General features: G+C 38.1%; 105 protein-coding genes and 1 pseudogene (1 of these 106 running past the window's edge). 71 read left to right on the top strand and 35 right to left on the bottom strand.

Annotated elements, in window-relative coordinates; translation table 11 throughout:
- Both Q0X77_RS08045 and Q0X77_RS08050 read left to right on the top strand, forming a co-directional pair.
- On the top strand, window positions 1-420 hold a 420-nt coding region (locus tag Q0X77_RS08045), incomplete at its 5' end, for a hypothetical protein (protein WP_297795674.1).
- Window positions 389-748 carry a cyclic nucleotide-binding domain-containing protein gene (locus tag Q0X77_RS08050; protein WP_297795677.1) on the top strand — a complete coding sequence of 120 codons (360 nt, stop codon included), beginning with the start codon at window positions 389-391 and terminating at the stop codon, window positions 746-748. The genes Q0X77_RS08045 and Q0X77_RS08050, both read left to right, overlap by 32 nt.
- 311 nt (window positions 749-1,059) lie before the next feature.
- Here the strand turns inward: Q0X77_RS08050 and Q0X77_RS08055 are convergent, their stop codons facing one another.
- From Q0X77_RS08055 to Q0X77_RS08075, 5 genes are all read right to left on the bottom strand, one after another.
- Complete coding sequence (locus Q0X77_RS08055; protein WP_297795679.1) at window positions 1,060-1,920, bottom strand: DUF1080 domain-containing protein; 861 nt, start codon at window positions 1,918-1,920, stop codon at window positions 1,060-1,062.
- Window positions 1,921-1,952: 32 nt separating this feature from the next.
- Window positions 1,953-2,219: a DUF6090 family protein gene (locus Q0X77_RS08060; RefSeq protein ID WP_366939200.1), complete on the bottom strand. Its 267-nt coding sequence runs from the start codon at window positions 2,217-2,219 to the stop codon at window positions 1,953-1,955.
- Between the two features lie 127 nt (window positions 2,220-2,346).
- Window positions 2,347-3,111 carry a DUF6090 family protein gene (locus tag Q0X77_RS08065; protein ID WP_297795682.1) on the bottom strand — a complete coding sequence of 255 codons (765 nt, stop codon included), beginning with the start codon at window positions 3,109-3,111 and terminating at the stop codon, window positions 2,347-2,349.
- A 12-nt stretch (window positions 3,112-3,123) separates the two neighbouring features.
- Window positions 3,124-3,855 carry a DUF6090 family protein gene (locus Q0X77_RS08070; protein WP_297795685.1) on the bottom strand — a complete coding sequence of 244 codons (732 nt, stop codon included), beginning with the start codon at window positions 3,853-3,855 and terminating at the stop codon, window positions 3,124-3,126.
- Window positions 3,856-4,259: 404 nt separating this feature from the next.
- Window positions 4,260-4,550, bottom strand: coding sequence for a lipopolysaccharide assembly LapA domain-containing protein (locus Q0X77_RS08075; RefSeq protein WP_297795688.1), 291 nt, complete (start codon window positions 4,548-4,550; stop codon window positions 4,260-4,262).
- Window positions 4,551-4,914: 364 nt separating this feature from the next.
- On the opposite strand from Q0X77_RS08075, the gene Q0X77_RS08080 reads away from it, so the two are divergent.
- Complete coding sequence (locus tag Q0X77_RS08080) at window positions 4,915-6,627, top strand: hypothetical protein (RefSeq protein WP_297795690.1); 1,713 nt, start codon at window positions 4,915-4,917, stop codon at window positions 6,625-6,627.
- 170 nt (window positions 6,628-6,797) lie between these two features.
- Here Q0X77_RS08080 and Q0X77_RS08085 read toward each other — a convergent pair whose 3' ends face one another.
- The 6 genes from Q0X77_RS08085 to Q0X77_RS08110 form a co-directional block, all read right to left on the bottom strand.
- Window positions 6,798-7,592 (bottom strand): SGNH/GDSL hydrolase family protein, encoded by a 795-nt coding sequence (locus Q0X77_RS08085; RefSeq protein WP_297795692.1) that lies wholly within the window; start codon window positions 7,590-7,592, stop codon window positions 6,798-6,800.
- A gap of 35 nt (window positions 7,593-7,627) precedes the next feature.
- On the bottom strand, window positions 7,628-8,020 hold the full coding sequence (locus Q0X77_RS08090) for a hypothetical protein (protein WP_297795695.1): 393 nt from the start codon (window positions 8,018-8,020) through the stop codon (window positions 7,628-7,630).
- Window positions 8,021-8,116: 96 nt separating this feature from the next.
- Window positions 8,117-9,883 (bottom strand): carboxypeptidase-like regulatory domain-containing protein, encoded by a 1,767-nt coding sequence (locus Q0X77_RS08095; RefSeq protein WP_297795698.1) that lies wholly within the window; start codon window positions 9,881-9,883, stop codon window positions 8,117-8,119.
- A gap of 183 nt (window positions 9,884-10,066) precedes the next feature.
- A complete protein-coding gene (locus Q0X77_RS08100) occupies window positions 10,067-11,809 on the bottom strand; it encodes a tetratricopeptide repeat protein (RefSeq protein ID WP_297795701.1) in 1,743 nt (580 codons plus the stop codon).
- Window positions 11,810-12,158: 349 nt separating this feature from the next.
- Window positions 12,159-12,611, bottom strand: coding sequence for a hypothetical protein (locus Q0X77_RS08105; RefSeq protein ID WP_297795989.1), 453 nt, complete (start codon window positions 12,609-12,611; stop codon window positions 12,159-12,161).
- A gap of 253 nt (window positions 12,612-12,864) precedes the next feature.
- The gene (locus Q0X77_RS08110) at window positions 12,865-14,130 is read right to left on the bottom strand and encodes a nitrate/nitrite transporter (protein ID WP_297795704.1); all 1,266 of its coding nucleotides are present in this window, start codon (window positions 14,128-14,130) and stop codon (window positions 12,865-12,867) included.
- Window positions 14,131-14,422: 292 nt separating this feature from the next.
- Here Q0X77_RS08110 and Q0X77_RS08115 point away from each other — a divergent pair, with 292 nt between their 5' ends.
- Window positions 14,423-15,727 carry a serine hydrolase gene (locus tag Q0X77_RS08115; RefSeq protein ID WP_297795707.1) on the top strand — a complete coding sequence of 435 codons (1,305 nt, stop codon included), beginning with the start codon at window positions 14,423-14,425 and terminating at the stop codon, window positions 15,725-15,727.
- Between the two features lie 171 nt (window positions 15,728-15,898).
- On the opposite strand, the gene Q0X77_RS08120 is transcribed toward Q0X77_RS08115, so the two are convergent.
- The 3 genes from Q0X77_RS08120 to Q0X77_RS08130 form a co-directional block, all read right to left on the bottom strand.
- Window positions 15,899-16,165, bottom strand: coding sequence for a hypothetical protein (locus Q0X77_RS08120; protein WP_297795710.1), 267 nt, complete (start codon window positions 16,163-16,165; stop codon window positions 15,899-15,901).
- A gap of 857 nt (window positions 16,166-17,022) precedes the next feature.
- Window positions 17,023-18,654, bottom strand: coding sequence for an aryl-sulfate sulfotransferase (locus tag Q0X77_RS08125; RefSeq protein ID WP_297795713.1), 1,632 nt, complete (start codon window positions 18,652-18,654; stop codon window positions 17,023-17,025).
- An 82-nt stretch (window positions 18,655-18,736) separates the two neighbouring features.
- Complete coding sequence (locus Q0X77_RS08130) at window positions 18,737-19,963, bottom strand: aminotransferase class V-fold PLP-dependent enzyme (protein WP_297795716.1); 1,227 nt, start codon at window positions 19,961-19,963, stop codon at window positions 18,737-18,739.
- Window positions 19,964-20,298: 335 nt separating this feature from the next.
- Here Q0X77_RS08130 and Q0X77_RS08135 point away from each other — a divergent pair, with 335 nt between their 5' ends.
- Both Q0X77_RS08135 and Q0X77_RS08140 read left to right on the top strand, forming a co-directional pair.
- The gene (locus Q0X77_RS08135; protein ID WP_297795719.1) at window positions 20,299-20,799 is read left to right on the top strand and encodes a (2Fe-2S)-binding protein; all 501 of its coding nucleotides are present in this window, start codon (window positions 20,299-20,301) and stop codon (window positions 20,797-20,799) included.
- Window positions 20,783-23,005: a molybdopterin cofactor-binding domain-containing protein gene (locus tag Q0X77_RS08140; RefSeq protein WP_297795722.1), complete on the top strand. Its 2,223-nt coding sequence runs from the start codon at window positions 20,783-20,785 to the stop codon at window positions 23,003-23,005. Before Q0X77_RS08135 ends, Q0X77_RS08140 begins: the two co-directional genes overlap by 17 nt.
- Window positions 23,006-23,192: 187 nt before the next feature.
- Here the strand turns inward: Q0X77_RS08140 and Q0X77_RS08145 are convergent, their stop codons facing one another.
- The 4 genes from Q0X77_RS08145 to Q0X77_RS08160 form a co-directional block, all read right to left on the bottom strand.
- On the bottom strand, window positions 23,193-23,726 hold the full coding sequence (locus Q0X77_RS08145) for a hypothetical protein (RefSeq protein WP_297795725.1): 534 nt from the start codon (window positions 23,724-23,726) through the stop codon (window positions 23,193-23,195).
- A 222-nt stretch (window positions 23,727-23,948) separates the two neighbouring features.
- Entirely contained in the window at window positions 23,949-25,082 is a 1,134-nt protein-coding gene (locus Q0X77_RS08150; protein ID WP_297795728.1) for a DUF819 family protein, read from the bottom strand.
- Between the two features lie 100 nt (window positions 25,083-25,182).
- Window positions 25,183-25,752, bottom strand: a complete 570-nt coding sequence (locus tag Q0X77_RS08155; RefSeq protein ID WP_297795731.1) for a hypothetical protein — start codon at window positions 25,750-25,752, stop codon at window positions 25,183-25,185.
- Window positions 25,753-25,820: 68 nt separating this feature from the next.
- The gene (locus tag Q0X77_RS08160; protein WP_297795734.1) at window positions 25,821-27,551 is read right to left on the bottom strand and encodes an arylsulfatase; all 1,731 of its coding nucleotides are present in this window, start codon (window positions 27,549-27,551) and stop codon (window positions 25,821-25,823) included.
- Window positions 27,552-27,744: 193 nt separating this feature from the next.
- On the opposite strand from Q0X77_RS08160, the gene Q0X77_RS08165 reads away from it, so the two are divergent.
- The gene (locus Q0X77_RS08165; protein WP_297795737.1) at window positions 27,745-28,728 is read left to right on the top strand and encodes an NAD-dependent epimerase/dehydratase family protein; all 984 of its coding nucleotides are present in this window, start codon (window positions 27,745-27,747) and stop codon (window positions 28,726-28,728) included.
- Window positions 28,729-28,788: 60 nt separating this feature from the next.
- The gene (locus tag Q0X77_RS08170; RefSeq protein ID WP_297795740.1) at window positions 28,789-29,532 is read left to right on the top strand and encodes an NIPSNAP family protein; all 744 of its coding nucleotides are present in this window, start codon (window positions 28,789-28,791) and stop codon (window positions 29,530-29,532) included.
- Window positions 29,533-29,633: 101 nt separating this feature from the next.
- Here Q0X77_RS08170 and Q0X77_RS08175 read toward each other — a convergent pair whose 3' ends face one another.
- Complete coding sequence (locus Q0X77_RS08175) at window positions 29,634-30,221, bottom strand: HD domain-containing protein (protein ID WP_297795742.1); 588 nt, start codon at window positions 30,219-30,221, stop codon at window positions 29,634-29,636.
- Between the two features lie 378 nt (window positions 30,222-30,599).
- The gene (locus tag Q0X77_RS08180; protein ID WP_297795744.1) at window positions 30,600-31,292 is read right to left on the bottom strand and encodes a hypothetical protein; all 693 of its coding nucleotides are present in this window, start codon (window positions 31,290-31,292) and stop codon (window positions 30,600-30,602) included.
- Between the two features lie 91 nt (window positions 31,293-31,383).
- Between Q0X77_RS08180 and Q0X77_RS08185 the strand changes: the two genes are divergently transcribed.
- The gene (locus Q0X77_RS08185) at window positions 31,384-32,445 is read left to right on the top strand and encodes a hypothetical protein (protein WP_297795748.1); all 1,062 of its coding nucleotides are present in this window, start codon (window positions 31,384-31,386) and stop codon (window positions 32,443-32,445) included.
- 83 nt (window positions 32,446-32,528) lie between these two features.
- On the opposite strand, the gene pafA is transcribed toward Q0X77_RS08185, so the two are convergent.
- The 4 genes from pafA to Q0X77_RS08205 all read right to left on the bottom strand — a co-directional run bounded on the left by pafA (window position 32,529) and on the right by Q0X77_RS08205 (window position 37,543).
- On the bottom strand, window positions 32,529-34,202 hold the full coding sequence (pafA, locus tag Q0X77_RS08190) for an alkaline phosphatase PafA (RefSeq protein WP_297795751.1): 1,674 nt from the start codon (window positions 34,200-34,202) through the stop codon (window positions 32,529-32,531).
- 234 nt (window positions 34,203-34,436) lie between these two features.
- Window positions 34,437-34,784 carry a hypothetical protein gene (locus tag Q0X77_RS08195; RefSeq protein WP_297795754.1) on the bottom strand — a complete coding sequence of 116 codons (348 nt, stop codon included), beginning with the start codon at window positions 34,782-34,784 and terminating at the stop codon, window positions 34,437-34,439.
- Window positions 34,785-34,851: 67 nt separating this feature from the next.
- The gene (locus Q0X77_RS08200; RefSeq protein WP_297795758.1) at window positions 34,852-35,751 is read right to left on the bottom strand and encodes a sulfotransferase domain-containing protein; all 900 of its coding nucleotides are present in this window, start codon (window positions 35,749-35,751) and stop codon (window positions 34,852-34,854) included.
- 247 nt (window positions 35,752-35,998) lie between these two features.
- Window positions 35,999-37,543 carry a PglZ domain-containing protein gene (locus tag Q0X77_RS08205; protein ID WP_297795761.1) on the bottom strand — a complete coding sequence of 515 codons (1,545 nt, stop codon included), beginning with the start codon at window positions 37,541-37,543 and terminating at the stop codon, window positions 35,999-36,001.
- 37 nt (window positions 37,544-37,580) lie between these two features.
- Here Q0X77_RS08205 and Q0X77_RS08210 point away from each other — a divergent pair, with 37 nt between their 5' ends.
- From Q0X77_RS08210 to Q0X77_RS08310, 21 genes and pseudogenes are all read left to right on the top strand, one after another.
- Complete coding sequence (locus Q0X77_RS08210; protein WP_297795765.1) at window positions 37,581-38,810, top strand: HD domain-containing protein; 1,230 nt, start codon at window positions 37,581-37,583, stop codon at window positions 38,808-38,810.
- Window positions 38,811-38,977: 167 nt separating this feature from the next.
- Window positions 38,978-40,003, top strand: coding sequence for a UDP-3-O-(3-hydroxymyristoyl)glucosamine N-acyltransferase (gene lpxD / locus Q0X77_RS08215; protein ID WP_297795768.1), 1,026 nt, complete (start codon window positions 38,978-38,980; stop codon window positions 40,001-40,003).
- A 3-nt stretch (window positions 40,004-40,006) separates the two neighbouring features.
- Complete coding sequence (locus Q0X77_RS08220; RefSeq protein WP_297795771.1) at window positions 40,007-41,404, top strand: bifunctional UDP-3-O-[3-hydroxymyristoyl] N-acetylglucosamine deacetylase/3-hydroxyacyl-ACP dehydratase; 1,398 nt, start codon at window positions 40,007-40,009, stop codon at window positions 41,402-41,404.
- Window position 41,405: 1 nt separating this feature from the next.
- Entirely contained in the window at window positions 41,406-42,191 is a 786-nt protein-coding gene (lpxA, locus tag Q0X77_RS08225) for an acyl-ACP--UDP-N-acetylglucosamine O-acyltransferase (RefSeq protein WP_297795774.1), read from the top strand.
- Window positions 42,192-42,197: 6 nt separating this feature from the next.
- Complete coding sequence (gene efp, locus Q0X77_RS08230) at window positions 42,198-42,761, top strand: elongation factor P (protein ID WP_297795777.1); 564 nt, start codon at window positions 42,198-42,200, stop codon at window positions 42,759-42,761.
- Window positions 42,762-42,855: 94 nt separating this feature from the next.
- Window positions 42,856-43,753, top strand: a pseudogene (locus Q0X77_RS08235) (LpxD N-terminal domain-containing protein).
- 65 nt (window positions 43,754-43,818) lie between these two features.
- Window positions 43,819-44,691, top strand: a complete 873-nt coding sequence (sucD, locus tag Q0X77_RS08240; RefSeq protein ID WP_297795780.1) for a succinate--CoA ligase subunit alpha — start codon at window positions 43,819-43,821, stop codon at window positions 44,689-44,691.
- 118 nt (window positions 44,692-44,809) lie between these two features.
- Entirely contained in the window at window positions 44,810-45,556 is a 747-nt protein-coding gene (fabG, locus tag Q0X77_RS08245) for a 3-oxoacyl-[acyl-carrier-protein] reductase (protein WP_297795783.1), read from the top strand.
- An 87-nt stretch (window positions 45,557-45,643) separates the two neighbouring features.
- Window positions 45,644-47,677, top strand: a complete 2,034-nt coding sequence (locus Q0X77_RS08250; protein ID WP_297795786.1) for a VWA domain-containing protein — start codon at window positions 45,644-45,646, stop codon at window positions 47,675-47,677.
- A gap of 12 nt (window positions 47,678-47,689) precedes the next feature.
- A complete protein-coding gene (locus Q0X77_RS08255; protein WP_297795788.1) occupies window positions 47,690-48,505 on the top strand; it encodes a prohibitin family protein in 816 nt (271 codons plus the stop codon).
- Window positions 48,506-48,707: 202 nt separating this feature from the next.
- On the top strand, window positions 48,708-49,565 hold the full coding sequence (gene hisG, locus Q0X77_RS08260; protein WP_297795791.1) for an ATP phosphoribosyltransferase: 858 nt from the start codon (window positions 48,708-48,710) through the stop codon (window positions 49,563-49,565).
- The gene (hisD, locus tag Q0X77_RS08265; protein WP_297795794.1) at window positions 49,562-50,857 is read left to right on the top strand and encodes a histidinol dehydrogenase; all 1,296 of its coding nucleotides are present in this window, start codon (window positions 49,562-49,564) and stop codon (window positions 50,855-50,857) included. The genes hisG and hisD overlap by 4 nt, the downstream gene beginning before the upstream one ends.
- Before the next feature lie 23 nt (window positions 50,858-50,880).
- On the top strand, window positions 50,881-51,921 hold the full coding sequence (gene hisC / locus Q0X77_RS08270; RefSeq protein WP_297795797.1) for a histidinol-phosphate transaminase: 1,041 nt from the start codon (window positions 50,881-50,883) through the stop codon (window positions 51,919-51,921).
- Window positions 51,921-53,072: a bifunctional histidinol-phosphatase/imidazoleglycerol-phosphate dehydratase HisB gene (hisB, locus tag Q0X77_RS08275; protein ID WP_297795802.1), complete on the top strand. Its 1,152-nt coding sequence runs from the start codon at window positions 51,921-51,923 to the stop codon at window positions 53,070-53,072. Before hisC ends, hisB begins: the two co-directional genes overlap by 1 nt.
- A 40-nt stretch (window positions 53,073-53,112) precedes the next feature.
- Window positions 53,113-53,694 (top strand): imidazole glycerol phosphate synthase subunit HisH, encoded by a 582-nt coding sequence (gene hisH / locus Q0X77_RS08280; protein ID WP_297795805.1) that lies wholly within the window; start codon window positions 53,113-53,115, stop codon window positions 53,692-53,694.
- 129 nt (window positions 53,695-53,823) lie between these two features.
- A complete protein-coding gene (locus tag Q0X77_RS08285; RefSeq protein WP_297795808.1) occupies window positions 53,824-54,600 on the top strand; it encodes a 1-(5-phosphoribosyl)-5-[(5-phosphoribosylamino)methylideneamino] imidazole-4-carboxamide isomerase in 777 nt (258 codons plus the stop codon).
- Window positions 54,597-55,118: a DinB family protein gene (locus Q0X77_RS08290; RefSeq protein ID WP_297795811.1), complete on the top strand. Its 522-nt coding sequence runs from the start codon at window positions 54,597-54,599 to the stop codon at window positions 55,116-55,118. The genes Q0X77_RS08285 and Q0X77_RS08290 overlap by 4 nt, the downstream gene beginning before the upstream one ends.
- A gap of 3 nt (window positions 55,119-55,121) precedes the next feature.
- Window positions 55,122-55,877, top strand: coding sequence for an imidazole glycerol phosphate synthase subunit HisF (hisF, locus tag Q0X77_RS08295; protein WP_297795814.1), 756 nt, complete (start codon window positions 55,122-55,124; stop codon window positions 55,875-55,877).
- Window positions 55,878-55,909: 32 nt separating this feature from the next.
- Window positions 55,910-56,506, top strand: coding sequence for a bifunctional phosphoribosyl-AMP cyclohydrolase/phosphoribosyl-ATP diphosphatase HisIE (hisIE, locus tag Q0X77_RS08300; protein WP_297795816.1), 597 nt, complete (start codon window positions 55,910-55,912; stop codon window positions 56,504-56,506).
- Window positions 56,507-56,579: 73 nt separating this feature from the next.
- A complete protein-coding gene (locus tag Q0X77_RS08305; protein ID WP_297795818.1) occupies window positions 56,580-57,722 on the top strand; it encodes a VWA domain-containing protein in 1,143 nt (380 codons plus the stop codon).
- Window positions 57,723-57,772: 50 nt separating this feature from the next.
- On the top strand, window positions 57,773-59,242 hold the full coding sequence (locus Q0X77_RS08310) for a magnesium chelatase (RefSeq protein WP_297795821.1): 1,470 nt from the start codon (window positions 57,773-57,775) through the stop codon (window positions 59,240-59,242).
- A 357-nt stretch (window positions 59,243-59,599) separates the two neighbouring features.
- On the opposite strand, the gene Q0X77_RS08315 is transcribed toward Q0X77_RS08310, so the two are convergent.
- Together Q0X77_RS08315 and Q0X77_RS08320 are read right to left on the bottom strand one after the other, a co-directional pair.
- Window positions 59,600-60,082, bottom strand: a complete 483-nt coding sequence (locus tag Q0X77_RS08315) for a hypothetical protein (protein ID WP_297795823.1) — start codon at window positions 60,080-60,082, stop codon at window positions 59,600-59,602.
- Between the two features lie 285 nt (window positions 60,083-60,367).
- On the bottom strand, window positions 60,368-60,808 hold the full coding sequence (locus tag Q0X77_RS08320; RefSeq protein WP_297795826.1) for a hypothetical protein: 441 nt from the start codon (window positions 60,806-60,808) through the stop codon (window positions 60,368-60,370).
- A gap of 183 nt (window positions 60,809-60,991) precedes the next feature.
- Here Q0X77_RS08320 and Q0X77_RS08325 point away from each other — a divergent pair, with 183 nt between their 5' ends.
- From Q0X77_RS08325 to Q0X77_RS08335, 3 genes are read left to right on the top strand one after another with little or no spacing between them, the layout of a single operon-like run.
- Entirely contained in the window at window positions 60,992-61,774 is a 783-nt protein-coding gene (locus Q0X77_RS08325) for a tRNA pseudouridine(38-40) synthase TruA (RefSeq protein ID WP_297795828.1), read from the top strand.
- A gap of 44 nt (window positions 61,775-61,818) precedes the next feature.
- The gene (locus tag Q0X77_RS08330; protein ID WP_297795831.1) at window positions 61,819-62,679 is read left to right on the top strand and encodes an alpha/beta fold hydrolase; all 861 of its coding nucleotides are present in this window, start codon (window positions 61,819-61,821) and stop codon (window positions 62,677-62,679) included.
- A gap of 60 nt (window positions 62,680-62,739) precedes the next feature.
- Entirely contained in the window at window positions 62,740-63,507 is a 768-nt protein-coding gene (locus Q0X77_RS08335; protein WP_297795833.1) for an alpha/beta fold hydrolase, read from the top strand.
- On the opposite strand, the gene cysM is transcribed toward Q0X77_RS08335, so the two are convergent.
- Complete coding sequence (gene cysM / locus Q0X77_RS08340; RefSeq protein ID WP_297795835.1) at window positions 63,480-64,364, bottom strand: cysteine synthase CysM; 885 nt, start codon at window positions 64,362-64,364, stop codon at window positions 63,480-63,482. The two genes, Q0X77_RS08335 and cysM, sit on opposite strands and share 28 nt — an antisense overlap.
- Window positions 64,354-65,148 carry a serine O-acetyltransferase EpsC gene (gene epsC / locus Q0X77_RS08345; protein ID WP_297795838.1) on the bottom strand — a complete coding sequence of 265 codons (795 nt, stop codon included), beginning with the start codon at window positions 65,146-65,148 and terminating at the stop codon, window positions 64,354-64,356. The genes cysM and epsC overlap by 11 nt, the downstream gene beginning before the upstream one ends.
- 93 nt (window positions 65,149-65,241) lie before the next feature.
- On the opposite strand from epsC, the gene Q0X77_RS08350 reads away from it, so the two are divergent.
- The gene (locus Q0X77_RS08350; RefSeq protein WP_297795841.1) at window positions 65,242-65,922 is read left to right on the top strand and encodes a DUF2461 domain-containing protein; all 681 of its coding nucleotides are present in this window, start codon (window positions 65,242-65,244) and stop codon (window positions 65,920-65,922) included.
- Here Q0X77_RS08350 and Q0X77_RS08355 read toward each other — a convergent pair.
- The gene (locus tag Q0X77_RS08355; protein WP_297795844.1) at window positions 65,914-66,321 is read right to left on the bottom strand and encodes a glyoxalase; all 408 of its coding nucleotides are present in this window, start codon (window positions 66,319-66,321) and stop codon (window positions 65,914-65,916) included. The two genes, Q0X77_RS08350 and Q0X77_RS08355, sit on opposite strands and share 9 nt — an antisense overlap.
- 300 nt (window positions 66,322-66,621) lie before the next feature.
- Between Q0X77_RS08355 and Q0X77_RS08360 the strand changes: the two genes are divergently transcribed.
- Complete coding sequence (locus Q0X77_RS08360) at window positions 66,622-67,494, top strand: DUF72 domain-containing protein (RefSeq protein WP_297795847.1); 873 nt, start codon at window positions 66,622-66,624, stop codon at window positions 67,492-67,494.
- 14 nt (window positions 67,495-67,508) lie between these two features.
- Here the strand turns inward: Q0X77_RS08360 and Q0X77_RS08365 are convergent, their stop codons facing one another.
- From Q0X77_RS08365 to Q0X77_RS08375, 3 genes are all read right to left on the bottom strand, one after another.
- The gene (locus Q0X77_RS08365; protein ID WP_297795850.1) at window positions 67,509-68,276 is read right to left on the bottom strand and encodes a phosphatidylserine decarboxylase; all 768 of its coding nucleotides are present in this window, start codon (window positions 68,274-68,276) and stop codon (window positions 67,509-67,511) included.
- 96 nt (window positions 68,277-68,372) lie between these two features.
- Window positions 68,373-68,555, bottom strand: coding sequence for a hypothetical protein (locus Q0X77_RS08370; protein ID WP_297795853.1), 183 nt, complete (start codon window positions 68,553-68,555; stop codon window positions 68,373-68,375).
- 153 nt (window positions 68,556-68,708) lie between these two features.
- On the bottom strand, window positions 68,709-69,995 hold the full coding sequence (locus Q0X77_RS08375) for a dipeptidase (protein ID WP_297795855.1): 1,287 nt from the start codon (window positions 69,993-69,995) through the stop codon (window positions 68,709-68,711).
- Window positions 69,996-70,189: 194 nt separating this feature from the next.
- Between Q0X77_RS08375 and Q0X77_RS08380 the strand changes: the two genes are divergently transcribed.
- From Q0X77_RS08380 to Q0X77_RS08405, 6 genes are all read left to right on the top strand, one after another.
- Window positions 70,190-71,941 carry an ATP-binding protein gene (locus Q0X77_RS08380; protein WP_297795858.1) on the top strand — a complete coding sequence of 584 codons (1,752 nt, stop codon included), beginning with the start codon at window positions 70,190-70,192 and terminating at the stop codon, window positions 71,939-71,941.
- 1 nt (window position 71,942) lies between these two features.
- Window positions 71,943-72,314 (top strand): response regulator, encoded by a 372-nt coding sequence (locus Q0X77_RS08385; protein ID WP_297795860.1) that lies wholly within the window; start codon window positions 71,943-71,945, stop codon window positions 72,312-72,314.
- 3 nt (window positions 72,315-72,317) lie between these two features.
- Complete coding sequence (locus Q0X77_RS08390; protein WP_297795863.1) at window positions 72,318-74,735, top strand: HEAT repeat domain-containing protein; 2,418 nt, start codon at window positions 72,318-72,320, stop codon at window positions 74,733-74,735.
- Window positions 74,736-74,938: 203 nt separating this feature from the next.
- On the top strand, window positions 74,939-76,087 hold the full coding sequence (locus Q0X77_RS08395; protein ID WP_297795865.1) for a glycosyltransferase family 2 protein: 1,149 nt from the start codon (window positions 74,939-74,941) through the stop codon (window positions 76,085-76,087).
- Window positions 76,088-76,091: 4 nt separating this feature from the next.
- Window positions 76,092-78,488 (top strand): LTA synthase family protein, encoded by a 2,397-nt coding sequence (locus Q0X77_RS08400; protein ID WP_297795868.1) that lies wholly within the window; start codon window positions 76,092-76,094, stop codon window positions 78,486-78,488.
- A 23-nt stretch (window positions 78,489-78,511) separates the two neighbouring features.
- Entirely contained in the window at window positions 78,512-79,723 is a 1,212-nt protein-coding gene (locus Q0X77_RS08405; protein ID WP_297795871.1) for a YaiO family outer membrane beta-barrel protein, read from the top strand.
- Between the two features lie 353 nt (window positions 79,724-80,076).
- On the opposite strand, the gene Q0X77_RS08410 is transcribed toward Q0X77_RS08405, so the two are convergent.
- Window positions 80,077-80,940 carry an RNA polymerase sigma factor RpoD/SigA gene (locus Q0X77_RS08410; protein ID WP_297795873.1) on the bottom strand — a complete coding sequence of 288 codons (864 nt, stop codon included), beginning with the start codon at window positions 80,938-80,940 and terminating at the stop codon, window positions 80,077-80,079.
- A 202-nt stretch (window positions 80,941-81,142) separates the two neighbouring features.
- Here Q0X77_RS08410 and Q0X77_RS08415 point away from each other — a divergent pair, with 202 nt between their 5' ends.
- The 10 genes from Q0X77_RS08415 (at window position 81,143) to Q0X77_RS08460 (ending at window position 91,886) form a co-directional block, all read left to right on the top strand.
- Window positions 81,143-81,652, top strand: a complete 510-nt coding sequence (locus Q0X77_RS08415) for a DUF6155 family protein (RefSeq protein ID WP_297795876.1) — start codon at window positions 81,143-81,145, stop codon at window positions 81,650-81,652.
- A gap of 20 nt (window positions 81,653-81,672) precedes the next feature.
- Window positions 81,673-82,602, top strand: coding sequence for a glyoxylate/hydroxypyruvate reductase A (locus Q0X77_RS08420; RefSeq protein ID WP_297795879.1), 930 nt, complete (start codon window positions 81,673-81,675; stop codon window positions 82,600-82,602).
- Window positions 82,603-82,721: 119 nt separating this feature from the next.
- Window positions 82,722-84,233 (top strand): DEAD/DEAH box helicase family protein, encoded by a 1,512-nt coding sequence (locus Q0X77_RS08425; RefSeq protein WP_297795882.1) that lies wholly within the window; start codon window positions 82,722-82,724, stop codon window positions 84,231-84,233.
- A gap of 108 nt (window positions 84,234-84,341) precedes the next feature.
- On the top strand, window positions 84,342-85,583 hold the full coding sequence (locus Q0X77_RS08430; protein WP_297795885.1) for a glycosyltransferase family 4 protein: 1,242 nt from the start codon (window positions 84,342-84,344) through the stop codon (window positions 85,581-85,583).
- Window positions 85,584-85,684: 101 nt separating this feature from the next.
- Window positions 85,685-86,524, top strand: coding sequence for a 1,4-dihydroxy-2-naphthoyl-CoA synthase (locus tag Q0X77_RS08435; protein WP_297795888.1), 840 nt, complete (start codon window positions 85,685-85,687; stop codon window positions 86,522-86,524).
- Window positions 86,525-86,817: 293 nt separating this feature from the next.
- Entirely contained in the window at window positions 86,818-87,690 is an 873-nt protein-coding gene (locus Q0X77_RS08440) for a pirin family protein (protein ID WP_297795891.1), read from the top strand.
- Window positions 87,691-87,819: 129 nt separating this feature from the next.
- A complete protein-coding gene (locus Q0X77_RS08445) occupies window positions 87,820-89,277 on the top strand; it encodes a VCBS repeat-containing protein (RefSeq protein ID WP_297795893.1) in 1,458 nt (485 codons plus the stop codon).
- Window positions 89,277-89,717, top strand: a complete 441-nt coding sequence (locus Q0X77_RS08450) for a hypothetical protein (RefSeq protein WP_297795897.1) — start codon at window positions 89,277-89,279, stop codon at window positions 89,715-89,717. Before Q0X77_RS08445 ends, Q0X77_RS08450 begins: the two co-directional genes overlap by 1 nt.
- Window positions 89,718-89,753: 36 nt before the next feature.
- Entirely contained in the window at window positions 89,754-90,413 is a 660-nt protein-coding gene (locus Q0X77_RS08455; RefSeq protein WP_297795900.1) for a peptidoglycan recognition family protein, read from the top strand.
- A gap of 3 nt (window positions 90,414-90,416) precedes the next feature.
- Complete coding sequence (locus Q0X77_RS08460) at window positions 90,417-91,886, top strand: M14 metallopeptidase family protein (protein ID WP_297795903.1); 1,470 nt, start codon at window positions 90,417-90,419, stop codon at window positions 91,884-91,886.
- Between the two features lie 60 nt (window positions 91,887-91,946).
- Here the strand turns inward: Q0X77_RS08460 and Q0X77_RS08465 are convergent, their stop codons facing one another.
- On the bottom strand, window positions 91,947-92,132 hold the full coding sequence (locus tag Q0X77_RS08465) for a hypothetical protein (RefSeq protein ID WP_297795906.1): 186 nt from the start codon (window positions 92,130-92,132) through the stop codon (window positions 91,947-91,949).
- A 182-nt stretch (window positions 92,133-92,314) separates the two neighbouring features.
- A complete protein-coding gene (locus tag Q0X77_RS08470) occupies window positions 92,315-93,406 on the bottom strand; it encodes a VWA domain-containing protein (RefSeq protein ID WP_297795907.1) in 1,092 nt (363 codons plus the stop codon).
- Window positions 93,407-93,731: 325 nt separating this feature from the next.
- Here Q0X77_RS08470 and Q0X77_RS08475 point away from each other — a divergent pair, with 325 nt between their 5' ends.
- The 20 genes from Q0X77_RS08475 to Q0X77_RS08570 all read left to right on the top strand — a co-directional run.
- Window positions 93,732-94,196 carry a (2Fe-2S)-binding protein gene (locus Q0X77_RS08475; RefSeq protein ID WP_297795909.1) on the top strand — a complete coding sequence of 155 codons (465 nt, stop codon included), beginning with the start codon at window positions 93,732-93,734 and terminating at the stop codon, window positions 94,194-94,196.
- 19 nt (window positions 94,197-94,215) lie between these two features.
- Window positions 94,216-96,387 carry a molybdopterin cofactor-binding domain-containing protein gene (locus Q0X77_RS08480; protein ID WP_297795912.1) on the top strand — a complete coding sequence of 724 codons (2,172 nt, stop codon included), beginning with the start codon at window positions 94,216-94,218 and terminating at the stop codon, window positions 96,385-96,387.
- Window position 96,388: 1 nt separating this feature from the next.
- On the top strand, window positions 96,389-96,634 hold the full coding sequence (locus Q0X77_RS08485) for a MoaD/ThiS family protein (RefSeq protein WP_297795915.1): 246 nt from the start codon (window positions 96,389-96,391) through the stop codon (window positions 96,632-96,634).
- Window positions 96,635-96,672: 38 nt separating this feature from the next.
- On the top strand, window positions 96,673-97,656 hold the full coding sequence (moaA, locus tag Q0X77_RS08490) for a GTP 3',8-cyclase MoaA (RefSeq protein WP_297795918.1): 984 nt from the start codon (window positions 96,673-96,675) through the stop codon (window positions 97,654-97,656).
- A gap of 41 nt (window positions 97,657-97,697) precedes the next feature.
- Complete coding sequence (locus tag Q0X77_RS08495) at window positions 97,698-98,309, top strand: NTP transferase domain-containing protein (RefSeq protein ID WP_297795921.1); 612 nt, start codon at window positions 97,698-97,700, stop codon at window positions 98,307-98,309.
- Entirely contained in the window at window positions 98,306-99,376 is a 1,071-nt protein-coding gene (locus Q0X77_RS08500) for a HesA/MoeB/ThiF family protein (protein WP_297795923.1), read from the top strand. The genes Q0X77_RS08495 and Q0X77_RS08500 overlap by 4 nt, the downstream gene beginning before the upstream one ends.
- 73 nt (window positions 99,377-99,449) lie before the next feature.
- Window positions 99,450-100,649, top strand: a complete 1,200-nt coding sequence (locus tag Q0X77_RS08505; protein ID WP_297795926.1) for a molybdopterin molybdotransferase MoeA — start codon at window positions 99,450-99,452, stop codon at window positions 100,647-100,649.
- Entirely contained in the window at window positions 100,650-101,660 is a 1,011-nt protein-coding gene (locus Q0X77_RS08510; RefSeq protein ID WP_297795928.1) for an XdhC family protein, read from the top strand. It abuts the gene before it with no gap.
- Window positions 101,660-102,280: a nucleotidyltransferase family protein gene (locus Q0X77_RS08515; RefSeq protein WP_297795931.1), complete on the top strand. Its 621-nt coding sequence runs from the start codon at window positions 101,660-101,662 to the stop codon at window positions 102,278-102,280. Before Q0X77_RS08510 ends, Q0X77_RS08515 begins: the two co-directional genes overlap by 1 nt.
- Window positions 102,281-102,354: 74 nt before the next feature.
- Window positions 102,355-103,446: an amidohydrolase family protein gene (locus Q0X77_RS08520; protein WP_297795934.1), complete on the top strand. Its 1,092-nt coding sequence runs from the start codon at window positions 102,355-102,357 to the stop codon at window positions 103,444-103,446.
- 180 nt (window positions 103,447-103,626) lie between these two features.
- On the top strand, window positions 103,627-104,115 hold the full coding sequence (locus Q0X77_RS08525) for a sigma-70 family RNA polymerase sigma factor (RefSeq protein ID WP_297795938.1): 489 nt from the start codon (window positions 103,627-103,629) through the stop codon (window positions 104,113-104,115).
- A 3-nt stretch (window positions 104,116-104,118) separates the two neighbouring features.
- Window positions 104,119-104,715, top strand: a complete 597-nt coding sequence (locus Q0X77_RS08530) for a hypothetical protein (protein WP_297795940.1) — start codon at window positions 104,119-104,121, stop codon at window positions 104,713-104,715.
- 218 nt (window positions 104,716-104,933) lie between these two features.
- A complete protein-coding gene (locus Q0X77_RS08535) occupies window positions 104,934-107,102 on the top strand; it encodes a DUF5916 domain-containing protein (RefSeq protein WP_297795943.1) in 2,169 nt (722 codons plus the stop codon).
- Window positions 107,103-107,198: 96 nt separating this feature from the next.
- The gene (locus Q0X77_RS08540; RefSeq protein ID WP_297795946.1) at window positions 107,199-108,530 is read left to right on the top strand and encodes a Gfo/Idh/MocA family oxidoreductase; all 1,332 of its coding nucleotides are present in this window, start codon (window positions 107,199-107,201) and stop codon (window positions 108,528-108,530) included.
- 140 nt (window positions 108,531-108,670) lie between these two features.
- Complete coding sequence (locus Q0X77_RS08545; protein WP_297795949.1) at window positions 108,671-110,227, top strand: T9SS type B sorting domain-containing protein; 1,557 nt, start codon at window positions 108,671-108,673, stop codon at window positions 110,225-110,227.
- Between the two features lie 116 nt (window positions 110,228-110,343).
- Window positions 110,344-112,233 (top strand): CocE/NonD family hydrolase, encoded by a 1,890-nt coding sequence (locus Q0X77_RS08550; RefSeq protein WP_297795952.1) that lies wholly within the window; start codon window positions 110,344-110,346, stop codon window positions 112,231-112,233.
- A gap of 62 nt (window positions 112,234-112,295) precedes the next feature.
- A complete protein-coding gene (locus Q0X77_RS08555; protein ID WP_297795955.1) occupies window positions 112,296-112,955 on the top strand; it encodes a class I SAM-dependent methyltransferase in 660 nt (219 codons plus the stop codon).
- A 56-nt stretch (window positions 112,956-113,011) separates the two neighbouring features.
- Window positions 113,012-113,539: a DUF4251 domain-containing protein gene (locus Q0X77_RS08560; RefSeq protein WP_297795957.1), complete on the top strand. Its 528-nt coding sequence runs from the start codon at window positions 113,012-113,014 to the stop codon at window positions 113,537-113,539.
- A 55-nt stretch (window positions 113,540-113,594) separates the two neighbouring features.
- Window positions 113,595-114,317 carry a protein-L-isoaspartate(D-aspartate) O-methyltransferase gene (locus Q0X77_RS08565; protein WP_297795960.1) on the top strand — a complete coding sequence of 241 codons (723 nt, stop codon included), beginning with the start codon at window positions 113,595-113,597 and terminating at the stop codon, window positions 114,315-114,317.
- A gap of 918 nt (window positions 114,318-115,235) precedes the next feature.
- Window positions 115,236-115,343, top strand: the start of a protein-coding gene (locus tag Q0X77_RS08570) for a translation factor GTPase family protein (RefSeq protein WP_297795963.1). The gene runs 1,995 nt beyond the window's last position; only the first 108 of its 2,103 coding nucleotides appear in the window; the start codon lies at window positions 115,236-115,238; its stop codon lies beyond the right edge, outside the window.

Below are 115,343 nucleotides of genomic sequence, written 5' to 3' on the forward strand. Positions count from 1 at the left end.
AAGAATGGGATCGGTGCCGCCTACATTACGGCAAAAGCCGCCGCGAGTACTGTTATTTTTGAAGGCATCAGCGAAAGGCACTTTGAAAAATATTATAAACCTATATGCAGAGACCTTGACAAGGATAACTGGGTTGGAAAATGGATCTTCTTGATCACCAGAATCATTCAAAAATCTGCTGTTTTAAAAAGAGGATTGCTGGACCGGGTTGGAAAAGAACAAACACAAGAGCATTCGTCTCTCAGATTGAGCTCTGCTCTTTGGGATACTTTCACAGGCAGCGCAGGTTATAGAAATATCCTCAGGCGCTTCCTTCATCCCAGTCTTCTTTTTGGACTAGTCAAGAGTACGGTAGCATCGAACATATCAATAATTAATCGCAATAGTCATGAAAAACAAGAAGCTCGGCAAACTTTATAAGGACAAAGAAATCATTGTTAAACAAGGAGACAAGGGTAAATGCCTTTATGTGATCCAGGAAGGCAGGGTAGATGTGATCCATGAAACGCCTGAAGGAGACCAAAAGATAGCGGAACTGGGCGAGTCGGACTTCTTCGGAGAAATGGGCCTTTTTGAGAACGATGTGCGCTCGTGTACCGTTCGGGCTGCCGGGGAGGTCAGAATACTCACAATTGATAAGCGAAATTTCTTCAAGTCCATAAACAGGGACTCTTCCTTAGCTTATAGGTTGCTGGAAAAAATGTCGAACAGATTACGGGAAGCAAACGAAAAGATCAATAATCCCTGATCTTTGGCTACAGGGGTTTTTACGGAAGCCATACTCAAAATAGATAAAAAAGGGATGCACTTGGACATTATGGATCTTTGAAACATCAAACCCAGTAAACAGCATTTTGGTTACGAGCGTGACGCTCACGCCAGCAGGCGATAATAGTGGCGTCGATCAAAATTGCCCGGAAAAACAATAACAAATAAAACCAATGAACATATTATCTGACTTCGTGCCTCGTACTTCTAACTTCGTACCTGATAATTCTGACGCTCGCGCCAGCGAGGGGGAATTAATGAGCATAAATAGATACTAACTAGCAATGAGCTTTACTCTTTAATCGTATTTGGCAGGGATTTGATTGGCCTAATTTTAATGTCCTTATAAAATACTTCCGCGGATTCTGATTGCAGTTCAATTTTCCCTTTTGTTAGGGGAATCTCCTTTCCATCCCCGGCATTGTGGCGTGAATTATTCAAGATCATGGTTACGGTACCATTGACCATGTGCACACTTGTCCCTTCGAAACAGAAAAGGTCTATGGTGTTCCATTCGCCACTTGGTTTTTCGGCATCGGGGTATTTTTTACAATTCCTACCGTTTTCACTATGCTCGCTAAAAGTTAAAAGTTCGGCATTAGGGTCATAATAATAGGTGCTATCTTTACCCATATGTGCCCTTACATCAATTATCGTTCCTGCAACACCCCAGAAATCCCCGCAATCGCCTTCCTGAATTTGAAATTCCTGCGATTTTAGCCAGAAGAGGTCATTTTCCCCATGAGTTCCAATTCCATGGTATAGGAGTCCGCTATCCCTTTTATCAGACGGCTCTTCTCTTGGATACCATTTCTTACTACCCCATTTGAATTGAAGCTGAAGATGATAATTTTCAAATTCGCCTTTGGTGAAAATTCCTCCCCAAACCTGCCCGGAAATACGCATTACAGAAGTTCCGTCCAGATCTACCATCGAAAAAACTCCCAAGGAATCATTGTTGTGGCCGATAGCAGGTTGCGATTCAATATTTTCCCAACTTACATCAGGCCCAAAACTTGGGCCTAGGTAGGTATCCCATTGTTCAAGGTTATCCCCGTTGAAAAGATAGTTCCAATCAGGGTCTTTCTTTTCCGCCTGTTTACAGGCAAAGGTCATTAACATGCAGCTTAGGACAAGATATTTTGTTTTCATAGTTCTAAAAATCTTTAGTTCAAGGTATTGATTTATCCCGGATTTCGTAAGTATGCGATCAAATCTGCCATGGCCTTTTCGTCTATAATTCGTTCATACCCTTCTAGCATTATAGATTGTTCTATGGTAGTCCTTTCTTCATTCCAAGTATTAATTTGCAATGCAATCAAGATGCCAATAACCACCAGCGCAATTTCCCCAATAGCATATAGCAAGTATTTACTGAATTTGCCCGCCCGCCCGTTTGGCGGGTTTTCAGTCAGCAATTGTTTTCTAATGTGTCTGAAGAATTTAATCATACTTGTTTAGTTATAATTCCAACGCGGCAGGCTGGTATCTTCGCCTTATCTGGCCTATAGCTACGCTTTGTCCTACTAAAAATGTCTACCAGACATTTTCTATACGCTCGGTCCTAGACAAATTTTATCATTGTTTGAGTTTATCATTTATCAATTCAATGACTTTTGCAGTTTCCTTTAAGTTGTGATGCAGCATTACAGAAATTATACTTCTTTGTACAGTGACTGATATAATCATTGGTAAGTAAATAGGATCATTGGTTAATGATTCATAATCGTTTGGAATGAGAGGAACATTAAAAGGATTATTTGGATCAAATGTTTTGTGCTCATAGCTAAACAGTCTGTCAATATGTGATTGGCGATCGGGTTGGAAAGATTCAAAATATTCCATTTCTTCAAGAAGGTCTTTATACGTTAATTCAAAGAGCTCAATAATATTTTTTCTTAGTGTATCTGATATAATAATATTATAACCAACATTTTTTAATCCTTCGTACCCTGCATATGATAGTGAAAGATTTGTTCCTGGCTTTCGGGCATCCTGAAAATGTTTGTTCAGAGTATCTGAATATTTCCCTTTTTTTTCAAGGTGATTAATTATAACTTCGCTTGATTTCTTCCAGTTTGATCTGTTTATTGAATCAAAAATCATTCGGTTGTAATTGTGCTCTAAAGAAGTCAAAAGCTCTGTCAGTACTTTTCGTTCCTGTTTTCGGTCTTTATTAAACTCATTCCAGTTATTTATTTGAAGAGCAATCAATATCCCAAGGACCACCAATACAATTTCCCCAACGGCATATAAGATATATTTACTGAATTTGCCCGCCCGCCCGTTTGGCGGGTTTTCGGATAGTAGTTTTTGTCGGATTTTACGGAAGAAGTTGATCATTGCTTTGTTATCTTATACATTCTTACTTGCATTTAATTCTATTTCTATGGCTTTAATGACGTTTTGTATTTCTATCACTGCTTCCTTGTAAACATTCAAATTGTTTAAAGAAGCATTCTTTATCCATTGTAAATGATTCATAAATTCATGATCATCTATAAGAGTTTCATAATTGTTGGGGATAGCATTATTCTTCCATTCAACGGGTTCAATTCGCTTTAGGAACATGGGATAAGTAAAAGCAATGTGATCTTCCCTAAAAAAGCCTCCTATGTCTTTGCTGTAGGTATAAGTCTGGTTATAAAGATTTAATATGCTATTTCTCAAATCCGGATTAGAAATAATATCCACGCCTCTTGAGTTTAGATTTGATATGGCTCCACTATTTAAATTAAAATGCTCATAGCTATTCCATTGGGCAAAATGATAGCTAAGTGAATCGTGATAGTCTCCCCGATTTTTAATATGCTTGATAAGTACCTCGCACGAATAATTAACCTCTTTGTAGATTATTATGGTATTTTCAATCGCATTGATATCGGAATTTAATTCTGTATGGAATTGTTGTAAAAGTTCTTTTTCAATAGTTTTTGCTTTTCGGTCTTCATTCCAATTATTGATCTGCAATGCAATCAAAATACCGATAACAACAAGAACAATCTCCCCAATAGCATAGCGGGCATATTTTAAAGGCTTGTTATCGTCTGCGAGTTTTTTGCGTATTTTTCTAAAGAAGCCTATCATAAGAAAGAAGAGGTTGGTTGTTCTTTCTAAGATACTGAATTATCCAACACCTCTGGTAATATGATAAATCATGAGGAATAAACAGACCATCCAACTGATATAACGATTGCAGGAGGCCTGGAAACTGTACTCAAAATTGATAATAAAGGCTTACACTTAGGTATGACGGATCTTTGAAAGATAAATTGCTGATAGCTTTGATGTCACGAGCGTGACGCTCGCGCCAGCGAGGGTATGATGGACCTTTGAAAGATAAATTACTGAGAGCTTTAATGTCACGAGTGTGACGCTCGCGCCAGCGAGGGGCTATTCTCTTTCAAATTACGATAATCTTTATATGAACTATAACTCCCGATTCCACTTCTATTCAGACAATTAAATATACCATGCGTTTTAGCCGGATATTAATTATTTTCGACTTGCTTTTCAGAATACGCGTCACTGGTTTCTTGTAATTCAGAAATGATTTTTTTGTCTTTTTTTAATGTAGATTTAAGTGCTATAATTATTGGCGTTAGAACAAAAATTGCAATTATAATACCAAAAGAGAATAAAGAAAATATTAATAAAGCTAATGATGTTTTAATGTTCCAAAATAATAGCGTAATACTTACTTCAGTGGTGTTTTGAAGTGTGAATATAACAACAAATATCAGTGCTATTATTGTTAATCCTAAATTAGTTGTCTGTTTCATTTTTTATAGTTTACTTAATTGGTTTCATTTTAGTTTTTTTAATTAAACGTACCCTACTAAAATTCATTTAAAAATACACCTTGTTTTAAAGTGAATAAATGATCTTCATCATATGTATTGTTTAATGAATCTTATTAACGAAACTTTATATTAGTTAAAACCCTTGGATATATTTATCAGCAACATGTGCACACTAGATAGCGCAACAAAAGTTGCTTTTATTGGCGGGGTTACCTATCGCCAACCGGGGGCAATATAACTTGCTCAAAACAGGGTCTCGATTCAAGATGATATGGAAATTATTCAAAAAAGACAGATACTAAAGCCTGTGCTTTCACACAAAAAATAAGCCAAAACAATTTAAATGGGAAAGGGTAATATTAGAGAAGAAGGAATTTATATATTTAGAAATAATAAACACATGGCCAATATGAAATATGTTGCTTTAGCGATTAGTATCTCATTCTTGTTTATGAGCTGTTTACAAGAAAAGGAAGAGATATCCCCACAAACAGAATACACCAGTACTAAATATGAGAGCCTGGTTAGTCTGTTTACTAAATGGAGGACATTTGAAAACCCTCCACAAGTTAATGGAGTACCAGATTATTCGCGCACTGGTTTTGAGAAAAGACACCCCCAATTTAATACCTTAAAAACTGAACTATTAGCTATAGATACTACTTCCTGGCCAGTCCCTGAACAGGTAGACTGGATGATAGTTTGGGCTGAAATGAATGGTTATGATTTTAATTATAGGGTTCTTAGGCCCTGGGAACGAGATCCGGCCTTTTATAAGTCGGTCTGGACCTATAAAAGTGATGTTCCGGCACACGAAGGCCCCACCCATCATCGAACAACGGAATTATGGACCTACAGCTATCCTTTATCCGAAAGTGAACGTACACGCCTTATCAAAGATCTTAAGGTAATCCCCGGTTTAAATGAACAGGCAAAAAACAACCTGACAGGTAATGCGAAAGATTTGTGGATCACGGGGATTAGAGATATCGAGGAACAAAGCAGGGTCCTTAATAAGTTTAAAGAAAAAGAGGAAATAAAAGCAGATAAGGAAATAGTAGCAGTCATAAACCAGGCCATTACTTCTACAGATAATTTCGTTACGTGGTTAAAGGAACAATCAAATTCTAAAACCGGGCCTTCAGGAATTGGTAAGGAAAATTACACCTGGTACCTTCAAAATGTGCACCTTGTTCCTTTGACCTGGGAAGATGAGGTCATGATTTTAAAGAGGGAACTGGCAAGGGCCTGGGCCTCCCTAAAACTGGAAGAACATAAGAATAGAGATTTACCGGAATTGGAAGATGCTAACTCACCGGAAGCTTACCAAAAGCTGGCAGATGCTGCTGCAAATAGTCTGATCAGTTTTTTACGGGAACAGGAGATAGTAACCGTAAAGCCCTATTTTGAACCTGCTTTGCGAGAACATCTTGGTGAATATGTTCCCAGGGAGAAACGAAACTTTTTCCTGATAGGGGAGCATTATGACCCCCGACCTTTATACTCGCATTTTTATCATTGGTTTGAATTAGCAAGGATGAAGGTCGAACCTCATAAAAGTGAGATACGCCGCGGTCCGTTATTATATAATATTTTTGATTCCAGAAATGAAGGCACTGCTACCGCCGTTGAGGAAATGTTTATGCAAGCCGGACTATATAGCGATAGTCCAAGGACCAGGGAAATTGTATATATTATGATCGCTCAAAGGGCCGCAAGAGGTTTGGGTTCTTTGTATGCACACGCTAATGAAATGACGATGGAGGAAGCCGGAGGAATACACTCAGAGTATACCCCCAGGAGGTGGATGAAAACGGAAAAGGAGTTACTTATTTTTGAACAGCATCTGTACCTCAGACAACCCGGGTATGGCACCAGTTATATCACAGGAAAATACCTATTGGAAAACGCCATGGCGGCCTATGCCAAAAGCATGGAGCAGGAGGAAAAACCATTTATACTCAAAGATTTTTTTGATATGCTAAATAGCATTGGGAACATTCCTATCTCTTTAGGACATTGGGAAATGACAGGCTCTAATAAAATTTGGAATTAATTATTAAACCAAAATTAGTATTAGATAATCATAGGTAGAAAAGGATGGTTTTACTCCCCGGTTTACTATAGTTGACGCAGGTACTTAACGCTCACGCATAAGAGGATTCCATGTCCCGGCAAGCTCCATGGTTAGGATAAATTAAGACGGGCTTATGTATATATTCAGTATTATTTTTTAAGTTCTTTTAAAACCAATTCAGCTATTTGTTTGTGGCAACTGGTCATTGGGTGCCATTCATCATACCATAAGTATGTTTCCGGTTCGGGAAATTTATAGGTTCCTTTCCATGGTTTTTCATTGAACTGATTGTTGGAAACCAAATGGTTCATAAATGCATATATGTCAACAAAGTATATTTCTATTCCCGGGAATGATTTCGCCAACCCTGTTTTTTTATCAAAGAGCATATTGACAAGTTCAGAGTTGAATTCTTTTGTTAATTCCTGCACAGCGGGAATAAGACTGTGATACGCCGTCTCTGGACCGTAACCAGGTGCCAGGGTGAGGTCAAAATTATTAAATACGATGAAATGTTTCCCTCCTTTTTCTATGAGCTTTTGTAGTCCGGTTTTAATATTCCTGACGGAGTTTGAAGGGTCATCTTTATTATCCCAGTAGTCGTTTATACCTATCCAAACTGAAAAAAGTGTTTCCTCAGCATTAGTTGTCAATTCGTATTGGTCTATTTGCCAATTAAAACCCGACCAATCAAATCCCATATAATGTCCATTGTCTGTCCTGGCTCCACCCCAGGCACGGTTGTCCACGTACCGGCATTCAATCAATAAAGCTAAATATTCTACCCATACAAGCCCATTGGTATCTCGGTTGAAGCCATGGCCATTTACATAACCGTTATCTGTAAAGCTATCACCAAAGGCAACGATATTGTTGAAATTTTGGGCGGATACATGAATTGAGAATAAGAAAATAGAAATAAAAAAGAATACTACATTTTTCATTTTAATTGATTCGAGATGTTATACTGTGTGTATTTTTATTTCTTTGTGCCTGTCCAGGGTGCTGTTAAGTTTCTATTCGGACAATAGGTAATTCCAAATAGCTCACCATTGTGCAAATAACCAGAATGATAATATTCGTTGCTATTATCTCTTGTAGTAAATGCGAAATATACTTTGTCCCAATTATCATTTAATAGAGCATTTTCAAGGGCACTTCCATAAAAAGTACCTTTTAAATTATTTCCTTCGATTGATTCTACTATAAAGGGCTGAAAGTATCCTTCAGATTGTGGTGTTGGTCTTAAATCGATTACCCATTCACCAATTAACGCATCAACATCATTATTTTCAGTTTGGTTTTCCATCTGGGCATTCATTTGGAAAGTAATAAACAGTACCAAAAATGTAAGGGAAAAGAGATATTTCATAGGATTCAGTTTTAACAATTTGATGCGCAAGGGTAAGTAAAAGCAACTAATATCCATGATCCTCCGGTAATCGATTTTCCTCTTTAAAATACGCCCTTATGGAAGGCTCATAATTTCTGAGAAGTCCAGCAATTGCTGATTCACGTCTTTAAGCCGTAACCTGTATAATTTGGAAAATGCTTTTTGCGAACGCGTATTATAATTCTTATAAACTGTTAGCTTTAAATAGGTGGCCGTTAATTTTTTATTGCCTTTGTAGGATACATTTACCTGCCAATCTGCGGGTAAAGGTTCATATATAAAGAACTCTTCTGAAGAGTACCCCCTGATTTTTTCATCTCTGATCCTGTCGGGATTACTTTTAGTAGTATGTTCCCAGGTAAAATAGTGTTTTTCAGGGTTTACGAATTGTAAATCAAATTCTGCTTCACTATCATTCCATTCAACAAGGATTCTTGTTCCCTCTTGTTTCAATCTATTCATCGCTGGAAAATCTAAATCAGAGTTTTCTGAAATATCATTTTTGTGCCGTATAAGCAGATTCATAAAATCCTCTTTTACTATGCCACTTATGCCACTGTTATCCTTTGGAAAAAACCCTTCATTAATAAGGTGCAAATAACGCACAAGTAAATTGGCAGCCCTTTTATAGTTACCGGAAGCAACATAGCTATTGGCAAGGTCCCGGTAAGATTGTGCGTAACTTGGTCGCAACAAAAATATTTTTTTATAATATTCATTGGCCAAATCGGGTTTATCCGTTACTTCCAGTGCATAAGCCAAAGCCTTGCATTGTACAGCATTTCTAAAAAGTCCGATATTTTCCTCTAATAGCTCTGTGGCATAGGTGGTGGCTCCCCTTTCTGAGAAAAATAAATAGCTATCCAGAACAAAGTAAGGATCGTTTTTTAAGGTTTTTGCATATTGCTCATAGAATTGTTTTGACTCTGTAAGATTAGAACTTCCGTATAAAGCTTTAATATAATTGGACGAATTTTTTAAAATTCCTTCCTGATCAAGTGCATCACCCTGGTAGATATTATCCCTCAATTTAGCATAATCATATAATGAATTGGTACCTGGCTCTTTTACGATATTAGAGCCTCTGGTATTGATTATAATAACTCCGCCCCGTGCTATAGGACCATAACGGGTTACCCCTAATAAACCGGGAATAACAGCAACTCTTTCAATATTTTGTATTATTAAGAACAGCGGTGGTTGTGTCATGACTATTCCATCTACATCAAATATGGCCGGTGCCGGATTGTTAATGGAAGATCTTCCTCTCAGAAAAATAGCCCTTTCGCCTAGGTTACCTGTAGTTCCCCTGGCTGTTCCGATACGTAAATTAGGTATCTTTCCGCGCAGGGCAGTTAGAATATCTACGGCACCGGGGTTTAATCTGCCGCCTTCAACAACATACATCGAATTACCCACGAGGTCCTTGTTAATATAACCGAAGGCTGTATTAATCACACCCTTATCGAATGTGTATTGATATCGCAGGTAGTCCTGGTTTCTTTTATTTAATTTTTTGGTGACATTAACTTCATCAAGTTCCTCAATTTTCAATTTCATTTCAATGTTTAACCTGCTTGTAACATCTTCCACGATGATCTCTTCATCTTTCAGTCCCATATAACTGAATACTAAAACATCGGACGGTGAAGCTTTAATCTGATAATATCCATTTTCATCGGTGGATGTGTCGGTTGAAGTATCCGAAACCCGGACAGCTACATTTTTTAAGGGAGAAGCCCCATCTGTAACCCTTCCATAAATCATATTTTCCTTTTCCTGGGCGAAACCTATCTGAATAAAGCTAAACAGAATAAACGCCCATAAATTCTTCGCATTCATAGCACAATACGTTATTTATATTCGTTTTCCTTAAAGATACCCAATATAACGTAATAGAACAAGTATAAAACTTGAACTTCCAACCTCCAACTTCACACTTCGTACTTCAAATTGCTTACTGGAAAGGTTGGTTGCGGTAATAGCATGTAATTCGCATAAGATTCAGAACATTCAATTCACTCATTAATACATTGGATATCCATGATCCTCCGGTAACCCAATTTTAATGATCAGATCTTTCCAACGTGCATCGCTATGCATAGGTTTAAAAGATGGATATGTTAGTGCCTCCAGCAAAACAGGATCTTTAACCTCAAAAGCTATATTTAACCAATGAAAAGATTCGTCATAATTACCCCTAAACGCATAAAGATCTGCAACATTGGCAGGATCTGTATCGCTGTACTTATCCAGGAATTCAGCAAACAAGCTATCTGCCGTGGTCTTAGGACCCCTTGCATAAAAGATAAAATTCCGACCATAGAGACTGAAAAACTCATGCTTTTCCTGCTCTATTTCAGCAAGGGCTTCATCGTTTCTACCCTGGGCCAATCGAATTTTAGCTATCATATAATGTAATATTTCCCAGTTGGGATAATACAATTCAAATGTTTTGAACGCCTCTTCTGCCTCGTCCAGGCGATTCATCCTATAATAGGCATGCCCAAGGTTAAAATAATTAGTGTAAACTAAGGGATCTGTCTCTATTGCCTTCTTTAACAAATCAACCGCCTTCTCCAAATCGCCAAAGGGCATATTCGCAGCTGTGCCCATTATGATACCATCATTAGGCACTAAGGTGAGTGCTTTATTCATATTCTTAGAGGATGCTTCAAAATCCCAGTTAAGTTCCTGCAGACTTGCTAAAGTGGCATAGGCATAACCCGAATCGGGATCCAATTCAATAGCTTTATATGCCGCATCTAGTCCCAAAGAAATCCCTTCTTTTGGTTCTCGAATACTAAAATTGTAGGTGCCGGTATTGTATATTCCGGCCAGTAAACGCCATGAAGGGGCATAGGTTGAATCCAGGGCAATAGATTCTTTCACTTTGGATTCGGCCTCAACATAAGCATCTTTCGTATTTAGATTCACCAAATGATTGGCCTGAAGATATAAATTATACGCTTCCGGATCTATAGATTGAGATTTTAAGGGATAACCCAATATCGATATCTCCAATTCTTTACTGACCTCAGCGGCAATCTCATCCTGAATTTTAAAAATACTATCTAGTTCCCGGTCATAGGTATGTGACCACTCATGACTACCATCTTTGGTATTGATCAATTGTGCCGTAACGCGGATCATATTCCCTGCTTTGCGTATGCTACCCTCCAAAATATGAGACACTTTAAGTTCATTGCCTATCTCCGTTGCTTTGGTATCCTTGCCCTTATAAGAAAATGAAGAAGTACGGCTTATGACTTTGAGTTCCGGTAACTTAGCCAAAAGATTCAATAACTCCTCGCTAATACCATCAGAAAAATATTCATGGTCTTTATTAGGGCTCATATCCGCAAAGGCCATGACCGCGATAGACTTATTTCCGTACTCAACTACCTCCGCAGAGTCCCTGGTAAACCGATCAACTAAAAGAACAATAATGGCTAAAGTAAGTGTCGTTATGATTAACTTGTTAAGGCGAGTGCCTGTTTTTGTGCTAATAGACTTACCCGGTTCAACATCAATAGTTTTCTTAATACCCTCCGGCGTAAATTCGTATACCCAGGCCAGAATTAGCCATATTGGAAAACCAATTGCTAATGCTACCAAAGACCACTTTAGCAAATAATTTGGGGCCCCGAACGCAGGTAATACGGTTGACAGCACCTGCGTAATCAACCAGGCTACTACAAGATAAGCTATTGCAGACTTAATGACATTACGCCGCTTAAGTTCATTAAAATAGTCATTGAATTTCATTTAATCTCGGTTAAAATCTAAAAATACAAAAAATAAGATGAGGCCTATTTTTTGGGTCAAAACCAGCGATTAAATGCAATTAAAACCCTGCTCTAGTTGATAAAAAGGGTATGACAGGGTGCTCTGCATTGGTGAATTCAGTAATCAATACAGGGCTAAGGGAGCTTACGCATACTTGAACTAATTAGCATGAATTCTATTTTGGCAGTAGTCTTTTAGAGGATGGTCGTAGGCTTATACCTGATTCTTTGATATAAAAAAGCCTCCGACGTTCAAGGTGGAGGCTTTTATTTCCAAGTAAATAAAATAGCTACTCTATCGTGCTAAAAAGATCATGATAAGAATTGCTCTAAGATTTCAATCTCTTAAAAATGAATCTGGTAATAAAAATGCCTGTTCCATCACCTTTCCCCGCGTCGCTTTCCACGCCACTGGTAACGTATGCCAATTCCCAGCCTTCTTCTATCATAGTATTCACTTTTGATGAAAGCAGGGCATCATTTGAAGCAACATTTTGAAAATTAATACCTGTTGCACTGTAGAAATTGAGAATTTTTGTTTCATCAAAATTGTCCACCTTAGCATCTCCTCGTTTGGATTTATTCTGCTTTTTATTTTCTTCTGTCCGACTTGAGGTATATTCCTTGTAATCCTTGTCTTCCTGGGCTGAAATTATCCTGGATCTTCCGACACCCATAGGAACTACAGATTCAATACTAGTTACAATTCTGTATTCATAGGCCTGGGCCTTTATTTCCAATATTGAAACAAATAGGAGGGCTGCAAATAAAACTTTTTTCATCATTTTGTTGGTTTATATTATTTAAACATTGTTAAGAAAGCAATAACTGCCAATTCGGGCATTTATTGCTATGATCAATGATAAACACCCGTTATATGGCTTGAAGCGGGTTCAATTCACCTGGTAATCGGATTTTGTTTGGCCAACAAACCACAGTGGGTTCGTTTATCATAGAGGACTAGGTGATTTTCATGGCGATTAATTCGGTACAGGATTATATAGTCTTATAAGCTAGTATTCCCCTTTTTATGAATCAACTCTCTTCCTGCTTTCCATACAAACGGAAATAATACCAGGCGGCAATGCCACCAATGAAGGCAAACAGGGCCAACATCCAAAACACATGTTGATGCCCAACGGCACCCGGGGAATTCTCTAAGAGAACACCCATGGCAGGGCCGGCAAAGATATCCGGGGTATAACCTATGAGCGAAATAAGGCCAACAGCAGTCCCTGTTAATACTAATGGGATTTGACCCCGCTCCATAACGGCAAAGTACAATGCACGGGCAGCGTACACTCCGGCGGCCACAACCAATATGGATATAAAAAACAATAGGGTTTCCGAATCTGTAATTAATCCAGTTGCGAATAATAAAGCTCCGAAGAAAGTGACTACAAAACTAATGACGAGCCAAATGGTGGTATTCGTTCTATCTGCCAATATCCCAATAAGGACACCAATTACAGGGCGGATAAATAGCAAAAAGGTACCAACCTGGGCTGATCCTACCTGATCATAAAGCATAACGTCCTGTGCGTAGAGTGAGAACACATCCGTAATTTTATAGCCAACATAGCCACAAAGAATAATGATCATAAGAAGCCATACCGATGGCAAACGCAAAACTTCTTTTATTTGTGATAGCGTTATTTTATCAAGAACGATCTCTTTTTCTACTTTGCGATCCATTTTCATAAAGGACCAGACCATTAAGCCTACAAACACTACTATGCCTGAGGTTACCAGAATTACATATTTAAAAGCCATACGACTTTCGGCAACTGTGGCCTCTGAAACTTCATCAGTAATAAATAATGAAAAAATAGATACACCCAAAGCACCGAATAGTGCGCCTACCAGCCCACGTCCCCCATCCAAAAAGCCAAATGCTTTGCCCTGAGAAGAAGACCCACCCCATATTCTGGTGGCCTTGATCATAGGAGCCCAAAATAAAAAGATGGTAGTAAAACCCCAATAGCCATATAGTATTTTTAACACGGTATAACCGGGAAAAGTAGCATAAACCAAACCTCCTAAGGCCGTCATCCATAGGGCCGATGCGATTAATTTTCTGGGGGGGTATTTATCGGCCAAAGGACCTCCAAAAAGATAGGAGAGCAGGGCAATTATGCCATAGACCGAGAAACAAATACCTAACTGTACATTGTCTAAATTAAATGCTTCCAGTACTGTTGGCCGGAAGACTCTTGAAAGAACAAATGGCAGAATAAATACAGATTCCCCGGCCAAAATAAGAAGTAAGAGGAAGTACCAGGGAGCTTTTGTTTGATTCATGGATTTTGATGAATTTTACGTCAGAATTTTGACCACCTAAAGTTAAAATTGGTGTTTGGCAGTCCAAGGTACTGAATTATCAACAGAAGAAGGCATTAGGAATATATACGAGAAGTAAACGACCTATTGTTGCGCAGTGATGATAAATATTTGTGTGGTTAGGCTAAAAACCCTTTAATTTATTCGATATAAAAAGTACTGAAATACATAATAATCACGTTTTAAATCGGTTAATAACTTATAAAACCTTATTTTCATCGTGTTACCACTAAATCGAAATAGTATTTTTCCTATGAAGCGAAGCAAAATTCTGAGAGTCAGCGCTATTTTTACGCTTACCCTTTTTGTCCTCGCTATAGGTGTCTATGCTACTGCAACAAATTCTACCTCAGAAGAAGCATTTTCAACGGATGGGTCAACTAAATCCATAGTAGATCAACAACTGGCGCAGCTTTATAAATGGCAACAACAGGAATTAAAGCGTGCCATACAAGCATATTTTGATAAAGCCATTGCATCAGGGGCAATAGTGGGTGCAGGGGTAAGTATTGTTAAAGGAGATTCGATTGTAATTTCAGATGGATTCGGTAAAAGAAATATTAATGTCGATGCAGGTGTTGACGGCCAGACCATTTTCAGACTCGGATCCCTATCCAAAGGATTTGCAGGGATATTGGCTGCCGATTTAAAAAATGAGGGCAAGATAGATTGGGAAGATAAGGTCAGCGATTATATTCCGGAATTTCAGTTGGGAGATCAAAGCAATACAGATAAAATTACGCTTGCCAATATTTTATCCCATACTTCAGGGGCGCCTTATCATAGCTACACGAATTTAGTTGAGGCCGGTTTGCCATTAACAGATATTGCTAAACGTTTTAAAGAGGTAGATCCAATTAGTAATCCCGGTTCTATATACAGTTATCAGAATGCGCTATTTGCTCTCTCGGGGGAGATGATGTACAAAGCCACCGGGCAGGAAATTACCACAGCATTGGATGACAGGTTCTTTAAGCCACTGGAAATGTGTTCCACTACGATGGATTACGAAACCTTATTACATGCTGAAAATGTTGCAGTACCACATTCAAAAAGGCGAAACGGTTGGAGATCTAAAAAACTCAGAAATAGTTATTTTAATGCAATAGCTGCGGGAGGTATTAATGCCAGCGCTGATGATATGGCTAAATGGATGCGATTTTTGTTAGGGCATAACCCGGAGATAATGAGCAAGCAGGCCTTAGAGGAGGCTTTTAACCCGGCTATAGAAATTAAAGGCCACTATAAATATTACCAACGTTGGCCCGGACACCAAACATCGTATTATGGGTTTGGGTGGAGGATCCATAAATTTATTGAGGATCAGACCAGGCAGGAAAAAACCATTTGGCACCACGGTGGAAGTGTAAACAATTTCAGAAATGAAATTGCCGTATATCCCGAGGCAGATCTGGGGATTTGTGTACTACTGAATAATAATTCCAGGATTGCGAAAACGGTAGTACCCGACTTATACAAGATTATTAAAAAGGTATATGACCAGTCTGCTACCAAAATTGCCTTTAACAGCCTTCCAAACAATATGCTGCACCTCTAAGTAGTGCTCTAACTTCATAGTTGTTTTATAAAACCCAAACCCATTTTTTTCACGAAAATAGTGCTTCACTAATATGCAGCATTGTTTATTTGGATCAGGCAAGGGTTTATAAATAAGAAACCCAACCTGTTTAAGGTTGGGCTATCTGCTAATAGTAGGTAATTAATTTACTTATGGAATGAAATCTCCTAAACTACATATCAATTGAATATATTCAGCTGGTGATACTCCTTCAAGTTCCTCTGCCGAAATCGTTTCAGATTGGCCGGCGGCAGTAAGCGTAAAAGTGTCGTCTCCATTATCACAAATCTCTACCGCCTGGCCTTGCAGATCACAGGATTCACAATTCGTATCATCAGCATCGTCGTCGGAGCAGCTGCTAAAGCCAAAAGCCATTATTGCTAACATGGACATTCCTAAAATAGATTTCTTAAACATAATATAGGTTTTAATAAGGGGTTAAAAAACTAGAACGATTCTTTTTACGATATATTTCACCCTGCTACCTATCTAGTGGATGTTTCCTATGAAATAAAAGGGGAGGTATTCAACCCTGGCGAAACACTCGAACGATTTAGGTTTTTACTATAGGGCGGTCTTCAAGCCGGTAATTAACTGATCAATGGCCTCCATACTTGTGTAATGCAAAAAAGACATTCTCAACACACCCGGTTCTAATGGTATGCCTATATCCATGAGAGGGCGCACGACATAGAAATCGCCCATACCTGGCCAAATGGATTCGATTTTTATTAGGTCATTACCCGGACATAAGTAGTAAGCAAGCCTTAGAAGAGGCATTTATCCTGGTTATAGAAATTAAAGGCCACTACAAATATTACCTGCGCTGGACCGGAGACCAATCATTGTATTATTTCTTTGGCTGGAGGATCCATAAATTTGTTAACAATCACAAAGATTTGATAAAACAATTTGGCACCACAGTGAAAGTTTAAACAGATTCAGGAAAGCAATTGCAGTCCATTCTGAAGCAGTTTTATTTATTTGCGTGCTTATTCAATAATTCGATCCTGGCAAAAATGATAGTCCCGGATTTATACTAGTATCCCAACTAATAGAAATAAACTATTAAAACTATGAGTCATATCTTTTAATTTTTGTCCAAAATTTTGTTTTAGGTTACTCTAAGACAAATATTCAGCACAATGGGTTTTCTAAAACAGGATTAATGGGTTTTGTTTAATACGTTTAATGCTTTTAATATTCCTATTAGACATAATCTGTATATTCTTCAATTGGAATTGAGAATAATATATTGCTATCCATTGAATTCCTTATCCGGTTGGTCGGTCCAATTTGGGGTATAGACTATATAATCGTTGAGCCCTGTATACCGAATAGCGTATTTCAGGATCAGAAATATGTAGTTCCCAGATTTTTTCTGTAGCGGGTTCTTTAGTCACCTCCAATATCCTTGCCCACTGGTGACCTCCGAAGTCTGTCATCAGATTGCCATCCTCGTCTTTAAAGCGCCCACCATCTGTAATAAGGACATTGCCGGTAGTAGGCATATAATCCGCATCACTGATAAAGGGTGATATAAAACGTTCCTTTTCCGGTCCGTAAGACCATATTTCTTCAACGGTCCCTGCAGCTTCATCCACCCGTAATTCCAGTGCCCGACTAAAACGCTCTTCATCCGGCATTGGCGGATTTGGAGGTATAAAGCGTGCTCCGCCATTGTCATACATAAGAATTGTACCCTGTGGGGTCATTTCTACTCCATGCTGGTGGCACGGCCAGGTTAAATTGCCTTTCGGCTTCAGGAGTTTGTCGGACCAGGGTTTCTCCCAACCGGTAGGATCCCCAAGGATCCATAATAAGTTGCCGGTTTTCATATCAATTTTGTAAATCGCACATTGGAAATTGGATGAGACAAGAACGGCATCTTCCTCTTCTATGTAATAAATGGCATTACTGTGGGTAATATCATAGGGAAGCGGATCGTAACGATCTTTATAAATATCGTAGTAATGGCCTCCTCTTAAAGATCCATCACCCAGGCGCCGGGGATCAAGAATATCTACGAGAGACCATTCACGAATCGTACTGCCATTGGGTGCAAACTCTATGATGACATCTCCTGCAACATCCGCAGTTCGTTTTTTATTTGAAGGTGGATACTCCACCGGAAAATCTTTTAGTGAACGTACTTCCAGACCCAGCCCGAGAAAATTTCCGGATGCCAGTTCCAGGACATCGTGATGAAACATATCTGTATCCACTGCTATGCTTGCTTCCGTTACAGGTTTTGTAACTGCACCGGCGGAATGCCATTCCTGAATGGTATTACCAAGCATATCTATTTCAAAAACACGTCCGTCTTCCACGCCTCCAAGCATTAGGTTGCCGTTGTGTTTTCTCCTGACTTCATCTACCCAGTAATCTGTTTTTAAATACCAAACCACCTCACCCGTATCATCCACCGCTATGGCATAGCCCCATTCAGAATCATCATCAAATGGTTCTTTCCAGCGAAATACAGTAAACATAGTTATACCCGGCTCCATTTCTCCGGTTTTTTGCTGCACCAGTTCAAGGGCAGGAAAATCATCCGGGAGAGGAGGGGTTGTAATTGAAAGAGAATCCAGGACAAGTTCCCTGCCCTTTTCATCCCGAAGTATTGCTGTGACCTGATGGGTTTTATCCGGATTCAGCCCTAACACCAGCAATTCATGATTTGTTTTAAAGGTAGAATCGGGTTGAATGGTATCTGCTCTCGTTCCATCATCAATAATTAATGTGGTACTTACCGGACGGTCGGCAGTAAAGGTGAGTATCCCTGCTAAGGGTGCATTTTTATTAGGATTAGGCAGCAGTTGAACATTTGTTGCAACCGGCGGGCCGGCACAACTTATAAGAGTTAACATAACAAAAGATGCCATAAGAACAAATCTGGAAGTCATATAAGAAAAAGTTTTAGAAATGGTTAAAGTGTATGTTGTAATGGATAAGGATATTTATTTCAATTTGAATAGTTTAGTGATTCTACAACGCCTTTTTCAAGCCCTCTATCAGCTGATTAATTTCGTCCATACTGGTGTAATGCATAAAGGAAATTCGCAACACCCCGGGTTGTCTGGGTATATCCATATCCATTAATGGGCGAACGGCATAAAAATCCCCCATACCCAACATCAATTGCTGCGCTGTTAAATCCTCATATACCTTTTTAAGGCTTTTATTTAAAGGGATAATAGAAACAATGGGAGCCCTGTCTTCGGCACCGTCAGAACCAATTATTCTTACATCATCCCGGGACCTTAAAAAATCAAGTAAGCGCTCTAAAAGGGCTTTTTCATGTTCCCGGAATAATTTATTCAATGCACTATTTCTTTGAGCCGGTGTTGCTTCCTCATCAAAATGATGTTCATAAACTGCGTCAAAATAGTCTATGATTCCGCAAGCCGATCCAATTTGAGCATGGTCCGGTCCTGCAGGGGTTAACATACTCCTGGTGATACCCTCCTTGAAAAAATGCGATTGGTTTTCCATCTTTCCCATTAAATCCCGGTGTACATACATCAACCCTAAATGAGGACCAAATGTTTTGTACAATGAAAAAAGATAAATATCTGCTCCCAGTTCCCTTAAATCAGGAAAACCATGTGGTGCATAACCCACGCCATCAACAACGGAGAGTGCTCCTTTTTCATGGGCTCTTCTGCTGATTTCTTTTACCGGATTAATATCGCCGATTACATTGGAACAATGCGGATATGCCACCATCCTCGTTCGGCTGGAAAGCAAAGTATCCAGGTCATCCAGGCTGAGCAATCCGGTATCTGAAGCTACGTGCCACTCAACTACTTTAATTCCTCTATCTCCCAGTCTTCTCCATGCTCCGGCATTAGCTTCATGATCCTGACAGGAAACGATGATTTCGTCACCATCCTGCCACATGGGTCGCATGGCATTTGCCAGTACATATACATTTTGGGTGGTGGAAGGACCGAAATGAATTTCTGAAGCTTCAACATTAAGGTAATCTGCTATTCTCCTATAAGATTCGTCCATCATTTCTCCTGCTCGCATAGAAGCAGGGTAAGGATAGTACGGTTGCACCTTGTTCTTCATGTAAAAGTCAGTTAACCTTTGAATAAACTGAGCACAGGGATATGATCCTCCAGCATTTTCAAAAAAAGCCCATCCTTGCAGAGATGGTTCTTCAAAAGCGGGAAATTGAGCACGTACAAATTGCAAATCAAGTTTCATAATGAAAAATGTTATTCAATAAATATTTATAACTACTATCGTGGGGATCCTGCAACTGCTGTGCAATCTTGACAACATGGTATCTCTGATAATTAGAAATTTATGGCAAGATTTTTTACTGCAGGTTGCGTGACCAAGGTAATCAATTATCTTTTAAAAAATTTGTTTATAAGGATGTCGTACAAAAAGTAAATTACCTAAAATCCGATAATTTTTTAGGGGAATACCTTACTGCATAAATTTAAATGCAACTAAGCTTATTCAATAATTATATGTAGCTTTAAAAAATACAAGAACCGCTCTCAATTAATACTAATTCTTTTTTAATACAACGAATGGTTTTAAACATAAATAATGAGATACATGACGTATCCGTTGATCCGTATACCCCATTGTTATGGGTCATCCGTGAACAACTTGGATTGACAGGAACAAAATTTGGATGTGGAATAGGACAGTGTGGGGCCTGTACCATACATCTTGATGGTACTCCCATTCGATCTTGTTTAACCCCGGTACAATCAGCTGAGGGTAAAGCAATAACCACCATAGAAGGTATTGCACCCGGCACTACCGAATTGCATGCTGTACAAACGGCCTGGATAGAAGAACAAATTCCCCAATGTGGCTATTGCCAATCGGGTCAAATCATGGCAGCCCATGCTTTATTAGCTACTAACGCGGCTCCAACAGATGAAGATATCGACCAGGCAATGAGCGGCAATATCTGCAGATGTGGGACCTACCCAAGAGTCCGAAAAGGAATTAAGCGTGCGGCCGAATTACTGAAAGCATCATCAAACAAAAAAGATACGGATCATGGGGAAATGGAGTAGAAGAGCATTTATTACAACTGGGGTGCTCACCGGCGGAGCACTGGTCCTTGGCGTTGCTATCAGACCAGGAAACCGGGCAAAAAAGGTAAAAGATTTAATTGCAGGTGAAGGCGAAACGGTGCTGAACATCTGGCTGAAAATTGATAAGGATAATATTATTACTGTAGTTGTACCACATGCAGAAATGGGACAAGGGGTGCATACAACACTGCCTATGATGCTGGCAGATGAAATGGATGCCGATTGGACCAAAGTACGTATGCTCGAAGCTCCGGGTAATAAGGAGTATGCCAATTATGCCCTGGCAAAAGGTTTTATCCTTGGGCCAAAAGATATTCCGTCCATTCTTATGGGTACTGTTGATGGCTTCTTTTTGACAGCTACCAAACAAATAAACCTTCAAATAACAGGCGGTAGCGCATCTGTGCGTTTTACGGGAATGTTCGCCATGAGAGTGGCAGGTGCAGCAGCCAGGGCAGTCTTACTGCAAGCAGCGTCAGAACAGTGGGAAATTCCGGCAGAAGAATTGGTAGTGAAGAACAGTAAAATCTCCCATCCGGAGACTAATAGAACAGCTAAATTTTCAGATCTGGCGGTTAAAGCAGCCAACTTAAAACAGCCGGCCAAGCCATTACTTAAGACATCGAAGGAATTCACTATCATGGGAACCTCACCACAGCGTTTTGACATCCCATCAAAAGTCAATGGAACAGCAAATTTTGGTATTGACATGGTTCTGCCCAATATGAAATATGCAGCCATTAAAGCATCGCCCGTCTTCGGGGCAAAAGTTAAACCCCTTGCCAATGAGGCTATTAAAGATATGGCTGGAGTTCATAAAGTGGTCAATTTAGAAGGTGCTGTTGCCGTTATTGCAGATGGGTATTGGTTGGCCAAGAATGCAATTGACAAATTACCTATAGCATTTGAGAAAAGCGCCAATGATGCTGTTGCGCAATCAGATATTTATGATAGGTATTTGCAGGATATGGATAGCGCTATTTCAGAGGGTAAGGAAGAAAAAGATATCAAAAAAGGGAATATCACGGCAGTTTTTGAAGAAGCCACCAATGTGGTAGAAGCGGAATATCGTGTACCATATCTGGCACATGCCGCTATGGAACCAATGAATTGTACAGCTTTGGTAAATGCGGATGGCTGCGAGATTTGGGTAGGGAGCCAGAATCCTTTGGGATTTGCCAACAGCGTTGCAGAAGCCCTTGGTATTGACCGAAAAGAAGTTATTGTAAACAATCAATTTCTGGGCGGCGGATTTGGACGACGATCCGTTCCGGATGTAGCGGTACAAGCTGCCTTGATTGCCAAAGAAGTGGATTATCCGGTTAAGCTTATCTGGTCTCGTGAAGAAGATATAAGACAGGATCATTACCGAGAGGCTAATGTGAGTCGTTTTAAAGCAGCTTTGGATCCTAAAGGCATGATAACCGCCTGGAACAACCAATTCGTATTTAAAAACGAACCGGAAGAGGCCCCGCACATTCCTTATGCCGTAGACAATCAATACATACATTATACCAATAGTGAAACACATATCCCCTGGGGATTTTGGCGTAGCGTAGACTCTTCTATGCATGCCTTTTTTACAGAATCCTTTATGGACGAATTGGCGTTTAAAGCCAATAAAGATCCCTATCAATTTAGACGTGAGCATCTTACAAATGCACCCCGATATTTGAAAGTATTGGACAAGGCTGCGGAGAAATCCAATTGGGAGGAACCACTTCCGGCTAATTGGGGACGCGGGATATCTCTTCACCAGTCTTTTGGTACTATTGTGGCCCAGGTGACAGAGATAGAATTAATAGAAGACAAGCTAAAGGTACATAGGGTAGTATGTGCGGCGGATCCTGGATTTGCATTTCACCCCGACGGTTTTAAAGCGCAAATGGAAAGTGGAATTATTTTTGGACTAACAGCCGCCCTCTATGGCGAAATAACCATCGAAAACGGCGCGGTGAAACAGAGTAATTTCCATGATTACCAGATGCTGCGCATGGATGAGTCACCTAAAATAGAAACCTATATCATAACCAGCGATAACTTTCCGGGTGGGGCCGGTGAACCGAGTACCCCCGGAATTGCCCCTGCAGTGGTAAATGCGATATTTAATGCATCAGGAATGCGGATAAGGAGCCTTCCTATTAAAAATCACAATTTGGTGACAAAGCCAAAACCCTTAGCCTGACTGGTTTTTGGGATATATTTGGGATAGAATTTCACTATAACCTTACTCCTCAATGGGATAGTTTTAACTCTATGATCTTATACAGGCCTATTGCAGACAGAACGATAATAGCTAACTATAAAATAAAAAGGCAGTTCCTGTTTTAAGAACTGCCTTTTAAACTTTAATTGGATAAATAGGGTTGGGCTTATTTATATATTTTCTCTTCGATGAATTTCTGGCGTTTCAGTAGTATTTTTTGTTCCCGTGCAAGTTTTATTTGCTTCTTTTTGATCTCGGTAAGCTCGGCAAGCAATACTTTTTCTTTGGTTTGGTCTTTATCTATATTATAATCGGGAATATTTTCATCCTGAATACCGGCTTGTGTATAGACATCTAATTCTCCTATCAGATCCTGAATATCACCAAAAGCTTTTTTAGTGTAATACCTTCCCATATCAAAATCTTTAGGGTCTGCAGCTTTTTCCAAATTCTCAATCCCGTTGAGAATAGGGTCTATTGCTTTATCACATCCACAACTTTCAATTAATTTTTTTGCTTTTTCCAAAGCTTCAAGGGCCTTATAAGCATAATACTTCTGATGGTCAAAATTTTTCGCACTCATTGACTTCTTCGTATGGTTTAAGGCATAGGAAGCTGATGAATAAGTGTTGTCACACTCTGCTGATACAAAAAATGAAGTTAAAACAAAGGCAAGGGATAATAGGTATTTAATGTTCATGGTACTAATTTTAAGATTTGGGATGGTAAAGGAGCTAAACTTTGTCCAAACAAAAAAAAAATTGTGGTCAACTGCCACATTTTGTAGTCAAAATACTATTAAATCTATAAAAGTGATGAATTCTTGGTTTAAATATATTTGTACAATTTGCATAAAAATCAGATGATCTACCTATTATGGGGATGAAATTTTCTATACCACTTACATTCAAGGATGTGCCCATTACAAAATATAGACCACAAGAAAACCTAAATAAGTACCAAGTGCATTACCTAAAGTGCCCACAAGGATGGCAGGCAAGATGAGTTCATTTCTATCGAAGGTCTCCGCAAGGGCTATAGCCGTAGTACCGCCACCAATATTAGCCTGGCTTACGATAGATAACATTTCCCAGTCACGGTATAAAAAACTGCCAATTAAAATTAAGATGAGCCCATGCAACAATACAGAAGTAGAGGCAAACAGCAGCAAGGTAAGCCCTACTTCCTTTAGCTCAATAACAGCGCTAATTTCACAGTAGGCCCCAATTACAGCCAGGAATATGTATACCAGGTATAACCCCAAAGGGTGACTTCCTTTTAAACGGTTTACAAAGGGAATTTGTGCCAGGAAGATCCCAATTGTTGAAAGTGTTAATATGGAAGGGACCTTCGGAAATAGTTCAGTTATCATTTCAGAGGCATAATATGCGGTAATGCCCAGAAAGAGCAACCAGATTAGTGAATGAAAATTAAGCTGTTCCTTATCCTGTGCTTTTATAGTTGCGGCTGTTTTCTCTACTCTTTTATCTTTCCAGAATTTTCTAAGGATTGCCGGGATAGACAAAGTGGCTATAATCCACAAGGTTGTAATTACATTGTCTACTGCTATCGTTCCGGCGTAAAGTATGCCACGTTCCTGAAAATCATACTCGAGCGCCACGGCATTAAAGTTGACACTACCTCCTGTATAGGTTCCTGTAAGCATACCCGCTATTATTTTACCATCTTCACCCAGTATATCCTGCGGAGAGATGATATACCATGCCAAAAGAACTCCAATTGTAGTCGCCAGGGACCCAATTAAAAACAAAATGATCATAGGGGCTCCGGCTTTTCTTATCGAACTAAGATTAACTCCCAGCAATAAATAGAAAATAGAAATAGGAGCTATATAGGTGAAAATACCGTCATATAAAGGGATTGAATTAGATGCGGAAGGTATTAACCCCAGATTAGCAATAACGGCCGTAAAAAGTATTACCAACAAAGCGGCCCCAAAATTTTTACCAATCGCCGTTTTTGATGCATACACCGCGGCAATAACCATCAAACATAATACTCCTAAGACATAGATAGGGTTTTCAGTAAAGGTCATAGTCTAAAGATATCAAAATAATAACAGGCTGAATCCCGGGCTTTTCTTGCTCATAACTAATTTGTCAGGTAATTAATTCCTAACCTTTTTCTATTAAAATTTATTCCTTTGGATCGCGATGATTCGGCCATTCAGTTGCAGGAAGCAACCATGCTTTGTTAGGTGTATATAAAAAACCATGTCCAAGTCCAGTATTTATCCGGAGCTGTTCAAATTTGCCGGCATTGGTAGATTTGTCAATCCAGTATTGGTAATTGTCAGGGGCTATGTTATCTGACCTTTCATAAATCCCCAAAATAGTACCATGCAGGTTAAAGTCAAAAGTCTTCCGGGTATAAGGGCTGTCAGATCCCAGAAGAACATAATTAATCTTATGGGGATTCATATCCGAAATGTACATAGCAATCATCCCACCCTTGGAAGCTCCTATTACCGTAATATCTGAAGGGGCTACTCCTTTGGAAATAAGACCGTCTATTTCCTTTGAAATTTTCTTTCCGAATTCAAAAAAGTCTGTTTCCTCAGTACGTACCTCGGCATGAACTTCTGCTCCGGTTGCCTTTAGTGAATCTATAATGGCATTGTATTCATACGGCCCAAATTGATCACTTACCGCATTAATTCCCTGTACCTCTATGATCATTCCATGTAAATAAAATATGTGTTTCATGGGTTCCTGTTTTGGTGAACATGCGACGAGTAAAATAAAAATCGAAATCTTGTAAATGAAATTCATGATTAATCGTAATTGATGCCGGGCAGCTGCACTTTTATCTCACTGGCGAAATTAGTCCATTCCTGGTACAATTCCTGATATTTATCGGGGTATGTACTCTTCAAGTCATACATTTCCCCTAGATCTTCATCAAGGTTATAAAGTTCAAATTCCGATAAGCTAAAAGGATCACTGAAATTAGTGATTTTCCAAGCTCCCTTCCTCAACATAGTATTTCCACTATGCTCTAAAACAAATACATAGCTTTTATTATGTATAGTTTTAGTTTCACCATGAATAAATGGCAAAAATGATTGTCCTTTCATAGGGAACAGCGAATTTCCATTAAGCTCCCGGGGATAGTTTATCTCAGCGAGGTCATAAAGCGTAGGCGCAATATCCATAACCGTAAGAAAGTTATTTGAAATTACATTTTGTTGCTCAACCCCCGGACCCGAAATAATCATAGAGGCTATAATACCGCCATTTGTGGCATATTCCTTATAATACCTGAAGGGCGAAGAACCGGCTTCAGCCCACTGGGGTCCGTAGGAGATCAAGGAATTTGCTTCCCCCATGGTTTCATAGTCATTGTTAAAATAGGGATTGATATAAGGTTTGATATCCGGATTATTATAATAATCTTCACCTGCGGCCCCATTATCCGACATAAAAATAATCAGGGTGTTTTCATACGCTCCGATATCTTTTAAATAATCTACGAGACGGCCAATGTTTACATCAAGATTATCGACCATCCCAGCATAGAGTTCCATTTTTCGAGATTCTCTTTTTTTCTCCTTATCGGAAAGGGATTCCCAAGGCCTTACGGAAGGATGGGTAGGAGGTAAGACAGCATTTTCAGGAATCATCCCTGCCTTTTTAAGGCTTTCTAATCGTTCTTCTTTTAATTTATCATAGCCCTTATCATATTTACCCCGGTACTTTTTCCAGTAAACCTCATCAACCTGCAACGGCCAATGGGGAGAAGTATAGGCGGCATAAGCAAAAAATGGGCGTTTATCTTCTTTGTGCCTATCAATAAATGAGATGAGTTTATCAGTATAAAGATCAGTAGAATATTTGCCCTCTGGCCATTCTGCAGGGTCACCATTTTCTGTATAATGCGAAATCGGAATCCCTTTAAACAGACCCTGCTTGTTATAATGGTTTCCAACTCCTTCGAGCAAAACAAACGAATTTTCAAAACCTTTTTGATGCGGATTAAACTCCTTGCCATTACCCAGATGCCATTTACCGGCCATATAGGTATGATAGCCATCATCTCTGAGCAACTGGGGTATCGTAGCTACCCTTTTCGTTAGATAACCCTCGTAGCCAAATACCTGAGTGCTTAATGCCTGCCGGCCAATCCCTGCAATATGGTTGTCATTCCCTGTTAAAAGCATAGCACGTGTTGGTGCACACATGGGTGCCGTGTGAAATCTACTGAAACGAATACCACTCGAGGCCAATCCATCAATATTGGGAGTTGCAATATCCCCGCCATAACACCCCAAATCTGCATATCCCAGGTCATCGGCTACTAATAGCAAGATATTAGGTCTTGTATCTATAGTGGTTTTTTCCTGAGTTCCTGAACAACCATAAAATCCGATGATCACAAATAGGAGAGCAAGAATGGACCTGGTAGTGTTAAGATTAACTATTAATCTGCCTTTTGATAATGGATAAAAATGAGTAAAATTCTTAAAAGGAAGATTAATTTGATTTGTTCGTTTATTGCGATTCATTATTTAAAACACGAGCTTGGTTTTTAAGTACCCTAAGGTAAGGAATTATCATTTAGAGGATAAGGCCTAGAACTATTGAGAAATATCTGCTATTTGCGTGTTTGTCTAATTCGATATTTGACGAGTAATAATATTTATTATTCCTATTGACTGTTCTGGATAATTCAGTACTTTGTAATTCTATAAGGAAAATATGAAAGTATTATTTATTGGAGGTACAGGGAATATTAGCAGTGCTTCCAGCAGATTGGCAGTAGCCAGGGGAATTGAACTTTACCACTTGAACAGGGGGATAAACAAGGTGCGGATTGATGGAATTAAAACCATTCTGGGTGATATAACAAAGCCGGATAGTTTATTGGAACTGGAGAAGCATAATTGGGACGTTGTGGTTAACTGGATTGCTTTCACACCAGAGGATATTGAGCGGGATATCAGTCTCTTTAAGGGAAAAACCAAGCAATATATTTTCATAAGTTCTGCTTCTTGCTACCAAACACCCTTACGGTATCCAATAATAACAGAGTCTACGCCCTTATCCAATGACCTCTGGGATTACTCCGGTCAAAAAATAAAATGTGAGGATAGATTAATGATAGCTTTTAGGGAAGAAGGTTTTCCAATAACCATTGTACGGCCTTCACTTACCTATGACACTGTAATACCCATAGCAATAGGAGGTTTTAAGGAGTATACGACTGCAGATCGCATTCTGAACGGCAAAGAAATCATAATTCATGGAGACGGGACATCATTATGGACCGTAACTCATTCTGAGGATTTTGCCAAAGGGTTTACAGGATTACTTGGTTTATCAACTGCTATAGGTCATGCCTTCCATATTACTTCGGACGAGATATTGAGCTGGAACATGATCTATGAAATCCTTGCGGATAGTTTGGGTTGTAAAGCTAAAATTGTACACATTGCTTCAGATTTTATTTGCAAAATTGAACCCTCGTATACCGGCACCTTGCTGGCTGATAAGGCAGAGAGCGTTATCTTTGATAATAGTAAGATAAAAACTTTCGTGCCGGGATATAAAGCCACGATCCCATTTTCGGAGGGGATCAAAAAAACACTGAAATGGCTGGATGAGAATCCACACAAGAAAGTTGTTAGGGAGGAGGAAAACAGGCGAATTGAAAATGTATTAAAAGCATACCATAAGTTGTGACTCTTTTAATTTAGTGTAGTTTTATACCTCGGATATATAATTAGGATAAAAAATAATATCATGTTTAGAAATTTAATCATCGGACTGATTCTCTTATCAGGAACGCTGGGTTTTGCTCAGAAAGAAATCTATGAACTTCGGGAATATGAATTGAAATTTGGCAAACCCGCACAGGTATTGCATGATTATCTCGAAAAAGCGTTAATCCCTGCCTTAAATAGAAAAGGGATTACCAATATTGGGGCTTTCGAGGAAATTGGAGATGCGATGCCAAAGAAAATATATTTGTTGATCGCATATGAAAATATAGAGGGCTATCAGGAAGTGATTGAATATCTAAAAGAAGATGAAGTATTTAAGAAGGCATCTTCCTCGTATAGCAAAACACCGCAAGAAAGTTTTCCGGTAGAACGTTATGTTACATCGTTGTTCACGGCATTTGACGGGCTGCCTAAATTGGTAAAACCATCCGAAGGATCCATGGTTTTTGAATTGCGGACCTATGAGGCCTATAATGAAGATGCGTATCAACGCAAAGTGAAGATGTTTAATGAAAGTGAATTTACCATTTTTGATGAAGTAGGGCTTCATTCTGTTTTTTTTGGTGAGAAAATTGCCGGTCCGCAAATGCCTTGCCTAACCTATTTACTCGCTTTCAGGGACATGGCAGAACGCGATGCAAACTGGTCAAAATTTGGCCCTCACCCGGAATGGCAAAGAATAGTGAAACTGCCGGAGTATGCCAATACGGTATCAAATATATACAGGGTATTTCTTAGGCCAATATCATATTCTCAATTGTAACCCTACGGGAAAAATCAGAATTTTTATACTGTAATACAAGAGAATAGCTGTAAGTAGTTCCTTTTATTGTCATGAAGCGAATTTAGACCAGCTAAGGCTAATTATGAAGAAGCTAAAAGCTTTTTTAACTCCTTAATCCTTTCTTTTTTAGAAGGTCGCCGGTTTCGTTTTGCAAATTCTGTATGATAGGTATGTGCCTCTAAAAAGCGGATTTGAGTCCTGTTCCATTCAGATTTGTCAGTGATTAGTGAGAGCGATTTAAGTTCTTCATAGAGTTTTTGACTAATTTGTTCGAAATCACTTCTTCCCAGGTAATCGAGGTCTGCATCACAAATAATTTCTTCCAATTTGGTGGATGGGGTCTGTGGGATTTTAGTAGACATAATCAATCCTTTGACGACGGCAATATCCTTTTTAGAAAAGCCATAATATGTCATCATATTTTGAGCAATTGTGGCTCCTCGTTCTTCATGATTTTCATGTGAAACTGTAAAACCGATATCGTGTAAAAGAGCGCCTATTCGCAAAAGCTTTGCCTCATGGCCCGGTATTCCTTCCCTTTTTATATAAGCGTTACAGACTTTTAAAACATCCAGTGTATGCGATACACCATGATAATGAAGATTATCGGCCAGCTTGGTATGTAATACCTCTAAGGCTTTCTTTCTTAGTTTATAATACCCCTTCATTCGAATAATTACAGTTAAGTCCCATGCCTACGATGAAATCCGTAGCAAAACCATGGGTAATAATGAAATATAACAAAACACCTATATTTTTGTTCACGTTATATTAAATTTTCAGTCAATACCGACTTAATTCATGGTAAAGTCCAATTAAAACGTTGAAAAAATACTAAATATTTCATCAATCGCATATTGTTTTAATGTATTCACCTTAAGGCCCTTAACTTATACAAATTTTCCAGGGCATACAAAGGAGGGTAAAATTGGATTCCCTTCGCAACATTTAAAAAAAGTAATTCACCTAAAACCTGATGAGCCATGAATAAGCATGGTCTACTTAGCCTTTTTATGAAATATTAGGATTGAAGATTAAGCTTTGAGTTATCTGTCAAGTTTAAAATTATCAAGGTTGATATCATCCAAACCGATATCATCAAATGGATATTCTAATTGATCCTGAATGTTATAAAGTGATATTAGTATAAACTGCGTAAGTATAACAATGAAATAGGTAATTCCGTGATTGGATTCCAAGCCCACTTCAGAAATAATTGTTGGGGCATAGATTAGAGGGAAGATATAGATGAAAACCAGGCAATACGCCTTAAGGCTTATGGGGGTTCTGTGCGTGTTGATAGCGTGCAGATTTTCAATAGACTCGTGCAGGTCTTTCATAAATCGGAAAGTTCTGTCTTTAAGCCTTTTTGAAATCAGCTGATCATTTGCGACAATAAATTTTAGGACTTTATCAATAATCTCATCCAGATCTTTGGTATTATCATCATTATTTTTGAGGTGTTTCATGTTCTGCTCACTAATATTGATTAAGATTCTTGTCATTTCTTGCTTGTTTGCCTCAGAAAGTTCCTGGTTGGACATTATAAAATAGTGAACCGTTTTTAAGGCACTTCTAAATTTACTCAGGTGCTGAAGGGCTTTTTCGCGTCGCCTAAAAGAACCCCGAATGGTAAAGACCAGTGGAAATATGATGGCAATACTCAGCATGGTAAGATCCACATAGAAATGAATATTAAATCTATACGCCAGGTAAGTGACAATTATTGCAAGAAACAATACAATGATTGTCCTGTAATTTATTATGGTGAGATAGCGTCTGATAGCTTAAAATTTATTATCTTATGAAAGTAAATCTAACTACAATCTAGTGAAAAAACAAGCCATATACCTATTCCTTTTTACTTGTATTTCTATTATTCCATTCACTTTTTCACAGGAGGAAGTGAGCCAGGCAGTAGATAATCAACTCACCCAGCTCTTTCTAAGCGATAATCCAGTGCTTCTAAAATTAAGCTATTCAAACAAAGTTTTGAGGAAAGAGACCAATGATAGTACCTATATAGAAAGTGAAATGGATTATATGGCGCAGGATGAATCCTGGAAGACACTGCCTGTTAAAATTAGGGCCAGGGGAAATTACAGAAGAGAAAATTGTTATTTCCCACCTGTAAAAGTGAAAATTAAAAAATCTGTCTCTAAGGGAACATTGTTTGAAGGTAATAAGAAATTAAAACTGGTACTTCCGTGCGTATTGCAAAAAGATTACAACGATAAAGTCTTAAAGGAATACATAGCCTATAAGTTATATGAAATTGTTTCTCCTTATCATTTTAATGCCAGATTATTGAAGATTGATTTTACCGAAGAAAAAAAACAAAAGGTTAAAACATTTGATTTATTTGGCTTTTTCATAGAGGATATTGATGTTGTAGCCAATAGAAGTAATGCCAAGCAAATTAAAAGGTCTATACATCCGATGGAACAGGAAGATCTGAATTCGGTCAGAAACGATTTTTTCCAATATATGATTGGAAATACAGATTATTCATCGGCGTACAGGCATAACGAAAAACTTCTATTTATTGATGGTGAAATTATTCCCGTACCCTATGATTTTGATATGTCCGGATTAGTAGATGCCAGCTATGCGGTTGTTTCACAAGTACAGGGAGAAGTACTAAGTATAACCGACGTAACACAAAGGTTATATCGCGGCTTTAAACGTAACGAAGCTATATATCAAAAGGTCAGGCAGGAATTTGTGAAAAATAAACCACAAATGCTTGCAGTAATAAGTGATTTGGAATCTAGTTTTTCAGACGCAGACGAATATAATGTAGCCAGACGATTTATTATTGATTTCTTCGATATTTTGGCAAATGACAATTCTTTTCGCAAGAATATTACCAGTGTGGCCAGAACAAAATAATACATGGGACTATTTCATACAGCACATTACTATAGTGGCTTACCCGCATTGTTTTTCAGAATCACATTAAGATAAACCCGGATTTAGTCAAAAAGTTCTATGAGGGGTTCTCCTTCGGAACCACTTGGAAGTGGTATATTAAGAAACATTGACAGACTTGGGGCAATATCAATAACAGATACTTTCCGTACAGATTCACCATTTGGGATAGAATTTCCAAACCACAACATAGGAACATGGGAGTCGTAAGCATAACCCGAACCGTGAGTGGTGCCTTTCATTTGTTGAAAGCTAGCTATTTTAGGATTTAAATTGGGAACATAAGCCGGTTTTAAAATGATCAATACATCTCCCGATCTTTTGGAGTGGTAACCTTTTTGAAGTTTTTGATTTATGCCATGACTGTAACTTTGTGTTTGAAGGTCCGAAGCAGTAAGGGCCGCTGTAATTTCGTCCAGCGTAATTAGATAATCGGCTACTACGCGCTGCACGACACTCAAGGATAATTTTTTTTGTTTAATAAGTTCATGGTTTAAATAAACTGATTCCCCGTCAAAATATTCTATCCAATCACCTGAGCCATATTTTGAATTTAGATGATTTGTAAGATTCACCTGGTATTGCGGTATTTGCGCTATTCCACCGGGCAACTTATTATCTCTTAAATAAGCCGTAACCGGCACCGATCCGTGATCAGAAGTTAAAAAGAGCAAATAATTTTTATTGCCAATAGTTGCATCAAGTGAATTAAGTAAATTCTCAATATCCCTGTCCAACCTCAAAATAACGTCTTCAAATTCGACGGATTGCGGTCCAAATGTGTGCCCGATTATATCAGGCACCGAATAACTGATATTAATAAAATCCGTAACTCCATTACTTCCTAATTTTTCGTTTTTGATGGCTTCTATAGCAAAATCTGTCAATAGCGAATTCCCTGCAGGGGAAACCCAGATCAATTGAAATTCCGCTCCTATTTCCTTATAACGTGCTCTCATACTCTCATAGTCATAGGGAAAAGTAGGACTGGTCTTCCCGCCGATTGCACGCTCGTAATTGTTGTCATCAGCTGCGCTGGCCTCATAGGAATCTATAGGATATAGCGTGGACCAGGAATCTTTTAAATAGGAGTCTGACTTTCCTGATTTGTTAAAATTGGACACCCATTTGGGCAATTCTTCCATATAATAAGAACTGCTTATAAAATACCCCGGACTCGATTTCCAATCGTGCCAATATGCAGCATTTGCCGTGTGACCACCGGGTAAAATGGCTCCCCGGTCTTTTATTGAAACACTAATTACTTTCGACTTAAATTGCGTGACCATTCTCAACTGATCGGTGATGGTAGAGCTAAGTAAATTCCTTGGAGAGGCGCCATAACTGTTAACTTCCTCCGTTCCAACGATAAGTTCGTTTGTGTCCCCAATATTCGTAACCACCTGTTTCGTGCTCCTTTGATACCATGTATTACCAATTATTCCATGAGTAGAAGGGGTTGCTCCGGAATATATTGATGCATGACCGGGTGCGGTATAGGTAGGAATGTAATTATACAGGGTATTTTTAAAATTATAACCTTCCCGAATTAATCGTTTAAATCCGCCATTGGAAAATCTATCCTGGTATTTGTACAGATGATCAGATCTCATTTGATCTACCACAATTCCAACAACCAGCTTGGGCTGATCGGTTTGGCTTATAAGAACGGGTGTAATAAACAAAAACAAGACGGTAATAACGATAATTCTGATCATAATTCTAAAATCTTTTTAATATAAAGTTGGAACCGGATATAAATAATGAATCGGGCCAATCAAAGATAATCAGTAATAATGTTAAATTATATTAATAATTATGGATAAACTTTAAAAAATGGAGAAGTTATTAGGAATTATGATGATCTCTTGCGAGTCTTTCGTCACACAATTTTAGGCCTGAAATGCAGATTTGGTGCATAAGCAGAAATCACGGGTGTAATCTTCAGAAGGCTATAGACCCTGGTAGAAAGAATATATTTTAGGGTTCATACCTTCAACCGCTTTTAGAAATTCTTCAGAAGGATTGCCATAAATTTCAGGATAAAAATCAGCAATTTGCAGGAATTGTCCGATTAGTTCCCCAAGGTTTTCCAAGTGAAGCATAATAGCATTTGAATCTGCATAGGTTTCCCTTATGACACACTCATTTCCCTCTGCATCAAAATACCAATCATACTGTAAAGTGGTATTTTTTTCTTTTTCATTAACGATTTTAAGACACTGATTTGCAATATTTTTAAACTCGTCCTCCTTGCCTTTATGTATAAGAAACCTTGCGGTAAGTTGTATGTTTTCCAAAGTTAAAATGGTTTTGTTACTCTTTTTATTGTAAGACCTTCACAATGATTTTGTTGAGATATAATCGTTAATATTCACCGGTTTTGAGCCACCGGGCACATTCAGGCAAGAGCTTTTCCGAGGCAATCTTATCATATTTAGCTGCCTCTTCTTCGGAGAGTAGATCCTTCCATCTGCCATTTGTGCCCTTATTTATAAATGTTTTGGCGCCCCCTTCCCAGAAAGCCCCGCCGAGAGGGGCACTTTCCGCAGCGTTTTCTTTCATATACTCAAAACTGCAATGGGTGAGGATGTCGTTCCATTTTGATTCATCAATTGGAATATCCAGAAAGGCTGCTATTTTTCTGATTTCTCCGGGCATGTCCTTTTTTAGATTGTTAAAATGAAGCATAAGTACATTTGGCAAATCTTTTATAGCCCACCAACTATTCACATTATCCCACAATGACCAAATAGGATACCCGTCTTTATCAAGCCATTCATGATAGTATTCCACTACGGAATCCCCTGGCCTTTCAATTTTTGGTCCCACCAGGCCTGGTGATTCGTTCAGGGCTTCATAAAATTTATCATTTGCATTAAGATGATGATGATACATACTCCATATGACATCTCTTCCATCTCGCCCTATATAAATATATTTGGCTTTTGGAGAAAAATTTAAATTTTCCACAGGCAAATGTGTTTTAAGAAACCTGCGGTGATTTTGGGCCTCTATGGCGGGTAATTTTACATGTTTCGGAGGAACACGTAAATCTACCCAGGGTGACATTTCAGCAACAGGCAGTCCGGTTTCCCCGTTAAAGATTAGTTGGGATACAATCTGTTGTACCCATGTTGTTCCGGATTTTGCATAGGTTGAGATTACAATATCATCATCCCGGAATTTAAAATCGTTCCACATTGTGGAGTCAAAATGATTGCTTTGCAATTCTTGCTTTTTAACAGGCCATTTTATCGTTTTCATGATTATTTCATTGTTTATATAATTCGAAAATAATTAAAAGCACTCTACATCGCTATTATAAAGTATAAAATTCAAATAAAGTTGATATTAAATTATCCAGACAATCACAAAGGACGAAGGATTACTTTAAATGTCCGAAATAGCGTTTTTATTTACCGGGGTTTTCTAAAAAAACCAATTTAAAATAATCCTTAAAGGGTAGTTCATACGATGGCAAGTATGGTTAGAGTTTAATACTGATCCATGATTATCTGGGTTCAAGAACTACAAAAGGTATAATCATTTCTTCCAGGGAAACGCCCCCATGCTGATATGAGTTTCTATAATAGCTCACATAATGATTATAATTATTGGGGTAGGCAAAAAACAGGTCGTTCTTGGCAAAAATAAAGGAGCTGCTCATTGTAATACTTGGCAGATATATTTTGGAAGGGTCTTTGGCTTCAATAACATCATTTTTACTGTATGTAAGACTTCGTCCCGTTTTGTATCTTAGATTCAGGCTCGTCTCCTTATCGCCAATCACTTTTGACGGTTGTTTTACATTTATTGTCCCATGATCTGTGGTGATAATCAGTTTAAATCCCATACTTTGAGCTTGCTGAATGATCTCAAGAAGGGGGGAATTCTTAAACCAACTATTCGTAAGTGAACGATACGCCTTATCATTGGAGGCCAGTTCTTTAATAACATCCATCTCAGTTTTGGAATGGGATAGCATGTCCACAAAATTATATACCAGGACTACTAGGTCATTCCCCTTTTGAGAGCGAAAGTTTTGAGAAAGATGTTTCCCCTGTTTCAGACTACTTATTTTATGGTACTCCCATTTTATTTCCAGGCCAAGGCGTTTTAATTGCTCTCCCAGAAATTTGTCTTCAAATAAATTCTTTCCTCCTTCGTCTGTATCATTCTTCCACCATTCCGGGTATTTTTTTTCCATACCAAGGGGCATCAAACCGGAGAAAATGGCATTTCTCGCATATTGGGTTGCCGTTGGCAGAATGCTGTAATATGGTATTTCCTTACTTTTTTTATAATAGGGTGCGAGCACATCTTCGAAAGCAAACCATTGGTCATATCTTAAATTATCAATCACCAATAAGAGGGTAGGGGTATCTTTGATTTCCGGCCGAACCAGTTCCTTAAACAAGGTATGTGACATTACTGGTGCGTCTGCATCATCAAACCAGTCTGAATAATTTTTTTCAATAAATTTTCCGAACTGATTGTTGGCTTCTATTTTTTGTGATTCCAAAATTTCGAACATTCCGGTGTCCTCAATTTCTTCTAATTGTAATTCCCAATAAATAAGCTTTTTATATAAATCTGCCCATTCCTCGTAGGAGTTTACCATGGAGAGGTCTATAGCTATCTTTCTAAATTCCTGCTGGTAATTGGAAGTGGTTTTTTCCGAAACCAAACGGGAGTGGTCCAGGTTCTTTTTCAGAGAAAGGAGTATCTGATTGGGATTGACGGGCTTAATTAAATAATCGGCGATTTTAGAACCAATGGCCTCCTCCATAATGTACTCTTCTTCACTTTTAGTAATCATGACGACAGGAAGCGTTGAGTCAATAACTTTAATTTCATTAAGCGTTTCCAGGCCTGATAAGCCGGGCATATTCTCATCTAAAAAGACAATGTCAAAATTATGCGCAGAAATTTCTTCTAATGCATCCTGACCGCTCTTGCAGGTCACAACCTTGTAATTTTTGCCTTCCAGGAATATAATATGGGGCTTTAATAAATCTATTTCATCATCTACCCACAGGATTGTTATCTTGTTCATTTAGTCCTTATCTTTACCGTTGAAAATCATAGCTATTTTGTCGAGATCAAACAAGCTGAAAATATTCAATGATCCAATTTACGGATTTATTAGAATTCCGAATGCACTTATTTTTGACCTGATTGCCGATCCATATTTCCAAAGACTTCGCCGAATTTCCCAGATGGGCCTGTCTTATTTGGTGTATCCCGGGGCTCATCATACCCGTTTCCACCATGCTTTAGGAAGCATGCATTTAATGCAGGAAGCTATACAACTACTTCGCTTTAAGGGGGTTGAAGTCACTGACGAAGAAGCCCGGGGTTTACTATGTGCCATATTGTTACACGATATTGGTCATGGACCTTTCTCCCATGCCATGGAGCATAGTTTGGTGGAAGGAATACAACATGAGGCAATTTCATTGCTATTTATGCAGGAACTTAATCACAAGTTTAACGGAAGTTTAACTTTAGGGATTGAGATATTCAAAGGCACTTATCCCAAAAAATTTCTAAATCAATTGGTGAGCAGTCAATTGGACATGGATCGTTTGGATTATTTAAAACGAGATAGTTTTTATACCGGGGTTGCTGAAGGAAATATAAATGCGGAACGTCTGATTACCATGCTGAATGTAGTGGATAACACCCTGGTGGTAGAAGAAAAAGGGATATATTCAGTTGAGAAATTCTTAATGGCCCGAAGATTTATGTACTGGCAGGTATACCTCCATAAAACCGGCCTTGTCGCTGAGCAACTACTCATAAAAACACTGAAGCGGGCAAAGGAACTTGTGGACCTGGGTATAGAATTGCCCGGTAGTTCAGCCCTGATGTTTTTTCTTAAGAACAGAATAAATAAGTCTGAGTTTAATGCTGAAGTTTTAACACAGTTTGCAGCCCTTGATGATGTCGATATTTTATCGGCAATTAAACAATGGCAGCATAATTCTGACTTTGTTTTGTCCAGGCTTTGTAAAATGATATTGAATAGAAAACTCCTGAACATAAGGCTGAAGGATAGTCCTACAGACGAGAATAAATTTAGGTTGCTTTATGATAACTTTAAAACCAGACATAAGTTGAATGATTCAGAGACTTCCTATTTTGTATTTACGGGAATTATTGAGAATAAGGCCTACAACCGCGATAATCAGAATATAAACGTATTACGTAATAATGGTAAGCTAGTTGATGTGGCAAAAGCTTCAGATCAGTTAAACCTTACAGCCCTATCCGAGACGGTAACCAAATACTACATATGTTATCCAAAAGACGATTTGTAACGATAAAATTCATGAATTTACTTGATTTTCATACATTTCTTATTGGAGAATTTGCCCTAAAACATTAATTAACAGCTAATTATATAGATCTTTATCATTTATTGGCATTAACCAATTTTTCTTACTTTTGTCTGAATTCAATAAAGCGACTAAAATTATTTAAAATTTTGAAGTTTACGGCTAGTCAGATTGCAGGGATATTAGAAGGTGAGGTTGAAGGCAACCCTGAGGTCGCCGTAGATAAACTTGCAAAAATTGAAGAGGGGGAAACCGGATCACTTACTTTTTTAGCTAATCCCAAGTATACACCGTATATCTACAGTACTGCGGCTTCAATTACGCTTGTAAATAAGGACTTTGTCCCTGAACAAGATATTTCCACTACGCTTATTAAGGTTGATGATGCCTACGAATCTTTTTCCAAACTATTGGAATATTATGATCAGGTAAAAAATAACCAGACAGGATTAGAGAACCCCGTATATGTATCAGAATCTGCGGCTTATGGTGAAGATTTTTATTTAGGCGCTTTTTCATATCTGGGAAACAATGTAAAAATAGGTAATGGCGTTAAAATTTACCCGAATGTCTATATAGGTGATAATGTTAACATTGCAGATAATGTTCTGATTTTTGCCGGAGCCAAAATTTATTCCGATACAATAATCGGGAAGGGATGTGTAATTCACAGCGGCGCAATTATTGGTGCAGATGGATTTGGTTTTGCTCCTAATTCAAATGGCCAATATAGTAAAGTACCTCAGATAGGTAATGTAATACTGGAGGAAAACGTAGATGTCGGTGCCGGAACTACAATAGACAGGGCTACATTAGGATCAACAATTCTAAGAAATGGGGTTAAACTGGATAATCAAATACAAATTGCCCACAATGTTGAGATTGGGGAACATACCGCTATTGCAGCTCAAACCGGTATAGCGGGATCTACAAAAATTGGTAAAAACTGTTTGATCGGAGGTCAGGTTGGTATTGTTGGTCATATCACCATAGGAGACAGGGTAAGGATACAGGCCCAATCAGGAATAGGTAGAAATGTAAAAGATGATGAAATTTTGCAGGGCTCGCCTGCATTAAACTATGGCGACTATAACAAGTCGTATGTTCATTTTAAAAATCTTCCGAAACTTGTGAACCGAATTAATGATATTGAAAAAAGAAGAGACGATAAATAGAATATGTCAAAACAGCGTACAATAGCAAATGAAGTAACATTGACCGGGGTAGGATTACATACCGGTGAGAATGTGAAGATGAAATTTGTTCCTGCACCTGAGAATCATGGATTTGCCTTTAAACGTGTAGATTTAGAAGGGGAACCCATTATTGAGGCTGATGCGAATTTCGTGGTGAATACTCAAAGAGGTACTAACCTCGAGAAAAGAGGAGTAAAAATCCAAACTTCAGAACATGTTCTTGCTGCACTGGTGGGTATGGATATAGACAATGTCCTGATAGAATTGGATGCTCCGGAACCCCCTATCATGGATGGCTCATCCAAATTTTTTGTTGAGGCCATTGAGAAAGCGGGCATCGTTGAGCAAAAGGCGGATCGTGAGCAATATGAAGTAAAAGAGGTAATCAGCTATAAAGATGAGGCCACCGGGAGTGAAATAACGGTGATTCCGGCAGATGATTACAAAATAACAACAATGGTTGATTTTGGCACCAAGGTTCTGGGAACCCAGAACGCTACTTTGGAGAAAATTGAAGACTTCAAAGAAGAAATTGCCGATGCCCGTACTTTTAGTTTTCTTCATGAATTAGAAATGCTACTGGAGAATGGGCTCATTAAAGGCGGAGATCTCAATAATGCGATAGTTTATGTAGATAAAGAAATATCGGAATCTACCATGAAGAAACTTGAAAAAGCTTTTAATAAGAAGAAACTATCTGTAAAACCCAATGGAATATTAGATAATCTGACGTTGCATCAGCCAAATGAAGCAGCAAGACATAAACTCCTTGATGTCATTGGAGATTTGGCACTGGCAGGGACCCGAATTAAAGGGAAAGTAATTGCCAATAAACCAGGACACTATGTCAATACGCAATTCGCTAAAAAACTTTCCAAAATTATAAAATTGGAAAAACGGAACAAAGTTCCTAAATACGATTTGGATCAGCCTCCTTTAATGGATATCACAGAAATTATGAAAATGTTGCCGCACAGGCCACCTTTCTTATTAGTGGATAAAATCATTGAATTATCTGATTCTCATGTAGTAGGGATGAAAAATGTTACAATGAATGAACCCTTCTTCGAGGGGCATTTTCCCGGAGCACCGGTAATGCCGGGGGTTCTTCAAGTGGAAGCTATGGCACAAACCGGGGGAATTTTGGTATTGAGCACTGTTCCCGATCCCGAAAACTACCTGACTTTCTTTATGAAAATTGACAATGTAAAATTTAAGCAACAAGTAATACCGGGGGATACCTTAGTATTCAAATGCGACCTTATTTCACCTATACGCAGAGGGATTTGCCATATGCAGGCCTATGCCTATGCTAATGGAAGATTAGTGTCTGAAGCTGAATTGATGGCCCAAATTGTAAAAACAAAACAAGAAGATTAGCATGAATCAACCACTGGCCTACGTTCACCCAGGCGCCAAGATTGCCAAAAATGTGGTAATAGAACCTTTTACAACTATCCATAATAATGTGAAAATTGGTGATGGCACATGGATAGGTTCTAATGTTACCATCATGGAAGGAGCCCGTATCGGAAAGAACTGTAATATCTTTCCCGGAGCAGTAATTTCAGCTCCTCCTCAGGACCTGAAGTACAATGGAGAAGAAACCACTGTTGAAATTGGGAATAACACTACCATCAGGGAGTGCGCCACTATCCATAAAGGCACCTCGGACAGGATGAAAACTGTTATTGGTAAAAATTGCCTTATAATGGCATATTGTCATGTAGCTCACGATTGCTTTGTTGGCAATAATTGTATATTCTCCAACAATTCAACGCTTGCCGGACATGTCACTATCGGAGATAATGTGATCCTTGCCGGACTTGTGGCCGTACATCAATTTGTATCTATTGGAAATCATGCTTTTGTAACCGGCGGATCTTTGGTCCGTAAGGACGTACCTCCTTATGTAAAAGGAGCAAGGGAGCCCATGTCATATGTAGGAATAAACTCTGTAGGTTTGCGAAGAAGAGGATTTAATTCTGATAAGATTCGGGAGATACAGAATATTTATCGAATCCTTTACCAACGAAACTATAACAATACCCAGGCGGTCCAAATCATTGAAGCCGAAATGGAGGCTACACCGGAGCGGGATGAAATCTTACAGTTTATTCGTGATTCTCAAAGGGGTATTATGAAAGGCTATTTTAGTACAAATTAAATTTTTATGGCAAATACATCTGATATTAGAAAAGGACTATGTATCAAATACAATAATGATATATATAAGATAATTGAATTTTTGCATGTGAAACCCGGAAAAGGCCCCGCATTTGTAAGAACTAAACTTAAAAGTGTAACCACAGGAAAGGTTTTGGATAATACATTCTCAGCTGGTCATAAGATTGATGACGTGCGGGTTGAAACAAGATCTTACCAGTTTTTATATGCCGAAGGTGATACCTATCATTTCATGAATACAGATGATTATAACCAAATTTCACTTCAGGAAGGTATTCTCGATGCACCGGGACTCCTTAAAGAAGGTGAAGTTGTAACCGTTATGTTTAATACGGAAGATAGTATGCCATTATCTGTTGATATGCCTGCCAGTGTTGTATTGGAAGTTACACATACGGAACCGGGGGTAAAGGGAAATACCGCTACAAACGCTTCCAAACCGGCAGTGGTGGAGACCGGGGCAAAAGTGAATGTGCCTCTTTTCATCAATGAAGGGGATAAAATAAAAATTGACACAGAAAAGGGCTCTTATATGGAAAGGGCCAAATAATATTGTATTAATTAACTGATATAAAATTAGTTACAATATTTAAATTAATGTATTAGTTCATATATAATTAATTTTAATTTTGAACATATAATTTGTGAAATTTCCAAAACAGTATACGTTAAAACAAATTGCAGGGATCATCAAATCTGAATATGTAGGAGCGGATGATTTTCCTGTTTATGGAATGAACGAAATACATGTTGTGGAGAAAGGAGATATTGTTTTTGTTGATCACCCCAAGTATTACGATAAAGCACTGAACTCTGAAGCTACGGTAGTCCTGATAAACAAAAAAGTAGCTTGTCCGGAGGGCAAGGCATTACTCATAACCAAGGATCCTTTTAACGATTTCAATACTTTAACAAATTATTTCAAGCCTTTTGAGAAAGCAGATTTGATGACATCAAAATCTGCCAAAATAGGGAAGAATACCCATATTCAGCCCAATGTATTTATTGGTAATAATGTCATAATAGGGGATGATTGTATTATTCATCCTAATGTTTGTAGGTGTCGCATTTCTTGGGTGGATTGTCTTTCAATCTTACTTTGCAACAAGGACATCTCTTGGTTTTCTACGTTCGGGTGGACGCGTAATCATTGAAGATCATGTTGATATTGGAGCACTTTGCTCTATAGACAGGGGTGTAACAGGCGATACCACAATTAAGAAAGGGAGTAAACTGGATAACCAAATACAGGTTGGACATGATACGGTTATAGGTGAGAAATGTTTAATCGCTTCGCAGACGGGAATTGCCGGCTGTGTAGTTATAGAGGATGAAGTCACTATCTGGGGGCAAGTAGGGATCATTAGTGGAATAACTATTGGCAGGAAAGCCGTTATAATGGCGCAAGCCGGTATTACGAGATCTCTTGAAGGAGGAAAAAGTTATTTTGGAAGTCCGGCCGGTGAATCGCGGGAAAAATTAAGAGAATTAGCGCATCTGCGCAATCTTCCTTCGATTTTAGAAGATTTAAACAAAGAATAAGCGTTTATCTACCTGATATTCGTTTTCAAAAATATATTTTTGCATATCAATAACTAAAATAGACAATGAGCGTACTTGTAAATAAAGATTCTAAAATAATTGTTCAGGGTTTTACCGGTAGCGAAGGTACTTTTCACTCAGAACAGATGATAGCCTATGGCACTAATGTAGTCGGAGGAGTAACACCCGGAAAAGGTGGTCAGGAACATCTGGGTAAACCGGTTTTTAATACTGTTGAAGATGCCGTTCAAAAGGCCGGAGCAGATACCTCAATTATTTTTGTACCACCGGCATTTGCTGCAGATGCCATAATGGAAGCAGCAAGCGCGGGCATCAAGGTCATTATAACTATTACGGAAGGTATCCCTGTAGCGGATATGGTCAAAGTAAATAATTATATTAAAAATAGAGATTGCACCCTAATTGGTCCTAATTGCCCGGGAGTGATTACACCAGACGAAGCCAAGGTAGGTATAATGCCGGGGTTTGTATTTAAAAAAGGGAACATAGGTATTGTTTCTAAATCCGGGACTCTAACTTATGAAGCGGCAGATCAGGTGGTTAGACAGGGTCTGGGAATCACAACAGCCATAGGCATAGGTGGCGATCCCATTATTGGTACTACGACAAAGGAAGCTGTGGAATTGCTGATAAATGATCCCGATACAGAATGTGTGGTCATGATAGGGGAAATAGGAGGGCAGCTGGAAGCTGACGCCGCTAAATGGTATAAAGCCAGCGGAAGTAAAAAACCAATTGTTGGTTTCATTGCAGGTGAAACAGCCCCTGCAGGCAGGACAATGGGGCATGCCGGTGCAATAGTTGGAGGAACCGACGATACCGCACAGGCAAAGAAACGTATTATGCGCGAATGTGGAATAAATGTAGTGGATTCTCCGGCGGAGATAGGTAAAAAAGTAAAAGAAGTGATAGGATAATTAAACTTTAGAAATAGATATTACCAAGAAGAAAATCCTGAATTGATCGGGATTTTTTTTAGCCTTTATGTGAAACAAAACCTATCTTTGGAATACTAGGAGTAAACAAAATTAGGATATGAAAATATTAGAAGGAAAGAATGTTATTATAACCGGTGCTAGTCGGGGTATAGGTATGGGTATTGCCCGTGTTTTTGCCGAACATGGTGCAAATGTTGCCTTTACGTTTAGCTCTAGTGAAGCTCCTGCACTGGAATTGGAAAAAGAGCTAAACACAAAAGGAATAAAAGCCAAAGCATATAAAAGTAATGCTGCGAACTTTACCGATTGTGAAAACCTTGTTACGAAGGTGTTAGAGGATTTTGGAGGAATTGATGTATTGATAAATAATGCGGGTATTACAAAAGATAACTTGTTAATGCGGATGCGGGAAGAGGATTTTGATACAGTGATTGAAATTAATCTGAAATCTGTTTTTAATATGACGAAAGCGGTACAGCGGACTATGTTAAAGCAGCGCAAGGGATCTATTATCAATATGAGTAGCGTGGTAGGGGTGAAAGGAAATGCCGGCCAGTCCAATTATGCGGCTTCCAAAGCAGGAATAATTGGGTTTACGAAATCTCTGGCCCTTGAACTTGGTTCCAGAAATATTCGATGCAACGCCATTGCACCGGGTTTTATTGAAACCGAAATGACGGACAAATTAGATGAAAAAACGGTTGAAGGATGGAGGGAGGCAATTCCATTAAAACGGGGCGGTACTCCCACGGATGTTGCTAACGCATGTTTATACCTAGCTTCAGATCTTTCTGACTACATAACTGGTCAGGTATTGAATGTTGATGGCGGAATGCTTACATAACACCTGTTAATACAACAGTTCTCAAACCTTAAGATGGACCTCCCCGTTTAAGAGGTTTAATCAACCAGGTACTATCCAGAAAGTTTCATGCAAACACAAACAGTATTCCTGATAATTCTTGCGGCTATCCTGGCTTTGGGGTTGGTTATTTTCCAATATTATTACAAGTCTAAAGGTAGGGGTGCCCTGTATTTAGCACTTTCTTCGTTAAGATTTCTGGCATTTTTTGGTATTTTTTTGCTACTTGTAAATCCCAAACTAACTAAGGAACAATATTCTATTGAGAAAACGAACCTCATTCTTTTATCGGACAATTCTTCCTCCATTGATCAATCCACAGGAATTGCTCAGCTCCTGCAAATAAGAAACCAAATTAAGAATAGTACTGATATCAAGGAAAGATTTAATCTTAAGGAGTATACCTTCGGGGCAGAGTTAAACACTTCAGACAGTTTGTCTTTTACCGAGAGAGCTACCGATATTGGTCGCAGCCTTTCATCTGTCAATGAAATATATGCTGGCAGCCCTACGGCAGTCTTGCTGCTATCGGATGGGAACCAGACATTAGGTGAGGATTATGAGTTTTATGGGGGAAGACAAAAGTTTCCAATTTATTCTTTTGCAATAGGAGACACAACAAGCTATCAGGATCTTAAAATAGATCAGTTAAATACAAATAAATATGCTTTCCTGAAAAATAGATATCCCATTGAAATATTTGTATCCTATCAAGGTGATAATACCGTAACAACGGTTCTTAATATTACTGAAGGGGGGAAAAATATTTACAAAGAACAGCTAGTATTGACCGAGAATGAGAATACCAAAATTATCAATACGTTATTGGATGCTTCTTCCGTGGGAATTAAAAATCTCAAGATAAGCCTTACTCCACTGGAAAATGAAAGGAATATAAACAATAACATCAGGCAAATTGGGGTAGAAGTCATTGATGAAAAAACAACTATTGCCCTGGTCTCCAAAATTCTTCATCCTGATCTCGGGACCATAAAAAAAGCAATTGAAAGTAATGAACAAAGATCTGTATCTATTGTAAAACCCTCCCGATCTTCTGATGAACTGGAGGAATTTGATCTGTTTATTTTGTACCAGCCGGATACATCTTTTGAAAATGTTTATTCCTATATAGAGAAAAAAGGGGTAAATATTTTTACGATTACGGGTCCCAAAACCGATTGGAATTTTCTAAACGAAATTCAGAATAGTTTTCAGAAAAATAGTTATGATCAAAAGGAAGAAGTTACACCGATTCTAAATCAGGGATTTACTCTTTTTGATATCACGGATTTTGATGTCTCAGAATTTCCTCCTGTTGAAACTACCCTGGGTGATTTACTTATTACTGCCTCTTATGAAAATTTATTGAGCCAACGCATTAAGGGGGTAGATATGAATGAACCTCTGTTTACTGTATTGGAAACAAATTCACGTCGGGAGGCCATACTTTTTGGTGAAAATATCTGGAAATGGCGTATACAGAGCTATCGCGATGAACAGGAATTTAAGAGGTTTGATGCGTTTATCTCAAAAATTATATTATATCTGGCAAAAAACAAATCGAGGGACAGACTAGAGCTAGATTATGAGAATATTTATCAGGGACTGAATGAAGCTACTATTAAAGCTTCTTATTTTGATGAAACTTTTGTTTTTGATAACAACGCAACCATAAACATAACACTGGATAATCCGGAAAAGAACCTTACCAGACAAATTCCTATGTTACTGAAAAACGGTTATTACGAAGCTGACATACGCGCACTTCCTTATGGGGACTATGGTTTTTCAGTCGATGTAGAGGGTGAAGGGCTATCAAAAAAGGGAAAATTTACAATCCTGGACTACGATTTGGAAAAACAATTATTATCCACCAATTATAAGAAATTGCAAAGGTTGGCCGGCAGTACCAATGCTTCACATTATTATCCATCTCAAGTCCCAGAATTTATTGAAGACATAATAAGGGATAATAGATATTTACCGGTTCAGAAAAGCAAGCAAAATGTCGTATCTTTGATCGATTTTAAAATTCTCCTGATTATCATTGCTGCGTCTTTGACGGCAGAATGGTTTCTCAGAAAATATAACGGACTAATTTAAAAAAAATATCAAATGGATAAATTACCAAAAATAGCATTGCCCGCAGTGTTTATAATAATTTTAGTGATTATAATTATTTCTAAATCAGCAGTTACTATTGGCTCTGGTGAAGCAGGCGTTCTTTATCGAACTTTTGGAAATGGCGTGGTGACTGATGAACCTCCTCTCAATGAGGGCTTTCATATTGTCGCACCCTGGAATAAAGTTTTTATTTATGAAGTTAGGCAACAGGAAGTTTTCGAAAAGATGAAAGTACTTTCCAGTAATGGATTGGACATTCAGCTTGACGCATCTGCCTGGTTTCAACCTGATTATGCTGCTCTAGGCAAATTACATCAGGAAAAAAGTGAGCAATATAAAGAGCGTATTCTTCTTCCTGCAATTAGATCGGCTGCTCGTAGTGTAGTGGGGAGATATACCCCTGAACAATTATACTCCAGTAAACGAGACGCTATTCAGGTTGAGATTTTTGAGGAAACTAAGAATATAGTTCAGGATCAGTATATACAATTAAATGAAATTCTTATTCGTGATGTTACCCTACCTCCAACAATTAAAGAGGCCATCGAAAGAAAACTAAAACAGGAACAGGAATCCCTGGAATATGAATTTCGTTTAGTTACGGCGGCAAAAGAGGCAGAAAAAGTACGTATTGAAGCACAGGGGAAGGCCGATGCCAATAAAATACTAAGCGCCTCATTAACCGATAAAATCTTACAGGATAAGGGTATCGATGCCACTTTAAAAATGGCAGAGTCTCCTAATTCCAAAGTAGTGGTTATAGGATCCGGAGGAGATGGGTTACCGCTTATTTTAGGAAATAATTAATTGTAATTAATTTTGAGAACTAAAAATTAATTCTAATTTTACATTCTAATGAAAATTCAAAATACACATCATCATTTGTACACTTGCGCTCAGGCGAGGTAGAAATGTATTGTTGTATTTCAAAATATATCTAACCCGTTTGAGCAATCAAGCGGGTTTTGCTTTTATATCTTTTTGATTGTTGAACATGAAAAAATGACTAATGGAGAAATTAAAAATAGCTATACAAAAGTCTGGAAGGCTTAATCAGGATTCTATAAAAATTCTAAAGGATTGTGGTATTTCTATTGATAATGGCAAGGACCAGTTGAAAGCTTCGGCCCGGAATTTTCCAATGGAAATCTTTTATTTGAGAAATGGGGATATTCCACAGTATCTGAAAGACGGTGTTGTTGATATTGCTATTATTGGAGAAAATGTACTTGAAGAAAAAGGTGGCAACATCGCTGTAGCGGAAAAACTGGGGTTTTCCAGATGCAGGGTTTCTCTGGCCATTCCCAGGGCCAGTGCGTATAATGGAATCAAAGATTTAGCAGGAAAACAAATTGCAACCTCTTATCCAAATACGCTCAATGCATACCTTTCGAACAAAGGTGTTCAGGCAGATCTTCACATAATCAATGGCTCAGTGGAAATTGCACCCAACATTGGACTGGCAGACGCTATCTGTGATATTGTATCCAGCGGGAGTACCTTGTTTAAGAATAACCTTAAGGAAGTAGAGGTGATGATGAATAGTGAAGCGGTTTTGGCTGTTTCACCCAGGATTAAAAGTAATCAGAATGAAATTCTGGAAGATCTGATCTTTAGAATAAAGTCTGTGTTGGCAGGAAGGCAATCCAAATATATTTTGATGAATGCCCCAAATGACAAGCTTGATGCGATTATTAAATTGTTGCCGGGCATGCGGAGTCCGACTGTACTGCCTTTGGCTGAAGAAGGATGGAGTTCAGTGCATACGGTAATAAATAAGGATAAATTCTGGGAAGTGATAAATGAGTTGAAACTCGCTGGCGCCGAAGGAATATTAGTGTGTCCGATAGAGAAAATGGTTCTATGAAAACAATATTGAATCCAAAGAAGACAGAGTGGTCAGCTATTTTACGTCGGCCTACTCAATCAGTTTCAGAAATAGAGGAATTGGTAATAGAAATCTTCAATGAAGTGAAGATGGAAGGCGATGAAACCCTAAAGAAATACACCAAACAATTTGATGGAGTTAAAATAATTGACTTAAAAGTAGCCCAGGCCGAATTTGATGAGGCCGAAACCCTGGTATCGTCAGAGTTAAAAAATGCGATTCAAACAGCTGCATCCAATATTAAGAAATTTCATGAAGCGCAGAAAACATCGAAAATTGAAATTGAAACGACGCCTGGTGTAATATGTTGGCAGGAAAAAAGGCCTATAGAAAAAGTTGGCCTTTATATCCCCGGGGGGACAGCCCCTTTGTTTTCAACTATTTTAATGCTTGCCATCCCTGCGAAACTGGCGGGCTGTACCGAGATCGTTTTATGTACCCCACCAGATAAAACCGGTAAAATAAACCCGGCAATCCTATACACCGCAAAACTTTGTGGTGTCTCCCAGGTTTATAAAGTTGGCGGTATACAGGCTATAGGGGCCATGACATTTGGAACGGAAAGTATTTCGAAGGTTTATAAGATATTTGGACCGGGAAATCAATATGTCACAGTGGCCAAACAAATAGCCACCAAATTTGGTGTAGCCATTGATATGCCTGCGGGTCCAAGTGAACTTTTGGTAGTTGCTGATGAATCTGCTAACCCGGCTTTTGTAGCCTCAGATCTGCTGAGCCAGGCAGAACATGGAGCAGATAGTCAGGTAATATTGGTGTCAACTTCCAAATCGCTCTTAGAAGAAGTGGAATTAGAATTGCAAAATCAAATCACCAATTTACCGAGGGAAATCATTGCCAGGAAGGCATTAGGTAATAGTAAGTTAATCTTTGTGGAAAATGATAAAATTGCCATTGAATTGATAAATGAATATGGCCCTGAACATTTTATTGTTTGTTGTAAAGACGAAGAATATTATATAAGAAATGTGGTGAATGCGGGTTCTGTTTTTCTGGGGAAATTTACTCCGGAAAGTGCTGGTGATTATGCATCGGGAACAAATCACACCTTACCCACAAATGGTTATGCGAAACAATTCAGTGGTGTTAACCTGGATAGTTTTATGAAAAGCATTACGTTTCAAAGAATATCAGAAACAGGTATACTGAACATTGGAAATGCCATAGAAGTTTTGGCAGAAGCAGAAGGCCTTATGGCTCATAAAAAAGCCGTCACGCTTCGTTTACAAAGCTTAAAAGGAAATAATAAATAGCGGATGTACAGAGGATAAAGATTATGACTTTTAACTTAAATAATCTGGTGAGAGAAAATGTGAGGAAGTTAAAGCCTTACTCTTCCGCGCGGGATGAATACATTGCAGATGGTTCCAAAAAGATATTTTTGGATGCCAATGAGAGCCCATATGTTAATGGAATCAATAGGTATCCCGATCCTCAACAGAGAAGTTTAAAATCTGTTCTGGCTAAAAGATATTCGCTCACAGAAGCAAACATTCTTCTGGGTAATGGGAGTGACGAAATTCTGGATCTGATCTTCCGGGCATTTTGTGAACCCCTGGAAGATAATATTATAACCGTGCCACCTACCTATGGAATGTATAAGGTATTGGCAGGAATTAATGCTATTGAGAACAGGGAGGTCTTATTGACTTTGGATTTTGAATTGGATGTAGAACAAATTTTGGAATCTATTGATGCAAATACCAAGCTCGTTTTCTTGTGCTCACCAAATAATCCAACAGGAAATAGTTTTTCTATCGCTCATATCACCCAACTCCTAAATAATTTCCACGGCCTGGTGGTGGTAGATGAGGCGTATATAGATTTTTCAGGAAAGAAAAGTTGGTTACCTAAATTAAATGAACATGAAAACCTCATTGTTACCAGGACATTTTCAAAAGCATACGGGATGGCTGGGTTGCGCCTGGGAGTATGTTATGCATCAGAAGGTGTTATAACAGTACTAAACCGGATAAAACCCCCTTATAACGTAAATGAGCTCACTCAAAAAAGGGCCTTTAGCATGATTAAGGACCTTGGCTTAGTGGAAGAGCAGATAAGTGAAATCTTAAAACAAAGAAAAGACTTGGTGGCACAATTAGGTCAGATAGGTTTTATAGAAAAAATATACCCCACAGATGCCAATTTCATATTGGTTAAAGTGGATAATGCGGACGAAAGGTACCGTCAGATATTAGATCGTGGGGTGGTTGTAAGGAACAGATCTGCCCAACCCCTTTGCGAGAATACCCTAAGATTTACAGTGGGCAATCCACAAGAGAACAAAACCTTACTCGAAGTATTAAAATCCTTGTAATGGAAACAAAACCGACAAAGAAAAAGGTCTTATTCATAGATCGCGACGGAACACTAATAGTGGAGCCGGCTGATGAACAAATAGATAGTTTTGAAAAAATTTCGTTCTATCCTGAAGTTTTTGGGTATTTGGGCAGAATAGCTAAAGAGCTGGACTATGAATTAGTAATGGTAACTAATCAGGATGGTCTGGGATCGGACACATTTCCTGAAACGACGTTTTGGCCCGTACATGATTTTATTCTAAAATGTTTTGAAAGCGAGGGGGTAAATTTTTCAGAAGTCCTGATAGACCGGACTTTCCCTCATGAAAAGGCAGATACCCGAAAACCGGGAACCGGCTTGTTGAAAAAATATTTCAATGAAGAATATGATCTTCAAAGTTCCTTTGTTATCGGGGATCGCCTTACAGATATGGAGCTAGCAAAAAACCTGGGTTCTGAGGGTATTTTTATAAATACGCAAACCAATTTGGGTACAAATGAAATCACCCTAAATCAAAAAGAATTGCAGCAGGTAATTGCGCTGGAGACTGCAAATTGGAGTGCTATTTACAATTTTTTAAAACTCGGAAAACGTAGGGCGGAGATTTCCAGAAACACCAAAGAAACTGAGATCGATATTAAACTAAATCTGGATGGTACCGGTGTGAGTAGAATTTCTACAGGCATTGCATTCTTTGATCATATGCTGGACCAACTTTCACGTCATGGAAATATTGACCTGGATATTAACGTAAGGGGCGATTTGGAGGTAGATGAGCACCATACTATAGAAGATACGGCAATTGCATTGGGTGAAGCATTTCATAAGGCTCTTGGTGATAAATTAGGAATGGAACGATATGGGTTTTGTTTACCCATGGATGACTGTTTGTCCCAGGTAGCTATAGACTTTGGTGGTCGTTCCTGGTTGGTTTGGGAAGCGGAATTTAATCGCGAAATGATTGGAAAGATGCCAACTGAAATGTTTTATCATTTTTTTAAATCATTTTCGGATGGCGCTAAGGCCAATTTGAATATAAAGGCAGAAGGAACAAATGAGCATCATAAAATTGAGGCTATTTTTAAGGCATTTGCAAAAGCGATCAAAATGGCCCTGAAGCGCGATGCGGAAAAAATGTTATTGCCTTCAACAAAAGGAATGCTCTAAAGAATAATTAAGAATACTATTTACCAAAGTTTTTAAGCAAATGAAATTGGTTATCGTAAATTATGGTGCAGGCAATATTCAAAGCATAAAGTTTGCTTTTAAACGACTTGGATATGACGCGGTGTTAAGTGATAAGGCCGGGGAGATTCAAAATGCCGATCGGGTAATATTTCCGGGAGTCGGAGAGGCCAGTAGCGCCATGAACAAGTTGATGGCCAGTGGATTAGATCAAATTATTCCAAATTTGAAACAACCTGTATTGGGGATATGCCTGGGCATGCAACTAATGTGTCACTCAACAGAAGAGGGAAACACGCTGGGGATGGGTATATTTAATACCGATGTTATAAAGTTCAGTAAGAAAGTTAAAGTACCTCAAATTGGATGGAATCAAATAACCAATCTTAAATCCAACTTGTTTAAAGACGTAAAGGAAAATGATCATATTTACCTGGTACATAGTTATTATGCCCCAATTTGTTCTGAGACCATTGCCATCTCAAATTATGAAATGCCTTATAGCAGTGCATTACAAAAGAATAATTTTTATGGGGTACAGTTTCACCCTGAAAAAAGCAGTAAAGTTGGAGCCAGGATTTTAAGAAACTTTCTGGAATTATAAAACGATATAAATGAACTCGAAGCCGAGTAATAGTGTAATAAAAATGGGGTATCGGTTTGACCCCAATGTTAACAAATAGCAATTGCGAAAGACATTTAATTTTCAAATTAGAGCTAGAAAAAAGGAGCAATGAGAATAATACCAGCCATAGATATTATAGATGGAAAGTGTGTAAGGCTATCACAGGGAGATTATAATACAAAAAAGGTATATAATGAAAACCCTTTGGAGGTAGCCGTCGAATTTGAGGCACATGGTATCCAGTATATACACCTGGTAGATCTTGATGGTGCTAAGGCAAAGCATATCATTAATTATAAGATTTTAGAAAGTATTGCCGCCAAAACAAACTTAAAAATCGATTTTGGAGGTGGGTTGAAATCCAATGAAGATTTGAAAATAGCTTTTGATTGCGGTGCGGATCAAATAACGGGTGGTAGTATCGCAATAAACGACCGGGAAACCTTTTTGGGGTGGATTGAAACCTATGGAGCTGAAAGGATCATCCTTGGAGCCGATGTCAAAGAAGAAAGGATCGCAATTACAGGATGGCAGCAAGAATCAGATAAAAAATTAATACCATTTGTAAAGGACTATCAACAAAAAGGGATTAGCTATGTCATTTGCACGGATATCAAAAAGGATGGGATGCTTAAAGGTCCGTCCATAGCATTATACAAGCGACTTCTGACAGCAACGGAAACTAATAAGACCGTAGTCAGCATGAGTGGTGTTGAAGATGTTAAAGTTCCGGGTATTAACCTTATAGCCAGTGGGGGCATAGCCAACTATGAAGATTTACATGCATTACAGGAAATTGGATGTGAAGGTGCAATACTTGGGAAGGCTATTTATGAAAATAAAATTAGTTTAAAGCAATTAGAACATTTTATCTTAACATCATGAATGAGGTTCAGGACAAATGGATGATAGAGTTCCTGGAGAATTCCAGTTTTAGATTGGAAGAAAGTACCAGAATGATTAAAATTAGTTTGGCAGCTGTTAAAGAAGAGAACGTTTGGAAAAAACCAAATGAATCATCCAATAGTATTGGTAATCAAATACTGCATATTTGTGGTAATATGACACAATATATTATCGCATCCTTAGGTAATCTAGATGATTTTAGAAAGCGGGATGAAGAATTTTCTACGACTGCCGGATATTCCAAAAAGGAACTTATTCTTAAACTTGAGGATACTGTTGATAAAGCTAAATCGGTACTAAAAAATTGCAATAGCGAGCAGTTATTGAAGAAGCGTGTAGTTCAGGGATTCAACCTTTCCGGAATCGGCATTGTAATGCATGCAGTTGAGCACTATTCTTATCATACGGGTCAGGTTGCATTTTGGACTAAACTGATGGTAAATAAGGACCTGGGGTTTTATAATGGAAGAGATCTGAATATTAAAAACAAACAATAGAGAATGTTGACTAAAAGAATAATCCCTTGTTTAGATATTAAGGACGGACGAACCGTAAAGGGAATTAATTTTCTTGATTTGAGGGATGCGGGCGATCCTGTGGAACTCGCAGAAGCATATGCAAACGAAGGTGCCGATGAATTGGTTTTTCTCGATATTTCAGCAACCGAGGAAAGACGCAAGACCCTTGCTAACCTGGTAAAGCGGGTCGCCGAAAAAGTCAATATCCCTTTTACCGTTGGCGGGGGGATTTCTTCGGTGGAAGATGTAGATATTCTCCTTCACAATGGGGCAGATAAGGTGTCTATAAATTCTTCAGCCGTAAAAAACCCTGATCTGATTAATGAGCTGGTGGCTAAGTTTGGCTCCCAATGTATTGTCGTAGCCATTGATGCAAAAAGGATTGATGGGATGTGGAAAGTGCACCTGGTTGGAGGTAAAGTACCAACCGATTTGGAGTTGTTTCAGTGGGCAAAAGAAGTTGAGGAAAGAGGAGCAGGGGAGATATTGTTTACATCCATGGACCATGATGGAACAAAAAATGGTTTTGCCAATGAGACCCTGGCAAGGCTCTCAACAGAACTTAATATTCCAATAATTGCATCGGGTGGAGCAGGAAACATGGAGCATTTTATTGATACTTTTAATGAAGGCAAGGCCGATGCAGCATTGGCTGCCAGTGTTTTTCATTTTAAGGAAATGGAAATTAGAGATTTGAAAAAAAAGTTACAGGATCACGGTATTCCTGTAAGGTTATAGTTGAATTTTACCCTGATAAAAAGACACATACAATGGAAGTAGCATTTGATAAAAGTAAAGACGGTCTTGTACCGGCAATTATCCAGGATTATACAACAAAAAATGTACTTATGCTGGGTTATATGAGTGAAGAAGCATTGTCCCGGACATTAGAAACCCGAAAGGTTACTTTTTTTAGCAGGAGTAAAAACCGATTATGGACCAAAGGAGAAGAAAGCGGTAATTATTTAAACCTAGTGGATGTTGATCTTGATTGTGACAAAGATACGCTATTGATCACTGCTAATCCTGAAGGGCCGGTATGTCATAAGGGAAGCGATACCTGCTGGAATAAGAAGAATGACCAAAATTTTGGTTTTCTAACCCAGCTGGAAGCTATAATATTAAATAGAAAAGAGAGTCTGGACAATGACCAAAGCTATGTTAACTCTTTATTTAAAAAAGGAATTAACAAAATTGCCCAGAAAGTAGGTGAAGAAGCCGTGGAGACTGTTATTGAAGCTATGGATAATAATGATCAGCTTTTCCTCCAGGAAAGTGCCGACTTACTTTTTCATTACCTTATTTTGTTACAGGCCAAAGGCTTTCAGCTTAATGATGTTGTAGATGTTCTAAAGAGCAGGCACTAAACACATGCATCCGAAATCTTTAAGTTTTCTTAAATAGTGTATCTCATTTTCTGAAATGTAGTATTTTTAGAAAATGACTATGAAAACAGGAAAAGGCTTTCGTTTTTTTAATTACGAGGCTCCGGAACTTACCCCTTTTGAAAAACTTTTTGAGATTTTTCAGGAACTTATTACACATACATCCGGAGACGTAGATGAAGCCCTTGATTGGCTGAGGGAATTGGATAAAGAATATGAACTTACAGACGAGAACTATACCATTGATGATTTTATAGAGGATCTTAAAGCAAAGGGCTATTTAAGAGAGGAGATAGAAAATACGGGGGGTGAAGGAGAAGGTGAACCGGGAGAAGGAACTTTATCTATTACCGCCAAGATGGAACGAATTATTCGCCAACGTGCTTTAGATCAGATTTTCGGTAAGCTAAAGAGAAAAGGCTCTGGGAACCATAAGACAGGAAAAACTGGTCCGGGCGATGAACATACCGGTGATTTCAGAGAATATCGCTATGGAGATTCTTTAGAACATATCTCGATGACGGAAAGTCTCAAAAATGCCCAGATAAATCATGGTATGGATAACTTCTCGCTTACAGAAGACGATCTGGTAGTTGAAGACACGCATTATAAGGCACAAATGAGTACTGTACTCATGATAGATATAAGCCATTCCATGATTTTATATGGTGAGGACCGTATAACCCCTGCTAAGAAGGTAGCTATGGCTTTAGCCGAGTTAATTACGACAAGATATCCTAAGGATACTCTGGATATTCTGGTTTTTGGTAATGATGCTTGGCCTATTCCAATTAAAGACCTTCCTTATTTAAAGGTAGGGCCTTACCATACCAATACAGTTGCAGGATTGCAGCTTGCGATGGATATGCTCAGAAGAAAAAGGAATACGAACAAGCAAATATTTATGATTACAGACGGTAAACCGAGTTGCCTGAGAATGCCCGATGGGACTTACTATAAGAATAGCGTTGGCCTTGACGATTTTATTGTGGAGAAATGTTATAATACTGCAAGGCAAGCCAGGAAATTGCATATTCCTATAACCACATTTATGATAGCACAGGATCCTTATTTAAGACAATTTATAAGGCATTTTACCGAAGCAAATAAAGGAAAAGCCTTTTTTACAGGATTGGATGGTTTAGGTGAAATGATATTTGAAGACTATGAACAAAATAGAAAAAAAAGATTAAAGTAAAGGTTTATAAAAAACAACTAAGATACTGTTATATAAATATATAAAATTTTATGAAAGAGAATTTTGCAAAAATCACAACCCTTGGGGAGCTTAAAGCATCAGGCTATGAAAGCAAGAGCATTAAGGATGAACTTAGATTGAATTTATTGGACAAAATAAGTAAGGGTGAAAATGCTTTTCAGGGTATTTGGGGTTATGAGGAATCCGTAATTCCTGAACTGGAACGCGCCATTTTGTCCCGGCATAATATTAATTTATTGGGCTTAAGGGGTCAGGCTAAAACCAGATTGGCAAGGCTAATGGTAAATTTACTTGATGAGTGGATCCCGATGGTACAGGGTTCTGAAATAAATGATGACCCTCTGAATCCTTTATCGCGTTTTAGCAGGGAGTTAATTAAGGAGAAAGACGATAAGACGCCTATCTCCTGGTTACACCGGTCAGATCGTTTTTATGAAAAACTGGCAACTCCGGATGTTACAGTTGCTGATTTAATAGGTGATGTAGACCCTATTAAGGCTGCCAACATGAAACTGTCCTATGCCGATGACAGAGTTATCCATTTTGGAATGATCCCGCGTTCTAACCGCTGCATTTTTGTGATTAATGAATTACCGGATCTTCAGTCAAGAATTCAGGTCTCTTTATTCAATATTTTACAAGAAGGAGATATTCAGATAAGAGGCTTCAAATTGAGACTACCGTTAGATATTCAATTTGTATTTACAGCCAATCCTGAAGATTATACGAACAGGGGAAGTATCGTTACACCTTTAAAAGACAGGATTGGATCGCAAATTCTTACGCACTATCCCGGGGAAATTGAAATTGCCAAAAAAATAACCAAACAGGAAGCCCAATTGGATAAAAGGCAGTCAGAATCTATTTATGTACCTGAACTGGCGAAGGATTTGCTCGAACAGATTAGTTTTGAAGCACGTAAGAGTGAATATGTAGATTCAAAAAGTGGCGTGAGTGCACGTACCAGCATAACGGCATTTGAAAACCTCCTTAGTACTGCTGAGCGAAGGGCCTTAATCTCCGGAGAGGATAAGACTCAGATTAGACTTAGTGATTTTATGGGGGTAATACCTGCTATAACGGGTAAAATTGAACTGGTTTATGAAGGAGAACAAGAAGGCGCTGACGCAGTAGCAATTATACTCTTCGAAGAAGCCATAAAAACGCTATTCCCTAACTATTTCCCAAAGATTGAAAAGCTAGAGCATAAGGAAGCTGTGGGCCCTTATGACAATTTAATCAATTGGTTTTTTGAAACTGAAGGATTTGAGCTTATGGACAATTTGACGGATAAAGAATATAAGAAATTGCTAAATAGTATTCCTGAATTAAATGCCTTGTTAGATAACTATCAGCCTGATATCAGTCAACAGGATGCCTTTTTTCTTAAAGAATTTTTATTATGGGGTCTCGTGGCTTACAAAAAATTAAGTAAAAGGAGATTTCAAAAGGGGTATCAATTTAAAGACCTCTATGGCAGTTATATCAGTAAATTATAAACTAATAATATAAAAAAAAGCCCTTATTGATAAGGGCTTTCTTGTTCATAGCAATTTTAATCCTCTCCCTTATACGGGAGGTTAGCATAAAGGAAGTTGCATATTATTGGCCAATAAAATCAATAATTTAGGTTTTATGCAAGTCCCATACTCCTATAGTAGCCGAAAAAACCAAAGCTTCCTTACACTACTAAAACAAAAATATTAGGGAATGCATTTACCCTGGAAGATGGGACTTCAATTATTGATGCTATTTAATTTGATGAGTTTATAAAACAATTACTGTTTGCTTAAAATCTAAAGACCTTGAATTTACATCCAAGGTCTTTTGCATCGCCATAACATAATAGAAAATTATTATTGCCACGAATCTATATTCTCATTAATATTATCAAAGTTATACGGCCCCACCAATTGCATTCTGTGTTTAAATGTCAATATGGTCAGTAAAAGCAAAAAGAATTGTAAAAGGAGAATAGTTGCGCCTATTGGTACAAACGTTTTTGGCATAATATGATCCTGGTATTCAGAATAACTCATAAGAATATATCCGGTATCCATTATCTTAAAAATATAAATTAGAAATATGCCGTACATGGCATACTCCAGATTGCGCATCTGAGGATCGGTATATTCATGCTCCTTAATCTTAAACCAAAGGACATACAGAAAAATAAAATGAATAACAGTTAATAATGGAAAAATATAGTTGTCAAATTTGAAAAAATAAAACCTATTGGTATATAAGCCATAAAAATTGAAAATTATTAGGATTGCAATTACAAGAATAGACAATAACATGCATCTCCTCCAGGAAAAAAGTTTTAAAAGTGCCTTCATATTAGTAGGTTTCAAGGCTTTTGGGGAACCTTGTTGCAAAATTTAACGCAGGCCCATATTCTTTATTTGAAAATTTTCGATGAAACGCAGACAATGTTGAGTAACCTCAAAAAGTTGTTGCGAAAATACCATGAAATCCTTTTTAGAATGTTTTCAATGCATTGAGTTGTACCAATCCGGAGGATTAATTCTGAAAATAGGAGGGAACCCTATTTAAGTAAATATTTGATTGATATAAAAAAGGCACATAAATGAATATGTGCCTATAGGTAAGGTGTTTTCTGCCTAAGAAATCCAATTGCGTTTTTCAGCTATCCTTGCGAACTGTACTAGTAATACCCCAATTATGATTACACCCAAAGGAATAATAAGGCCCTGGACCTGTCCGAAGACTTCTATAGAATTCGACATAAAAAAAGAATAAAGCATTTGCCCCAGTATGCCTATGAGGGATAATACAAATAATGGTTTGGCCCATCTTTTTCTAAGTAATAAGGCAATGCAAGCCAGGAGTCCGCCCCATACTGCTATGGCAAATGCAGCTGTAACCCATGCCGGCGCACTCTCAATAAGGGCCAATTGGTCTGCAGTGTATTCAGCTTTCATCTCGTCTGTCATGTAGGCCTGACCCAGATATGACATAACTCCCATAAGGTTCCACAATAGTGCAAGAATACTTGCAATCCAAAACCACGCAGGAGGTTTTGTTGTTGTTTTTTGATCCATTTTGTTTAGGTTTTATTGGTTAGTAGTGTACAAAATACAAAAAAAGCGGGTTTTGTTTTAGATAATTCACAAATTACAAGTTTTAAAGGGGGTTAGAATATAACTTAGTAAGCGCAATCTTTCGGTTAATTTTTGAAATTTAAGTGCTATGTTTATTCATCGATCAAACACGAATCAGGGCTTATGAAAAGACGCTATTATTATTTGGTATGGGTTCAATTTTTAGGATTCCGATATAGTGGATGGCAAAAGCAACCGGGGCAAAGAACTATTGAAGGAATGCTTTCAAAAACACTTAAATTCATCCTGCCGCAGCAAAGATTTAAAATCCTTGGCGCCGGTAGGACAGATGCAAAAGTTTCGGCATTAGATGCTGCATTTGAGTTAATCATTGAAGAAACGCCTCTTACCGATAATGAAGAGTTTATTAAGAACTTTAATATTAACTTACCAGCTGATATTAAGGTATTTAAAATAGATAATATTACTAAAGACTTTAATGTTATCCAGCATAGTAAATCTAAGGAATACTGCTATATATTTTCCTTTGGTGATAAGAACCATCCTTTTTGTGCACCGTATATGGCTAATATTACTGAAGATCTCAATCTGGATGTTATGATAAAGGCTGCGGCACTCTATGAAGGAACCCACAATTTCAAAGCCTATACAGCAAAACCCGGGAAGAATACGCAATTAGTAAGGACAATAACTAAATGCGAAATAGTTGAAAATACGCTTCTAACCGCCAATTTTTTCCCAAAACGCAGTTATATGCTTCGTGTATGTGGTAAAGGTTTTATGAGGTATCAGGTTCGGATGATTATGGGTGCCTTAATCCAATTGGGTAAAGGCCGCCTAAAGATAAAAGATATTGAATTATCACTAAAAGAGGGCACAGACATTAAATTGTCTTATGTAGCTCCGGGATCCGGCTTATTATTGAACCACCTTGAATTTGAATAAGCCCGATAAGCAGATTTTTTGTAAATTGAAATAAATGATTTTTTATGCCAAATTGGGGTTACATATTGCTCATAGTTCTTCTGGCTTACGTTGTGATTAGTATACTTCTTTATTTTCTCCAGGATTACTTAATGTTTAAACCAGAAAAACTCCCAAAGGATTTTCTATTCCAATATGAAAATCAGGAAATTGAGGAATACAACGTGGAAACAAGAGATGGTGCAGTAATCAATGGACTTAGATTTAAAGCGGCACAACCTAAGGGGATTGTCTTTTATCTGAAAGGCAACTCCAAGAGTATAAAAGGCTGGGGGAAGTTTGCCGTTGATTTTACAAGACACGGTTATGATGTTTTAATGGTAGATTACAGGGGATTTGGGAAAAGTACGGGCAGACGCACACAGAAAGCTATTAAACGCGATATGCAGGTCATCTACAATAAGATAAAGGAAAATGTAAACGAAAAATATATTATACTTTACGGTCGTTCTTTAGGTTCAGGTTTTGCGACTAAACTGGCATCTATGAACAATCCAAGAATGTTGATATTGGATGCCCCTTATTACAGTTTAAGTAAGGTAGCTAAGAAATACATTCCATTTATGCCTCTTTCATTATTGATTAAATTTCCTATGCCAACGTATAAATGGTTACAGTACGTAAATTGCCCAATCCATATTATCCATGGCACGGATGATAAATTGATACCATACAAAACTAGCGTCAGGCTTTCGAAGATTAAACCAAAGTCAACTACCCTGCATACCGTCATTGGGGGAGGACATAAGAATCTGAATACATTTGAATCTTATCATAAGATGTTAAGTGAAATCATAACTACCAGGCCAAAAGAAGTTGACCTCACAGGTTCAAGTATTCATGTAAAACACAATGTAAAGGTTTAAATGGTAAAACTAAAAAGAACGGTTCTATTACTTTTATCTGCTTATCTACTTATTTCTACTATGTTATATATTCTTCAGGAAAAACTAATTTTTTTACCATCTAAATTACCGACGGATTACGAGTATTCTTTCAACCACCCTTTCGAGGAAATTAATATTACTTCTTCAGATGGAGCAATACTAAATGGCATTCATTTTAAACAAGACCAGCCAGAGGGGGTTATTGTATATTTTCATGGAAATGCAGGAGACCTTTCGCGCTGGGGTGAAATAGCGCTCTTCTTTGTCGAAAAACAATACGATGTAATAGTAATGGATTACAGAACCTATGGCAAAAGTACGGGGAAGCTCAGTGAAGAAGCGCTTTTTAGCGATGGGCAGCTATTTTATGAGTACGCTTCGAAATATTATGATGAATCATTAATTACTCTTTATGGACGTTCTTTAGGTACAGGGATTGCTACCTGGGTAGCCTCCCAAAACAGTCCGTTTCGGCTCATCCTGGAAACTCCTTATTACAGCCTTCTGGACCTGGGTCAAATTCGTTTTCCGTATTTACCGGTTAAGTGGTTTTTAAAGTATCCCTTAAAAACGCATGAGTTCATTTCGGATGTTAGTTGTCCAATAGCATTTTTTCATGGAACTGAAGATAGGGTAGTGCCCTATGATTCCGGAGTTCGACTTTTCAATTCGGTTCCAAAGCCTAATAAATCATTCTACACCATCCAGGGAGGCAGGCATAATAATTTAAAGGAATTTTCCGTCTACAGAGAAGGTATTCAGGAGCTTCTGTTGTCTTATCAGTCAAATAAATCCGAAGACAAGTAGCGGTCACCACGATCACAAATAATAGAAACAATAAGACCACTTTTAAGGGTGTCCGCTAGTCTTAGTGCTGCTGCAGTTGCACCACCACTGCTCATACCCGCAAATATCCCTTCTTCTTTTGCGAGTCTTTTCGCCATAATCCTTGCCTCATCTTCACTAACTTCCATTATCTGATCAACTTTGGAGGGATTAAAGATTTTAGGCAGGTATTCTTTTGGCCATTTTCTGATTCCCGGAATTTTGGATTCATCCTCCGGTTGTACGCCTACAATGGTAATATCTTTGCTTTGTTCTTTTAAAAAGGTAGAGGTTCCCATTATTGTACCTGTGGTTCCCATTGAGGATACAAAATGTGTAACCTTTCCTCTTGTATCCCTCCAAATTTCCGGACCGGTTGTTACATAATGTGCTTTCCAGTTATCATCATTGGCAAATTGGTTGAGCATTTGATAACCCTCTTTTTTAACTTTAGCTTCCGCATAATCCCTGGCACCTTCAATACCTATTTCTGCATTGGTCAAAGTAACTTTTGCCCCGTAGGCACGCATAGTTTGAACCCTTTCTTTAGTAGAATTTTCGGGCATTACCAGTTCAATATTCAAATCATAAATACCGGTGATCATAGCCAGGGCTATCCCCGTATTACCACTGGTTGCCTCTATTAATTTACTTTCTTTGGTAATCTCGCCACGATCAATCCCACTTTTAATCATATGGTAAGCAGCCCGGTCCTTAACACTGCCCCCGGGATTATGTCCTTCCATTTTAAAAAGGAGCGTTACCTCCGGGTTCTTGTTTAAAGATCTGGAGCTTACCAAAGGTGTATTTCCTATCAGATCTATTAGGTTATGAGGCATTGGTTGAAGTCTTTATTTTTATTTGGGGATTGTGAAAAACAGTAGAATTTGCCGGTACAGAAGAAGTTACCCACGCGTTACCGCCAATAACGGAATTTTCTCCCACAATTGTTTCACCACCCAAAATAGTAGCATTTGCATATATGGTAACGTTATCTTCGATGGTAGGATGGCGCTTTGTCCTTTCCAAATGCTTGGCTACATATAAGGCACCTAAAGTGACCCCCTGGTAGATTTTCACATTGTTCTTGATTATTGCCGTTTCGCCAATGACTACCCCGGTTGCATGATCAATAAAAAATGACTTGCCTATGTGTGCTCCCGGGTTTATATCCACGCCGGTTTGTCTGTGTGCATATTCCGTCATTAATCTTGGTACCAATGGAAACCCTTTATTGTATAACTCATGGGCCAAACGATAAATAGCTATTGCATAAAAGCCGGGATAGGCCATATATACTTCTTCAATAGAAAGGGAAGCCGGGTCGCAACTTACAATGGCCTCTGCATCTAAGTTTAATTTTTCAAGGACAGCAGGAAGTGTTGCCAAATAATTTCCCCAAATTTTGGCACAGGGTTTCTCTACATCCCAACAGGCCAGATTTATTAAAGCATCAAATTGAATTTCTAAAGATTCAATATTCTGCTCAACAGGTGTTTCAATATCGAACAAAGTTAGAAACAATAGGTCGGTGAAATCTTCCACATTCCTTTTTAAGCGATACCGCAGATTCGGTTGTTTCTTGTTTTCGATGATTTTCTTAATAATAATTGACTTGTCCATGCGCAGGAATTAAGAGCCAAAATTAACCAATATTTAAAAAGCATCTGTTCTAAAATGGTTAACTTTAGTATAAATTTTATACCCTTTAGTCGCATGGAAAATTCAGTAATTACTAAAGATGTACTCCATTTTTTAGATCAGTTAAAAAATAATAATAACCGTGAGTGGTTCGAGAAAAACAAAGCTCATTTCAAGTCTTTGGAAGCTGAGGTTAAAAGTTTCTACCAAATTCTGATGGAAAAGATGAAGGAGCATGATGAAATTGAAAAATTAAAAATGTTTCGTATTTACAGGGATGTAAGATTTTCCAAAGATAAAACTCCATACAAATCTCATTTTGCCGGATCCTATTCAAGGGCGGGAGCAAAACTACGGGGAGGATATTATTTACAAATAAGGCCGGGAGAATCTTTTATAGCAACAGGTTTCTGGCAACCCAATAAAGAAGATCTTTTTCGTATCCGCAAAGAGTTTGAACTTGATGCCGCTGAATTTAGAGAACAAATAAACAAGTCGCCTTTTAAGAATACCTGGGGAGAACTGGTCGGGGATGAAGTAAAAACTGCTCCCAAGGGATTTAGCAAGGATGATCCAAATATTGACTTAATACGAAAGAAGGCATTTATATTTGTACGAAACTTTTCGGACAAGGAGGTTCTGGACAAGAATTTTATAGATGAAGTAAACAAATCCTTTAAAGAAATCAGGCCCTTTTTTGATTTGATGAGTGAAATCCTTACGACCAACCTAAATGGAGAATCCCTTTTAAACTAACACTGAAATCTCGAAAGTTTGAATCTGATCTTTTAGGCGCTCAACAACCATACTCATCATTCTCTTATTTAAAGCCGATGAGTTTTGGATATAACATTTATATTCTTCAACCGTAAATTGTCCAATTACCATTCCTTTTAGCGAGTTTCTGAATTTAATGTCTTTTTGGATTGCATTTTCTATGTAATCCAGGCGTCTTTTAATGCTTAATTCATAAAATGCATTCTTATGTTTGATGACATAATTCTTAAACGCTTCCAGTAAAAGCGGGTTCTGAAATTTGATAATAGGACGCAACGTTTCATTCTGGAATCGCTCATCTTTACTCATGTCAGGGGTTACTTTTGCGTTTGGAATCTCCGGTCTGATATTCAGGAGGTCAGCAGATCTTTGGTTCATCTGAAGAAGTTTCTTTAAAATTAGAAAATACCTTATCTATGCTTTACGCAGGGATCAATTAGTTGTTAACCGGGTTATGAACAAGTGAAAAATGACTAAGAGTGATCCTAAAGTATGTCTAAATAGCAGTGCATACATAAGTTCCGTATATCCCAATGTCTTTGGAAAGTAAAAAGGGGGATTAGTACAAATCCCTCTCAATGTCTTCCTTCGGAAATCTGATAAATTTTAGCTGTCTTCCGGAAGAGTCAAATGATTTATATGTATTTTCAACACCGTTTTGAACAAACAAAATAAACTATGAAATTTGGTAAAGTTGACCGACCGGACCTGATAGATTTTACACTTCCTGAAGACCATCCAGACTTGCCAATTCTATTACAAAAGGTAGTCAGGACAAATTCATTTAAAATTTATGTGGGCTGTGCAAAATGGAATCGGCAGGACCTAAAAAATTTTTATCCACGGGGGATCAAAGATGAATTAAGCTATTATAGTCGTCAATTCAACAGTATAGAACTCAATGCTACCTTTTATCGCATATTCCCAGCTGAACAATATCAGAGCTGGCACGATATAGTGCCCGATGGATTTAGGTTTTTTCCCAAAGTGGTACAAAATGTAAGTCATTTTAGACGCCTGAACGATATGGCTTATCCTGTATTAGACAATTTCCTTATGGCTATAGCAGGTTTTAAAGATAAGCTGGGTACAACCTTTTTACAATTGCATCCCAACTTTGGCCCTAAAAACTGGGACAGGGTCTTACGATTAGTCAATTACTGGCCTGAAGAATTTCCACTTGCCCTCGAATTCAGGCATACGGAATGGTTTAATGATGAATATGTTTCAAACGAACTGTATCATCTACTGGAGGAAAAGAATATAGCCAATATTCTGGTTGATACGGCAGGAAGAAGGGATGTTATGCATATGCGCCTTACCAACAACGAGGCTTTTATACGTTTTGTTGGTGCCAACCATCCAAGTGATTATGACAGGCTTGAGGAATGGGTTGAACGCCTTTGGTATTGGCATAAGCTGGGACTGGAGAACATTCATTTTTTTATCCATCAGAACATGGAATTGGAATCTCCTTTGCTGGCCGCTTTCTTTATTGAGAAAATTAATGCAAAATTCAAGACTAAACTCAATGTGCCAATTCTTCTGTAATCGTTGACCGGAACTTAATAAGTAGCCCCCACTTCAACAAAAGTATTCTTGCTGTGATACCTTGGACGTTCGGGAACAGCCATGCAACAAGTTGAGCCAAGGTAGAACAGCGCTAATTCATCCAGTTTTTCAATGCCACTCCCAATAGAGATCGTATCTGGAAGTTTTATTGTCCCAACGGCAGGACCTCCAACAATAGATAAATGCCAAATTCGACCTTTACTATCTGTAATATCAATGTTGTAGCGTTCATTTGTAAATGCCGGTAATGATGGATCTTGTTTATAAATCCAGGGTCTTAGCACTATAAGGTCACCCGGTATGTGTTGTATTCTCGTGATAATTCCTTTTACCGGAGCATGAATCCGATGGTAGTTTTTGTTATGTAAAAAAATATTTGAAAAACAATAGTCGTCAGGAATACTTCCCCTGGAAAGGCCAAAAATTGTTTCAATAAACCGTTCGTCGCTTTTGACTTTAGTTGTACCCATATCCCGGACAAAGCCCTCATCACAAAGCAATCCTTCACATGGCCATATCCACATACTTCTGTTTTCAGGAAGGGTTTTGAACCTGCGAATAAAAAAATCCTGAAAACTTTCAAAAGTATTTTTTCCTTCAGGGGGTTGAAATTTATCGAGATAACACGAATCCGCGTAATAAAACCTTACATAAGGAGCGATGAAATGTTTGGTAAACGGTTTATTGTAAAGCTTAGCGTAAAATGACGATATTCTGCGTTGCAATTTACCCGGAAGTGCACCCCATAAACTAACGGACATAAACTTATATAAATTAGCCCGCCACTGAGGGATCTTAAATACCGTAAAATATGGATCCGAATTATGATAGGCTATTCCCCGGGCCTCCATGATGGTCTAGATGTAATTTTCGAAATCTGTGTGACTTTTCTTCAGGGAATTACATTCCGACTTTCTCTCGATTTGAATATGGGTCTCATGAATTCCGGCCTGCTTATCCGATTCGGAAGGAGGTTCGTCAATATAATTGGAGAAAAAAGAAACAAGAAGGGCAACGAAGTATTTACTGATTGTTTGCATGTTGAAAATTGTTTAGGTACCTAAATCTATCCAATTTAAAACCGCTGTAGAAAGCAATTAAGAAAACTTTATTGTTAGCTTAACATTATTTATAAGTCTTAGCTAATTATTTGTTAATAAGACTAGTCTGATTAGTTAAGCTTCCATAAGTGACTAATCCCCTAGAGATGCGGCATATGCCTGAACCTCGTCCAGTACCCTAAGTAAATTGCCTCCCCATAGTTTATCAATTTCGGATTCGGAATACCCTCTTTGCACCAATTCCAAGGTAACATTGTATGTTTCGGAAGCATCTGCCCACCCTTTGATACCACCACCTCCATCAAAGTCCGAGCTGATACCTACATGGTCAATTCCAATCAAATCAACCATATAATCAATATGATCTACGAAGTCAGCAACGTCCACTTCAGGTGGGACGTCGTTTCTATCGGCTACCATTTCTTTTGCTAATTCATAGACTTTACCGGAATTCTCAAGATAATCCTCAATTTGTTTCTCGGAGAGTTTCCCTAGCTGCGATCTTTCAACCCACATTATTCCAAGTGAATCTGCAATGTCCTCATAGATCTTTTTCATATAGGCCTCCCTATTCTCATGTTTGGATGTATTCAAATAGGCGTCCAGGGCCACGGTTTGTACTACACCACCATTTTCTTTTAATAATTTCAATTGCTCATCATCCAAATTTCTGCTATGATCGCATAGTGCACGGGCAGAAGAATGAGATGCTATTACGGGGGCTTTGGAAAGGGATAATATTTGTAGCATAGATTCTCTGGAAACATGAGATATGTCAACCATAATACCCAGTCTATTCATCTCATATACAGCTTTTTTACCTAGATTACTTAAACCATTATTTAACCAAATATTATCCTTTTCTCCGGTATGTGAATCACAAAACTGACTATGACCATTATGGGCCAGAGAGATATACCTTGCACCCAGTTTATGATACGCCTCAAACTGTGTCAAATCTTCTCCGATAGGAAAGGCATTTTCAACGCCAATCATTGCAACTTTCTTGCCTGATTCAATTATGCTCCTTACTTCCTTTGAAGTTCTGGCTAGTTTAATTTCATTTGGTGCCAAAGAATCACACAAACGATGAATGGCATTAAATTTTGCCATTGCATTCAATTTTGCCTTATCATAACCTTCCTGGTTTAAAGAATCCTGACCGGTAAAAACGATTAACCAGGCAACATCCAATCCACCGGCCTTCATTTTCGGCAAATTTAATTGTGTATCCAGATTCTGAGTATAATTTATGCTGTCTGTAAAGTTCTTCACATTGATATCATCATGTGTATCAATTGTAATTACATTTTCATGGATTTGTCTGGCCTTTGATTCCATATTTGGTCTGCTTGTTTTATTAGATTCACCACATCCGAATAGGGTTATAAGACCAATAAAGCCGATAAGATGCCTCATATGTAAGATTTTATACCTACAAATAAAGCAATTTGACAACATAAAACGAACCCTAGATAACATTTAATTGCATATGCCTCTTGAAAGGGGGACTTTTAGGCATGTTGAAGTTAATAGAAAAGGAGTTCGAAAATCCTTTGGATAGTACCATCATTTTCAACTTCAAAATAGATAATAACCACTAAAAGTACCCCTTGAAACCAAAAAACCTACTTTCCCAATTGTCGGAACTTGAGGCTAATCTTACCAATTTTTCATTTGAAGAATTGTCAACAGAGGATGCCACACGCCTAAAAAAATCGTTCGAAACTTTCAAAACCCATCTCGAAAAAAGGATTTGGGGAGAAAAGATCCCTATTGAAACAGATACAGACGAAGAGTCTAAAACGGAACAGTTACAAAAGACGCAGGAAATGCTCATAGCAACTGTTAGCCATGAAATAAGAACCCCTTTGAGCGGAATCATTGGTTTTGCAGATCTTTTGAAGGAGAGTGCGCTTTCCGATGATCAAATGGACCAAGTAAACGCTATTCAATCAGCTTCAAATTCTCTGATGGACATCATCAATGAACTTTTGGAATATTCCAAACTTGCTGCAGGTTTAGAGAATTTTGAAATGGTACAGTTTAATTTTTTCAGTATCGTCAAAGATGTAGTTTATCTCTGTAATACCCTGATGCTGGGTAAAGATGTGAAACTTGAAGTAGATATTGATAGTGCTATCCCTGAGAACCTGGTCGGTGATCCTTCGAAACTATCACAGATATTATTAAACCTGCTGGGTAACTCTATAAAATTTGTTGAGCAGGGGGAAATTTTACTTCGAATCAAAAAAATTCAACTGGAGAAGGAAACAGTACTGATGGAATTTACAGTTACCGATACCGGGATTGGAATTTCCAAAGAAGATTTAAAACATATTTTTGGATCGTTTAAGCAAGCAAATCAGCAAACTTTTTCCAAATATGGAGGTGCCGGACTTGGTCTGAATATCGTAAAGCAGATTGTTGAGAAATTAAATGGTGATATTCATGTTGAAAGCACTGTTGGAGAAGGAACGACATTTAAATTTACCTTACCCTATGTGATCGCTGAATCTGCAGGTTTATCTGCCTCTGAACCGGGTGAAATCTCCGAAGAGCAAGTAAAAGGGATGCGGATTCTGGTTTTTGAAGATAACCCCTTAAATCAAAGGCTTATTGAGCGACGCTTAAATTCCTGGGGCTGTAAAACCTATATCACTGAAAATCCTATCTACGGCCTTAACTTGCTTAAGAGTACCCCAATTGATCTGGTACTTATGGATTTGAGAATGCCCATAATGAGCGGTTTTGAAGTTACTCAGAAAATTCGAAGCAACACTAAGAAAACTATTAGGGAGATCCCAATAATAGCACTCACGGCAGACTTTACGATAGATGACAGGAATGAATGTGAGAATAATCAGATAAATGACTTCATCCTAAAACCGTTTACGCCGGAAGAACTCCTTTCCAAATTGGTTAAGCATGGGAACAGGTTAAATACCAATTTCAAATTAAACTCCTCATCATTGGATAACGGGGGTGATAAGACAAGTGCTAATTCTGATTTTGACCTCGAATCTGTTTTGGAGGACTGTTTGGGCGAATTAGAGTTGTTGGAGGAACTGATAGTGCTTTATAAAAGAAATGCACTTGAATTTATTGGCAATGTTAAAATGAATCTTCAGGAAGGTAATTCAGAAGGCGTAGCATTTGCTTCGCATAAAATAAAAGCGGGATTAAAAATGATGAAGACGATGGAACTTTTTTCCATTGTTGAACAATTAAATACCACAGCTAAGACTACCAGGGATGAAAGGCATATGCAATATTTGCTGGATAGATTTGTTCAGGAATACCCAAAAGCTGAAAGGTTGATTGATGAAGAATTTTTACGGATGAATAAAAATAAGAACGAATAAAATGGTGCGCAAGAATCTACTACTGGCAGAAGACGATGAATTACTGGCTTCCTTATTGGATTATAGACTTCAAAAAGGAGGTTATAATGTACATGTGGCCCATGATGGGAGGGATGTAAAGGAGTACCTTAAAACGGCAACCCCAGATATAATCGTTAGTGATATAATGATGCCTTATTTTTCGGGAATAGAATTGATAGATCACGTAAGAAACGACCTGAATTCAAAGATTCCGATAATTATTATTTCATCTGCCGGAAACGAGGAAAATGTACTCAGTGCATTTGAACTGGGAGCCAATGATTTTATTTCCAAACCGGTTAGCCCTTCAGAACTTTTAGTAAGAGTGGGGCGGGAGTTAAACAAGCCATAATTTGTGAAATTACTCATACTGACATATAACATCAGGATGCTGCTAAGCGTGCCAAAGATCCATACGGATCTTTTGTGGGTTTTAACAATGGTGTTTTCAGGTCTGGGTATCTTATATTTTTTCTTTGTTTTTATATTGAGAAATCGCATTTCGGCCAAGGCTTCGAAGATCGCCAGCAAAAAAAAGATCCTGGGACCTATGATCAGTAATTTCCTCTTCTTTGAAACTGATTCATCTAAAGAAGAAAAAAGTGAATATATAAAGCTAAAAATTGAAATTCGTGAACTTCTCAAAGAACCTTTTAACAGAGCTGTGCTGGCTGAAATCCTATTGGATCTTCAAAAAGACGTTTCAGGAGATGCCAGAAAACGCCTGTTTAAAATTTATCAGGACCTGGATTTGCATTTAGATGCGTTTGAAAAGTTAAAAAGCTGGCGGTGGGAGGTTGTATCCAAAGGAATATTGGAATTAACACAAATGCAAGTTTCTACGGCTTATGGATTCATTAAAAAATTTATCAATCACAAAAAAGGAGTAATTCGTAAACAAGCGCAAATAGCTACCGTTTCCCTGAAGCATGAGGGTATTGGTTATTTTCTGGATACTGCAAGATTCCAAATTTCAGAATGGCAGCAATTGAAGTTACTGGAAGTGCTCCGGAATATAGAAGATTTTGACCCGCCCAGGTTTAAAGCCTGGTTGACTTCCAAGAATAAAGACGTTGTTTTATTTGCACTTCGTCTTATCAAATATTATAACCAAAACGATGCTGATGCCGCGCTTGTGGAGTTAGTTAAACATAAAAATGACCAGGTAAGGTCTGAAGCTATTCAATGTGTCAAAGAATTCAATGTATATGAAGCCCTTGACGTCATGAAGGCGGTCTTTAGAAAAAGTAAGGTCGAAACTAAAATTCAGATTTTAGATACCATGGCCTCTTTGGGTAAAGATGAGGATCTGGTCTTTCTGGAGCGTATAGCCAGGAAGTCGTCAAACTTCTTGGTAAAGAGTAAGGCGATTAGCACAATCAACGAAATTGCACCAGGAACTTTTCTTCCCACCGAAGGAATTGATAAAAAGATTCCTACCCAAAATTTTAAAAATAATGTAGAAAGCAGCTCTACACAATTACCAGAAGTTATGGATGATAATGAATCTCAACAGGAGGCCAATGCCCCGGCATCAGGAAAAAACGAAGAATCTTTGGAATTCGAGGATTATTTAAATGCTGATCAGGAAAATGAAATAATATTTGACCTATGCTTTATGGAAGAATTGCAGGACATACTTGATGAGTATGATGAATCTGAAGAAGAAGTAAATGTTTTGCCTCTGGATTTTCTGCCAGTAGTATCAGAAGGTGAAGAAATTGACCCCGATACCGGTGCGCACATAGAAAATGAAGAAAATGAAGCAGAAGATGAAGAGAAATTCAGAAAAGAACTAGAGACGATTCTGGCTACAATAAAATCTCCTGAAGAAGATGTGCCAGCAGATCCCGTGGAAACCGAATTGGGATTTATACCTATCGTGGTCGAAACAGAGGTTGAAGAACAATCAGAAAATCCTATCGAGAGCTCTGATGAAGCCATTTTGTTGATTGAAGTGAATGAAATGGAAGTGGTGGAAGCAGAAGAGATATCGAATCTGTATAGCGGAAATCGGGAAACGCTTATAATACCTGAACCGGAATTAGAAGGTTATGAAACTAAAAACCAAAATTCGATAGACTGGAAGGCGTTTACCACCGATTCCGGATTTGCCTTTAATGCAGAATACCCCACTACATATGGCGAAAAAATCAGCAATGAAGATAAGGATGACGGAATTAATGAAAACAGCAGTCCTGATATTGAATTTAAGGGGTTTAGCATATTTCAAGAGTTGTTCAGAAGTTGTGATACAGAATCAAAATTAATTTTATTGGATGAGATATTGGCCGTAGGGGATGAGAAAGAAGTCCATTTTTTAAAAACTCTTAGCAACGATAGTAACAAGAAAGTAAGGGCTAAAGCAGAGGTCATATTAAAAGAACTACTTGAGGTTTTGGCACCTGAGGAAGAAATAGAGACTAATGATTTTATAAAGGACACAGAAAATACACCTTTTATTGAAGAGGAGAAAATCCTGATATGTCCGGAGAAATCAAGAAATGATTCCGATTTGAGCCAGGAGATTGATACTATGAAGCCATTGGAGCATTGCTTCTTAGAAGTTGGAGATCATAAAGATGATGAGGATCTTCTTTTTGAGTTGGATTTTGAACCGGTAGATTCTTCTTTGGAGGAGTTACAAGAAAATTCAAATCCAAATGAAGCTGTTGTTCAGGAACAGGTAAAAAAGGAAGAGAAGCTCTTTGATACGCTAATTAGAAATATAAAATTATTTCCTCAGAAATTGAAGGGAAAGACCAATGGATAGTGGTTTATTTAACATATTAATAGAATATTTAAACATTGTTTTTCTATTGTTTACAGTGGTACTATTCACTTTGTTTAGTATCATGGGATATTTGTCTACACGAAATTCTATCCATTATAAGAACAAAAATAGTTTCGTTGATTTGTCCAAGGTAATGGCTTCTCCATTAGCACCCAGCCTTGCAGTATGTTAATTATGAGGTTATGGTGGTAAACGATGGAAGTAAGGATGACACTTTACAGAAAATGATTGATGCTTATGACCTTGAAAAAGTGGAACGTGAAATAGACCCGGACTTGCGATCCAAACCCATAAGGGGCATTTATAAATCAAAGCAGCGTTCTTTTTCCAAGCTAACCGTGATAGATAAAGAAAATGGGGGGAAATCTGATGCTTTAAATACGGGTATACATCTATCTCGAAGTCAATATGTTGGATGTATTGATGTGGATTGCCTTTTAATACCCGACGCACTCTTACATGTGGTGAAATCGTTCTTTCAAAGAACCCAAAAAAGGGTAATTGCAGTTGGTGGAGTAATTAGGGTCGCTAATTCCTGCAAAATTGCAGGTGGGACACTCGAAGAGATAAGATTACCCAAAAATTGGTTAGCCCGGTTTCAATTGTTGGAATATACCCGTTCATTCCTCTTGGGACGAATGGCATGGGGTCGAATAGACAGTCTTTTAATCATCTCCGGAGCTTTTGGTTTCTTCGATCGTGAAATTGCGCTGGAGGTAGGGGGCTATGATACAAATACCGTAGGTGAAGATATGGAGATTGTGTTTAGAATGAGACGTTATATGCACGAACGAAAACTTCCATATACCATCGAATACATACCGGATCCCTTATGCTGGACGGAAGTTCCGGAGACTACCAAGATCCTTGTAAATCAACGGGACCGCTGGGCCAGAGGTAACCTGGAAACCTTGTTTACACATAAGGATATGTTCTTTAACCCGAAATTTGGCCGACTTGGTATGCTAAGCTATCCATATTGGTTTTTTTACGAATGGCTGGCACCTATTCTGGAATTTGTTGGCTTTTTCTCGATACTTATATTTTACTATATGGGGATCCTGAATCTTGAATTTTTTGTAGCAATTACACTGACGGTCTACGCATTTTCTATAATGTTTTCCTTCTATGCCATCTTATGGGACGTATTCTCATATAATCAATATACCAAAACAAAGGACATATTAATCCTCATGTTCTGTGCTATAATTGAACCGGTAACATTTCACCCTCTGGTAGTCATATCCGCAATTCGCGGGAATTATAAAAAATTATTTAATGTAAAATCCGGCTGGGGCTCACAAGTACGCAAAGGTTTTGCAAAGACATAATAGTATGAACGAAGTAACCTCTACATCTAAAAATGCCCGGCGAAGGACTTTACAGGACTTTATTCGCCTTATCCTGGCGTTTTTTCTGTGTTTGGTAATTTTATCAATCTATCAAAATATACGATTGTACTCCGCGGGAGTTCTCGACGGTGTTTTTACAAAGAGTCTCTTGCTCTTAGTTGTCCATCATATAGGGTTTACAGCTATTATTGGCCTGTTCATGGCTTTTATCTATAATTATTTGGAAGAAAGAAAAGCCGTTTTAGGGTTTAGGGTTTCAAGTATACTCTTCTTCTTAATTTTGATTATTGAGGGCCTTTTAATAGAATTCTATATAACAAATTATGAAATACTCGGTGCCGGATTATTAGAAGTCTATAACAGCAGGATATCGGCTACTTCTTTATTACTTTCCATAGTAGTCTTAATCCCTGTGATGATGGTATTACTGTACTTTTTTTACAAAATAACAGCAAGGGTTTATAAAACTATCAGCAGAATGTTTCCCTTGACTATCATCTTGTTTAGTTTATTTCTGGCCACTTTAACTTCGGATAAGAAACCGGTAAATGAAAACAAATTACAATATTTGGCCTATAGCGTTGCAGACGAAGTATTTGATTTTAACAGGTACGAAGGTGAAGAAGAATACCCACTCTTACATCCCGCGGATTTGGATGAGCAGTTAGTCGCCCATTTTAATTTGAAGGAAGAAGAACCGAATCTGGTATTCATTATGGTGGAAGGCCTGGGTTCGGACTTTGTAGGAGACAGATCCATATATCGTGGTTTCACACCATTTTTAGATTCCCTACAAAATAAATCCTTGTATTGGAACAATTACCTTAGTAATGCAGGAGAAAGTTATGCCGCTTTGCCAAGCCTGCTGGGTGCTTTACCATTTGGGAAAAATGGCTTTACCAACGTGGCGGATTCTCCGAACAGACAGACAATATATGGCATCCTTAAAAAGAACAATTATACTACTTCATTTAATTATGGTGGAAATAGCGCCTTACATCATTTAGACAAATTTTTATTTGAGGAAAGGGTAGATTTCATATTAGACAGCAAAGGATTTGGAGATAAATACCTGAAACAGAATGAGGATGCAGCGGGTATATCGCTGGGCTACCCTGACAAAGAGTTATTTCTAAAATGGCAAAATGACCTGTTCAGGACCAGGAAACCAAGATTTGACGTCTTCTTTACCCTAAGCTCTAAAAAGCCCTATCTAATACCAAATCAGGAAGAATATTTACTCAAGGTAGAAGAAATCCTTTCTGATGAAAAAATGGAATCGCGACCTTTAAAATTGGTAAAGAAGAACAAAGAAATATTCGCGAGTATTTTATATGCGGATGATGCATTAAAATCTTTTTTCTCATCTTATACCGGTAATCCGGAGTACGATAATACCATTTTCGTTATTACGGGCAGTCACAACTTAACAGATCTTCCTCATACCAACAATCTGGATAGATACAGGGTGCCTTTATTTATTCACAGCCCTTTATTAAAACGCCCTGCAAAAATAGTTTCTCTGGCATCACATTCGGATGTGGTACCTTCTATCCTGGGGCTATTGAAATCGCAATACGGCATAAATATCCCAACTGAAGTAGCATGGCTGGGAAAAGGACTGATTCATGAAGGCGTATTTGAAGCTAACAAGAAAATTCCTCTTTTCAGGCATAATAATAGTCTGCAGGACTATGTTTACGGCAATCATTTTATTTCAGATGGTGACTTTTTCAGGCTTGGCAAAACACTGGAATTAAAAGATTCCGATCGAATAGACAAAAAACCGGAAATTAAAACTCATCATAAGTATTTCAAGGCAGTCAATAAATATGTCATGGCCAATGATAAACTTATTCCATCCTCATTGAGCTTATTTGCGCAACTTAAAAGTGACCCTACAAAGGAAGAAATGGTGTGGATAAATAGTGTGTTTAACGGGAGTGACTATGACAATGCCTACAATACAGCAAAAGAACTTGCTTTTAATGGTGAAAGGGAGCGCGCACTTCTTTTATGCGGATATATTTTATCCCAGGTACCCGGGCATGCCGATACGGAAATACTGATGGGTAGAATATATGCCTGGGATGGGCGTTATGATATAGCGATAGAAGTTCTTGAAGGCGCTATCCAAAAATACCCGATCTATGCCGATGGTTATGCCGCTTTACTGGATGTTTTTTTCTGGTCGGATAATAATGAAAGAGCATTGTCTTTGAAACAAACGATTGAAAGGAACGATATTCAAAATACGGAAATCCAAAACAAAATAGAGCGGGCTATACGGAAAATTAAGGAAGATAATGAGTTAGAGAAAAATCAAGAAGAATTGCAAAAGACAATAAATGAATCACCTGTAATCTCAGCCAGAAACTAATGTTGTATAAAATATTTTATTCGATGCTGTTTCTCCTGTTTTTCCTTCAAAACGGAAAGGCCCAGGAATTAGCATATCATGGCAATCCGGATGAGTCCTTTTATACCGCAAGGGACCTGGCTTTTGAGGGCGATTATGGTACTGCAAGGGATACACTGCAGCATATACTTTCCAAATATCCTGATTATTCAGATGTCAGGAATCTATTGGCTAAAACGTACAGTTGGGATGGTAACCACAATGAGGCACGTAAACACTTTAATAAAATCACTTCCACGGAAAGAACAAATAAAGAAGCATGGATAGCAGCAATAAAAAATGAAATCTATGCAGATAACCATAACATTGCCCTTGGACTGACCAACAAAGCCTTAATATATATTGAAGATGATGCTGATTTAAAGGTATTGGGGGAGGAAATAAAAAATGATATTTTCAAGAAACAAAAGGCCCTGGATGCAAATGCAGAAGAGAAAAATAAGGAATCTGATGCCAAAAACTATAAAAACAGAATAGGAATAATAAGTTCAGTTGATGCATTTGACATCGTATACGACCCAATGATCTATTCCAGCGCTGAATATATTAGGGAGACTAAAATTGGTAGAATAATCCCAAGGATAAATTATGCCAATAGGTTTAACACCAATGGTCTGCAGTATGAGATGGATTTTTATCCACGGTTCTCAAAAACGTTCTATGCCTATACCAATTATGGGTATTCTAATTCACAAATTTTTCCAAATCATAGGGCAGGGGCCGAATTATACGCCAATCTTCCCAAAGCTATTGAAGTATCTGGCGGTATTCGCTATCTGGATTTTGTAACCAGCCAGGCCATCATTTATACAGGTTCTTTTGGCCTTTATAAGGGTAATTATTATTTCTCATTAAGGCCTTATCTTACCCCAAGACCGGACGGCCCTATAGGATTTTCCGGGAGTTTGTTAGCACGAAAATATTATGCGGACAGGGAAAATTATTTTGGCATTAACCTTATTATGGGATATTCCCCGGAAATAAAGCAACTTATTTCCAATAGTGATGTCGTCCTGGCCGAGACTTTGTTATTTGTAGAATCGCAGCAATTACTATTTGAATATCAGTTTACGGGTAAAAGTTTAACGAACAGTTACAGAGCCAGTCTGGGCCTTACTCGACAGGAATTGGTCTTTGATCCCGGAGAATTCTTTTACGCGCTTTCGGCCGGATTCAGGTATCATACAAAATTCTAAAATCCAACTTGACCTCAGTAATTTATCAATTGACAACAAAAAGGACTTGCTTCACCACATTTAATTGGTTGAACAAGGTGTATTTTCTATGTTTACTCTATGATTATTGATACCCAAATCTCAATAATGTAAAAACCAATCTTACCATGTTATACGACACCTACGGGGAGGAGTATTTAAATTTCCTCCAAGATTTGAATGAAATTTTAAGTTTAAACGAATTAGCCGAATTGGACTATTTATATTAATGAAATTCTGATGGATTTTAATATCCACAAATTAAACTGTTCTTAAGTGTTTTATTTTATAGATTGTTATTAAAAAGCCCGCTAGAAGCGGGCTTTTTTATGGGTTTAACCTAGGTAAGTCTTAAGAAGCTTACTTCTTGAATTGTGACGCAATTTGCGAATTGCTTTTTCTCTTATTTGCCTAACACGCTCTCTTGTAAGGTCAAATGTTTGTCCAATTTCTGCAAGGGTCATGGATTGTTGGTCTCCAATGCCGTAATAAAGTTTAACAACATCTGCTTCCCTTGGGGATAAAGTTTCCAGAGCCCTGTTTATTTCTGTATTCAGGGATTGTTGCATCAGGTCTTTATCCGGTCTGGGAGATTCACCAGATCGCATTACATCATATAAATTGGAATCCTCACCTTCTTTCAGTGGTGCGTCCATAGAAACATGTCTTCCGGAATTTTTTATGGACTGCTTAACTTCACTCACACTCATTTCCAATTCCTTTGCAATTTCTTCTGCAGAAGGGGGTCTTTCATGAGCTTGTTCTAAATAAGAAAAGGTCTTTTTTATCTTGTTAATTGATCCAATCTTGTTTAAGGGCAGTCTAACTACTCTTGATTGTTCGGCCAAAGCCTGTAAAATGGACTGCCTAATCCACCATACCGCGTAGGAAATAAACTTAAACCCCCGTGTTTCATCAAATCTTTTGGCCGCTTTCACCAGCCCAACATTGCCTTCATTTATTAAGTCGGGAAGTTTTAATCCCTGATTTTGGTATTGTTTGGCCACCGAGACGACAAATCTCAAATTGGCATTGGTTAATTTTTCTAGTGCCGCTTGGTCACCAGTCCTTATTTTTTGAGCTAATTCTACTTCTTCATTCGCCGTAATCAGCTCTATTTTACTGATATCCTGCAGGTATTTGTCTAGGGATTTTGATTCTCTGTTTGTAACCTGCTTGATAATCTTAAGTTGCCTCATATATGGTGTCTAAATTTTAAGTTATAATTTCTCAGTATAATGTTTTATTCTGTCTTTTCCAAACTCATTCCACTATTGTTTTACATAAATTATTATTATCCTGCATATCGCTGAAAGGCCTTATTTTTATACTATTTATCTACGTTTTACCTTCATTTTTTATATACAATTGAGTCAACAGTACTATCTTTAATGATTTATTATGAGCAAACGAGCGCTTAAAAAGTATTTAGAAGGTCTCAAAAAACCTGATTTGGAAGAACAAATTATGGATTTATATGAACGTTTCCCTGTCGTGAAACAGTATTATGATTTTGTTTTTAACCCCAAAGAGGACAAATGGGTACAAGAAGCTAAAGTCAAAATTTCCAATGAGTACTTTCCTCTTAAAAGAAAAAAACCAAGAGCAAGAAGATCAGTGGCTCAGAAGTATATCAAGCAGTTTTTAACATTGGGAATGGCACCCCACTTAATTGCTGATGTAATGTTGTATAATCTGGAAATTGCCCAATCATTTTCCAAAGAACGTAATGTGCCAGACTCGTTTTATAAGAGTATGCTCAATTCTTTTACACAACTTGTACAGCACGTTTCAATGCATGAATTACTACCTGAATTCAAAGCAAGGATATTAAAAGTCTATAATACCGTTTTGGAGCAAAAATGGGCGTATTCCGAAGGATTTACCCGAGCACTGGATATTATTGATTGATATAAGGAATTAAACAACAAATGGCTATAGTAATAATAAGACAGGACAATAAATTGGAGGCATGGACGGATTCACTGAGGGCCAAAGCTCCGGATATTCCCATTTTCAGTTATTTGGAAAAGCATCCGAAAGAAGAAATAAAAATGGCAATCGTTTGGAAACAACCTGCAAATAGTCTTAAACAGTATCCCAATCTTGAATGTATATCCTCATTTGGAGCAGGGGTAGATTTTATTTTTGATGACCCCTCAATTCCTCCAAACATACCGGTTACAAGGGTGGTAGACCCAGTTTTGGCAAGTGATATGTCAGAATTTGTTTTAGCCATGATTTTAGCTCATTTTAAAAATTTATTTCATTTTACGGCAGATCAGATAAACGGAGTCTGGCATCCCAGAGAATACAGGAGGATATCTGATGCCACGGTTGGAATTATGGGTATGGGTGCCCTGGGTAGTTTATTGGCGCAGGACCTTGAAAGAAACAGGTTTAAAGTAATTGGATGGGCCTCTTCGCAAAAATCAATATCAGGGGTAAATGTATTTGTAGGGGAAAAAGAAAAAAATACCTTTTTGTCCCTGAGCAATATCCTCATATGCCTTTTACCCTTGACACCCCGGACATCCGGGATCTTAAATGCTGAATTATTTAAAAAATTACCAAAAAATGCGTTTGTAATAAATGTGGCAAGAGGTGGTCATCTGGTGGATGAAGACCTATTGGAATTTATTAATAATGGACATTTGGCCGGTGCCGGATTGGATGTTTTTCATAAGGAGCCCTTGCCCGGTGAACATCCTTTTTGGAAACACCCAAAAATTCATATCACGCCTCATATTGCAAGCGTTTCGGATATAGATTCCGTAATCCCACAATTGCTGGAGAACTATAGAAGACTTGCAGAGGGATTGCCCTTGAATAATACCGTGGATGGAGTTAAAGGATATTAACTTGTAGTTTTCGGCTCTAGAATTTCATTTAAGGATAAAAAACTTATAGTTTTGCAAAATTGGAGTCGCGATAACTCCGATATTTAATAATCCTACAAATTTTCAACGAGATTTAGCCTTTGCAGATACAAACAGATCAAATAGAAAAAAAGCTTTACGATTATCAGTTACAGGATCTGAAAACGATATTTTCCTTTTTGGAAGAAGCGTCAGAAGATGTAAATCTGCTTTATCAATTACCGACCGGGGGCGGTAAGACAGTGGTTTTTTCTGAGATAGCCAAAAGATTTATTGCCAAGACCAAAAAGAAAGTAGTTGTTCTTACCCATAGGATAGAATTAAGTAGCCAGACATCAACAATGCTGTCCGGGTTTGGGGTTAAGAACATGATCATTAATAGTGAGGTAAAAGAGCTTCGCGACCAGGATGAATTCATGTGCTTTGTGGCGATGGTCGAAACCTTGAATAACAGGCTGCAAGAGGAGATGATTGAATTGAATAATGTAGGGCTTGTCATAATTGATGAAGCGCATTACAATTCTTTCAGAAAACTTTTTAAATACTTCGAAAAATCCGTCATACTAGGGGTTACTGCTACACCTTTGAGCTCCAATATTAAACTTCCAATGAAGGATAATTACAGCAAGTTAATAGTTGGGGAATCAATAGAATCACTTATAAAGAAAAAGTTTCTCGCAAAAGCTAATATGTATAGTTATGATGTAAGTCTGCGTTCATTAAAGCTCGGTATAAATGGCGATTATACAGTGAAGTCCTCTGATGAATTATACGGCAATTACAGTATGCTGTCTAAACTATTAGCCGCCTATGAAGAGATAGCCAAAGGGAAAAAAACATTAATTTTTAACAATGGTATCAATACGTCACGATATGTATATGAAACCTTTAAAAAAGCCGGTTATCCCATAAGGCATCTTGACAATAAAAATAGTATTTCCGAACGTAAAGAGATCCTTGAATGGTTTTCTAAAACCAAGGATGCCATATTAACTTCTGTAAGTATTCTTACAACCGGTTTTGATGAACCTACGGTAGAGGCTATTATTTTAAATAGGGCAACAAGATCGCTTACCCTTTATTTTCAAATGATCGGAAGAGGATCTCGAATTCTGCCATGGAAATCCGATTTTACAGTAGTAGATTTAGGAAATAATGCTTCTCGTTTTGGTATGTGGGATGCACCTATAGATTGGCAGGAAATTTTTCACTTCCCAGATTTTTTCCTCGAAAACATTAAGAACGATGAAGATATTGAAAGGGAATTTGTTTATGTCATGCCAGCTGAACTAAGATCTGAATTTAGTAAATCCACGGATATAGAATTTGACGTTAAGGCGGAATATAAACAAGTATTTGCACAGGGCCTGAAATCTAAAACTGTTCTGGAGCGAAGCATTGAGCAGCATGCCCGGATATGCGTCGAAAATAGTTCAGATGTTTTTGATGCGAGAATACTGGCTAAAAAACTTAAAGAAGAGATTTCCTATAGGGTAAGGCAATATTCATATTGCATTATGAATAATACCAAGAATTACAAAGAATGGTTAGAAGAAGACTACGAACGTAAATTACGTTTGAGTATATCACAAAAATTTGCATCAAGAATGTAATTATTTTAAAGGTGTAGCGCCTGTACTTGCCATATATTATCAAAGTTATTTTTATCTGGAATCTTAATACTGTGCCAGAACGTATTTTTCTTGATTAACGAAATAATTATGAACTTAGAGAGAGTTTTGATTCTGGGGCTTAACTGGCCGGAACCTAGGGCCACTGCAGCCGGAACAAGGATGATGCAACTGGTTCATTGGTTTTTGGAAAAGGAATTTCAAATTACATTTGCCAGTACGGCAACTATAAATGATTATTCAGCAAATCTAACTGCTCTTGGAATTGAACAACGTCCGATTAAATTAAATGATCCCGGTTTTGACGAATTTGTTCTCAATTTGAATCCTCAGATAGTTGTTTTTGACCGCTTTGTAATGGAGGAACAGTTTGGTTGGAGAGTATCAGAATGTGTCCCGAAAGCCATACGCATTTTGGATACGGAAGACTTGCATTCATTGAGATCCTACAGGCAAAAAACAGATTTTAAGGATAATGAAACTGATCTCGGAGATTGGCTTGGTTTAGATATTACCAAAAGAGAGCTTGCAAGTATATACCGTTCAGATCTGTCCTTAATAATTTCTGAATTTGAAATTCAACTGTTAAGAGATACCCTTAAGGTAGATCAAAATTTACTTTTCTATCTCCCTTTTATGATGGATAAATTAACTGAAAAAACTTGTCAGAAATGGCTGGCGTTCGATAAGAGACAACACTTTATTTTTGTGGGAAATGGAAAACATGCTCCCAATCTTGATGCCATCTCATGGCTTAACACCACCATTTGGCCCAAAATAAGGGAATCACTTCCGGAATCAGAGTTACATATTTATGGCCCTTATTTGCCTGAAAGAATTCTCAATATGGAAAATTCTAAAACAGGATTTCGAATTAAAGGATGGGTAAATGACCTGGGTTCTGTAATGTCCGAAGCTAAAGTTAACCTTGCGCCCCTTCGTTTTGGTGCCGGGATAAAAGGAAAAATTTTAGATGGTTTTAAAAACGGAACCCCTACTATATCCACTTCAATAGGGATGGAAGGAATTGGAAGAGAAGATCAATCAAAATCGCTTATTCAGGATGATTCCATTGGTTTTACCAATCTTGCTATTGAAATTTACTCAGACCAATTGAAATGGGAAAAAGCCCGGACGCTTGGCAAAAATTTGGTAAATGAATATTTTAGTAAAGAAACCTTTTCGGGGTTGTTAAAGAACAAGATAATTGAACTGGAAAAAAATTTAGACCGGCATAGGGCTTCAAATATTATAGGGACTATTTTATCGCACCATACTTTACAGAGTACCAAATATTTATCTAAATGGATTGAAGCCAAGAATAAGGCTTAAAATGCATTATTTTTAATTCATTAGATGAACACCACACAAAATTAATTCAACATTAGGCCCCCAAGCCTTATCTTTATTGTTCAATTAGAAATACCAGAGAAATGAAAGACATTTGGAAGACCGTCAAGGATTTTGAGGATATCACCTATAAAAAAAGAAATGGGGTTGCGCGTATAGCGTTTAACAGGCCGGATGTAAGAAATGCGTTCAGGCCTAAAACCACGAGTGAACTATATGAGGCCTTCTATGATGCCCAGGAAGACACCTCTATTGGTGTAGTATTACTTTCGGCTGAAGGACCCTCATCCAGGGATGGGGTTTATGCTTTTTGCAGCGGGGGTGATCAAAAATCAAGAGGGCATAAAGGTTATGTTGGTGATGATGGGATGCACAGGCTTAATATACTGGAAGTACAACGACTTATTCGATTTATGCCAAAAGTTGTTATCGCAGTAGTTCCCGGCTGGGCTGTAGGGGGTGGGCATAGTCTGCATGTTGTTTGTGATCTTACCCTTGCAAGTAAAGAGCATGCTATTTTTAAACAAACCGATGCCGATGTAACAAGTTTTGATGGGGGCTATGGGTCCGCTTACCTTGCTAAAATGGTTGGACAGAAAAAAGCACGTGAAATATTCTTTTTAGGAAGAAGTTATACCGCTCAGGCAGCTTATGAAATGGGGATGGTGAATGCTGTAATCCCCCATGAGGAGTTAGAGGACACCGCCTATGATTGGGCTCAGGAGATCTTGGCAAAATCACCTACTTCAATAAAAATGTTAAAGTTTGCAATGAATCTTACGGATGACGGAATGGTTGGTCAGCAGGTTTTTGCAGGAGAAGCAACCAGACTGGCATATATGACCGAGGAAGCAAAAGAAGGCAGAAATGCTTTTTTAGAAAAGAGAAAACCTGATTTTGGTAAGGACAAGTGGATTCCTTAAAATATGCTTTTCCAATAAAAAGACAGGAAAGCTATTATAACTAAAAAGAGCCCTGTCTTTACGATCAGGACTCTTTTACGAGAACACTATATGAAAATGAAAAAATTAACTTCTTGTTAAATACAGTGTAAACATACTGCCAACTTCTCTTAATAAATAATTATTGTTGTGAGCCATCATAGATATGTGGTGAACATATCAATTCCTGATATCAGGCCTTCAAAAGAGTTGAATTTTATTACCTTGACCTTTAATTGAAAACTAGTTAAACGACCACTCTAAAAATCGTAAAGATGTCTAATATAGGATTGATAATTGAAGAAAGAAGCAGGGATATTGGTGATTTCCTGGTAGGTAGGTTAATCCCTTTTCGCAAAAAACGTATGATCGGGCCTTTTATTTTTATAGACCATATGGGACCAACTCAATTAGGACCGGAAAAGTATATGGACGTTGATCAGCACCCGCATATAGGTCTGGCCACGCTCACGTTTATGCTGGAGGGTGAAGTAATGCATGAAGATAGCCTGGGAACCAAACAACCTATTACACCGGGGTCTGTAAACTGGATGGTTGCCGGTAAAGGTGTTTCCCATACCGAACGTACCCCAACTAATCAGAGAAATGGGAGAAGAACAACCGTGCATGGATATCAAATCTGGGTGGCATTACCAAGGGACAAGGAAGATATGGATCCCCAATTTTATCATTTTGGCGTGGATGAAATTCCACATTGGCATGAGGGGAGTACCAGTTTCAAATTAATTGCCGGCAACGGATATGGCCATACTTCTCCTGTTCCCGTATTTTCCCCTTTATTTATGGTAGAAATAAAGACGGTTCAGAATTATATGTTGGATACCTCCAAAAACTTGTTTGGTGAAATTGGAATATGTGTCGTAGAGGGCGCTATCGAAGCATGTGGCAAGGAAATAAAAAAAGGAAATATTCTGGTCTCCAAAGTATCTGATGCTTGTAAAGTATTGGTAAAGGCCGATTCACACCTATTATTATTTGGGGGAGAACCATTAAATGAAGAAAGACATATTTATTGGAATTTTGTTTCACACAGCAAAGATAAAATTGAGGCTGCCAAGCAGGCATGGAATAATAAGACTTTCCCAATGATGGAGAACGACAAAACCTATGTTCCGCTACCACACTAAACACAGCATTTTGCATACTTATTAAGTAAAGGCTATCTTCAAATTATGATCCTACCTAAAAATTACGATTTCACAACAATGAATGCTTGCACAATGCTTTGTATTTTCCTCTTTCTATCTGGATGTACTATGCCGCAAAAGGAAAGGGAAGTAGTCCTTTATAAAACCTATTGTGCAAGTTGTCATATAGCTCCTGAAATTAATAGTTTACCAAAAAATATATGGGCCGAGAAAATACTTCCTGAAATGGGAGCGCGTCTTGGGATACGGGACTCGGGTTATAACCCTTACGAAGGACTTTCCTTTGCAGAAATGGAGGCTGTCATTAAAACCGGGATCTTTCCGGGTAAACCTATTATCGATAAAAAGGATTGGGAAATTCTTAAAAATTATATTGTCACAAATGCACCGGATTCTTTAGCGGGAACCCGGTCAGAGGGTAAAACGGACGAATTGACCAACTTTACATCAAATAGGATTACTTTGGATAATACAAAAGGCACCTTATTTACCTTATTAACATTTCAACCAGAGCAGAATAAACTTATGTTAGGGGATTTACGCGGCAATTTATCCGAATATGATTTGCTAAGTCAGAAGAGTACTCGTATTGGACGATTTGGAAGTCCTGTGGTATCTGTAGATCATGATGCGGAAAATATGCTTGTAACCGTTATTGGAAATATAAGACCAACTGAATTGTCTTCCGGGAGGATATTTACGGTGAGCCCCGATACTATCAAAGTAATTCCCGAGGCCCTGCATAGGCCTGTTCATGTAGTAGCCCATGATTTTGATAAAGATGGAATAAATGAATTAATTGTTAGTGAATTTGGGGATATCAAGGGCCAGCTTAGTCTTTTTAAGAAGAGTAAAATGAAAGGTATATATACCAAAAAGCTGCTCTTAAACCAACCGGGTACAATTCGGGTCATTATAAAGGATATGGATAAGGATGGTAAAAACGATCTGGTAGCACTAACTGCTCAGGGAGATGAGGGAATTACCATTCTCTACAATGAAGGTGATTTGAAATTCAAACAAGAGAAGGTGATCCGTTTTAGTCCCGTATATGGCACCAGTGATTTTCAACTAATCGACTATGATCATGATGGGGACGATGACATAATAACGGTGCATGGAGATAATGCAGACAAATCCTTTGTATCCAAGCCGTACCATGGCATGCGTATTCATATCAATAATGGGAAAAATAACTTTACAGAGACATATTTCTACCCATTAAATGGGGCTACAGGGGTAGAGGCATCTGATTTTGATCAGGATGGGGATATAGATATCGCTCTGGTTGCTTCATTCCCCGATTATGAGAATAAGCCGGATATGTCCTTTGTATATTTAGAGAATAAAAACGAACTCAAATTTACATTTTCCGCGAAGACCTTTAAGGATTCTAAGGTTGGCAGATGGTTTTTAATGGATACGGGTGATGTAGACAGCGATGGGGATGAAGACATAATTTTAAGCTCATTTACTTATGCATTTACACCGGTTCCCCGCTCATTTTCAGATTTATGGACTGCGGAGAATGTAGATATAATGATCCTCGAAAATAAGTTAAACTGATGTTTCTCGATTATAGGTTTAAGGATGTTTTAATCCTGTTGATTGTTTTTTTCTTTATTTCATGCAAAAGCCAAAATGAAAACAGGAAGTTAGAAATATGGAAGTCCATTGAAGTTAATGCTTCGGCATACAATTCTGTACGTTATCAAACTTCCGGTACACCTAATATTGCCGCATGGGGAGACACGCTTAAACCGGGTATGAAATGTATTGCCGTATCACGTGATCTGCTGGAAAAAGGTATTGCTCATAATACCAGGGTAAAGATTAGCGGTTTGGACGGAATCTATCTCGTTAAAGACAAAATGAATAAACGATGGAAAAATAAAATTGATATTTACATGGGCAATGACATAAAGAAAGCCAGGAATTGGGGGACCAAAAAAGTCATGATGGAATACGCGGTAAAACCGGAAGAGAACCAAACAGCGCCTGAGTAATAATCTGTAATAATTAGTAGTAGTTGGTCCGATTATATGAATAAATTACTTTATAGCTTAATAACATTACTGGTAATATCCTGTGCAACATCTAAAGAAATTGTTGACAGACCTATCATCTTTGACTATGAACGCGAAGAATTAACGCGGGCATATCTTATGGAGCGATATGGAATTGAACAAAATTCTCCAACGATCAAGCCTCAAATGATTGTTTTACATTGGACAGTCATACCCACCCTGGAAGAGTCATTCGAGGCATTTAACGCACCTGCTTTGCCCAACAAAAGAGCGGATATTCAGCAGGCCGGTGCGCTAAATGTATCCTCACACTTTATGGTGGACCGGGATGGCACAATTTACCGTTTGATGCCGGAAACAAATATGGCCAGGCATGTAATCGGGCTGAACCATTGTGCTATTGGTATCGAAAATATAGGGGGAACAGAAGACCTGCCATTAACAAAGGCGCAGTTAAAATCCAATATTTGGCTGGTAGAATATTTATATCAAAAATATCCAATTGAATATTTGATTGGTCACTATGAGTATACAAATTTTGTAAATCACCCTTTATGGCTGGAGAAAGACGAATCTTACAGGACTAAAAAAACAGACCCGGGTAAATATTTTATGGAAAGAGTTAGAAAAGCTACCAAAAATCTTAATTTTAAACCCATACCTAAAAATCCATAAAAAATGGCCAGTAAACTTTTGTCCGTATTTCTTATTCTTGTTTTGACCACTCAGGTCTATGGGCAAGGCGTTGACATAACCAGGTCCTTGTATGACACCTATACAACCTACAAAGAACCAACTTTAAATAAAAGACGAATCAAACATCATGAGCTCAAACCTCTGATTAATAAATTCAAGGAAGATACCAGGTTTGACGTTCACAAAGCAGGAACTTCAATAGAAGGCAGGAACTTGTCACTTATAAGTATTGGTAATGGGGAAACAGATGTTTTTTTATGGTCACAAATGCATGGTAATGAACCAACAGCTACACAGGCCATCTTTGATATTTTGAATTTTCTGGCCAGTAATGATTTTAAAGATGAAAAAGAGGAGATACTAAATAATCTCAGACTTCATTTTTTACCTATGCTAAATCCGGACGGCGCAGAAGTCTTCCAAAGAAGAAATGTACTGGGGGTTGATATTAATCGAGATGCGTTAAGGCTTCAATCACCGGAAAGTAGGACCCTGAAGAGAGTTCGCGATAGCCTGAATGCTGAATTTGGGTTTAATCTTCATGATCAAAGTACCTATTACAACGCAGAACGCACGGACAAACCGGCTACGATATCTTATCTGGCCCCTGCTTATAATTATGAAAAGGAGATAAATGAAGTACGGGGCAATGCGATGAAAGTAATTGTTTTTATGAATAATATCATTCAGCAATATGCGCCCGGACAGGTTGGTAGGTATAATGATGATTTCGAACCACGTGCTTTTGGTGATAATATTCAGAAGTGGGGGACAAGCACAATTTTAATAGAATCCGGCGGCTTTGCCGATGATGTTGAAAAGCAGGAAATCAGAAAACTAAATTATGTTTCTATTCTCTCAGCAATTTATACTATTGCAAAGGGAAATTATAAGGATATTCCTCTTGAGGATTATGAAAAAATACCTCAAAACGATCGCAAACTTTTTGATTTAAAAATTGAATCGGTCAGCTACGAACTCATGGGCTCAGAGTACATAATTGATTTAGGGATTCAAAGACCGGAAGTAGACTTGAAAGGTCATAATGATTTTTGGTATAGCAGCAGAATAATAGATCAGGGAGATCTTTCCACCTATTATGGGTATAAGACTTTTAAAGCTGATGGCCACCTAATAAGACCGGGTAAGGTATATCCAAAAACACTTAAATCGGTAAAAGAACTTGACGGCTTAGATCCTATTGAATTACTAAAATCAGGTTATACATATATCAGAGTTGAAAAGTTTGAAGTGAATCAGTTGTATTCACATATTCCCTTAAACCTTATTTCTGCTACCTATAAAGTGCCTGAATTTAAACTCTCGGTTGGAAAAAACCCCACCTTTCTGCTTTCTAAGGATCAGAAAATTACGAAAGCCGTAATCAATGGCTTTTTAATTGACCTGGAATCTGGCAAAAGCGATTTTGTAAATGGTATGCTCTTTAGATGACCAAGGCCAACTTGATATCCATAATCTGATAACCAGTGTTATCTAATTGTAAATCTCAAATTATATGCTGCCGTTGAATAAATAGCTAAAGTTGACAGTAAACTGGGAAGCATTTGCAATTAAGACAACCAACATAGTGAATAAAATCACTACTATTGAAGAGAATACTAAAAGTACCGCACTTTTGTACCATTTAGATAAGGCTCCTATTGCACTCTGACTGATAATTTCGTTGATAACATCCATAATTTCTTTTTTTAGCATTAAACAATTTTTATAGCTTTTAGGATGATTTAAGTTGCAATGGTTAATTGAGGTTGTTATATATGAAACAAGTAGCATGCCAAAAACCCTACTTCCAAATGGTTATTGGCAAAAAAAATAGACGCAAAATGCGTCTATTTCAATGTCTTTTAATGGGTTCCTTACTATTCACAGCCACCAGTAAATCCTGTTGCGTCAAATTTAGTTTGAACAGCACCCTGTAAGTTGCCACTGGTTACTTGTATGGCCAGATTGTTTTCACCACTCCCATCTCTTTTTGGAGAACAGTATTCAAAAAGATAAAAACTATTTGCCTGTTCGTTAACCCTTAAGGAAATATCGTTAAAAGTGGTTTCCAATTCTTCCTTATTACCAGCAAATACGCTAAATGTCTTACCTATTTCCATCAAGATTTCAGTATCTATCTCTGATCCTAAACCAATGGTAAAAAACGATATATTACTGTTGGCTTCGTTCACTTTCATTAACGCCTCTTCCTCGGTATATCTGGAAGCCTGATCGGTTCCATCGGTAAAAACAACTATTGATGTGGCCCCAATAACATTGTCATTGGTACTTTCGTTCAATAATTCCCCAGCAATATTTGTAGATTTTATCACAGCTCCATATAAGTCGGTGGAAGGATCATTGCTTATGTCAGTTGTTATGCCCTCAATGGAAGCAGTAAGTTCAGCCTTGGAGGCCGTAAGCGGATTTAGTAAATGAAGTTCATCTTCCCCATCAAACCAATAAATGGCCATTCTAAAGGACGACTCTTCCTCTGATGGCATCACATTATTGATAAAACTAATTGAAGCAGATTTTAATTCGTCCAGACTGCTACTGAGTACGCTGTTACTAAGATCAAGTACCAACAGGGTGTTATTATTGAAAATTTGTGAATTTGGTGATATACGCGCAAAAGATTCGGAAGCCGATATTGTATTAAAACATTCATCATTTCTCCCTTGTTCGTAAATGGTAAATTGTTCCGCTGTTAAACCAGGGGCAGGGTTACCCATATTATCGGAGACCTTAAAAAAAACAGATACTTTCCCCGGCAGCGTTGTAAACTGATCCTGGATTGATAGTACAAGGTCACTTTCTCCAAGATTTAGGCATTCATCAACCGGAATTCCTTCACCAAGGGACCCAGACTGATTAATATTAAAATTTATGTCATCATCGGCATTTCCGCATGAAAAAAAAAGGACAAAGGCAAAATGTAAGCTAAGCAGCTTCAGAAAGGATTTCATTATCATAAGTTTTGTTGTTCCCCATCAGAACGTCCAATTTGATTTTAAATTATGGCCCGGGTTGAAAACTTTGTTAAAACTTGTTAAAGTCAAATCTGTAACCCTCGTTGGGTTTAGGTAGTGATAATTTTTCATCAATAAGATTTGTGCTGTTATTCAATAAAATGGCATTAGGGCAATTAAATCATTTTTACCGGGGAATACGATTAAGAGCGTATAATAAATGTATCTTTTAACATTAAACAAATTGTTAAATGGGTTACAGTTAGACATAATTTTGATAACTTTAAGAAGTATATTATTTACTCACTTAAACAACTTGCACATGCCAACGTATCAATTAAACATTAATGGAGAATCCAGGTCAGTAGAAGTTAGCGAGGATACCCCGTTACTTTGGGTTTTACGCGATCATTTAGACCTTGTAGGAGCAAAATATGGCTGTGGGATTGCACTTTGTGGTTCATGTACTATCCATCTGGATGGAGTAGCTGTTAGGAGTTGCGCAATTTCTATAGCTCAGGTTGAAGGGAAAGCAATAACAACAATTGAAGGCCTTTCCGAAGATGGTACTCATCCGGTGCAGGAAGCCTGGAAAGAAGTTGATGTCCCTCAATGTGGGTACTGCCAGACAGGCCAGATTATGACAGCCTCAGCATTTTTAAAGGATAATCCAAATCCAACAGAAAATGAGATTAAAGACGCAATGCATGGCAATATTTGCAGATGTGCCTCTTATACCAGAATATATAAAGCAGTTGAAATAGCGGCAAACAAAATGGCCCAGTGAACCAACAAAAAACATCAAAATGTCCACACAAAACAAGTCAATAACATTTAGCAGAAGATCCTTCATGAAAACCAGCTCCCTCGCAGGGGGTGGATTATTAATTGGGTTTAATTTATTTAATGCCTGTAAACCCAATGCCAAACCACCTGTGAATTTGGCAGAATTGGATTACAATGAGTTTAACGCCTTTATTCAAATTGCAGATAATGGTGCCGTAACTATATTTTCACCAAACCCGGAAATTGGACAGGGAGTAAAAACTTCCATGCCAATGATCATTGCGGAGGAATTGGATGTTGCCTGGAAAGATGTCTATGTGAAGCAGGGTGTGTTGGATACCAATAATTATACGCGACAGGTGGCAGGAGGAAGTCAGTCTATCAGGTTTGGGTGGGATCCATTAAGGGAAACCGGGGCAACTGCACGTCAAATGCTTGTAAATGCTGCTGCAGCCAGATGGGGTGTAGATCCTTCGGAATGCTCCACAAACGAAGGTGTAATAAGTAATGCGGCAGGGGATAAATTAGGTTATGGGGAAGTGGTCAATGAAGCAGCCGCGCTTGAAATTCCTGAAGATGTTACACTTAAAGATGTAAAAGACTATAAAATAATTGGTACGGATGCCGCCAATGTAGATATCGACAAAATAATTACGGGAGAACCTCTTTTTGGGTTGGATTACAAAGCTGAGGGGATGGTTATTGCTTCCGTCATGCGTCCGCCAGCTTTTGGCCAAAAACTGGAGACTTTTGATGATGCAGAAGCAAAGGCCGTAGATGGCGTAATAGATGTTTTGAAGTTTGGCGACAAGATTGCGGTTTTAGCAAAAGATACCTGGTCTGCAATGAAGGGTAAAAAAGCTTTGAAAGCCGAATGGAAATCAGATTCCAAATTGGAAAGTACAGAAGATCATGATAAATTATTATTGGGATTATTGGATGGAAATAAATTTGAAACGCTTCGAGAGGATGGAAATGTAAAAAAAGCATTTTCCCAGGCAGATAAGGTACTGGAAAGAACATATGAATCTCCTTTTCTTCCCCATAATTGTTTGGAACCCATGAATTTTTATGCCAACGTAACTGAAGAAAAGATACATTTGGTAGGACCCATACAAACACCGGAAGGCACTGCAAAGAATATTGCCAAGTTGTTGGAGCGTGATTTTGAAGAGGTGCATTTAGAAATGACCAGAATGGGAGGTGGATTTGGCAGAAGGCTATATGGAGATTTTGCTGTGGAAGCCGCAGAAATTTCTAACCTGGCCAAAAAACCGGTGAAGGTGGTATTTTCCAGGGAAGATGATATGGCTGATGGGATCTACAGACCGGCAATAAAATATAGAATTAAAGCCGCTGTTAAAGATGGAGAAGTAACAGGGTATCATTTAAAAGAGGCGGCAATCAACTCTAATATGTATGGTCTGATACCAAACTTTTTTCCGGCAGGCGCCATTGAAAATTACCAGGTTGACGTAGCTAAATATCAGAGTAATATTACAACCGGTGCCTGGAGGGCGCCTTATACGAACTTCCTGGCTTTTGCAGAGCAAAGTTTTTTCGATGAATTGGCTGAAATGATGGAAGTAGATAAAATTAAACTCAGATTAGACTTGTTGCAAAAAGTAAAAGGAACAACTGATGAGCGTATTCAGTATTCACCTGAGCGCATGGAAAAAGTAATCAAAACGGCCGTTGAAAAATCTGGCTGGGGAACAAAACCTGAAGGTGTATACCAGGGATTTGTGAATTATTATTGCCATAATAGTCATGTTGCGGAAGTAGCCGATGTGGTATTGGAAAATGGGAATCCTGTGGTAAAGAAGATTACCTGTGTTGTTGATTGCGGGATTGTAATTAATCCTTTAGGGGCTTTAAATCAGATTGAAGGAGGCGTTATTGATGGGGTAGGACATTCAATGTATGGTGATTTTGGATTTGAGAATGGTGTTCCCACAGCGACTAACTTTGATAGATACAGACTGATTAGAATGAAAGAAGCACCGGTGGTCGAAACTCATCTGATTCAAAATAAACTTTCACCTACCGGACTCGGTGAACCAACACTTCCTCCTGCAGGGGCTGCAATAGCGAACGCTTTTAAAGCGGCTACAGGAAAAAGAATATACAATCAGCCATTTATCAAATACCCGGAACTATTAAAAGGACCGGAAAAAGAAATTATAGGATAGTATGACAATTTTATTATTTGGAATAACCAGGGATATTGTTGGTTCATCAACGCTGGCAATGCCTTCTTCCGAATCGAAACAATTCAAAACCGTCAGGGATTTGAAATCTTTTCTTGGCAGCTCATATCCTGAATTAAAAAAACTCAGTTCACTGGCCGTTGCAGTAAATAATCATTATGCGGCGGATGATGTTTTAATAAACAGTGCTGACGAAATTGCATTGATTCCTCCGGTAAGCGGGGGTTGATGCCTTGTAAATATTGAAAACCTAATTAGGGACACTAAATGCTAATAGACAATCATAACAGAGTAATTAATTATTTGCGCCTGGCAGTCACAGATAGATGTAATCTAAGGTGTAATTACTGCATGCCATCTGAGGGCATAGATTTCGCCAAAAAGGACAAGCTGCTCAGTACGGCTGAACTTTCTAAAATTGGTGAGTTAATGGTTCAAATGGGGATTGATAAGATTCGGATAACAGGCGGAGAGCCCTTTGTAAGAAAGGATTTAATGACTTTACTCAGGAACCTAAGGAATAATAGCGGACTTAAGGATATTTCGATTACAACGAACGCTACGCTAATAGGACCTCATATTGATGAACTTAAAGCACTTGGAATTAAGGACGTAAATGTGAGCATGGACGCCATAAATAAAGCCACCTTTGAGCGCATAACAAGGCGCGATCATTTTGACACGGTTCACAATAACCTGATACGCCTTATCACCGAAGGGTTTAATGTGCGTATCAATTTTATTGTACTAGATGGGCAGAACGTTGAAGATATAATACCCATGTTGGATTTACAGAAGCACTATCCGGTTAATGTCCGCTTTCTTGAAGAAATGCCATTCAATGGAGGATCTAAGAAATTCAATTCTATAAAATGGGACTACAAAGCTATTTTAGCGCATATCAGGAAAACATACCCTGAAATAGAACTTGTACAATCTCCAATAACTTCGACTTCAATAAATTATAAAATAACCGGCCATAAAGGAAACTTTGGACTTATTCCTTCGTTTAGCCGGACATTCTGCGGTAGCTGTAACAGACTGCGGATAACCGCTTTGGGAGATGTTATAACCTGCTTGTATGGTCCTCCAAAAATTAATCTTCGGGAAATTGTAAGAAGTAATTCTCCCGATGATAACATCAAAGATGCCATACGCAATGTGATTGGGAAAAGAGCTAAAACAGGATTTGAAGCACAGAAAGAACACAAAGGTGTCTTTGACAATTCAATGACTTCGATAGGAGGGTAACAGATGCTAAACTAACTTGTATTCCGGTAATTCTAATAACAATGGAGATCAAAGAAGGAAATTCACAAACAAAACTTTATGGGCTTGTACTTTCAGGGGGGAGAAGTACCAGGATGGGCCATGACAAAAGTCTTATACAATATCACGATCTGCCACAGCGTGAACATCTTTATAATTTGTTATCCCAGGTTTGCGACAAAGTCTTTTTGAGCATTCGAAAAGAGCAGCGAGCTGAATTTGCTCCAAATGTGGCAACCATAATTGACAGAGATGAATATAAAGGTCCTTTTAACGGACTGTTAAGCGCGCATTATTCTAACCCAAAGGTTGCCTGGTTGGTTTTAGCTTGTGACCTTCCTCTAATTAATCTGGAGGCGATAAAACAATTGATCAAAGAAAGGGATGTTAAAGAAAATGCTACTGCATTTGCCACAAATAAAACGGGTTTGCCAGAACCTCTTGCTGCAATATGGGAACCTCACGGATTGGATAATGCTATAGATTATCTAAAACAGGCTACCAGCAGTTGCCCAAGGAAATTTTTGATAAATTCTGATATAAAATTGGTCTTCCCAAAGGATGATATTGTTTTAATGAATGCAAATTCAGAGGACGATTATAAAGAAGTATTATCTAAATTAGAATCCCATTGAATACAAATCGCTACATACGTCAAACTTCACTAAAAGATTTTGGTGAAAAATCTCAGGATTTGTTACTAAAATCCAGGGTTTTAGTAGTAGGTGCGGGGGGGCTTGGGATACCGGTCCTGCAGTATTTAAATGCTATGGGTGTTGGAACTCTGGGTATTGTTGAAGGAGATAAGATAGAATTTTCGAACTTACAAAGACAGGTAATCTATACTGAAAAGGATATAGGCAGGGCGAAACTCGAAGTGATTTCAGATCGTTTAAAAGCCCAGAATTCAAATACCTCAATTATTGGACATGATACCTTTTTAACCCGGGACAATGCAATGGCTATTATTCCGGATTATGACATAATTGTAGATGCAACGGACAATTTCCCTACCCGCTATCTTATTAATGATGCCTGCGTAATTTTAGGGAAACCCTTTGTATATGGTGCACTTCATGGATATGAGGCACAATTGAGTGTTTTTAATTATCAGAATGGCCCAACCTACAGGTGTTTATTTCCAAATATGCCGGCAAAGGAAGAAATTCCTGACTGTAATATAAATGGGGTGCTTGGTGTTATTCCCGGCATTGTAGGTAGTTTACAAGCTTTGGAAGTAGTCAAAATAATTACTCAAAAGGCAAAGGTACTGTCCGGGGTATTACTTATTTACAATGGCCTGGATCAATCCTTCCTTAAAATAAATTTTTCAGGGATTGATGAGAATAAAAAAATTCGCACCCTGGGAGACTATTACTTTCCGTATGAAACTGAAACTACAAATTCCATTTCAGCTGCAGAATTTCATCTTCTTATGGAAAATGAAACACCTTTACAAGTAATTGATGTGCGGACAGCGGACGAGTTTCAGAATAATCACCTGGCAAACACCATCAATATCCCGCTGGAGGAAATTGATAGCAGACATATGGAAATTGATTTTTCCAATCCTTTATATATGATTTGTCAATCCGGGAACAGAAGCAGAATTGCCCAGCAAAAACTACAGAACAGCTATAATAAAGCCATTATTTTTAATGTCTTGGGAGGAATTAATCAGTATAACGCTTTACTCATATAATCGTGAACTTCATGAATAGAAATATGGGCAGGTACCTGGCAGGAATTCACAGAATTAATTTAGATTTGGAGCTATGATTGCTTTTAGTGATGCATACAATCTGGTTCTTAGCTATAGCCAAAACTATGGAGAGGAAAACGTAAGCTTAAAAAAGGCTGTTGGAAGAGTACTGGCCGAAGATATACACGCCGATAGAGATTTCCCCCCTTTTGATCGTGCCACCAAGGATGGGATAGCAATCAATTATGACGCTATTGAAAATGGCCGAAAGTCTTTTAACATCAAGGCGGTAATCGCTGCAGGTCAGAAAACTTATCCATTTTTAGAACAGGAGAATTGTGTGGAAATAATGACAGGAGCAGTAGTGCCCATTGAGGCAGATACCGTTGTTATGTATGAAGATATTGGTGTAGAACATGAAATAGCAACTATCAATACTTTAGCAAAAAGAGGGCAAAATATTCATTATAAGGGAAGTGATCAGAAAAAGGGTGAATTGGTTTTGAACAAAGACACCAGGATTACAGCGGCGGAAATTGGTGTATTGGCATCAGTTGGAAAAGCCACAGTTAAAGTTAAGAAACTACCCGGGATAGCGGTTATTTCAACGGGAAATGAACTCGTAGAGGTAGAAGAGCATCCACTGCCCCATCAAATCAGGAAATCGAATTCATATACACTCTATGCTGCCCTGCAAAAAGAAAATATTGAACCGTTGCTGTTACATTTATCGGACGATAAAGATATGATTAGGCAGAAATTATCTTATGTAATACAGGAAATGGATGTTGTACTTATGAGCGGAGGGGTGTCTAAGGGGAAATTTGATTTTATCCCCAAAGTATTAGGGGAATTAGGCGTAAAAAATGTGTTTCACGGGGTTTTACAACGTCCCGGGAAGCCTTTCTGGTTTGGGATGCATGAAGACTCAAATACCGTAATTTTTTCTTTCCCCGGAAATCCAATATCAACATTTGCTAATTATTATATTTATTTTAAACCTTGGTTGTTACATTCCTTAGGACTGCCATTACCTGAAGTTGAAGTATCTTTGGAGGAACCTATAAGCATAAAGGGTAGTTTAACCCGATTTCTTGGAGTGAAAACCAGATGGGAAAACGGTATTCTTAAAGCCAGGTTTGTAAAGGATAATGGTTCCGGAGATTTAACCAGTTTAGCAAGATCAGACGGATTTATTAAATTAATACCCAGAGAACAACCCTATAATACGGATGAGAAAGTATCCTTTATAAGTACCAGAACTCTCGTTTAAATGACGCATGAATTAAAGAATATATTCACAGCCTACCAATCGTACAGTAAATCTGGAAGCAAGGCAGTACTGGCCACCGTTGTGGCTCTGGAAGGATCTTCATATCGCCGTCCCGGAGTACGGATGTTGATCCTTGACAACGGAAAGATGGTTGGAGCAGTTAGCGGAGGATGTGTAGAAAAGGAAGTACAGCGCCAGGCACAAAGTGTTTTACAAAATGGAATCCCCAGGGTTATGACCTACGATGGCCGTTATAGGCTGGGCTGCGAAGGTATTTTATATATTCTTATCGAACCTTTTATGCCAGACGAAACCACCATAGATATTTTTTGGCAAACCATTAAAAAAAGGGAGAATTTTGAACTTATCAGCTCTTTTGAGAGAACGGAAACGGCTAACCCGGATTTTGGTACTCTCTTAAAATTTGATAATGCTAATAAGGCTCTGAGGCCCGGTTATAAAGGGCATTTAGCAGGAGAAAGCTTTGAACAGGTTATGACCCCTTGTTTTAAATTGATCATAATAGGTGCGGAGCATGATGCCGTACAATTGTGTTCTTATGCAAGCATGACCGGTTGGGAAGTAATGATCATAGCCGGTCCGGCAGAAGAAAAAAACGAAACGGATTTTCCGGGTGTGCAGGATTTCAAAGCCCAGTTGCCGGAAGAATTCGATACCCGTTTAATTGACAATCAAACTGCTGTTGTATTAATGACCCATAGCTACGTAAAAGATTTAAAATATTTAGTCGCAATTAAAGAAATCACGCCAATTTATCTGGGCTTATTAGGGCCTGCGGCACGAAGGGAAAAGTTATTAAATGAACTAATAGAGTACCATCCGGAGATTTCAGAGCAATTCTTTGAATCTGTTTACGGACCATCCGGAATAAATATTGGGGCAGAGACCCCACAGGAGATTGCAATATCCATAATAGCTGAAATCCTTACGGTGATACGAAAAAAAGAGCCTATGCTCCTAAAAAATAAAACGGGAACGATACACAATTAATGAATTCTCAGGTAGCTATTTTAATACTGGCAGCAGGGTCTTCAAGTAGAATGGGTAAAATAAAACAACTCTTACCCTGGAAAGGTTCAACCCTTCTTGAGAATACCATCAGGACTGCAAAATCATCAATGGCCGGTGAGGTCCTGGTCATACTGGGATCTAATGCAGGATTAATCAAAGAGTCGATTCATAATATCAATGATGTTAATATAATTGAAAACACCAAATGGAGAAAGGGTATAGGATCCTCAATCTCATGTGGGATTAATTATCTTACAGCATATGAGAAAGACATCAGGGCGGTAATAATTCTTTTAGCTGATCAGGTTTTAATTAATTCAGAATATCTTAATCGAATGATAGAACTCTATACCCGGGGTAAGAAGGATCTTATAGCTACCAAATACGGGCATAAAACAGGAGTTCCTGCCTTGTTTGACCAATTTTATTTTAAGGATTTAAGTAAATTGGACGAGGATCATGGTGCTCATAATTTACTTAAAAGATTTACAGATAAAATTTATACTTTAGACACCTTTGGGAAGACCTTTGACGTAGATACTCAGGAAGATTATAACAAGTTATTGGAAATGAATGCGAATAAGGATAAACGATTTTGAGATATTTTATTTTTGATTGTTGTTTATAAATACTTCCTAAAATAGAGTACATCCCTTTAACGAAAATCACTTTTATGACCAATTTTAAAACCTGTCTTGTTGCCATCGTATTCTTAAATGTAATTTTTCAATCTTGTGCGCAGGAAATGAGTTTTGAAGAATACAATCCAAAATCCACTCTGGTGGTTCCGGAAAATATTGTAGAGAAAGCGAAGTATCCATTTATTGATATCCATAGCCATCAATTTCAGATGGCTACACAAGACTTATCGCAATTGATTAATGCAATGGACACCCTGAATTTAGCGGTCATGGTTAACTTAAGCGGAGGCTCTGGTGAGGGCTTAAAAAATATGTTAGCCAATGTCAACCAGCATTATCCAAACAGGTTTGTAATCTTTGCCAATGTGGATTTTAAAGGAGTGGGAAGTCCGGATTGGTCTGATAATGCGGTAAAGCAACTGGAAGAGGATGTAAAAAGTGGCGCAAAAGGATTAAAAATTTATAAAAGCCTTGGCCTTAGGAATAAGGATATCAATGGCAATAGAATAGCCATTGATGATCCACGTCTAGATCCTATTTGGGCTAAATGCGGGGAACTAAATATACCGGTCCTTATCCACGCTGCAGACCCCAAGTCCTTTTGGGATCCCATGGACAGTACGAACGAAAGGTGGTTAGAATTAAAAACCAGGCCTCGAAGGAAACGGTCAGCAGATAATCCGGCTCCATGGGAGCAAATAATTAATGAACAGCATAATATGATCAGGAAGCATCCGGAAACTGAGTTCATTAATGCTCATATGGGCTGGTATGCCAATAACTTACAAAGACTGTCGGAATTACTGGAACAAATGCCAAATATGTATGTGGGTATTGGTGCTGTAATAGCCGAACTGGGAAGGCAACCAAGAAACGCAAGAAAGTTTTTTATTACCTATCAGGATCGAATTCTTTTTGGGAAAGACAGCTGGCAACCCTCAGAGTTCCCAACTTATTTCAGAGTTTTGGAAACTGATGATGAATACTTTCCCTACTACAAAAAATACCATGCCTTCTGGGCCATGTATGGATTAGATCTTCCAGACGAAGTATTGCGAAAAGTATATTACAAAAACGCCCTGAAATTATTGCCGGGATTGGATCCGAATTTATTTGAAAACTAGATTAAAAGTTTCCGCAATTAGTGTTGACTTCAGATCTAGCCAATGCCGGAAATTTTGTTTTATGTACTGCAGTTTTGTACTTATCCCTGAACAACCATTTTAATTTGCCTTTATAAAATTTGTAAAAAAGTGTGATTTTTTCGGGCAATGGTCTACTAATTAAGCAGAAGTTGTGAAAATATGGGTAAAGAAGAGTCATTTACCAGGATAATCAAGGAAAATGAGGGCGTGATTTTTAAGATCACCACGGTCTATACGCAAGATGGACAGGACCAAAAAGATTTGTACCAGGAAATTGTTTATCAATTGTGGAAATCCTTTGATTCTTTTCGAAATGAATCTAAAATCAGTACCTGGATGTATCGCGTTGCATTAAATACTGCAATTAGTCAATTTAAAAAAAGAAAAAAGCATTCCATAACAACTTCTATTGATCAGGTTGTTCTGCGGCAAACTGAAAATTATAATCCTGATTTTGAAAACAAGCTAAAAATTATATACGAGCATATTCACCAACTGAATATTCTGGAAAAAGGTTTAATACTGCTCTTATTGGAAGGAAAGAAATACGAGGAAATTGCAAAGATCACAGGATTGAGTGAAACAAATGTGGGTACACGCATCTCCAGAATTAAGCAAAAGTTGAAATCCAGGATATTGAAAAAGTAAATTATGGACTTAGAAGAAATCCAAAAAGTTTGGTCAGATATGACCGATCAATTAGAAAAGCAAAAAAAGCTAAACAATGAATTAATCATGAAAATGACACAGCACAGATTCAAGAGCAAGTTTGATAAGATAAAGTTATATGAAACTATTGGTGCTGTTATATGTTTTATTATGGCCATCTTCATTTTGTTTAACTTGAATAAATTGGATACCTGGTACTTGCTCGCTTGTGGTTTATTTACCGTAGCTTTCCTATTGGTTTTACCTGTCATTACCCTGGGATTACTTGGTAAAATACAGCGTATGAACATTGTAAATAACAGTTACAAAGACGCTATCGTTAAGTATACCAAAGCAAAAAATCAATTACTTCTTATGCAAAGGGTAGGCATTTATTTGAGTTTTGTACTGATGTTTACATCCTTACCGGTATTTAGTAAAATAATGAAGAACAAAGATCTCTTTATCAATAGTCAAATATGGCTTGCATATATTCCGGTAATGATTATTTTCCTTGTCTTATTTACAAGATGGGGGTATAAGTGCTATAAGAATATTACCAATTCTGCAGAGAATATTCTTAAGGAACTGGAAGCTTAAATTAAGCGGTTTAAACTTAATCTGCGATGCTTAACTAAGTACAGCTTTTTTTGACCATTAATTGGTTTGCATAGAAATTCCTGCCTTTTCCCATATTAACTGAGCTTTATCATATTATTAGAATAGAGAAACTACGACCTTTAATTTATTATAAATAGTCTTGGAAGGCACATTTGCTATTTATAGAAGAGTTCGGGCCGCTTTATTAGAACTGCAGTATGAAGAAACTACCTCTTACACTACTCCTGTTGATATTGGTGCTGCAGCTTTTTGCTCAAAAAAAGAATGAATCTTTTCGCTTAAATATTCGTAAAACCAATTTAGCGGTAAAAATTGACGGAATTGGTGATGATGAGGCCTGGAAGGATGCCGATGTTGCTAAAGATTTTCATATGGTAATACCTATGGATATTGATAAGGCAACGGATAAAACGGAAATTCGGATGACTTATGATGACACCAACATTTATTTACTCGCTACTTTTTATAACAGCATATCCGGACGCTATTTTGTGGAATCCTTAAGGCGAGATTTTTCTTTTAACAAGAATGATAATTTCTTACTGTTCCTGGATCCTTTTAATAATCAGACTACCGGCTTCACTTTTGGCTCCAATGCAGCAGGAGCTCAATGGGATGGTACCATGTTTGCCGGAAGCAGTGTTGATCTCAATTGGGATAGCAAGTGGATCTCTGAAGTAACCAGAGATGATGAAAAATGGGTATTTGAAATGGCCCTTCCCTTCAAATCAATACGATATGAAGATGGGGTTAAGGAATGGGGGATTAATTTTAGCAGGTTGCATTTGGCCTCCAGCGAAAAATCGAGTTGGACCCCGGTACCCAGGCAATTTCCAACTTCTGCCATGGCCTATAACGGAGTTTTGGTATGGGATGAGGCCCCGCCAACACCGCGTTTCAATTTTTCTTTAATTCCTTATGTTTTGGGACAGACCACCTATGACCTGGATCAAAGTACCGATTATGTAGCGAAAATTGGAGGAGATGTAAAATTTAGTTTGTCTTCCTCTTTGAACCTGGACCTGACAATTAACCCGGATTTTTCTCAGGTGGAAGTAGACCGTCAGATTACAAATCTAGACAGGTTTGAACTGTTTTTTCCCGAAAGAAGACAGTTCTTCCTGGAGAATGCCGATATATTTGCCAACTTTGGATATGAAAGGATCAGGCCATTTTTTTCCAGGAGAATTGGGCTTGGGATCCCTATAAATGCAGGTCTAAGACTTAGTGGGAACATTGATGAAAATTGGCGGCTGGGGGTTATGGATATTCAAACTGAAAAAGATGAAGATACAGGGTTACCAAGTCAAAATTTTGGGGTGATTAGCTTACAGCGACGGGTATTTAGCCGATCTTCCATAGGGCTCCTCTTCGTAAACAAACAGTCTATCAATTATCCTCAGGATACAGATTCTTTGCGTACCATCTATCCAAAGTATAATCGAAATCTAGGGATGGAATATAATTTGGCCTCATCCGATAATTTGTGGAATGGAAAGGCATTTTTATTAAAGTCCTTTGCACCGGATAAAAATGGAAACGGGATTACGCAGGGAGCCAATATTGAATATAAAAGTAGAAAATGGAATTGGGGCATTAAAGAAGAATATGTGGATAGCACATATACGGCTGAAGTTGGCTTTGTTCCAAGAAAAGGGTATTTCAACTTCAATGCATTCTTAGGTTACCTGTTTTTTCCTGAAGCCGGTCCGGTTTTAAGTCATGGTCCTGTGGTTAATTCGATTTATTTTTTTGATAAAAATATCAAACAAACCGATCATCAAAACACACTGCAATACCTCTTAAACTTCCGTAATAGAAGCAGTTTAAGTTTTGAAGGTATTAATGAATATGTAGAACTACTTGCCCCATTCGACCCTACCGGTACCGGTAAAGATTCACTTGCCACGGGAACGAAACATAGATGGAATGCTTTTGGAGCGAGCTATAATTCAAGACCACAAAGTATGTTTACCTATTCTTTAGGCGGAAGATATGGCGGATATTATGAAGATGGTTCCCTCTTAAGTTTAACTACTGAACTAGGCTATCGCTTTCAGCCCTATGTAAGCCTCAGTTCAAATATCAGTTATAATAATATAAAATTACCTGAACCATGGAATACTACCGAATTTTGGCTCATTGGTTCTGAAATAGATATTACTTTTACCAATAAGTTATTTTTTGCTACTTTATTCCAGTATAACGAGCAATCAAAAAACTTTAATTTAAATTCCAGGTTTCAGTGGCGCTATGCACCGGCTTCAGATTTATTCCTTGTTTACACGAACAATGAATTATTGGATCCTTTAAATGGCAGAATCTGGTCACTTACGCTCAAAATGACGTATTGGTTCAATAAATGAGAGATACGGGATCAACAACTTATTCTTCTCCTATTGATGGATAATTAATTTTTTCTTAATAATTTAATAGTTAAATCAACAACAATAGAATCGATTATGAAAACTCAGAAACCGAATACCAGGGATACACAGGAACGTAAAGAAACTAGTTTATCACGTCGAAAATTTATCAGAAATTCCTCTGTCGCTTTAGGGGCAATTTCAATAATACCAAGACATGTTTTGGGTAGAGGTTTTATTGCTCCCAGTGATAAAGTAAATCTTGGTTTTATTGGTCTTGGAAAGCAGAGTAGGGGACTTTCATCACGATTCGTGGAGCATACAAATGCTCAAATCATAGCCTGCTGTGATGTGTGGTCTACAAAAAATGCATGGTTCAAACAACAGGTTGAGAAGGTTTATGCTGAACATCGGAATCAATCAAATTATAATAGTGTTAATACGTACCTTGAATATAAGGAACTCCTGGATCAATCAGAGATTGATGCTGTAGTTATTGCCACTCCGGACCATTGGCATGCTTTACAATCCATAGACGCTATGAAGTCCGGTAAAGATGTATTTTGTGAAAAACCTTTAACGCATACGCTAAAAGAAGGATCGGAGATGGTAAAATGGGCCAATAAAACAGGCAAAATTGTTCAAACAGGCAGTATGCAGCGCTCCTGGGATAACTTTAGAAAAGCTTGTGAATTGGTTAGGAATGGATATTTAGGGGAAATTCAGAAAGTTCTGGTAAATGTCGGTGATCCTGCCAGGCCATATGATCTGGCGGCCGAAACACTTCCACCTGAAGTTAATTGGAACAATTGGTGTGGTCCTGCTCCTCTGTTAGCATACAACCACAGGATTAGCCCTTCAAATAATGATGTCGATTTTTGGCCGAATTGGCGATACTATGAGGAAATAGGAGGGGGTATTTTATGCGACTGGGGTGCACATATGTTTGATATTGTCCAATGGGCACTTGGAATGGACTCTACGGGGCCGGTGAAATATATTCCGCCCGCAGATAAAAATGCCGTGCGTGGCCTAAAAATGTATTATGCAAACGGGATAGAAGTTATTCATGAAGATTTTGAGCGTGGTTGGGGTGTTCGTTTTTTTGGTTCGGAGGGACAGATGGATATAAGTCGAAATTATTTTGAAACCAACCCGGCAGAAATTCTGACGGTAGAGCTAAAAGACTCTGATACCCGTCTATACAAGGTAAAGAAAGATCATTATCAGGATTGGATAGATGCCATAAAAAATAGAACGCAACCCGTATGCGGCGTAGAAACTGGTCACCGCTCTGCCAGTATATGTAATATTGCCAATATTGCCTATGAACTGGGGGAGACCTTAAACTGGGACCCGGAAAAAGAAAAATTTGAGAAAAATAAAAGCGCGAATAAGATGCGGAAAAAAAAGTATAGAAAATTTTAATTTAATTGTAGCCATACAATCCAATTTAGAATGAGTTGCTTTAATTGAGTGTCGCAATTCTCATAGAAGAAAGTATTCACTTTTTTTAATGACCAAGCTATAAAATAGTGTCATTTTTAATATTTCTCCTATCTTTAAAGGTGGATCAACTGGTAATAAATAGGCTGGTATTTAACTTTCCCAAAATAAAAATTCTACTCAGTCTTGTATTTTTTTGGGTTATATTCGGTTTAGACGCACAAGTCCCTCCGGATTGTACAACCTTGTCTTCCCCATTAGATGGCGAAACAAATGTTTCTGTAAACACTGAAATTCAATGGGTGGCCGTCCCAAATGCAACGCAATATTTTCTTAGTATGGGGACGAGCCCGGGTGCAACAGATGTTTTAAACCGGATTTCTGTTGGGAATAGCCTAAACTATACGCCTGCCACAAGCCTAATGCCAAATACTGTCTACTATGTTACCGTTATTCCAAATAATAATAATGGGGATGCCATTAATTGCATGGAGGAAAGTTTTACTACCGGTAATGCCAGTAATATACCCGGCTGTGTTACACTTTCTAACCCGGTAGCCGGGGCTTATGGTGTGCCGCCCGGTACTGACATAAGCTGGACGGGCCAAACAGGGGCCGCCGGATACTTTTTAACTATCGGCACCACTTCCGGAGGCAATGATATTTTGAATAATTTTGATACAGGCAATGTAACTTCATACGACCCTCCTTCAGACTTCCCCCTTTCTCAACGTATATATATCACCATTACCCCTTACAATAATGCCGGAGAATCTCCTTCATGCGCGGAGATTACCTTCAGGACAAGAGGAAATAATCCACCTATGTGTACTGAGATTATTGATCCTATTGACGGTGGTGAGTTTATTTCTGTAACGGCAAATATCACCTGGATAAGAGATTTTAATGCTTCCGGTTACCTGATGACCATAGAGAAAACCTCAATTGGAGGCGTTAAAATCCTTGATAATTTTGATGTTGGCAGCGGCACAAATTTTAAACCTCCGGATTTTGAGGGAAATACGGTTTACTATGTTAGAATAACACCTTATAACGACCTGGGGGTGGCCCCTAACTGTCAACCAATCTCGTTTACTACTGGTGCAGGACCGGTTCCTCCGGATTGCACGAATCTTTTGGTGCCTCAGAATGGGGCTAGTGATATTGGGGAGAACTCTAATTTGGAATGGGCAGCTGTGAGTGGCGCATTTGGCTATATTCTTTCTGTGGGTACTTCTTCGGGAGGAACAGATCTGGTAAATATGCTAGATGTGGGTAATGCAACAACTTATAGCTTTGAACAGCCTCTTCCCGAAGCAAGTACAATTTTTGTAACTATAATCCCTTATAACCCAAGTTTAGTTGCGGAGAATTGCAGGGAGGAATCATTTACCACAACTGGCTTTGAAGAAGTTGATGAATCTATACCGGTACCTAAATTCTTTACCCCGAATAACGATGGGTTCAATGATCAATGGATAGTAAGTTCAACTCCGGAAATTGAAATAAGTACGGTACATATCTTTAACAGATATGGTCAATTGCTAAAACAATTATTCCCGGATCAGGGCTGGGATGGGAATTTTAACGGTAAACCTTTAGCGTCTGATTCGTATTGGTACAGAATACAAACCGCAGAGGGCAATACCCAGGTAGGCTTTTTTGTATTAAAGAGATAGTTGATTTATAGAAATAAACTACAAAAATTAAAGAATACCTTCATACTAGCTGAAGTCTCATCGCTTATTTTTAGTTACTTTTAGCCATAAATAACAATTAATTCAACGAGGATATAATGAAAACAATCTTTAACGCAATATTCATATCAATTTCAATCTTTTCATCAGGCATCACTCAGGCCAGCGCACAGAGCGATATTTTTGAAAAGCTTAATGAAGTTGCCATAGTAGATCAGAAAGTAATGGTTCCTATGCGAGATGGGATACGATTGGCTACCGACATATACCGCCCCAAAACTGATAAAAAAGTTCCAATTATTTTTTCCAGAACTCCCTATAATTTTAATTCATGGGGTGACGGTGAGCAAAGGACCAGAACCGCTGAAAAAGCTTATGAAGTGGTACAGAAGGGATATGCCTATGTAGTACAAAATGAAAGGGGAAGATATTATTCCGAAGGAGAATGGGACATCTTGGGCGTACCCCTTACGGATGGCTATGATGCTTTTACCTGGATGAAGGAACAAACCTGGTCTAATGGAAAGATTGGTACTTTGGGCTGTTCATCTACAGCAGAATGGCAAATGGCTGTTGCTGCCTTAGATCATCCTTCCTATGCTGCTATGGTACCTCAAAGCTTTGGAGCCGGTGTTGGTAGGGTAGGCAACTACTTCGAACAGGGTAACTGGTACAGAGGTGGAGCCGAACAGTTACTTTTTTTTGCATGGCTATATAGCGTGGAGCATGATATATATAAACCCAGAATCCCTGAAGGAGCCAGTCAGGAAGATCTTATCCGTATTTCCAGGTTCTATGATTTAGCGCCGGAGAATCCACCCGTAGATATGTCACAAGCCCTGGCACATTTACCAATTCAGGATATTATTCAGAATATTCATGGCAAAAAAGAAGTATTTGACAAGATGGTGAGGCGAACTCCTAATCATGAAGACTGGTACAAAGGAGGGCTATACCATGACGATATGGAAATTGGAGTCCCTGGTTTCTGGTTTGCTTCCTGGTATGATGTATCCATCAGCCCTAACCTCGCTTTGTTTAATCATGTTAGAACTAATAGCAAGGACGAATTTGTAAGGGAAAACCAGTATTTGGTAATAGCACCCACATTGCACTGCAGATACACCAGGGCTACTGAGAATACAATTGTGGGTGAACGAAATGTAGGAGATGCAAGACTGAATTACGGCGAACAAATTTATTCCTGGTTCGATCTTTGGCTTAAAGAAGAGAATAATGATTTTAAGAACCGGACCCCCAGAGTTCAGTACTACACTATGGGGAGTAATATCTGGCAGTCTGCTGAAGAGTGGCCCCCAAAAGAATCTGAGCTGAAAACATACTATTTGTCCAGTGCTGGAAAGGCTAACAGCATCAACGGCAATGGGGTGCTTAGTAGTAAGAAACCAAAAGCCATGAATTCACCCGATAGCTTTGTATATGATCCCATGAATCCTGTTACCTCTTATGGGGGTAATGTTTGTTGTACAGGAAATGCTGTAAAAGGAGGGGCATATGATCAGCAAGCAATGGAAACCAGACAGGACATTCTGGTTTATACAACAGAACCGCTGAAAGAAGGTACTGAAGTCACAGGCTTTATTGAAAGTACCTTGTACATTTCCTCTGACGCCAGGGATACGGATTTTACCATAAAACTAATCGATGTTTACCCCGATGGTCGTGCATACAATTTGGATGAAACCATCCAGCGTGTTCGTTATAGAGAAGGTTATGACAAAGAGGTGTTTATGGAAAAAGATAAGGTTTATAAAATTGATTTAACCCCCATGGCCACGAGTAATTATTTTGATAAGGGACACAGTATTCGAATAGAAGTATCAAGTAGTAATTTTCCGAGATTTGCGAGAAACCTAAATACAGGTGGAAGGAATTATGATGAAAAGGAGGCCGTTATTGCTACGAATACGGTGCATCATTCCAAACAATACCCCTCGCAGATTAGGTTGCCCATTATAAAGAAGTAAACGTTTTTTTATTTATGATAATTTTAAGTCCTGTTGGACTTGGAAAATAGTATCTTATATCCATGTTTTCCAGTATAAAGGCTTTATTTATTCTTGTTGCATTAGTAACCGCTCCTGCCTTGTATGGCCAATATTCAGAAAGTGATTGGAAGGATCGGGATCAATGGATGAACCCGGAGCAGATATTTAAAATGGCGAATATTGAACAAGGTGATGATATAGCTGATGTGGGCTGTCACCAGGGCTATATGAGTTTCCATCTTGCGAGGTACGTTGGTGAGAACGGGAAGGTATTTTCTGTAGATGTCAGACAGGATCGCTTAAATTCATTGAATGAAATAGCACTGGAAAGAGGGATAAAAAACATCCAAACCATTTTAGGGGATTATGACGATCCCAAATTACCGGAAAATTCTTTAGATGTTGTATTAATCATAGATGCCTATCATGAAATGAAGGACTATAGAGAAATCCTTCAACATGCTAAAAAGGCACTAAAACCTAATGGTCGTATTCTGATACTTGAAAAGCTTAAGAGTGAAATGATTGGGAAATCCCGCCAGGAACAAACCAAGGCGCATACCCTTTCCCCGGGATATGTTGAAAATGAATTGAAAGAAGTTGGTTTTAAGGTAACCAGAATAGAAAAAGACCTTGGCAACTGGGAAAGGAATTCTCAAAAAAGGATATGGGTAATGGTCGGGATTCTTCCGGAATCATGAATATTTTAGTATCTTGATTATTGCTAACCCTAAGGAATCATATAAAACTAATTGAAATGAAAAATACACTGTTTAAAATTTTGGTACTACTCCTGGTGACAGGGAGTTTAACAGCACAGTCTAAAAATGAAAAGCAACAAAAAAAAGAGGCTGGTAAAAATACGGCCTTTGAAGCCATAAAAAATCTTGTTGATTCCGGCAGCTATATATTTGATGCCACCAGGGCTACGGCTATAGGCGCCGGAGAGGTTTCACTTGCCACAAATATCAATCGGTTTATTGTTAAAGATGGAGAGTTGAATATGGATTTACCCTATTTTGGGGTGGTAAGGGGCGCAGGTGGCTATAATAAAAATCCGGGGATAGCCTATAAGGGAATTCCTGATAAATATGAAGTTGAGCATATTGATAATAAAAGACGCACGGTAATAAGGATTGGTGTACGCAGCGGGACTGAACGCCATGATTTAAAGCTCACTGTTGGCTATGCCGGTCAAACCACAATTAACGTAATTAGTAGTGCGAGGAATTCTATAAATTATTACGGGTATTTAAAACCTTTAAAAGCAGAAATAAGTAACTAAAAAATTACGCATAGATCTGCTTTACAAGAAGTCCCCTTTGTAAAAATAAACATCGATGGTTACTTTTTTTAAAAATAGATCTGTATTTGAGGTAGTTATTATTGTAATAATTTCCTTATCCACCATTTTTGCCCGGGGCCAGATTAACCACAACCAATTACGGGAAAAGATGATCAGGGAGCAGTTAATGGCAAGGCAAATTACTGATCCATCCACCCTCAAGGCTATGCGGCTTGTTCCCCGACATGAATTTGTACCGCCGGATATGCAGGTCTATGCTTATTCGGATAGTCCATTACCCATAGGGCTGAAGCAGACCATATCTCAACCCTATATTGTGGGATATATGACTCAAATCCTGAAATTAAAGGATAATTTTAGGGTATTGGAAATAGGCACGGGATCGGGATATCAGGCGGCGGTTTTGGGACAAATAGTAGATTCAGTATTTACAATAGAAATTATTGAAGAGCTGGCATTGAGAGCAAAAAATAAACTTTCCGAATTAGGCTACAACAATATACAGGTAAAAGCAGGCGATGGATATCTCGGTTGGCCGGAGAAAGGGCCTTTTGATGCAATTATAGTTACGGCAGGAGCTGAGGAAATACCAAATGCACTGCAGCATCAGTTAAAAGAAGGAGGGAGGATGATTATTCCGGTTGGACCCCATAATGGGGTCAGGCAGTTGGTTTTAATTACCAAAAAGCAGGGGAAATTTAAAACCAAAGAAGTAATGGCAGTAAGATTTGTTCCTTTGACAAGAACCAGGAATTGAGTTTACAAAAGGCAATAAAAAAAGGAGGTTAATTTCATTTACCTCCTTTTTTATGTCTCAGTTCTTACTGTAGACTCGGTTTTGTGTTTGTTTTTATCGTACATAATTTCTACTTTCTGACCATCTGACTCGTTTACTGTCCTTTAGGTTCGAAAAATATGAAAACCTTTTAGAATCAGTGGGCGAATGTTGTAATAAATTTTTCATCTCTTTGTTTTTTAATATTGTTAACTATTTGTATTTCTCCAATCTAATATTCTTAGACGGTATAATGTCTTACTTCTGCCCAGCGTACTCTTTTACTGTTTTTAAAATTTGAAAAGAATGAATGTCTTCTGGATTCTGTTGGTAATTGTTGGATAAAATGTCTCATGATTGTTCGTTTTTTGATAGTATTATTAATTGGTGTAGTGCCTTACTTCTGACCAGCGTACTCTCTTACTGTTTTTAAAATTAGAGAAGAATGAATACCTTCTTGATTCTGTTGGGGTCTGATTGCTGAAATTTCTCATCGCTTGTAATTTTTAAGTTGTTATGACTATTTTTTTCTCTTTATAAATCGTAAATCTTACTGACTTACAATTAATAGACGATAAATAATTTATTTTGTTACAGTACTATGTATAAAATAGTACTGTATTATGCAATTTTTAACATTTACAACACTACAGAAGGGGAGGGAAAAGATGTTATATTTCTGATATATAGTACTTTAAAGACTATTTATATTTTTAATAATATTTTTAAAAATAATATCGGATACCTTGCTTTTTTAGAAAAAAGACAGAAAAAGTGAGGATGAAAAGCAATTAAAACCTATCTTGTAAGAACAAGTCTTGTCAAAACCTAACAAAAGTCATATGCTATGTTTTATTTCCATAATAGATTTATGATTTTATTCCCAAAAACAAAAGACATATGAAAATATATGATGACAAGCACATTAAAAATGTGGTATTCGTAGGGGCACATAACAGTGGCAAAACTACATTAGCAGAAACTATGCTCTTCGAAGCCGGCCTTATA

The sequence above is a fragment of the uncultured Eudoraea sp. genome (assembly GCF_947258925.1).
Taxonomy (GTDB): Bacteria; Bacteroidota; Bacteroidia; order Flavobacteriales; family Flavobacteriaceae; genus Eudoraea.

Excerpts from the sequence above, each read along its gene's own strand:
- Q0X77_RS08435 (WP_297795888.1), top strand. The coding sequence starts at position 85,685 with ATGAAAGACATTTGGAAGACCGTCAAGGATTTTGAGGATATCACCTAT.
- Q0X77_RS08105 (WP_297795989.1), bottom strand. The coding sequence starts at position 12,611 with ATGAAAAAAGTTTTATTTGCAGCCCTCCTATTTGTTTCAATATTGGAA.
- Q0X77_RS08430 (WP_297795885.1), top strand. The coding sequence starts at position 84,342 with ATGAACTTAGAGAGAGTTTTGATTCTGGGGCTTAACTGGCCGGAACCT.
- Q0X77_RS08050 (WP_297795677.1), top strand. The coding sequence starts at position 389 with ATGAAAAACAAGAAGCTCGGCAAACTTTATAAGGACAAAGAAATCATT.
- Q0X77_RS08400 (WP_297795868.1), top strand. The coding sequence starts at position 76,092 with ATGAACGAAGTAACCTCTACATCTAAAAATGCCCGGCGAAGGACTTTA.
- hisH (WP_297795805.1), top strand. The coding sequence starts at position 53,113 with ATGAAATTGGTTATCGTAAATTATGGTGCAGGCAATATTCAAAGCATA.
- Q0X77_RS08220 (WP_297795771.1), top strand. The coding sequence starts at position 40,007 with ATGTCAAAACAGCGTACAATAGCAAATGAAGTAACATTGACCGGGGTA.
- Q0X77_RS08335 (WP_297795833.1), top strand. The coding sequence starts at position 62,740 with ATGTTATATATTCTTCAGGAAAAACTAATTTTTTTACCATCTAAATTA.
- Q0X77_RS08410 (WP_297795873.1), bottom strand. The coding sequence starts at position 80,940 with ATGAGGCAACTTAAGATTATCAAGCAGGTTACAAACAGAGAATCAAAA.
- Q0X77_RS08550 (WP_297795952.1), top strand. The coding sequence starts at position 110,344 with ATGAAAACAATCTTTAACGCAATATTCATATCAATTTCAATCTTTTCA.
- Q0X77_RS08070 (WP_297795685.1), bottom strand. The coding sequence starts at position 3,855 with ATGATAGGCTTCTTTAGAAAAATACGCAAAAAACTCGCAGACGATAAC.
- Q0X77_RS08510 (WP_297795928.1), top strand. The coding sequence starts at position 100,650 with ATGACGCATGAATTAAAGAATATATTCACAGCCTACCAATCGTACAGT.
- Q0X77_RS08375 (WP_297795855.1), bottom strand. The coding sequence starts at position 69,995 with ATGAGGCATCTTATCGGCTTTATTGGTCTTATAACCCTATTCGGATGT.
- Q0X77_RS08475 (WP_297795909.1), top strand. The coding sequence starts at position 93,732 with ATGCCAACGTATCAATTAAACATTAATGGAGAATCCAGGTCAGTAGAA.
- Q0X77_RS08310 (WP_297795821.1), top strand. The coding sequence starts at position 57,773 with ATGAAAGAGAATTTTGCAAAAATCACAACCCTTGGGGAGCTTAAAGCA.
- Q0X77_RS08565 (WP_297795960.1), top strand. The coding sequence starts at position 113,595 with ATGGTTACTTTTTTTAAAAATAGATCTGTATTTGAGGTAGTTATTATT.
- epsC (WP_297795838.1), bottom strand. The coding sequence starts at position 65,148 with ATGGACAAGTCAATTATTATTAAGAAAATCATCGAAAACAAGAAACAA.
- Q0X77_RS08285 (WP_297795808.1), top strand. The coding sequence starts at position 53,824 with ATGAGAATAATACCAGCCATAGATATTATAGATGGAAAGTGTGTAAGG.
- Q0X77_RS08505 (WP_297795926.1), top strand. The coding sequence starts at position 99,450 with ATGATTGCTTTTAGTGATGCATACAATCTGGTTCTTAGCTATAGCCAA.
- Q0X77_RS08135 (WP_297795719.1), top strand. The coding sequence starts at position 20,299 with ATGGTTTTAAACATAAATAATGAGATACATGACGTATCCGTTGATCCG.
- Q0X77_RS08530 (WP_297795940.1), top strand. The coding sequence starts at position 104,119 with ATGGACTTAGAAGAAATCCAAAAAGTTTGGTCAGATATGACCGATCAA.
- Q0X77_RS08100 (WP_297795701.1), bottom strand. The coding sequence starts at position 11,809 with ATGAAATTCAATGACTATTTTAATGAACTTAAGCGGCGTAATGTCATT.
- Q0X77_RS08125 (WP_297795713.1), bottom strand. The coding sequence starts at position 18,654 with ATGACTTCCAGATTTGTTCTTATGGCATCTTTTGTTATGTTAACTCTT.
- hisD (WP_297795794.1), top strand. The coding sequence starts at position 49,562 with ATGAAAACAATATTGAATCCAAAGAAGACAGAGTGGTCAGCTATTTTA.
- Q0X77_RS08160 (WP_297795734.1), bottom strand. The coding sequence starts at position 27,551 with ATGAATCGCAATAAACGAACAAATCAAATTAATCTTCCTTTTAAGAAT.
- Q0X77_RS08110 (WP_297795704.1), bottom strand. The coding sequence starts at position 14,130 with ATGAATCAAACAAAAGCTCCCTGGTACTTCCTCTTACTTCTTATTTTG.
- Q0X77_RS08330 (WP_297795831.1), top strand. The coding sequence starts at position 61,819 with ATGCCAAATTGGGGTTACATATTGCTCATAGTTCTTCTGGCTTACGTT.
- Q0X77_RS08250 (WP_297795786.1), top strand. The coding sequence starts at position 45,644 with ATGCAAACACAAACAGTATTCCTGATAATTCTTGCGGCTATCCTGGCT.
- Q0X77_RS08465 (WP_297795906.1), bottom strand. The coding sequence starts at position 92,132 with ATGGATGTTATCAACGAAATTATCAGTCAGAGTGCAATAGGAGCCTTA.
- Q0X77_RS08355 (WP_297795844.1), bottom strand. The coding sequence starts at position 66,321 with ATGAACCAAAGATCTGCTGACCTCCTGAATATCAGACCGGAGATTCCA.
- Q0X77_RS08140 (WP_297795722.1), top strand. The coding sequence starts at position 20,783 with ATGGGGAAATGGAGTAGAAGAGCATTTATTACAACTGGGGTGCTCACC.
- Q0X77_RS08200 (WP_297795758.1), bottom strand. The coding sequence starts at position 35,751 with ATGAAAACGATAAAATGGCCTGTTAAAAAGCAAGAATTGCAAAGCAAT.
- hisIE (WP_297795816.1), top strand. The coding sequence starts at position 55,910 with ATGGAAGTAGCATTTGATAAAAGTAAAGACGGTCTTGTACCGGCAATT.
- lpxA (WP_297795774.1), top strand. The coding sequence starts at position 41,406 with ATGAATCAACCACTGGCCTACGTTCACCCAGGCGCCAAGATTGCCAAA.
- Q0X77_RS08445 (WP_297795893.1), top strand. The coding sequence starts at position 87,820 with ATGCCGCAAAAGGAAAGGGAAGTAGTCCTTTATAAAACCTATTGTGCA.
- Q0X77_RS08405 (WP_297795871.1), top strand. The coding sequence starts at position 78,512 with ATGCTGTTTCTCCTGTTTTTCCTTCAAAACGGAAAGGCCCAGGAATTA.
- Q0X77_RS08480 (WP_297795912.1), top strand. The coding sequence starts at position 94,216 with ATGTCCACACAAAACAAGTCAATAACATTTAGCAGAAGATCCTTCATG.
- Q0X77_RS08560 (WP_297795957.1), top strand. The coding sequence starts at position 113,012 with ATGAAAAATACACTGTTTAAAATTTTGGTACTACTCCTGGTGACAGGG.
- Q0X77_RS08520 (WP_297795934.1), top strand. The coding sequence starts at position 102,355 with ATGACCAATTTTAAAACCTGTCTTGTTGCCATCGTATTCTTAAATGTA.
- Q0X77_RS08150 (WP_297795728.1), bottom strand. The coding sequence starts at position 25,082 with ATGACCTTTACTGAAAACCCTATCTATGTCTTAGGAGTATTATGTTTG.
- Q0X77_RS08495 (WP_297795921.1), top strand. The coding sequence starts at position 97,698 with ATGGAGATCAAAGAAGGAAATTCACAAACAAAACTTTATGGGCTTGTA.
- Q0X77_RS08525 (WP_297795938.1), top strand. The coding sequence starts at position 103,627 with ATGGGTAAAGAAGAGTCATTTACCAGGATAATCAAGGAAAATGAGGGC.
- moaA (WP_297795918.1), top strand. The coding sequence starts at position 96,673 with ATGCTAATAGACAATCATAACAGAGTAATTAATTATTTGCGCCTGGCA.
- Q0X77_RS08095 (WP_297795698.1), bottom strand. The coding sequence starts at position 9,883 with ATGAATGCGAAGAATTTATGGGCGTTTATTCTGTTTAGCTTTATTCAG.
- Q0X77_RS08080 (WP_297795690.1), top strand. The coding sequence starts at position 4,915 with ATGGGAAAGGGTAATATTAGAGAAGAAGGAATTTATATATTTAGAAAT.
- Q0X77_RS08055 (WP_297795679.1), bottom strand. The coding sequence starts at position 1,920 with ATGAAAACAAAATATCTTGTCCTAAGCTGCATGTTAATGACCTTTGCC.
- cysM (WP_297795835.1), bottom strand. The coding sequence starts at position 64,364 with ATGCCTCATAACCTAATAGATCTGATAGGAAATACACCTTTGGTAAGC.
- Q0X77_RS08120 (WP_297795710.1), bottom strand. The coding sequence starts at position 16,165 with ATGTTTAAGAAATCTATTTTAGGAATGTCCATGTTAGCAATAATGGCT.
- Q0X77_RS08365 (WP_297795850.1), bottom strand. The coding sequence starts at position 68,276 with ATGTCCGTTAGTTTATGGGGTGCACTTCCGGGTAAATTGCAACGCAGA.
- Q0X77_RS08315 (WP_297795823.1), bottom strand. The coding sequence starts at position 60,082 with ATGAAGGCACTTTTAAAACTTTTTTCCTGGAGGAGATGCATGTTATTG.
- Q0X77_RS08395 (WP_297795865.1), top strand. The coding sequence starts at position 74,939 with ATGGTGGTAAACGATGGAAGTAAGGATGACACTTTACAGAAAATGATT.
- Q0X77_RS08145 (WP_297795725.1), bottom strand. The coding sequence starts at position 23,726 with ATGAACATTAAATACCTATTATCCCTTGCCTTTGTTTTAACTTCATTT.
- Q0X77_RS08515 (WP_297795931.1), top strand. The coding sequence starts at position 101,660 with ATGAATTCTCAGGTAGCTATTTTAATACTGGCAGCAGGGTCTTCAAGT.
- Q0X77_RS08320 (WP_297795826.1), bottom strand. The coding sequence starts at position 60,808 with ATGGATCAAAAAACAACAACAAAACCTCCTGCGTGGTTTTGGATTGCA.
- Q0X77_RS08075 (WP_297795688.1), bottom strand. The coding sequence starts at position 4,550 with ATGAAACAGACAACTAATTTAGGATTAACAATAATAGCACTGATATTT.
- Q0X77_RS08325 (WP_297795828.1), top strand. The coding sequence starts at position 60,992 with ATGAAAAGACGCTATTATTATTTGGTATGGGTTCAATTTTTAGGATTC.
- Q0X77_RS08440 (WP_297795891.1), top strand. The coding sequence starts at position 86,818 with ATGTCTAATATAGGATTGATAATTGAAGAAAGAAGCAGGGATATTGGT.
- Q0X77_RS08460 (WP_297795903.1), top strand. The coding sequence starts at position 90,417 with ATGGCCAGTAAACTTTTGTCCGTATTTCTTATTCTTGTTTTGACCACT.
- efp (WP_297795777.1), top strand. The coding sequence starts at position 42,198 with ATGGCAAATACATCTGATATTAGAAAAGGACTATGTATCAAATACAAT.
- Q0X77_RS08555 (WP_297795955.1), top strand. The coding sequence starts at position 112,296 with ATGTTTTCCAGTATAAAGGCTTTATTTATTCTTGTTGCATTAGTAACC.
- Q0X77_RS08420 (WP_297795879.1), top strand. The coding sequence starts at position 81,673 with ATGGCTATAGTAATAATAAGACAGGACAATAAATTGGAGGCATGGACG.
- hisF (WP_297795814.1), top strand. The coding sequence starts at position 55,122 with ATGTTGACTAAAAGAATAATCCCTTGTTTAGATATTAAGGACGGACGA.
- Q0X77_RS08165 (WP_297795737.1), top strand. The coding sequence starts at position 27,745 with ATGAAAGTATTATTTATTGGAGGTACAGGGAATATTAGCAGTGCTTCC.
- hisC (WP_297795797.1), top strand. The coding sequence starts at position 50,881 with ATGACTTTTAACTTAAATAATCTGGTGAGAGAAAATGTGAGGAAGTTA.
- Q0X77_RS08085 (WP_297795692.1), bottom strand. The coding sequence starts at position 7,592 with ATGAAAAATGTAGTATTCTTTTTTATTTCTATTTTCTTATTCTCAATT.
- Q0X77_RS08455 (WP_297795900.1), top strand. The coding sequence starts at position 89,754 with ATGAATAAATTACTTTATAGCTTAATAACATTACTGGTAATATCCTGT.
- Q0X77_RS08385 (WP_297795860.1), top strand. The coding sequence starts at position 71,943 with ATGGTGCGCAAGAATCTACTACTGGCAGAAGACGATGAATTACTGGCT.
- Q0X77_RS08205 (WP_297795761.1), bottom strand. The coding sequence starts at position 37,543 with ATGAACAAGATAACAATCCTGTGGGTAGATGATGAAATAGATTTATTA.
- Q0X77_RS08130 (WP_297795716.1), bottom strand. The coding sequence starts at position 19,963 with ATGAAACTTGATTTGCAATTTGTACGTGCTCAATTTCCCGCTTTTGAA.
- Q0X77_RS08170 (WP_297795740.1), top strand. The coding sequence starts at position 28,789 with ATGTTTAGAAATTTAATCATCGGACTGATTCTCTTATCAGGAACGCTG.
- Q0X77_RS08450 (WP_297795897.1), top strand. The coding sequence starts at position 89,277 with ATGTTTCTCGATTATAGGTTTAAGGATGTTTTAATCCTGTTGATTGTT.
- Q0X77_RS08370 (WP_297795853.1), bottom strand. The coding sequence starts at position 68,555 with ATGCAAACAATCAGTAAATACTTCGTTGCCCTTCTTGTTTCTTTTTTC.
- Q0X77_RS08470 (WP_297795907.1), bottom strand. The coding sequence starts at position 93,406 with ATGAAATCCTTTCTGAAGCTGCTTAGCTTACATTTTGCCTTTGTCCTT.
- Q0X77_RS08090 (WP_297795695.1), bottom strand. The coding sequence starts at position 8,020 with ATGAAATATCTCTTTTCCCTTACATTTTTGGTACTGTTTATTACTTTC.
- Q0X77_RS08540 (WP_297795946.1), top strand. The coding sequence starts at position 107,199 with ATGAAAACTCAGAAACCGAATACCAGGGATACACAGGAACGTAAAGAA.
- Q0X77_RS08360 (WP_297795847.1), top strand. The coding sequence starts at position 66,622 with ATGAAATTTGGTAAAGTTGACCGACCGGACCTGATAGATTTTACACTT.
- Q0X77_RS08290 (WP_297795811.1), top strand. The coding sequence starts at position 54,597 with ATGAATGAGGTTCAGGACAAATGGATGATAGAGTTCCTGGAGAATTCC.
- Q0X77_RS08350 (WP_297795841.1), top strand. The coding sequence starts at position 65,242 with ATGGAAAATTCAGTAATTACTAAAGATGTACTCCATTTTTTAGATCAG.
- hisG (WP_297795791.1), top strand. The coding sequence starts at position 48,708 with ATGGAGAAATTAAAAATAGCTATACAAAAGTCTGGAAGGCTTAATCAG.
- Q0X77_RS08115 (WP_297795707.1), top strand. The coding sequence starts at position 14,423 with ATGAAGCGAAGCAAAATTCTGAGAGTCAGCGCTATTTTTACGCTTACC.
- hisB (WP_297795802.1), top strand. The coding sequence starts at position 51,921 with ATGGAAACAAAACCGACAAAGAAAAAGGTCTTATTCATAGATCGCGAC.
- fabG (WP_297795783.1), top strand. The coding sequence starts at position 44,810 with ATGAAAATATTAGAAGGAAAGAATGTTATTATAACCGGTGCTAGTCGG.
- Q0X77_RS08255 (WP_297795788.1), top strand. The coding sequence starts at position 47,690 with ATGGATAAATTACCAAAAATAGCATTGCCCGCAGTGTTTATAATAATT.
- Q0X77_RS08065 (WP_297795682.1), bottom strand. The coding sequence starts at position 3,111 with ATGATCAACTTCTTCCGTAAAATCCGACAAAAACTACTATCCGAAAAC.
- Q0X77_RS08060 (WP_366939200.1), bottom strand. The coding sequence starts at position 2,219 with ATGATTAAATTCTTCAGACACATTAGAAAACAATTGCTGACTGAAAAC.
- Q0X77_RS08175 (WP_297795742.1), bottom strand. The coding sequence starts at position 30,221 with ATGAAGGGGTATTATAAACTAAGAAAGAAAGCCTTAGAGGTATTACAT.
- sucD (WP_297795780.1), top strand. The coding sequence starts at position 43,819 with ATGAGCGTACTTGTAAATAAAGATTCTAAAATAATTGTTCAGGGTTTT.
- pafA (WP_297795751.1), bottom strand. The coding sequence starts at position 34,202 with ATGATCAGAATTATCGTTATTACCGTCTTGTTTTTGTTTATTACACCC.
- Q0X77_RS08305 (WP_297795818.1), top strand. The coding sequence starts at position 56,580 with ATGACTATGAAAACAGGAAAAGGCTTTCGTTTTTTTAATTACGAGGCT.
- Q0X77_RS08415 (WP_297795876.1), top strand. The coding sequence starts at position 81,143 with ATGAGCAAACGAGCGCTTAAAAAGTATTTAGAAGGTCTCAAAAAACCT.
- Q0X77_RS08155 (WP_297795731.1), bottom strand. The coding sequence starts at position 25,752 with ATGAAACACATATTTTATTTACATGGAATGATCATAGAGGTACAGGGA.
- Q0X77_RS08485 (WP_297795915.1), top strand. The coding sequence starts at position 96,389 with ATGACAATTTTATTATTTGGAATAACCAGGGATATTGTTGGTTCATCA.
- Q0X77_RS08535 (WP_297795943.1), top strand. The coding sequence starts at position 104,934 with ATGAAGAAACTACCTCTTACACTACTCCTGTTGATATTGGTGCTGCAG.